At 38.3% G+C, this 115,343-nt stretch carries 77 protein-coding genes and 1 pseudogene; 43 read left to right on the top strand and 35 right to left on the bottom strand.

Annotated elements, in window-relative coordinates:
* Positions 1–287: 287 nt before the first annotated feature.
* The 3 genes from B6A32_RS15475 to pedF form a co-directional block, all read right to left on the bottom strand.
* Positions 288–2,006, bottom strand: coding sequence for a PQQ-dependent methanol/ethanol family dehydrogenase (locus B6A32_RS15475; RefSeq protein WP_408607678.1), 1,719 nt, complete (start codon positions 2,004–2,006; stop codon positions 288–290).
* 257 nt (positions 2,007–2,263) lie between these two features.
* On the bottom strand, positions 2,264–3,166 hold the full coding sequence (locus B6A32_RS15470; protein ID WP_085305688.1) for a substrate-binding periplasmic protein: 903 nt from the start codon (positions 3,164–3,166) through the stop codon (positions 2,264–2,266).
* Positions 3,153–3,593, bottom strand: a complete 441-nt coding sequence (pedF, locus tag B6A32_RS15465) for a cytochrome c-550 PedF (protein WP_085305686.1) — start codon at positions 3,591–3,593, stop codon at positions 3,153–3,155. The genes B6A32_RS15470 and pedF overlap by 14 nt, the downstream gene beginning before the upstream one ends.
* Positions 3,594–3,886: 293 nt before the next feature.
* Here pedF and B6A32_RS15460 point away from each other — a divergent pair, with 293 nt between their 5' ends.
* The 9 genes from B6A32_RS15460 (at position 3,887) to B6A32_RS15420 (ending at position 15,012) form a co-directional block, all read left to right on the top strand.
* The gene (locus B6A32_RS15460; protein WP_233131442.1) at positions 3,887–5,134 is read left to right on the top strand and encodes an ABC transporter substrate-binding protein; all 1,248 of its coding nucleotides are present in this window, start codon (positions 3,887–3,889) and stop codon (positions 5,132–5,134) included.
* Between the two features lie 15 nt (positions 5,135–5,149).
* Positions 5,150–6,130: a YVTN family beta-propeller repeat protein gene (locus tag B6A32_RS15455; RefSeq protein ID WP_085305684.1), complete on the top strand. Its 981-nt coding sequence runs from the start codon at positions 5,150–5,152 to the stop codon at positions 6,128–6,130.
* The gene (locus B6A32_RS15450) at positions 6,127–6,855 is read left to right on the top strand and encodes an ABC transporter ATP-binding protein (protein ID WP_198946934.1); all 729 of its coding nucleotides are present in this window, start codon (positions 6,127–6,129) and stop codon (positions 6,853–6,855) included. Before B6A32_RS15455 ends, B6A32_RS15450 begins: the two co-directional genes overlap by 4 nt.
* A complete protein-coding gene (locus tag B6A32_RS15445; RefSeq protein ID WP_085305680.1) occupies positions 6,855–7,637 on the top strand; it encodes an ABC transporter permease in 783 nt (260 codons plus the stop codon). Before B6A32_RS15450 ends, B6A32_RS15445 begins: the two co-directional genes overlap by 1 nt.
* A gap of 655 nt (positions 7,638–8,292) precedes the next feature.
* Entirely contained in the window at positions 8,293–8,604 is a 312-nt protein-coding gene (locus B6A32_RS15440; protein ID WP_085305678.1) for an EthD family reductase, read from the top strand.
* Positions 8,605–8,840: 236 nt separating this feature from the next.
* Complete coding sequence (locus tag B6A32_RS15435; protein WP_085305676.1) at positions 8,841–11,180, top strand: TonB-dependent receptor; 2,340 nt, start codon at positions 8,841–8,843, stop codon at positions 11,178–11,180.
* Positions 11,181–11,401: 221 nt separating this feature from the next.
* Positions 11,402–12,724, top strand: coding sequence for a DUF3422 family protein (locus tag B6A32_RS15430; protein ID WP_085305674.1), 1,323 nt, complete (start codon positions 11,402–11,404; stop codon positions 12,722–12,724).
* A 261-nt stretch (positions 12,725–12,985) separates the two neighbouring features.
* Positions 12,986–14,146 (top strand): porin, encoded by a 1,161-nt coding sequence (locus tag B6A32_RS15425; RefSeq protein ID WP_085305672.1) that lies wholly within the window; start codon positions 12,986–12,988, stop codon positions 14,144–14,146.
* Between the two features lie 206 nt (positions 14,147–14,352).
* Positions 14,353–15,012, top strand: a complete 660-nt coding sequence (locus B6A32_RS15420) for a response regulator transcription factor (RefSeq protein WP_085305670.1) — start codon at positions 14,353–14,355, stop codon at positions 15,010–15,012.
* 68 nt (positions 15,013–15,080) lie between these two features.
* On the opposite strand, the gene B6A32_RS19580 is transcribed toward B6A32_RS15420, so the two are convergent.
* From B6A32_RS19580 to B6A32_RS15350, 14 genes are all read right to left on the bottom strand, one after another.
* Positions 15,081–17,063, bottom strand: a complete 1,983-nt coding sequence (locus tag B6A32_RS19580) for a methyl-accepting chemotaxis protein (RefSeq protein ID WP_085305668.1) — start codon at positions 17,061–17,063, stop codon at positions 15,081–15,083.
* Positions 17,064–17,382: 319 nt separating this feature from the next.
* Positions 17,383–18,528, bottom strand: coding sequence for an HDOD domain-containing protein (locus B6A32_RS15410; protein WP_085305666.1), 1,146 nt, complete (start codon positions 18,526–18,528; stop codon positions 17,383–17,385).
* 231 nt (positions 18,529–18,759) lie between these two features.
* Entirely contained in the window at positions 18,760–20,853 is a 2,094-nt protein-coding gene (locus tag B6A32_RS15405; RefSeq protein ID WP_233131441.1) for a TonB-dependent receptor, read from the bottom strand.
* 661 nt (positions 20,854–21,514) lie between these two features.
* Complete coding sequence (locus B6A32_RS15400; protein ID WP_085305662.1) at positions 21,515–22,465, bottom strand: polysaccharide lyase family 7 protein; 951 nt, start codon at positions 22,463–22,465, stop codon at positions 21,515–21,517.
* A gap of 155 nt (positions 22,466–22,620) precedes the next feature.
* A complete protein-coding gene (locus B6A32_RS15395; protein ID WP_085305660.1) occupies positions 22,621–24,783 on the bottom strand; it encodes a hypothetical protein in 2,163 nt (720 codons plus the stop codon).
* A gap of 387 nt (positions 24,784–25,170) precedes the next feature.
* A complete protein-coding gene (locus B6A32_RS15390) occupies positions 25,171–26,589 on the bottom strand; it encodes a polysaccharide lyase family 7 protein (RefSeq protein ID WP_143327919.1) in 1,419 nt (472 codons plus the stop codon).
* A 424-nt stretch (positions 26,590–27,013) separates the two neighbouring features.
* Complete coding sequence (locus B6A32_RS15385) at positions 27,014–27,202, bottom strand: hypothetical protein (RefSeq protein ID WP_085305656.1); 189 nt, start codon at positions 27,200–27,202, stop codon at positions 27,014–27,016.
* 81 nt (positions 27,203–27,283) lie between these two features.
* Positions 27,284–27,895, bottom strand: coding sequence for an urease accessory protein UreG (gene ureG, locus B6A32_RS15380; protein WP_085305761.1), 612 nt, complete (start codon positions 27,893–27,895; stop codon positions 27,284–27,286).
* Positions 27,896–27,929: 34 nt separating this feature from the next.
* Positions 27,930–28,664 (bottom strand): urease accessory protein UreF, encoded by a 735-nt coding sequence (locus tag B6A32_RS15375; RefSeq protein ID WP_233131440.1) that lies wholly within the window; start codon positions 28,662–28,664, stop codon positions 27,930–27,932.
* A complete protein-coding gene (locus tag B6A32_RS15370; protein ID WP_085305652.1) occupies positions 28,654–29,199 on the bottom strand; it encodes an urease accessory protein UreE in 546 nt (181 codons plus the stop codon). Before B6A32_RS15370 ends, B6A32_RS15375 begins: the two co-directional genes overlap by 11 nt.
* Positions 29,200–29,207: 8 nt before the next feature.
* On the bottom strand, positions 29,208–30,911 hold the full coding sequence (ureC, locus tag B6A32_RS15365) for an urease subunit alpha (protein ID WP_085305651.1): 1,704 nt from the start codon (positions 30,909–30,911) through the stop codon (positions 29,208–29,210).
* A gap of 2 nt (positions 30,912–30,913) precedes the next feature.
* Positions 30,914–31,219, bottom strand: a complete 306-nt coding sequence (locus B6A32_RS15360; protein ID WP_085305650.1) for an urease subunit beta — start codon at positions 31,217–31,219, stop codon at positions 30,914–30,916.
* A 28-nt stretch (positions 31,220–31,247) separates the two neighbouring features.
* On the bottom strand, positions 31,248–31,550 hold the full coding sequence (locus B6A32_RS15355) for an urease subunit gamma (protein WP_085305649.1): 303 nt from the start codon (positions 31,548–31,550) through the stop codon (positions 31,248–31,250).
* Positions 31,551–31,622: 72 nt separating this feature from the next.
* Positions 31,623–32,534 carry an urease accessory protein UreD gene (locus tag B6A32_RS15350; protein ID WP_085305648.1) on the bottom strand — a complete coding sequence of 304 codons (912 nt, stop codon included), beginning with the start codon at positions 32,532–32,534 and terminating at the stop codon, positions 31,623–31,625.
* A 469-nt stretch (positions 32,535–33,003) separates the two neighbouring features.
* Here B6A32_RS15350 and B6A32_RS15345 point away from each other — a divergent pair, with 469 nt between their 5' ends.
* The 3 genes from B6A32_RS15345 (at position 33,004) to B6A32_RS15335 (ending at position 38,140) form a co-directional block, all read left to right on the top strand.
* Positions 33,004–34,602, top strand: a complete 1,599-nt coding sequence (locus B6A32_RS15345; protein ID WP_085305647.1) for a cation:proton antiporter domain-containing protein — start codon at positions 33,004–33,006, stop codon at positions 34,600–34,602.
* Between the two features lie 429 nt (positions 34,603–35,031).
* Entirely contained in the window at positions 35,032–36,672 is a 1,641-nt protein-coding gene (locus tag B6A32_RS15340) for an acetolactate synthase large subunit (protein ID WP_233131443.1), read from the top strand.
* Between the two features lie 58 nt (positions 36,673–36,730).
* Positions 36,731–38,140, top strand: a complete 1,410-nt coding sequence (locus B6A32_RS15335) for an aldehyde dehydrogenase family protein (RefSeq protein ID WP_085305645.1) — start codon at positions 36,731–36,733, stop codon at positions 38,138–38,140.
* A 134-nt stretch (positions 38,141–38,274) separates the two neighbouring features.
* Here B6A32_RS15335 and B6A32_RS15330 read toward each other — a convergent pair whose 3' ends face one another.
* From B6A32_RS15330 to galE, 5 genes are all read right to left on the bottom strand, one after another.
* Complete coding sequence (locus B6A32_RS15330; protein WP_332888773.1) at positions 38,275–39,639, bottom strand: alpha/beta hydrolase family protein; 1,365 nt, start codon at positions 39,637–39,639, stop codon at positions 38,275–38,277.
* A 102-nt stretch (positions 39,640–39,741) separates the two neighbouring features.
* On the bottom strand, positions 39,742–40,725 hold the full coding sequence (locus B6A32_RS15325; RefSeq protein WP_085305644.1) for a Gfo/Idh/MocA family protein: 984 nt from the start codon (positions 40,723–40,725) through the stop codon (positions 39,742–39,744).
* 173 nt (positions 40,726–40,898) lie between these two features.
* Positions 40,899–42,047 (bottom strand): galactokinase, encoded by a 1,149-nt coding sequence (gene galK, locus B6A32_RS15320; protein WP_101685973.1) that lies wholly within the window; start codon positions 42,045–42,047, stop codon positions 40,899–40,901.
* Positions 42,037–43,092 (bottom strand): UDP-glucose--hexose-1-phosphate uridylyltransferase, encoded by a 1,056-nt coding sequence (locus B6A32_RS15315; protein WP_085305642.1) that lies wholly within the window; start codon positions 43,090–43,092, stop codon positions 42,037–42,039. The genes galK and B6A32_RS15315 overlap by 11 nt, the downstream gene beginning before the upstream one ends.
* Before the next feature lie 4 nt (positions 43,093–43,096).
* Positions 43,097–44,107 (bottom strand): UDP-glucose 4-epimerase GalE, encoded by a 1,011-nt coding sequence (galE, locus tag B6A32_RS15310; protein ID WP_085305641.1) that lies wholly within the window; start codon positions 44,105–44,107, stop codon positions 43,097–43,099.
* A gap of 703 nt (positions 44,108–44,810) precedes the next feature.
* Between galE and B6A32_RS15305 the strand changes: the two genes are divergently transcribed.
* Complete coding sequence (locus B6A32_RS15305) at positions 44,811–45,791, top strand: transposase (protein WP_085305640.1); 981 nt, start codon at positions 44,811–44,813, stop codon at positions 45,789–45,791.
* 711 nt (positions 45,792–46,502) lie between these two features.
* On the opposite strand, the gene glpD is transcribed toward B6A32_RS15305, so the two are convergent.
* Both glpD and B6A32_RS15295 read right to left on the bottom strand, forming a co-directional pair.
* Complete coding sequence (gene glpD / locus B6A32_RS15300; protein ID WP_085305639.1) at positions 46,503–48,035, bottom strand: glycerol-3-phosphate dehydrogenase; 1,533 nt, start codon at positions 48,033–48,035, stop codon at positions 46,503–46,505.
* A 191-nt stretch (positions 48,036–48,226) separates the two neighbouring features.
* Positions 48,227–48,985 (bottom strand): DeoR/GlpR family transcriptional regulator, encoded by a 759-nt coding sequence (locus tag B6A32_RS15295; RefSeq protein ID WP_085305638.1) that lies wholly within the window; start codon positions 48,983–48,985, stop codon positions 48,227–48,229.
* 186 nt (positions 48,986–49,171) lie between these two features.
* On the opposite strand from B6A32_RS15295, the gene glpK reads away from it, so the two are divergent.
* From glpK to B6A32_RS15275, 4 genes are all read left to right on the top strand, one after another.
* Complete coding sequence (gene glpK, locus B6A32_RS15290) at positions 49,172–50,650, top strand: glycerol kinase GlpK (protein WP_085305637.1); 1,479 nt, start codon at positions 49,172–49,174, stop codon at positions 50,648–50,650.
* Between the two features lie 981 nt (positions 50,651–51,631).
* The gene (locus B6A32_RS15285; protein WP_085305636.1) at positions 51,632–54,376 is read left to right on the top strand and encodes a TonB-dependent receptor; all 2,745 of its coding nucleotides are present in this window, start codon (positions 51,632–51,634) and stop codon (positions 54,374–54,376) included.
* 207 nt (positions 54,377–54,583) lie between these two features.
* On the top strand, positions 54,584–56,104 hold the full coding sequence (locus B6A32_RS15280) for a tryptophan halogenase family protein (protein WP_085305635.1): 1,521 nt from the start codon (positions 54,584–54,586) through the stop codon (positions 56,102–56,104).
* A 9-nt stretch (positions 56,105–56,113) separates the two neighbouring features.
* On the top strand, positions 56,114–56,860 hold the full coding sequence (locus B6A32_RS15275) for a SapC family protein (RefSeq protein WP_085305634.1): 747 nt from the start codon (positions 56,114–56,116) through the stop codon (positions 56,858–56,860).
* 95 nt (positions 56,861–56,955) lie between these two features.
* On the opposite strand, the gene B6A32_RS15270 is transcribed toward B6A32_RS15275, so the two are convergent.
* Together B6A32_RS15270 and B6A32_RS15265 are read right to left on the bottom strand one after the other, a co-directional pair.
* Positions 56,956–58,410 carry an SLC5 family protein gene (locus tag B6A32_RS15270; RefSeq protein WP_233131439.1) on the bottom strand — a complete coding sequence of 485 codons (1,455 nt, stop codon included), beginning with the start codon at positions 58,408–58,410 and terminating at the stop codon, positions 56,956–56,958.
* Positions 58,411–58,550: 140 nt separating this feature from the next.
* Positions 58,551–60,518, bottom strand: coding sequence for a beta-galactosidase (locus tag B6A32_RS15265; protein WP_085305632.1), 1,968 nt, complete (start codon positions 60,516–60,518; stop codon positions 58,551–58,553).
* A 219-nt stretch (positions 60,519–60,737) separates the two neighbouring features.
* On the opposite strand from B6A32_RS15265, the gene B6A32_RS15260 reads away from it, so the two are divergent.
* Positions 60,738–62,879 (top strand): alpha-galactosidase, encoded by a 2,142-nt coding sequence (locus B6A32_RS15260; RefSeq protein WP_085305631.1) that lies wholly within the window; start codon positions 60,738–60,740, stop codon positions 62,877–62,879.
* Between the two features lie 162 nt (positions 62,880–63,041).
* Here B6A32_RS15260 and B6A32_RS15255 read toward each other — a convergent pair whose 3' ends face one another.
* From B6A32_RS15255 to B6A32_RS15235, 5 genes are all read right to left on the bottom strand, one after another.
* The gene (locus B6A32_RS15255; RefSeq protein ID WP_085305630.1) at positions 63,042–63,929 is read right to left on the bottom strand and encodes an aldose 1-epimerase; all 888 of its coding nucleotides are present in this window, start codon (positions 63,927–63,929) and stop codon (positions 63,042–63,044) included.
* Between the two features lie 158 nt (positions 63,930–64,087).
* On the bottom strand, positions 64,088–64,987 hold the full coding sequence (locus tag B6A32_RS15250) for an SMP-30/gluconolactonase/LRE family protein (RefSeq protein ID WP_085305628.1): 900 nt from the start codon (positions 64,985–64,987) through the stop codon (positions 64,088–64,090).
* A gap of 7 nt (positions 64,988–64,994) precedes the next feature.
* The gene (locus B6A32_RS15245; protein WP_085305626.1) at positions 64,995–65,609 is read right to left on the bottom strand and encodes a 2-dehydro-3-deoxy-6-phosphogalactonate aldolase; all 615 of its coding nucleotides are present in this window, start codon (positions 65,607–65,609) and stop codon (positions 64,995–64,997) included.
* A gap of 30 nt (positions 65,610–65,639) precedes the next feature.
* Positions 65,640–66,599: a 2-dehydro-3-deoxygalactonokinase gene (locus B6A32_RS15240; RefSeq protein WP_085305624.1), complete on the bottom strand. Its 960-nt coding sequence runs from the start codon at positions 66,597–66,599 to the stop codon at positions 65,640–65,642.
* Entirely contained in the window at positions 66,600–67,367 is a 768-nt protein-coding gene (locus B6A32_RS15235) for an SDR family NAD(P)-dependent oxidoreductase (protein WP_085305622.1), read from the bottom strand. It abuts the gene before it with no gap.
* Positions 67,368–67,529: 162 nt separating this feature from the next.
* On the opposite strand from B6A32_RS15235, the gene B6A32_RS15230 reads away from it, so the two are divergent.
* The gene (locus tag B6A32_RS15230) at positions 67,530–68,228 is read left to right on the top strand and encodes a FadR/GntR family transcriptional regulator (RefSeq protein ID WP_085305621.1); all 699 of its coding nucleotides are present in this window, start codon (positions 67,530–67,532) and stop codon (positions 68,226–68,228) included.
* A 168-nt stretch (positions 68,229–68,396) separates the two neighbouring features.
* Here the strand turns inward: B6A32_RS15230 and malQ are convergent, their stop codons facing one another.
* On the bottom strand, positions 68,397–70,598 hold the full coding sequence (gene malQ / locus B6A32_RS15225) for a 4-alpha-glucanotransferase (RefSeq protein WP_085305619.1): 2,202 nt from the start codon (positions 70,596–70,598) through the stop codon (positions 68,397–68,399).
* A gap of 402 nt (positions 70,599–71,000) precedes the next feature.
* Between malQ and B6A32_RS15220 the strand changes: the two genes are divergently transcribed.
* From B6A32_RS15220 to B6A32_RS15185, 8 genes are all read left to right on the top strand, one after another.
* Positions 71,001–71,297, top strand: a complete 297-nt coding sequence (locus tag B6A32_RS15220; RefSeq protein ID WP_085305617.1) for an isoamylase early set domain-containing protein — start codon at positions 71,001–71,003, stop codon at positions 71,295–71,297.
* Positions 71,298–71,527: 230 nt separating this feature from the next.
* Positions 71,528–73,609: a glycogen debranching protein GlgX gene (gene glgX, locus B6A32_RS15215; RefSeq protein WP_085305615.1), complete on the top strand. Its 2,082-nt coding sequence runs from the start codon at positions 71,528–71,530 to the stop codon at positions 73,607–73,609.
* A gap of 23 nt (positions 73,610–73,632) precedes the next feature.
* Positions 73,633–76,098, top strand: coding sequence for a glycogen/starch/alpha-glucan phosphorylase (locus B6A32_RS15210; RefSeq protein WP_408607677.1), 2,466 nt, complete (start codon positions 73,633–73,635; stop codon positions 76,096–76,098).
* Between the two features lie 147 nt (positions 76,099–76,245).
* Positions 76,246–77,514 carry a glucose-1-phosphate adenylyltransferase gene (gene glgC, locus B6A32_RS15205; protein WP_085305613.1) on the top strand — a complete coding sequence of 423 codons (1,269 nt, stop codon included), beginning with the start codon at positions 76,246–76,248 and terminating at the stop codon, positions 77,512–77,514.
* 181 nt (positions 77,515–77,695) lie between these two features.
* Positions 77,696–79,930, top strand: coding sequence for a 1,4-alpha-glucan branching protein GlgB (glgB, locus tag B6A32_RS15200; RefSeq protein ID WP_085305611.1), 2,235 nt, complete (start codon positions 77,696–77,698; stop codon positions 79,928–79,930).
* Between the two features lie 472 nt (positions 79,931–80,402).
* Complete coding sequence (locus B6A32_RS15195) at positions 80,403–82,055, top strand: alpha-D-glucose phosphate-specific phosphoglucomutase (RefSeq protein ID WP_085305609.1); 1,653 nt, start codon at positions 80,403–80,405, stop codon at positions 82,053–82,055.
* Between the two features lie 106 nt (positions 82,056–82,161).
* The gene (locus tag B6A32_RS15190; protein WP_085305607.1) at positions 82,162–83,736 is read left to right on the top strand and encodes a glycogen synthase; all 1,575 of its coding nucleotides are present in this window, start codon (positions 82,162–82,164) and stop codon (positions 83,734–83,736) included.
* 245 nt (positions 83,737–83,981) lie between these two features.
* Positions 83,982–86,684, top strand: a complete 2,703-nt coding sequence (locus tag B6A32_RS15185; protein ID WP_085305605.1) for a M14 family metallopeptidase — start codon at positions 83,982–83,984, stop codon at positions 86,682–86,684.
* Positions 86,685–87,004: 320 nt separating this feature from the next.
* On the opposite strand, the gene B6A32_RS15180 is transcribed toward B6A32_RS15185, so the two are convergent.
* A complete protein-coding gene (locus B6A32_RS15180; RefSeq protein WP_085305603.1) occupies positions 87,005–88,186 on the bottom strand; it encodes a multidrug effflux MFS transporter in 1,182 nt (393 codons plus the stop codon).
* A gap of 284 nt (positions 88,187–88,470) precedes the next feature.
* Between B6A32_RS15180 and miaE the strand changes: the two genes are divergently transcribed.
* From miaE to nhaA, 6 genes are all read left to right on the top strand, one after another.
* Entirely contained in the window at positions 88,471–89,043 is a 573-nt protein-coding gene (gene miaE, locus B6A32_RS15175; RefSeq protein WP_085305601.1) for a tRNA-(ms[2]io[6]A)-hydroxylase, read from the top strand.
* An 83-nt stretch (positions 89,044–89,126) separates the two neighbouring features.
* Positions 89,127–90,452, top strand: a complete 1,326-nt coding sequence (locus B6A32_RS15170; RefSeq protein WP_085305598.1) for a hypothetical protein — start codon at positions 89,127–89,129, stop codon at positions 90,450–90,452.
* Positions 90,453–90,880: 428 nt separating this feature from the next.
* Positions 90,881–91,810, top strand: a complete 930-nt coding sequence (locus B6A32_RS15165) for an AAA family ATPase (RefSeq protein ID WP_085305596.1) — start codon at positions 90,881–90,883, stop codon at positions 91,808–91,810.
* 119 nt (positions 91,811–91,929) lie between these two features.
* Positions 91,930–93,006 carry a DUF58 domain-containing protein gene (locus B6A32_RS15160; RefSeq protein ID WP_085305594.1) on the top strand — a complete coding sequence of 359 codons (1,077 nt, stop codon included), beginning with the start codon at positions 91,930–91,932 and terminating at the stop codon, positions 93,004–93,006.
* A 7-nt stretch (positions 93,007–93,013) separates the two neighbouring features.
* Positions 93,014–95,185: a transglutaminase family protein gene (locus tag B6A32_RS15155; RefSeq protein ID WP_085305592.1), complete on the top strand. Its 2,172-nt coding sequence runs from the start codon at positions 93,014–93,016 to the stop codon at positions 95,183–95,185.
* 313 nt (positions 95,186–95,498) lie between these two features.
* Positions 95,499–96,845 carry a Na+/H+ antiporter NhaA gene (nhaA, locus tag B6A32_RS15150; RefSeq protein WP_085305590.1) on the top strand — a complete coding sequence of 449 codons (1,347 nt, stop codon included), beginning with the start codon at positions 95,499–95,501 and terminating at the stop codon, positions 96,843–96,845.
* A 148-nt stretch (positions 96,846–96,993) separates the two neighbouring features.
* Here nhaA and B6A32_RS15145 read toward each other — a convergent pair whose 3' ends face one another.
* Positions 96,994–97,773, bottom strand: coding sequence for a ribonuclease H family protein (locus B6A32_RS15145; protein ID WP_085305588.1), 780 nt, complete (start codon positions 97,771–97,773; stop codon positions 96,994–96,996).
* A 32-nt stretch (positions 97,774–97,805) separates the two neighbouring features.
* Positions 97,806–98,594 carry a prolipoprotein diacylglyceryl transferase gene (gene lgt / locus B6A32_RS15140; protein ID WP_085305586.1) on the bottom strand — a complete coding sequence of 263 codons (789 nt, stop codon included), beginning with the start codon at positions 98,592–98,594 and terminating at the stop codon, positions 97,806–97,808.
* Positions 98,595–99,068: 474 nt separating this feature from the next.
* On the opposite strand from lgt, the gene B6A32_RS15135 reads away from it, so the two are divergent.
* The 10 genes and pseudogenes from B6A32_RS15135 to B6A32_RS15090 form a co-directional block, all read left to right on the top strand.
* On the top strand, positions 99,069–102,047 hold the full coding sequence (locus B6A32_RS15135; RefSeq protein ID WP_085305584.1) for a TonB-dependent receptor: 2,979 nt from the start codon (positions 99,069–99,071) through the stop codon (positions 102,045–102,047).
* 25 nt (positions 102,048–102,072) lie between these two features.
* On the top strand, positions 102,073–106,353 hold the full coding sequence (locus tag B6A32_RS15130) for an alpha-1,6-glucosidase domain-containing protein (RefSeq protein WP_085305755.1): 4,281 nt from the start codon (positions 102,073–102,075) through the stop codon (positions 106,351–106,353).
* Positions 106,354–106,963: 610 nt separating this feature from the next.
* Positions 106,964–109,789: a TonB-dependent receptor gene (locus B6A32_RS15125; RefSeq protein ID WP_085305581.1), complete on the top strand. Its 2,826-nt coding sequence runs from the start codon at positions 106,964–106,966 to the stop codon at positions 109,787–109,789.
* Between the two features lie 128 nt (positions 109,790–109,917).
* Complete coding sequence (locus tag B6A32_RS15120; protein WP_085305579.1) at positions 109,918–111,408, top strand: tryptophan halogenase family protein; 1,491 nt, start codon at positions 109,918–109,920, stop codon at positions 111,406–111,408.
* Positions 111,409–111,512: 104 nt separating this feature from the next.
* Complete coding sequence (locus B6A32_RS15115; protein ID WP_085305577.1) at positions 111,513–112,433, top strand: aldo/keto reductase; 921 nt, start codon at positions 111,513–111,515, stop codon at positions 112,431–112,433.
* A 621-nt stretch (positions 112,434–113,054) separates the two neighbouring features.
* On the top strand, positions 113,055–113,342 hold the full coding sequence (locus B6A32_RS15110) for a hypothetical protein (RefSeq protein WP_085305575.1): 288 nt from the start codon (positions 113,055–113,057) through the stop codon (positions 113,340–113,342).
* A 305-nt stretch (positions 113,343–113,647) separates the two neighbouring features.
* A complete protein-coding gene (locus tag B6A32_RS15105) occupies positions 113,648–114,055 on the top strand; it encodes a hypothetical protein (protein WP_085305573.1) in 408 nt (135 codons plus the stop codon).
* 177 nt (positions 114,056–114,232) lie between these two features.
* Positions 114,233–114,439: a hypothetical protein gene (locus B6A32_RS15100; RefSeq protein ID WP_143327918.1), complete on the top strand. Its 207-nt coding sequence runs from the start codon at positions 114,233–114,235 to the stop codon at positions 114,437–114,439.
* Positions 114,440–114,550: 111 nt separating this feature from the next.
* Positions 114,551–114,871: a hypothetical protein gene (locus B6A32_RS15095; protein WP_085305569.1), complete on the top strand. Its 321-nt coding sequence runs from the start codon at positions 114,551–114,553 to the stop codon at positions 114,869–114,871.
* Between the two features lie 57 nt (positions 114,872–114,928).
* Positions 114,929–115,343: pseudogene (locus B6A32_RS15090) on the top strand (transposase); the annotation flags it as partial.

The raw sequence follows: 115,343 nt of genomic DNA, 5'->3' as shown, positions 1-115,343 counted from the left end.
CCTATTTATGTTTGCTCTAGTTATTACTAAAACGTTTTTTTCGTGTATCTATAGTAATGCGGTGCAAGCAAATGGAACTATTACCCATAGGCTTTAAAAACATCATACTTTGGGACGAGTTGCTTGGTTTTTATGGGGCTATCACTAATTTTTAAGGTAAAAAAAAGCTTTTGAAAAATATCAAAAGCTTTTTAAATGCAGGGAGAGTAGGGCTGGTGTTACATTACTATGGGAGTCGCTTTGTATTCAGCCCTTCTATTATTGCTTGCGGTAATTGCTTGCGATAATTACTTAGGTAATTTAAAGGTCCAAACACTACCACCTTGGTTAAAGTGCTTAATACGTTCTGCAACGTCGCCGCCCCATAAAGGAACTGCGCCACCCCAACCAGAAAGTACTGACAAGTATTGTTCGCCATCCATTTCCCAGGTAATAGGTGAGCCTACAATGCCTGAGCCTGTATTAAATTTATATTTTACTTCACCTGTTTTAGCGTCAAGGCCTAATAAATAGCCTTCTGGTGTACCGGTAAATACTAAGTTACCTGCAGTTACTAAAACACCACCCCATAAAGGTGCGTAGTTATTGTAGCGCCAAATAACTTTACCCGTTTTAGGGTCGATTGCTTTTAGCACACCAATGTAGTCTTCATTAATGGCTTTTATGGTAAAACCAGCACCTAAGTATGCTGCACCTTTTTTATAGGCAGTAGGCTCATTCCAAATATCCATTTGCCATTCGTTTGCAGGCACATAAAATAATTCTGTATCTTGGCTGTAAGCCATTGGCATCCAGTTTTTGGCACCTAAGAAGGCTGGCGCTGAAACAACAGTACTACCTTTATTACCGTCTTTTGATTTACTAGGATCACCAGGTCTGTTGCTATCAACATAGATTGGACGACCCTCATCAGTTAGTCCTGAAGCCCAAGTAATTTTATCTGCAAATGGGAAACCACGTATAAAGTCACCATTTTCACGATTAAGTACGTAAAAGAATCCGTTTCTGTCGGCTGTAGCCGCAGCTTTTATGGTTTTACCTTTTTCTTTATAATCGAAAGAGATAAGTTCGTTTACGCCATCAAAATCCCAACCATCATGCGGCGTTGTTTGAAAGTGCCATACAATTTTACCGGTATCTGGGTCGATAGCTAAACGTGAAGATGAGAAAAGGTTATCGCCTGGTCGTAAATGAGAGTTCCAAGGTGCTGGGTTACCTGTGCCAAAGAAAAGCAAATCAACGTCAGCATCATAAGTACCACCTAACCAAGGCGCAGCACCACCTGATTTCCAAAGCTCTGCTGGCCAAGTTTGTCCTGGCTTACCGCCAGAAATGCCATTGTCCATTTTTTTGCCGTTTTTCCAAATGTAGCCCATGTGGCCTTCAACAGTTGGACGTTCCCAAACTAATTTACCATTTTTAGCATCGTAAGCTCTTACTTTACCTACAACACCAAATTCACCACCGGCAACACCTGTAATGACCTTACCTTTAACTATAATAGGCGCGGCGGTAATTGAATAACCGGCTTTGTAGTCTTCTACTTTCTTTTTCCAAACGACTTTACCTGTGTCTTTATGCAATGCGACAAGTTTCGCATCAAGCGTACCAAAAATAACTAGATCATCGAATAATGCCACGCCACGGTTAATAACATCACAACATGGCATAATGCCATCGGGTAGTCTTGCATCGTATTGCCAAAGTTCGTCACCCGTATTTACATCAATTGCATACACACGTGAGTATGAACCAGTGATATACATAACGCCGTCTTTCACCATAGGTTGAGATTCTTGACCACGTTGTTTTTCGCCGCCTAATGAAAAAGACCAAACCGGATGCATTTGCTTAACTGTTTCGGTATTTATTTTATCAAGTGGACTGTAACGCTGACCTTTTAGGCCAAGTCCGTAGGTTACTACGTCATTAGTTGTCATTTGATCATTGGCAATGTCTTTATCGGTTACACCTGCGTTTGCTAGGCCTGTAAACGTTAAAGACATAGCAATAGATAATGACAATATTTTATTTTTACCTGCTGTTATCATTGTTATTTCCTCTTGGGTTATAAATATACGTAACGATATTTTGTCTTTTTATCTTCCTGTAGCCTTGGTTAGATCCGGCGTGTTTTCTTGTTTGAATCCATACATTTTTACAGTCTACAGCCATGTTATATTTTGGTGTTTTTAACGGCTATCACTCAGCGGTCGAATTTTTTTCATCATTTAGTATGAATAAGGGGATGAGTAAACCGTTGCTATTGAGGTTGCTCCATAGCAACTGAGTACAATGCAGGCAGTTGATATATTGCGTAATGATCTTCGAATATTTTTTTAATTTCTCCCGATGCAATCATAGCTTCTACAATATCGGCAACCGCATAACCTAGTTGGCGATAGTCACTTTTAACCGCCATGCCAATATCCCATTGTTGTTTACCAATATTAGGAAAGGCATTTGACGCTAATTGATAATTTGGCGAGGAGAGTTGGTGCTGGTAATAACTTATTTGGCTTCTTAACCCCATTACCGCATCAATTTTTTGCTCATGCATAGCAGTAAAAGCCGATTCCACAGTGTTAAATTGTTTGGCTCTTTTACTCATTCGCCCATTAAAAACTGACATTAAGTAAAACTGAGGAATAGAATCTACTTCTACACCAATGTCGTGATATTGAAATACTGCCATGGTGCTAACATCTTCAATTTTCTGATTATTGAAGGCTATTTTCCAAGATTCAGTATGGTAGGGCGCGAACATGTGTACTTGTTCATGCACCAGCTCGCCAATATCATCACGCAGAAGAGAATATGCTTTGTCGTATGGCACGCGTAGCATTAAGTCGGCGACTGTGCGTTTTAGAAAGTGGCCTTTCCAGAGGTTATTGCGTAAATCGCCTTCGACGTTTTCATCGGCAGTTACCCACCTAAAACGAAGCTTTACCCCTAATTTTTTGGCAATATGTTTAGCTATAACAACGTCAATACCTTTAGCTTCGCCATTTTCCTGATACGAAAATGGGATATAGTCTCGATATACCGCTACTACAATTTCATTACTTTCAATAATGTCATCATAGGATCGAGCAAAAGCTGTTGAGCAAAAAATGCTACAACAACTTAGCCAAAAAATTAACGCGTTAAAGTTACTTTTTTTCACTGACAGACTCTAACCATGTACGAATAGACCAAAGTGCTTCTTGGTTTAAATGCTCTGTCATTTTCGGCATATAAACTGCGCCATTACGAACTGCACCATTTTGCACTCGATACACATACCATTCATCACCGTCATAATCGCTGGCAAGCTCCCGTAAATCGGGAGCAATACCACCTGAAATTCCTTCTAAGCCATGGCAGCGCGCACAATTTTGGTTATACGCTGAAGCGCCAACACGTAAAATCTCTTTGCGGGTATCACCTTCAGATTCGCGATACGGGTTAGTATCACTCCACTCTTCACCTAACGTTGGTAATGTTGAGGTATCAATTGATTGCGGTGTAACTGGGCCATGAGCCGCAATACCGAATGAGCAAATTGCTATCAATGCAATTAAATAGCAGCGGCCTTTATTAAGTTTTATCATTGTGAGTACCTCATTTTCTACGTAAGTTATTCGTGGAGTTTAATTTTGATAGCCTCATCATAAGGATGTGAGCTATGTTCAAGAATTATACTTTAGCGCGTTAGGCCTCCTCCTTTAGTATGAGTTTATCGTGTTTATAGCGTGTGTTTTTTGTTTATAGTTTTAATTATCAATGGTTTGCGGTGGTTGTTGGTAGGTGTTGATGATTTTAAATTTAAGCAATTATTCTATATGCTTAAGGTTGATAGCTCGATTCGAGCTCTATTCGACTTTATAGTCTTGGGACTTTGCTAATGTTTGAGTTCACCATGTTTTTAATTGTTATTTTTACCGTGTTCATATTTACCCAGTCACTGTCTGCGATAGTAAATATAAGTGCTAAGAAGCAATTTTTTGCTATTGGTTTGTCGCTAATTTGCTTAACAACTCTAGCGCAACCCCAGCCCATTACGTTACAAATTAGCTATGTTAAGTTTGATCAACAACAAGCTAGCAATGTGCTGAATATTTTCAAAATACCAGAAGATAGTGGCTATATGGGGGCTGAACTTGCGATAAATGATTCGAATACTACTGGTAAGTTTTTAAAGCAGCATTTTACATTAAGCAATTTTAGTACGGCGAAAAGCGATGATTTTTTACGTTATTTAGATGCGAAATATCTACAAGGGCAACAAATTTTTATTCTTGACGCCCCCCTAACTGAGTTAGTTAAAGTTGATAAGTGGGCGAAAAACAAATCACTGCTACTTTTTAATGTGAGCGAGTCGTCAGATGAATTACGCTCTACTCAGTGTTTAGCTAAGGTGTTTCATACCAGTGTTAGTAACGCGATGAAGTCTGACGCGCTTGCTCAGTGGCTATTACATCGTCGTATGAATAAGGTGTTATTAGTACAAGGCAATAAAGCAGAAGATATTCAATTGGCGCATTCCTTTATACGCTCAGCAAAACGATTTGGCATAAAAATTATTGACAAAAAACAATGGGATTTTAATACCGACCTTAGGCGCAGCACTCAGCAAGAAATTCCATTATTTACCCAAACAGTGCAAGATTATGATGCCGTTTATGTTGCAGATAAAAGCAAAGAATTTGCTGAGTTTATCCCTTTCAATACCTATTTACCGCGACCTGTTATTGGCTCAGCTGGCTTAGAAGCGTTAGCTTGGCATGGTGCAATTGAACAGTGGGGCGCAACGCAGTTACAAAATCGCTTTACGGATTTAGCTAGTCGTGCAATGAATGAAACCGACTTTTCGGCATATTTAGCTGTCCGTAGTATTGCCCAATCAGTACATAAACTGCACTCTAAAGATAGTGAAAAGCTTAAAGAATATATTAGCTCAGATAAGTTTGAACTCGCGGCATACAAAGGCCGTAAGTTAAGCTTTAGGTCTTGGAACCGACAATTAAGAATGCCACTTTCTTTGGTGCATCCTCATGCTTTGGTGTCGCAATCACCTCAGCCGGGTATGTTACATCCCGTCACTGAACTTGATACGCTTGGCTTTGATGCTCAAGAATCTCACTGTAAATAAGGCTCACCATTACTTATGAAAAATTTAACCCTTGCTAGCTTATTTTTCTTCGCCGCTGCTTTGCATATCAATACGAGTTATGCCACTGAATTTGCTTATGTTACGAATGAGAAAGACGATAATATTTCAGTAATTGATTTAAGCCAAAATAAAGTCATTAAAACCATACCAGTTGGCGAGCGACCGCGCGGTATTATTTTTAATAAGCAACATTCCTTGGCCTACATTTGTGCCAGCGAGTCAGACCGAATTCAAATTTTAGATCTTAATACCGAGCAAATTGTTGGTGAGTTACCTTCAGGTGAAGACCCTGAAACCATCGCATTACACCCAAATGGTAAAATAATTTATACCTCCAATGAAGACGATGCACTGCTTACCGTGATTGATATAGAAACCGCAACGGTTATTGCTCAAATTGATGTTGGTGTTGAGCCTGAGGGGTTAGCGGTGAGTCCTGATGGAAAAATTGTTGTGGTTACCTCAGAAACCACCAATATGGTGCATTGGATACACACTGAAAATAATACCAACTTTGCCAACACGTTAGTGGGTGCTAGACCTCGCTCGGCTAAATTTACTGACGACGGAAAGTTTTTATGGGTTAGCTCTGAGATTGGTGGGGCAGTGGTGGTGCTTGATGTAAACACACAAGAGATTGTTAAAGAGTTTACCTTTGCTATTCGGGGTATACACCGTGATCGAGTTCAACCGGTGGGGGTAGAGTTATCAAGCGATGGTCGCTTTGCTTTTGTGGCGCTTGGCCCGGCAAATCATGTAGCGGTTATTGACCGTAAAACCATGGAAGTTGATAAATATTTGTTAGTTGGTCGCCGTGTTTGGCAATTGGCGTTTAACGATGATCAAAGCCAATTGTTAACTACTAATGGCATCAGTGGTGATGTTTCGGTGATTGATGTTAAAGCAATGAAGGTGACTAAATCTATTAAAGTAGGGCGTTACCCGTGGGGCGTAGTAATACGAAACGTGCCATGAGCATAGTGACTAATCAGCTGAGTTTTCATTACGGTAAAAAAACGGCAATTGATAATTTAAGCTTGAATATTAACCGTGGTTTTAACGTGTTGCTTGGGCCAAATGGCGCAGGAAAAAGCACCTTGTTTTTAATGTTAACAGGCCTTTCTCAAGCAACTTCAGGTAGCGTTAATATTAATGGTTTTGACCTTAAAGAAAATCGTCCTAAAATCATGCGTTCAATGGGCGTGGTTTTTCAGCAAAGTACACTTGATTTAGATTTATCTGTAAAACAAAATTTAGTTTATTATGCCGCGCTGCATGGTATTTCAGCATCGCAAGCACTGAATAATATCAGCGATATATTAGCGCAATTGCAATTAACGCAACGGCTTAATGACAAAGTGCGTTCGCTAAATGGCGGGCATAGACGTCGAGTTGAAATTGCCCGTGCATTAATTCATCAACCCAAAGTATTACTGCTTGATGAAGCTACCGTAGGTTTAGATATTGATAGTAGAAAAATGATCACCGAATATGTGGGTAAACTCTGCAAAGATTTAAATATTTGCGTGTTATGGGCAACTCATTTAATTGACGAAATAGCAGAGAATGATCAACTTATATTAATTAACGAAGGAAAAATTACCGCACAGGGCGTAAGTAGTGAACTATGTAAGGAAAATAACGTTGACGACATATATCAACTGTATCGTCGACTAACCACTAGTTCGGAGCTTATCTAATGGGCAGCCAATATCTGTATTGTTTTAATGGCATTGTTAAACGTGAAGTTTTACGTTTTTTTCAACAACGTTCCCGTTTACTTAGCGCACTGGTTAGGCCTCTATTATGGTTAGTAGTATTTGCAGCAGGGTTTAGGGCGGCTTTAGGGGTGTCGATAATGGAACCTTATGGCACCTATATTACTTATCAGCAATATATCACTCCTGGTCTTTGCTGCATGATCATTTTATTTAACGGCATGCAAAGTTCGCTTTCAATGGTTTATGACCGCGAAATGGGCAGTATGAAAGTGCTATTAATGAGCCCATTACCTCGGCCTTATTTATTGTGCTGCAAATTAATTGCCAGTGCTTTGTTATCACTTTTACAAGTCGTTATTTTTTTGCTTTTTGCCCAGTTAGTCGATGTAGATATTCCACTTTTAGGTTATTTAAGTGCAATACCCGCTATTTTCTTAATTGCATTTTTTCTAGGCGCACTCGGGTTAATGTTATCTAATTTGATAAAACAATTAGAGAACTTTGCTGGCGTGATGAACTTTGTTATTTTCCCGATGTTTTTTCTGTCCAGTGCATTGTATCCACTGTGGAAGATGAAAGAAGCGAGCATTTGGTTATATTGGATTTGCGAGTTTAACCCATTCACTGCGTGTGTTGAGTTGTTACGATTCGCACTTTATGGGCAATTAAATTTTTCCGCATTGTTAACGGTGTTAATTGCTACAAGTATCGCATCATTTTTTGCACTGATGAGTTTTAAGCCAAAGCTTGGGCGTAAGTAAGAGTTAACTCATATTATTATTTTAAGCAGGTGCGTAGCGTTTTTCGGTTAAATAAATAGCCGCTAAAATAAAGTAGGGTCAGATACACATTAAACTTTAATTGCTTGATATTCTCTAAAACAAGTACCGTGGCCAAGCTCTATGCTCAACATTCTTTCTTTAAATTATCAAAGCCACCAAAATCAATTAATGTGTATCTGACCCTACTTTATATATTTGATGGGTAATCGAACAGTTTGTTGGGGGATAAAAATTGAGTGTTATTTAGTGATTGTTACGAATGCCAATAATTGGCAGTGCTAATAGCTAATGCAAGTGTGTGATGAAGCTGATGCAATTATTCATGATAGGGCTTTTGTATTCAAACAGGTTCAAAAGTATCTTATAAATCATACTAACGAGGCATGTTGTTCAATAGTTCATGCACATACTCTGTTAATGTCGTAAGGGTTAGAAGGTTTATACGGTAATTAAAAAACATATTCTAATCAAACGAAATAAAATACGACTTAATGGCTAAAGGACGAATTAACACGCAACTTTTTAGCCTGTTATTGTGTCGATAATATTTAAAAAGTGATTAAAAAAGTGATTGAATAACTGATTTTAAACTTAATTCATATTGAATTGAAACTAAACATTAAGGATCAAAATAATGATAAAAGTTAGTGTAATGTATCCAAATTCGGCGAGTGCAAAGTTTGATATTGATTATTACTGTAATACTCATATTCCTATGGTAGTAGAGTTGTTGGGCGATGCTTTAAAGGTTGGTGCTGTAGATTCTGGACTGGCTGGTGGTGCACCTGGTGACACACCCGCATTTATTGCTATGGGTCATATGACTTTTAATTCGGTAGAGGATTTTCAAGCAGCATTTGGTCCTAATGCTGAAGTGATCATGGCTGATCTTGCTAATTTTACCAATGTAGAGCCGACCATTCAGATAAGTGAAATTAGAATTTAGTGGTATGAAGTTGAATAGAAAGCATAAGTTGACGTATTTATTCGTGATATGAGTATAAACACAGGGAAGTAAATTAGTCATACTTTAGCAGGATAAAACCTGAATGAAATAGTTTTAAGTTACTGATTATATATGTTTTATTTGTATTTATTAGATTCTGCTTTTCTAAGCGGGGGATTGATTAATTTAGTCATCAGGTTACATTGACAGCTCTTCATTTTACTTTGAGAGTTGCTATGAAACGGACGTTAACTTTTTTATTTATTTGTACTGCACTCCCTGCTTTAGGGAACGAAATGAACGGTGTTGAAAATATTAGTATATATGGACAAACACCGCTTTCCACCAATGACTTAGCTGAAGAAAGCACCTTTGGCAGTGTACAAACAATTAACGAACAGTCGTTAGCACAATCTCAAGCTATTTCGTTAGCTGAACACATGAAAAACAAGCTAACAAGCTTGCATATTAATGACATACAAAACAATCCTTTTCAGCCTGATGTCCAATACCGTGGCTTCACTGCTTCGCCATTATTAGGCTTACCTCAGGGGATTTCTGTTTATCTTAATGGGGTGCGATTCAATGAACCCTTTGGCGACACGGTAAACTGGGATTTAATTCCGCTTGCTGCGCTTGATAAGGTGGCGTTATTCTCTGGTTCAAATCCTGCTTTTGGGCAAAATACTTTAGGTGGGGCGCTAGCACTAACGACTAAAAATGGCTTTAGTTATACCAAGCATGAGCTTGAAGCGCGCTTTGGTAGTTTTGGGCAACAACAATTTACCGTGCAATCAGGTGGCAATAATGGCAACTGGGGCTATTACATCATTGCTAACCAATACCAAGAAGATGGCTGGCGAGACTATTCTGAAAGTGAATTAAAGCAATTTTTAGCAACACTGAGTTATGTTGATGAAGACCGTTCTATTGATTTTACTTACTCTGCGAATAATAACCAATTACTGGGAAATGGCGCTGTGCCTGAAGTACTAGCCGAATTAGCAGGAAGAAGTGCCATTTACACTCAACCTGATAAAACTCATACCAGATTTCAGCAATTCAGTATTAAATCTGACAGTGTTATTAACGAGCAAATGTCGTGGCAGGGTAATGTTTATTATCGTAAAAATAAAATTAACAGTATAAATGGTGACGACAGCGATTATGAAGAGTGTGAGTCTGGTGCGCTTTATAGTTTGTGTGAAGAAGATGAAAACGATGAGTTAGAGCGCGTGCAGTTTGTTGGCTTTGATGAAGACACTTGGTTAAGTGAGCTAAGCGATATTGATGCTGATGACGTTGATGGTACTTATAATACTGGCTTTACTGATAACGAAAGTTACGGTGTGGCTTTGCAATGGGTACGAGCCAGTCATTTTGATGCAACCGATGTGCATGCAGCATTAGATAACGAATTTATTTTTGGGCTTGGCATTGATAAAGCAGATATCAGCTTTAGAAGTGATACCGAATTCGCTGTGCTGCATAACGATACTATTACTGATGATCGTTCAGTAACGGGCATTGGCTTATTCGATATGGAGTCTCGTGTTCAGTTAGAGGTGAGTAATAAACAGCATTATTTTTACTTCTTAAATACTTTAGTCATTGGAGACGATTTAATCGTTAACCTTGCTGGTCGATATAATCGTACTCACATAAGTATGCAAGACCAGATTGAAACCGGGCCAGGTTCACTGAATGGCGAACACTATTTTAACCGTTTTAACCCCGCAGTTTCAGTTAACTACCGCTTAACGCCTGAATATACCTTTAAGCTAAGTTATAGCGAATCATCACGTGCTCCTAGCCCAGCTGAGCTAAGTTGTGCAGATGAAGAAGATCCCTGTAAATTGCCGAATGCGTTTGTTGCCGATCCGCCACTTGAGCAAGTGGTGGCGAAAACAGTTGAAGCAGCTTTACAGTTTGAAAACGATAACTTTTCTGCTTTAGCAACGGTGTTTTCAACCATGAGTTATGAAGACATAATATTTCAACAAGCGGGTAATAAATCAAACCAAGGTTATTTTATCAACCTTGATAAAACGCAACGACAAGGTGTTGAATTGGCTGCCTCTACCCAAGTAAACTCGATTGATTTAGGCGCAAGTTATAACTATTTAAAAGCCACTTTTGAATCGCCTTTTGTCTCTTTTAGCCCCGTAAATCCTTTAGGCGCAAACAGACAAGTTGAAGTGGGTGACAATATTCCTGGCCAACCACAGCATCAAGTAAAGTTTCATGCTAATTGGCAACTTAATGATGCACTAAATATAGGTACTGAGATGTTGTATGCATCTTCATCATATTATCGTGGCGATGAAGCGAATGAGAATAAAAAAATTCCATCATACGCAGTGACTAATATTTATGTTAATTATCAGATAACCCAACAACTGCGCTTGTCAGCGAAAGTTGATAACCTTTTTGATCGTAAGTTTGAAACTTTTGGCACTTACGGTGAGGCAGATGAAGTGTTAGAGGAAATTTATCCTGACACGGAATTTGATGAATACTTTGTTGGTCCATCTAGACCGCGATCAGCAAGTATTAGCATTAACTATCAATTTTAACTATCAATTTTAACTATCAATTTTAACTATCAATTTTAGTTATTAATTTTAACCATTAACATTAGGCATGAATTTCAGCTTTAGTTATGAATGAGTAATCTCAACAGTACGGTGCTAATTTGACCGTACTGTTTGATGATTTATGCGAAGCTAATGGTTATGCAGCAACGATATTTTGATTTGCTGTTTGAGCGAATTTTTTACATTTCTGGAGAAACTCAGTGCACTCTAATTTATCAACAACAAACGCTAACGCGGTGAATTATGAGCGAGCTAATATTGTTGTTTCTCCATTGCGACAGCAAATATCGCAAGAGCTTCACAATAGACCATCTCCTCAGGTTTATGTGCCCACTTCAATTACACATCTAGCTGTACGCATAACTGAGCAAGAACGTGATTTAGAATATCAGCAAATATATACCTTATGTCAGCGTTACAACGTCAATCCTCCCATACGTGAGGCAAGTTGTTATTATCAAGATTTTGGTGGTTTTGAACTTCGTTGGGAGCGCCATTTGGAGTTTTCAAGTTATAGTTTTATTCGCAAAGGGCTAGGTAAATCACTTTTTGATGGTTATGCCACTGAGTTCTTACCGCAAGAATGGTTTGATAATATTGTCGGTGAGCTAGCAAGTGCAGTGAATTTAGTGATTCACGAAGAAGATCTATCTGAACAAGCCCTCTATCATGCCTTTGAAGGTCACCAAGTGCTTGGCAGTAATGTTGCAGATGATCGCGCCAATGTTTATACCTCATTTAAATTACACAGTGATGGCTTTAGCCGAATTCTCATTCAAAGTAAGTTACTTAATAGTTATCAAGCTGGGCGTTTAATACAGCGCATGTTAGAAATTGAAACCTATCAAATGATGGCGTTGCTGAGTTTACCTATTGCCCGATCGTTATCGCCTAAAGTGGCAAAAATGGAAAACGATTTAGTCGCTATTAATCAGCAAATGGCTGATAGCCAAAAAGTTAATGACGGCGAAATGCTCGACAAACTTTCAGAGTTAGCGGGTAAAACCGAACAACTTATTGCTGATATTAGTTACCGTTTTAGTGCGACCAATGCGTATTATGAATTAGTGTGTTCTCGGCTAAAGCAATTAAAAGAAAGTGATATTGCAGGAACTGAACGAATTAATGAATTTGTTACTCGCAGGCTTAGCCCAGGTATTCGAACGTGTCAGGCATTGTCTGTGCGCTTAGAAGATCTAACCCGACGTATTGCTCGTGCAAGTAGTTTATTAAGAACCCGAGTTGACCTAGCTATAGAACAACAAAATCAACAACTGCTGTCAGCGATTAATCAGCGTGGTGTAGTGCAATTACGTTTGCAGCAAATGGTCGAGGGAGTTTCTGTCGCTGCTATGGCTTATTATTTAATGGGCTTACTCGATTATGTTTTGAATGCGATAAAGTCTTCAGGTTTCTCGGTTAATAAGGTAATGGTCAAAGGATTTGCAGTGCCTATTATTTTGATTTCTACTTGGTTGTTGGTTCGGATTGCTATTCGTTACATTAATAAAGGGAAAGATTAAAAAGTTAAATAAAATAATGTCGTTTAATCAATTTCACAGGTATACCTTCAACTTTTATGTGATATCGTCAAGATTTTAAGTGAGCGGTAGAACAGTGTGCTAAAGACATTATATTCATTTTATCCTCCTTATATCATCCTAAAGCATTACACCTTTATCGTACGACTAAAGGGCAGTTTATTTGGTTAAGTTGGCTCATTTTATTTACGGCTGAATTTTTTATTATAAATACACATTTATAATAAAAACCGGAAGCATAAAATGACTAAACTATTTAAAGTAAGCGTGATCTCTGCAACATTAGCTATGGCCGCATTTAACAGTAATGCCGCTGTTGAAATTTACGAAAATGACGGTATGACTTTTAGTGCCGATGGCTTAGTAAATATATTCTATGTAAACAGCTCAATTGAAACTACCGACGCTAGCGGCAATGCCAGCGACAGAGATCAATCTCGTGTTCGTATGGGCTTTTTACCGAACAATATTGGCTTCAACTTCACTAATCAATTGTCAGATTTAAAAATAGGTATGCGATCTTCATTTTGGGTTTCTGTTAACGACACAGATCAAAGCAGAGACGCAACCCCCGATGATTTAGGTACAGGTTCGTTAATTGACGTTAGACAGTTTTACGGCACAGTCAGTGGTGATTGGGGGGAAGTTTTACTCGGTAAAGATTTTGGTCTTTTCAATAGAGCTAATATTTTAGGCGATGAATTATTATTGGGTTATGGTCAAACGTCAGACTTTTTTGGTTTGGTTGATGGCGGTAATGTTTCATTCGGTAATATTAGTACTGGTTATACTTACCCTTTTCCAAAAGCACAAATTACTTATCGTTCGCCAGAAATGAATGGTTTCAATTTAGCGGTTGGCATAATGGACCCCAATAAAACCGGCGCTGATTCATCTGAAGACTTACCACGGTTTGAAGCTGAGTTGATGTACACAACAAGTATTGATGATACAACAATAAAAGCTTGGGTGAGTGGTGTTACTCAGTCAAGTGAAGCGAATGGTGTTGAACAAGATCAGTCAGGTATTGGTTACGGCGCTAATGTTAAGTTTGGAGGTTTATCAATAACGGCATCAGGCTATAGTTCAGAAGGCTTAGGTCATGTTGCTGGTTTAGACAGTATTGTTGGTGACGATGCTATTGAATCTGACGGTTACTTAGTACAGGCATCTTACACCATGGAAGATAACCGTTTTGTAGTTACTTACGGTGAAACTGAAGTGAAAAATACCGGCAGCACTTTAGATGCAACGCATACCAATACAGGTGTTGCTTATTTTAGAACATTGCGCCCAGGTCTAACACTTGTATTTGAATATAATAACACTGAAGCAGATGTTACTGACTCGATGGTAGGTGAAGATAATAATACCTTTGCTATTGGTTCTGTGATTACATTTTAATAGTGATTCATAATACTTTAAGTACATTTCAATAAAATATATAAATACTTGGAAAACGCAATACTGGAGCTAGACAAAGAACAATTATTGCGTTTTTCAACGGTAGGCACACCAAAAGATGAGTTTTCTACAACTTTAGGAGGGTTAAATTATTAACGGTAACCTGTTATGGTTAGGCCGCTTATTCATTTTACGGTAGTGCTTTTATGTATAAAATTTTGGTTGCAGATGATCATCCGCTTTTTAGAGATGCAATCGTTAATATTATAGGCATAAAGTTTCCTGGTTCAACGACCTATGAAACGGAAGATGTTGAGTCAACATTAGCATTTGTGAAAGAAAACGATGATATAGATTTAATACTTTTAGACTTGAATATGCCTGGCATGTCGAGCCTTAATGGTTTGCTAGATATTCGTAACGAATGCCCTACAGCGCCTGTTGTAATCGTATCAGCAGAGCAAGAAAAGCAGAAAATATTACAAACTATTTCTTATGGCGCAGTGGGCTTTATTTCCAAATCTTCTTCTAAAGATATTATTGGGGAAGCAATAGACAGTGTATTTCAAGGTAATGTCTATTTGCCTTCAGATATTATGCGCTCGCAAGTTAACGACACTAGTACAAAAAAAGAATTTCAAGTTGCCCCAGAAAACATCTCATTACTTACTCGTCGTGAATTAATTGTGTTAAAACATTTAACTAAAGGCGAAGCAAACAAACAAATTGGTTTTAATTTACATATTTCTGAGACTACAGTTAAGTCACATGTTTCTTCAATTTTGAAGAAGTTAGGTGCGTCTAATCGCGTTAAAGTCGTGTTAGGGTGTAGCGATGTTGACTTTAATCAGTACTTAAAACGTTAGTTGAAAGCAGGGGGCTATTTTAGCGTCCCCCACTTATCTATTCGGTGTATTAGTGCATCATTAGTGTTTTACCCAACCCGAAAGCGGTTCGCAAGATTTTGCATTGTGGTGGCTAGGCAAGCTTGTTCTTTTGCTGTTGCTGCTATTTGGGCAGCACCCGTTGCGGTTGCTGTCGATTTTTGTTCTATATCTATAATGTTTTTTGCAACGTTTTGAGTCACTGTTGATTGTTCTTCAATTACGGTGGCAACTTGCTCTGTCATAGAGAAGATAGTACTTATGGAATTGGTTAGATCTTGTAGGCTATGCTCGACATTCTTTGAGCTATCTACCGCTATTATGGCTTTTTGTTGGCTTTGTTCAATTACTTGATGGGCCGCTATTGCATCTGTTTGTAAAGAACCGATGAAAGATTCAATTTCTAAGGTAGACTGTTGAGTTCTCTGCGCTAAGGTTCTTACTTCATCTGCTACAACCGCAAAACCACGGCCTTGCTCGCCCGCCCGGGCAGCTTCAATAGCAGCATTAAGTGCTAATAAATTTGTTTGCTCTGCAACAGATTTAATTACATCAACAACTTTGGTTATGTTACCGCTACTGGTGTGCAAGTTATTAATTTTTTCGGCTAAGCTTTCAATTTCATGAGATAAAGCTTCAATTGAGTTATACGATGCTTTTACCACGTCAAGACCATTCTTTGCTTGTATGTCGGCTTCTTGAGCTGAATTTGCTGTTGCTTGAGTACTAGAAGCAACTTCTTTTACCGTGGCTGATAGTTGCTCAACTGCGGTCGCAATAGCGCCTATTCCTACTTGCTGATCTTCTAGTGTGCTGGCGTTATACTCACAGGTTACTGAGGTCTCTTCTGCTGCGGCAGATAAGGTATGGCTAGTGTTTGAAATTTCATTAATGGTATTTGTAAATTGTTCAAGGGTAAGGTTTAAAGCAAGAGAAATTTGGCCGAATTCACTTTTACCTTGAAGTTTAGTTCGAACAGAAAGATCATTTTTATCTCTTACTTTGCTTAAAACAGAAGTCAGTTCATTGACTCTTGAGGTTAAATCTTTAATTGATATTGTGGTTACTATTGTCACTAAAACCAGCACAAACACGCTGGTAAATATATTTATAAGTAAGGTTGTATTTGCTTTGTTATAGTTGGTTTTAGCTAATAAAAGCAAGTTGTTGGCAACGTGATCTTCAACCTTTTTAAGCAGTCCAATTCTTTTTGTTGCCTGTTCAAACCAATAAAGGGCGTCAATTGAAAAATTAGCATTAACGCTTTTGGCTATATTGCGCATTCTGATAATTTCTTCTACGGCAGGGTTAGCTGTTTGCTCTTGATAATATTGTGCATTTTCGGTGCTTGTAGTCGCTAAAAAATTGTCGATATAGGTATTTTGCTCTGTTACTAAAGTTATAAATTTAACAAAAACACCAGCTTTAAATTCATCGAGGATGAAAGTACTGCTCATTACTGCTCGCTCAATTCCGGCGCGCTCTTTACCTTGTAAGAAATTATAGTAGGCAAAAGTTTGCTCAGTTAAATGGGCGTCAGTACTGAGCTCTGCAATGATAGCTGATACAGAAAGTAGTTTACTATTGAGGTTAGTATAAAAGCCGATTGCCGATGCACTATCAATATTTAAATTAGTTACTCTAGTGCGTATTGAGTCAAGCTTGTTCAGCTCTAACGTTATAGTATTATTCAACTCAACGATTGATTTATCTTCAAAACTGTTTTGTTCTAAAAACGACGTACGACCTGCATTCTTTTCGTCACTTATTTTTCGTTGTTTACTCAGTGTATTATTGAACTTTTTTCCTGCAGAGCTTAAAAAACCAGCGGTAGCTCCTCGTTCTTTCTGTAGCTCGTGTACTAATTCGCTGTAGGTAATAGAAAGCTGAGTTAACTGAGCAAGTGTTTCCATTTCATTATTAATCGAGTAATTATGTTTTATGGTTAATGCACTTAGCCAGATAAAGCCAAAAAGGGGTAGCGCTAGTATAATAAATATTTTATTTTTGAAAGAGATATCAGAAAATGTCACAACTTATCCTTTGAGTAAGAGTATTCAGACTTAACAGTTAGTCGACGTTAGTTATACAAAATATAAAGGACAAAATAGGGAGCAAATTAAGTGAATAAATTTGAGCTTGTCCCTTTGATGTTTATTTTTGTATAAAGTGTCTACATCCCTAAATCTAAGCGTATTTTCAGTATAGAAAAAATATTAAATCTAGCCATTAATTTTTAAATTATAGTTGATGTTACAGTGAGATAGCACAGCCGTAAAAAGCTTAAGGTTGCAAAAAAATAAATAGCACTGCTAGGTTTTATGGTTAAATAAAACTTAGTTTGTTGCTGTTTTACGATTCTATTTTATTTTTACTTATCACTAAATTCAAATAATCAGTTGCTTCATCAGTAAAGAGTAACGATGTTTTAATTTCGTCTATGTAGTCGTCTGCAAGCGTTTCTTTTGTCATTCTTAGCTGTAATTCACTGATCAGTTTTGCTTCGTAAACGTAGCAAGCAATAGGGAGCTTTTGATGTAATGCGGGTAATAATGCTGCACGCTTTACTTTGGTTTGTAACGCTAGAACTTCCAGGATAGAAGATGGGAAGTTCCAATGCTTAGCGATAAAATAAGTGAGTTTTTTTGAATTTTTTGCCATAACACTTTTAAATAATGTTGAGTTAGGTTGGCAGTCAGGGTGCACCACGTCAAACGCATCAATCATAAGTTGGTAAATAATAACGTCGCCTAAATTAGAAATTAGTCCAATAAAGTAGGCTTGGGCAGCATCGTTTTTAATATTCGACTTCGATACTAGTGTTTTAGCGTTAACGCCTGTAGACAAGCTATGTTGCCAAATTTTTTGCCCGTACTGACGAAAGTAAATACTTGATTGTGGTACAAGTTTATTCACAAAACCGTTGATAACACCTTCTGAAAGACCTTGTGCACCTAACACCATAAACGCTGACTTAAGATCAATAACTTCTTTGCCATTGCGATTATAGTAAGTTGAATTGGCAAGCTCTAATACTTTTGCCGCGATGGCGGGTTCTTGCTGAATTAATGAAATAAGTTCGTCAGCGTCAAAGTCGTCATTATTTAATTGCTCAATTATTTTTGTTAACGACATGGGAAGTATCGGCAGGGCGTCGAGGATCAACTTTGGATTTTGTAATAAGCTTTCAACCTTATCAGAAATAAATTCAGATAATTCGTCGTTATGTGATGATGTGAAGCTGTTAGGCATGCCAAACAAATAATCATAAAAAGCTTGGTGGTATTCTTCTTCAAACGAGAAGTACCTTAACGGTTGATTATTGGTATGGTTATCAGCGCTATTGCTTTGCTGAATGTTGTGCTGAATGTTGTGCTGAATGTCAGGCGATACCTTTTCTTTTGGGGCTTCGCTTTTTTTAAGATCTTCAAAATAATATAAATTAGTGCTGTTAGCGGCTTTCTTTTTAAATATTTTACTAATAAGTTTTTTAAACATAAATGTGTAAGATCACTGTATGCAATAAATAAGAGGTAAAATAAATTGAGCAACATTTACTAAGCTAGCAGTAAAATGGCAATTAATTTATTGGTTTGAATATTTATTATAATATTTGTTTTCTATCTTGTATTGAGTTTTTTGTTGATTAAAGATGAATTATTAAAAATAATTTGAGGTAAGGGGTACCACAATTTATTCGTTGTAGAATAAATTGTGGTTTATTTTTGCTTAGCCGCTTTTATGGTTAAACTCGTAAGTTAATGAAACGAAAACTGAACGTGGCTCGCCAACAAAATATCGATAACTGCCAAAGCCAAAGTCGGCGCGTTCTGCGTAATCTTCATTAGCTATATTTAAAACGCGTGCGCTTATCGTTAAACGATTATTAATTTTAGTGCTAGCACGTAAGTTTAATAGGTTATGCCCCTTATATTGTGCTGTGTTTTCGGGGTTAAGGTAGTAGTTTCCTAAGTGCGCCCATTCAAGTTCAACTTTGCTTTCTTGTGCACCTTGCCAGCCCAATTGTACACTACCCATGTGTTGTGGTGCGGTATCAATTTCATTGCCATTGATGTTTTCGCGACTCAGCGTTAATGAGCTTTCGTAGCTATGATTAGCTAAGGTACCGTTGGCTTTAAGATAAAAGCCTTTTGGTAATTGATAACCTAAGGCGAATTCAATACCGTTATGGCTAGTTTCACCATTGCTGATGATTTGTCGGTTGGTATCTTGAAAGATAAAGTGCTTTTTATTCATAGTAAATGCACTAACATCGTAGAAAAAACGCTGTGTTTGGCCGCGAACGCCTAGTTCTATAGAGTCAACTTGTTCAGGTTTTAGGTCTGTAACACTTTGCCCAGCTTGCAGGCGAAATAGCTCGGTTGCTTGTGGAGCACGGTAGCCGGTTGAGTATTGGGCATAAGTTGTATGTTGTTCACTCAGAAAATAGTGACCGCCAAATTGATATGACACTTCGTCAAATTTTGTATTTTGATCACTAGGGCGGGTAAATCGGCAATTACTTATACCAGCCTCGCATGCACTACCGTTACTGAGTTTATTATCGTAATCGTATTTCGTGTGCTCGTAGCGTAAACCTGCACTTAAAAATAGTTGGTCTGAAACCGTCCAATTTACTTTAGCAAATGGTGAGTAAACTTGTGCATTAACATCGTAATTATAATGCTCGCCTTGCGGTATTGTGGGTGAAAAGTCATCGGCTTGTGATTCAATTAATTCGCCTTGCGTTAGGTCAACGTCAAGCCCAATTAACCAAGTTAAGCTTTGGTATTCTTTTTCATATTGCGATTTAATGCCTAGCCCTTTTTGGCTGTTCTCTTCTAGTGATTTCCACGGTAAAAAGTGTTGAAGAAACGCCATATCGGTATAGCGCAGGTAAGGGGTAATACTGACGTTACTTGTATCGTCGATGTTATAAGAAATTTCACTGTAGGCTTTAACACTTTTATTATCTCTAAATGCTTCAGGATTCGGATTGTTGCGTTTAACACTTTTGTTTTGATAAGCGTTTTCACCATTAATAAACCCAGCGGTTTCTTGGTTTAAATTAGTCACGCTGAACACACTTTTAATATTGAATTGAGCATCTTGAAATTGATGGATAACATTTAATTTTTGTTGTTCAAAACCGCTGTCGTCTTTATAACCGCCATCATGACTTAAATTACCATAAACCATAAAAGCATGTTGTTGGCCTGTTTTTCCTGCTGAAAATTGACCACTAAGGTAGTCGTTTGGCCCTAAAGTTGCGCCGACATAAGCGTTTGATTGTTCAAATGGGTTTGGGGTAATAACATTGATAACTCCATGTACGGCATTTGAGCCATAAAGCGTGCTTGAAGGACCTCGTAATACTTCAATACGAGCCGCTTGTTCAGTGTTAGCGTCAAATAATTGGTTGGCATTACAAAACCCTGGCGCTCGTAAAGAAATGCCATCTTGTGCGATGTAAAACGCGCCACAACCGCCTGCACCGGTTAATACAGGTGAGCGAATAGCCGTTAAATGTTCTTGCCCGTTGCCTCTGCTTATCCAGCCGCCAGGTACGCGTACAATAGCTTGGTTTATATGTTGCTGATTGATAAAAGCTATATCGTCAGCTGTTACCACTGACAGGTTGCTATCAAGCGTATTCAAGCTGTTTTTACTGCGAGTTGCGGTTACGGTAATTTGTTCTATTGGCTGTAGCGCTTTATTATTTTCAACCCTTGGCGTGTTTACATCGACTGATGTTACTGGGATTTGTGCAAGTGTTGGCATACTGGTAAGTAGAAGGGAGAAAGTAATGGCATTTATTTTCAAAGTAACATCCTAACGCCTAAGGCGTAATATCTTTTTATTATTGGTCCGATAAATGAGAAGGTTCGGACCTAGTATTTGGCTTTCAGTACAATTTTTTGGAGTTATTTATTTTCAAGTAAAAAATTACGTATATATTTCAAGTGTTGTTATACAAAATCAAAATATAATGTATGGCTTCGCCTACCTTGTAAGTTCACTTTCTTTGCTGAATACAACAATTATTACATGTTGTAACAGGTTAAACTAACTGAAATTAATCTTTAGTGTGAGTTAGTTTACCCTGATGTTTTTTAGCACGCTTTTTTTATATTTTAATATTTATAATAAATTTACAGGTATAAGGTGATGAACAATAAGCAGAGCTATACATGTTTATTTTGAAAAAGCATATAGCTTAGGTGAGTAACTGTGGAGGGGGAGGGTATTCTGTAACTTTTATCAATAACATCTATGCTTTATGAAAAATAATTTTACTAATCAAAACTTATTAAAAGCTTAGGCGCATAAAATGAACAGCAGGCCAATTATTGAAATAACGCTAGCTTTAGTCAATTAACCCCGTTTATTAGTAGTAACAAACGGGTTTAACTTTATGCATTTTTTTGATTTTTACTTTGTTATCACTTAAAGCTAAAGTGCTTAAAACAGTGCTGGCTGTTAACTAGTTATGACTATTTTCTAACTGGTAAAAAGTAGCTTGAACGTAGTCGTTAGCTTCACCGGTATTATTTTGATTATAAACCCCAGCTTTAAAGTACATATATTGGTCGCTTTTATCATAACCGCTATTACTCATATCTACTTCTTGTACTATGTTGGCTTTTCCTTGGCGAATAATGGTAACGGTTAATTTGTCACCTTCAACATTAATGCGATAACTAAATACTTCGTTTAGGGCAATGCCATCTTCAGGATTTTTTGCATTGCTAGCGCGAGAACCAATAAGGTTGTACCACTGTTCTTTGCCTTTGCCCTTTAATGGTTCGTGTGCCATGTATATTACGCCTTTGTCGTTATGAGGTAACTTGCGATAATATAAGCGAACGGGTTCGTCTTTTGTGGCATGAATTTGGCCTATTATTACTCTACCCACTTGTTTGTCGTCGCCGGAAGTGGTGACATGATTCACTGCTAAAGTGGCGTCTAAGGTGCCATCAACTCCGCCTGATTTTTTTCTTACATTGCGCTTTGCTGTGCTAAATACCCAGTTATTTTCAGTAATACCTTTGGTTTTAACTCTTAAGTCACCTTTGCGTAGCATTTCTCTTAATTCGCTGCGGGTATATTTGGTGTTTTTAGAGGTTTTAGGTCCTTGAATTGGCGCGGTGAAAACCATACCACCGTCTTCGGCGGTATAAAATAAGGGTTTTATTGATAAGCCTTTAGCAAGGTAAGTTTCGGGCACGTTGTCAGCAATACCATCTTTATTGGTATCAACGGGTAAGCTGATGCTCCAGTCAGATAAGTCAAAGTTATCAGCGGGCCTTGCTGTTGAATCAAGTGTAATAACTTCGTTTCGGCTGTTTTTTATCTCTGCTGCCTGCAGGTAATTTTGTCCGCTTAACGCTAAAAATAACGTAATGCTTAATAAGCTTTTAATAGGGGATAGCATTTTGTTTACCTTTTATAATGAGTGATACTTCGCATTAAAATAACCAAAGCCGATAAGTTGTTCACTTTATTGGCTAAAACTTTTACAAAAAAATAGCGCTAACATAAGCGCCATTTTATTCGTTATTAATACTGCTATTTCAATTTGTTAATTGCTTATAATCTGTCGGCTACAATAGCTTCGTTTGTTGAGCTGTTGTAAGGCGAAGCAGGGTTGTCGGTATCAAGAGAACCACCTACTGCATAACTTGTACTTTCAAAGTCATCTGAAAATACTTCTGTTGTGCCTGCTAAATCAGAATATAGTTTAATATCGTCTATGTAGAATGCAGTGGCTACGGTGGCATCATTGTCGCCAATTCTGAATGCCAAGTACTGAACGCCGTCCATAATCGTTTCAAAATGAGTACCTAAACTACCGTCTGATTTACCGCTATCATAAGTCGGGAAAGCCTCAGCTGAAACAGGCGTACCATTTATTGATAAGGTTATTAGTGGTGCTTGGGTAGCACTTGCGTTACTGGCATCCCAAGTAATATCAATATCAACCCATTCAGTACCGGTAAATGTTGCATCGGTATCAACCGTGCCTTCTTGACCACGAATTACATAGTTACCTTCTTTAACTCTTAATTCTACCAGCTCGTAGCCGGTGCTAACTTTACTACCAAATAAGCCAATATAAGCATCTTTAAAGTCAGTATCGGTGTCGTTAGGGTTATTATTTACAGCATTTGCTTCTTTTCTAAATGATACGCTTAGTTTACCGACATCTAACGATGCAATACTCTCATCGCTAAGTTTAAACCTTAATTCACCCGTATCGGTAGAGCCATCGCCAATACCTACTCCCATGGTATCGGTAATTTTAGCGACTTGTAAGTTACCTTCAGATGGATCCGCTGGTGGATCGGCAGGTGGATCACTCGGGTCGCTGCCAATTTCACCTTCTCTGGTGACTTCAGCAACAACAGCTTCGTTGGTTGAACTGTTATAAGGTGATGCACTGTTGTCAGTATCAAGAGAGTCATCAACTGCAAAGTCTTCAAAGTTATCGGCAAACACTTCAACTGTACCGGCTACATCAGAAAACAGCTTAATGTCGTCTAGGTAAAATGCGGTAGCAACCGTGGCGTCGTTATCGCCAATTCTGAAGGTCATGTGTTGCACACCATTCATAATAGTTTCAAAGTGGGTACCTAAACTACCGTCTGTTTTGCCACTATCGTAAGTTGGAAAGGCTTCGGCTGAAACAGGTGTTCCGTTAATTGCTAAAGTAATTAATGGCGCTTGTGAGGCACTGGCATTTGTTGCATCCCAGGTGATATCTATATCAACCCATTCTTCGCCTGTAAAAGTAGCGTCTGTATCAACCGTGCCTTCTTGGCCGCGAATTACATAGTTGCCTTCTTTAACTCTTAATTCTACCAGCTCGTATCCGGTACTAACTTTACTGCCGAATATACCAATATAGGCATCTTTAAAGTCGGTATCGGTATCGTTTGGATTGTTGTTTACCGCATTCGCTTCTTTTCTAAATGCCAGACTTAATTTGCCGGTTACTAGCGGGTCAATACTTTCATCGCTCAGTTTAAATCTAAGTTCACCCGTATCGGTAGAGCCATCGCCAATGCCAACACCCATAGTGTCAGTAATTTTAGCTACTTGGCTGGTTACAACATCTGCGGGTTTTACAATAACTGGGTCAGTTGGATCAGAAAGTGTATCTTCTGGGAAGTCATCATTATCAATATAGGTAGCTGAAACCGTTATCGTTTTAGTGAGTTCAGCTTCAGTTAATATGTATGTTGCACTGGTAGCATCAGCAATTGCTACGCCATCTGCCATCCATACATAGGTAATTGGCGTGTCACCAGAGCCATTTTCGTCGGTAATAACAGCTGTTAGTTCAAAGTCTACATAAGCATCGCCTGTAATAGCAACGCTACCGGCACTCGGTACTGCTGGAACTTCAATAACGTCAGTTTCGGCTGATATCGCTTTTTCAACATTACCATCGTTGTCTGTGAAGTTAACGACGAGTGAAATCATAGAGCCTACATCGGCATCTGTAAGAAGGTATGTACTTGATGTAGAGCCAGAGAGCACTTTGTTATCAGCAACCCAAGTGTAAGTTACATTGGCAGGGTCAAAACCATTACCATCGCTTATGGTCGATGTTAATGTTTCTCCTGTTGTAGGATCTCCTGATATTTCGACATAGCTGACGGCATTTCCTTCTGAGCCTGTTACGCTGCCATCATCACAAGCCATTAACGCTAATGCGCTTGATATTGCTATTACCAATTTCGTTTTCATTTAGTCTCTCCCCGACAAATTTTATTATATTTTTAATCGCTGCTTTGAGAAATAACATTGTTTCGGTCATTTTATCTACAAGAACTGCTGATACTGATACTTGCAATAACTTACCAATCTGTCAACCAATTATTGCACTTAAAGGGATAAAACTTCCTATTGTTGGGGGTTATATTTAAGTGTTTTTAAGCGGACAATATGTTTTTTAAACATTTAAGTAATTGTATTTATGGTAATAAACTTAATGTTATTACCAATTTTTATTGTTACGATTACTGGGACTATAAATTCATGATTACAGTAATTAAAACAGCCAAATAAATAAGGCTGTTCGTTATTAAGTTATAAATACTGTCGTGCGTTTACCTAACGCAAATAACGTTCTTGTTATTGATATCCGTTATGGCTATTGGAAATTTTGTAAAAGGTTGTTTGTACATAATCTTTAGCATTTCCGGTATTATTTTGATTATAAGCGCCGGCTTTAAAGTACATGTATTGTCCACCTTGATCATAGCCACTATTGGTCATATCAACGACTTGAGTAACATCGGCTTTGCCGGCTCTTGTGATTGTTAAGGTTAACAAGTTAGCCACTACTTTTATTTGATAGCCAAAACGTTCATTGAGGGCTATGCCGTTTTCAGGGTTAGTCGCACTTTGTGAGCGGTTGCCAATTAACTCGTAATAAATATCATCTCCGCCTTCAATTTCATGGGCTAAGTAAATTGAGCCTTTATTGTTGCCAGGCAGTTTTCGGTAATACACACGAATAGGTTCGTCATTATTTGCATGTATTTGACCGATAATTACCCGGCCAACCTGCGATTTGTCGCCTGTTTCAGTAACATGGTTCACGGCCAGTTCCGCGATTAATTCACCATCGACACCACCCGCGGCATCTAGGTCGTTTTCAGGTGCACTTGAAAATACCCAATTGTTTTTATTTACCCCTTTAACGTTAATATTGGTATCGCCACGTCTTAACATTTCTCGAAGCTCTGTACGGGTATATTTGGTGTTGGTCGAGGTTTTAGCTCCTTCAATCGGGCTTCTAAAAACTAAGCCGCCTTCGTTATTGATAAAGAAAAACTCAGCGTTAAAATAGTGATTATTTAAACGAGATTCATAAATACTTTCTGCTTTGGTATTTAACCTTTCATCAACCGGAACGCTTAAATACCAGTCTGTTAATTCAATGGGAGAACTTACGTGTTCTGAGCAGCCAAATGCTTCAACTTCAATAATATTATTGGTGCTATCAATATTACTGCCTTTAGGGATTATTTTTATGTATTGTGCAGAATGCTCTGCTATTTCAATAAACTGGCTACGGGTGGTTAATGCATCGGTTAATTGATCAGCCACCACACTGGTCCATGTTTGCTTATCTTTTGATACTTCAACATCGTAGCTATAGCTTCTCTGATCGGTGTTAAGCCACGTAATTGACAAGCCTTTGACTAATGTGAAATTTTCTAAGGTTAACGTTAGCTGGGCAGAGTTTTCAAGTGATGACCAACGAGATTCAGGCAAAAACTTAGCATCAATAACTTGGTTAGCAGTATAGCTATTTAAGCTATTAGTGGCGATAGCTTCAACAATATTGACCTTTGCTAAACCTGTGCAGGTAATATCTGAATTTATCGGGGCAACTGGTGGCTCTGTAGGCGCTTCAACAGGTGGTACTGAAGGTGGTATAGCAATAACTTCTTCGGGTGCTTTATCAGCAGAACCAGAAGAAGACTTGCAACCAATAAATAGTATATAAATGCATAGGTAGAGCGGAATTTTGTAGATAGACAATTTTTTCACCTCAATAATAAAACCGAAATCCGTCGTTAATTTGACTTACCAATTTAACTTACCAAAGTTTGTTTTGATAAGTGAGGTAGCTATAAAATGTAATACCAAAGCGGGGCTCTGTAAAGTGTTGGTTTTTCGAACGGTGTAATAATTTGACTTTATAAGTGATACTGAGAGTATCTGGCTTTTATTTTTCAATTATGAAAATAACTATAATATCAGTTGTTTAATGGCTTAAGTCGCGTTTAAGCTATTTGAATAGAATGTTGAAAGGTGTTTTATGCATTAGCATTGACGTTTATTTAGAATATAAAGGCTAGTAATGCGCATATAAGAGCAGGCTAACAAGGTAAATGTTAGCCTTTTATTTGTTGGTAATTCAATACAAGCTGTTGTTAAATAATAATATTAGCTCTGTGACAACCTAGTTCTTATGATATTTTTTATGTTTAAACCAGTTGTAGGCTTTATAAACCACAATCGCGAAGATGGTCCAAAACACGCTATGGTAAAAAGTATGAAAAGAGCCTTCGCCTAATGCGTGATCTGTATGGGCAAAAGCTTGGCTAGTAAAGAGTATTAGGTAGCTAATAATTAATGTTAAAAACTTCATATTTGATCCTTTTTCTTGTTAATTTGTTTATTGTTCTTTTAAAAAAATTTTCAATTTTTTACTGAGGTAGCGGTGAAAAGATTAAATTTTCAACATGCCTTCTGTTTCGATAAATGAGATTATTTCTGCCAAGCCTTGTTGTGTTTTCATGTTAGAAAAAATGAATTTTTTATCGCCTCGCATTTTTCTGGTGTCTCTGTCCATAACATCAAGTGAGGCACCGACTAACTCAGCAACATCTATTTTATTAATGATTAATAAGTCTGATTTGGTAATACCTGGGCCACCTTTGCGTGGGATTTTATCGCCGGCTGAAACGTCAATAACGTAAATAGTGAGATCAGATAGTTCGGGGCTAAAGGTGGCGCTTAAGTTGTCTCCGCCACTTTCTACTAATACAAAATCTAAATCAGGGTGTAGGGCTTGTAGTTCGTCAATGGCGGCTAAGTTCATTGAGGCATCTTCACGGATAGCAGTATGCGGACAGCCACCTGTTTCCACGCCCATAATTCTGTCGGCAGCGAGCGCGTCATTTTTTGTTAAAAATTCGGCGTCTTCTCGAGTGTATATATCGTTAGTGACCACCGCCATATTATATTTGTCACGCAGTGCTAAACATAACTCGCGTAGTAAGGCTGTTTTTCCTGAGCCAACTGGGCCGCCGACACCTATGCGTAATACTTGTTTCTTCATTTTATCTATCTCTTGAATGTTTAAATTTGTTTTATTACGAACGAAAAAGTCGTGAATACTGCGTTTCATGCCAAGCGCTTGCCATGGCTAAATGCGGTAAACTGGTACCGATATCTTCATCGTTAATCTGGTTTGATTTCTCGATAATTAACTGTGTATTTTCAGTTAATTCAAAGAGCAAATTTTGTGCTTGTGTTTGCCCAAGCGGTACTAATTTTGTTGCCGCTGCTACTTGGTTGTCGATATAAGTCCAGCAATAACCGCTTTGGGCAGACACTAGATCTAATTGAAATAAATAAGCCGTTAATGCAAAGGCGCTAACAAAGCTGATTTCTGTTAGCGCGATAACGCTTTGATATGCGCTAACATCTATATTATTAAGTTGCTTTAATAGTCTAATTAAGGCTTTGCCCATCGCTAAATCAGCGAGTAATAACTCATGGCTTTCACGACATGCAATTAAGTGTGTATTCCAGTAGTTGAACTGGTCTAAGTCATTATTATGTAAAGCAATGAATAGCCTTTTTAGAATGGCTAAGTCGGTTTTTGCGATAGACTCTTCTAAATTAATAGTGACCCAACTTGCGGTTGTTTCTGGTGATGTTAACCAACCCATTTCAACCGCGTATTCTAAGCCCTGTGAGAATGAAAACCCACCAACAGGTAAATTAGCACTGCACAGTTGAAGTAACCGATTTAATTGAATCGGTTGGCTTTTATGGGCTGATTTATTAACCACTTGTTTAATGTTTACCGTATTAGTGGGCATGTTCATGACTATGTTTATCGTGACTATGTTTTTCGTGACTGTGTTTATCATGATTATGTTTTTCATGACTAATGCTGTCTGTATTTGCATGAGAATGCGAGTGACCACTTTTACTACCGTAGGCACCACTTTCTGGTTCAAATATCGCTGGCGTTTTATCAAGTGTTAAGCCATATTTTTCAGCTAAGGCTTCTAAAACATGGTCGGGTTTAAAGCGCAGCCAAAGTTCACCTATTTGCAATGATGTATGGCGATTACCTAAGTGATAGCAAACTTTAGAAAAAGTTAACCAGTCGGTAGCAATAGCAGTAGAAACAGGCTCTGCTGCACCTTTAATTTCTATTAATAAGCCACATTCTGTTTTTAATATTTCGCCAACCAATAACGGGTGGCCGCGTTCCATAAAAATACCAATGTCGGCGCCATTATCGGTTACCCCTTTAATACGGGCTTTTTTTCGGGTGTCTTGATCTAAAGTGATTGAGTCAACAATTTCACCGTGGGTATGATCTAAACGTTGATAAGCTTGTAACATGTAATTTCCTAAAATAAACAATAAAGTTGAGCTAACGGCAGGGTAGATGCTGGCTCACAGGTTAGTAGTTCGCCATTTGCTCGCACTTCATAGGTTTGGGCATCAACTTCAATTTTTGGCTGCCAGCTGTTATGAATCATATCGTTCTTACTGATGTTTCGGGTGTTTTTACAAACGCCTACCATACGTGTCATGCCTATGCTTTGCGGTACATTGGCATCAATTGAGGCCTGCGACATAAAGGTTATTGATGTTTGCGCTGCTGCGCTGCCAAAAGCGCCAAACATGGGGCGATAATAAACCGGTTGTGGTGTTGGAATAGAGGCATTGGCATCGCCCATTGGTGCTGCGGCAATAAAGCCAGACTTTAAAATTAAGGCGGGTTTAATACCAAAAAATGCCGGTTTCCATAGTACTAAGTCAGCAAGTTTACCCACTTCAATAGAGCCTACTTCATGGCTAATACCATGACTTATTGCAGGGTTTATGGTGTATTTTGCGATATAGCGCTTAATGCGAAAGTTGTCGTTTCGTTTGGTATCAGGTGCTAATGGACCACGTTGTTGCTTCATTTTATGCGCTGTTTGCCAAGTGCGGGTGATCATTTCACCGACTCGTCCCATGGCTTGCGAATCAGAGGCGATCATACTAATCGCGCCTAAATCGTGCATAATATCTTCAGCGGCGATACTTTCTTTGCGAATACGTGAATCAGCAAAAGCAATATCTTCTGGGATAGAAGGGTCTAAGTGATGACAAACCATCAGCATATCTAGATGTTCGTCAATCGTGTTAACCGTGTATGGTCGAGTAGGGTTCGTTGAAGAAGGTAGAACATTGGCTTCGCCACAAGCCTTAATAATATCAGGCGAATGTCCACCGCCAGCACCCTCAGTATGATAAGTGTGAATAGTTCGGCCTTTAAAAGCACCTAAAGTATCTTCAACAAAGCCCGACTCGTTTAAGGTGTCAGTATGAATAGCAATTTGTACGTCGTAACGCTCAGCAACCGATAAGCAGTTATCAATGGCTGCTGGGGTTGTTCCCCAATCTTCGTGAAGTTTTAAACCACAAACACCTGCTTCAATTTGCTCTTCTAGAGCGATAGGCAAACTAGCATTACCTTTACCTAAAAAGCCAAAATTCATCGGAAAGTCGTTAGTGGCTTGCAGCATTTTATAAATATTCCACGGACCTGGCGTACAAGTGGTTGCTTTAGTGCCTGTTGCTGGACCTGTGCCACCACCGATCATGGTGGTTACACCCGACATCAACGCTTCTTCTATTTGTTGCGGACAAATAAAATGAATGTGCGCGTCAATACCACCAGCCGTTAGAATTTGTCCTTCACCTGCAATAACTTCTGTGCCGGGTCCTACTTCAATATCAATATTGTCTTGAATATCAGGGTTACCGGCTTTACCAATAATGGCAATACGCCCGTTTTTAATACCAACATCGGCTTTAATAATGCCCCAGTGATCAACAATTAGCGCATTGGTGATCACTAAATCTACCGTTTCAAGACAAGACGCTTGGCTTTGCCCCATGCCGTCTCGAATAACTTTACCGCCACCAAATTTAACTTCTTCACCGTATTCGGTAAAATCTTGCTCAACTTCTAACCATAAATCGGTATCGGCTAAACGAACACGATCGCCCACCGTTGGGCCAAACATATGAGCGTAAGCGTTTTTGTCAATGCTAGCCATGGTTATAGATCTCCTTGAATTTCAGCACGAAAGCCAAATACGCGACGTTTACCACGAAAGGCAACTAAAGTTACTTCGCGCTCTTGTCCGGGTTCAAAACGTACGGCAGTGCCAGATGTAATATCTAAACGAAAACCTTTTGCCAAAGCTCTATCGAAGTGCAGAGCAGGGTTTACTTCATAAAAATGATAGTGCGAGCCAACTTGTATCGGGCGGTCGCCTGAATTTGCCACCGTAATTTTTACTTGCTTGCAACCTAGGTTTAGCTCACGGTTACCATGGTCAGTTTTTATTTCACCTGGGATCATATTTGCTTCTCTTATGTGCAAGTTATAATTAAATAATAGGGTTGTGAACGGTGACAAGTTTGGTGCCGTCTGGAAATGTCGCCTCAACTTGTACGTCTGGAATTAATTCTGACACACCGTCCATAACTTGCTCGCGAGTGAGAAGTGTTCGACCATAATCCATCATTTGAACAACGGTTTTTCCGTCACGCGCACCTTCAATTATTTCCATGGAAATATAGGCTACCGCTTCAGGATAATTTAATTTTAAACCACGGTTTAATCGTCGCTCGGCAAGTAATGCCGCGGTGAATATCAGTAATTTGTCTTTTTCTCTTGGTAATAAATCCATAACGTTCTCTATTTAGTATTTATACGGTTTTATAGGCTTTAATATTTATCTATATCTTGGGTAATTACCGCTTTAGGTATGCCAAACTCGGGGCATATTGGCTGGTTTATTAAGATATATAGGCCTAATTATTTGCCATAATTTGATGAAAAGTGCTTTGCATTCTTCGGCGTGTTGGCCTAAATAACGAATCACTAATAATTGTCGTATTTGGCTAATACTGACTTTTTCATCGGCTTGTGACTCACTTATACAATTGCGCAATTTAGCGATAAGTGCTTTATTCTCGGTATCGCTAAGTAGGCCTTTTTCTGTGTAAGCCATAAAAGTTGCAAAGACACTTTTATTATTTAATCCCGCGACATGCTGGTGTATTTGGTTGTCAGGTTTAATCGCAATTCTGTCGTGATAAAGTAGGGTATTGTCACAATAAACACGGTTTAATTGGCTGTAACGACCTTGTTCAAAAAGTTGCCCTGATCTTGGTAACCCTAAACAGGTGATATCCCAACCTAAATAAACACTGTTGCTTGTTAGGTGCACATCAACAGTATTAACGCCATCAGCGCCTTCATAAACAATGGTTTCTAATGGAAAGTTTTCACACTTTGCATGTTCAGCCAACAATAGCTCGCAGTGCTGAACTTGTTTAGAATCGCCAATAGAAAGATCTTCACGGGCACGATAAAAACGATTAGCACCCGGTGTGGTAACTAAACTGTGTGCCTGCTGATTTACCTTAATATTTATCCGTAGTTCATCACCCGAGACAATCCCTGCTGGCGGATGTAACAAATAAATATGCGCACAATCACGTCCTTCAGGATAAAACGCTTTTTGCACACTTAGCGGTCCATTTCGCTCTGTTCGGGTAAGCTGTGTGCCGTTTAAAGTCATACTAAATTCTAATAATAAGTTAGCTAGCCAACTATTTTTATTAGAATTTACAGCCGTTAAGCATTTTGTTTGCGGGCTAGCAGTCATTATTATTTATCATTATTTTGTAAAACGCTGAGCTATATCAAAGTTATACTGGCAAGTTGCACAAAATGCGCCAACGAATATCAGTAGAAATTTTATTCGGTAGTTTCAGGCTCAAATACGCTAAAATTTATAGTGTTATATATGGCTGAAGCTAACTTATTACGGCAGTTTCAGGCATTTTGTTTAGCAACGAGAACTCTTTGTTTATTAGTCAGATAATGGGGCAATTTATGACTAAAAAGGATATTTGTTTGCACCAAAATGGTGCGGGCGCATCAATATTAAGCGTGAGGATAATTTTTAACCGCTATGTTTTTTATAAAATAATTTTAATTTATTGAATATAAAGTAATTTTTATGTTTTTTATTTGTTTAGCTTTACTGTTTTAGTGGTCTGTAATGTGCATGTAAATAAACAAGGTTATTTTTAATTACTGATGTCAATATCAGGCTGTTTTTAAGGAATAAAATGGACTCTATACTTGTTATTATTGCACTGTCATTAGCGCTTGCTAGCGTGATTAATATTGTATTAACTAAATTTTCAATTTCACATATTATCGGTTATATCATTACCGGCACAATTGTCAGTAATTTCTTCGACTTTAATGGCAGTACTACACCTCATTCACTCGAGCTAATTGGCGAGTTTGGTATAGTTTTTCTTATGTTTACTATAGGTTTAGAAATGTCGTTTTCTAAACTAGGTAAAATGAAAGAGCTGATTTTTTTTAATGGTTTTGTGCAAGTAGCTTTTAGCTCAGTAGTTATTTTTGCCATGGCCTTTTATCTGTTTAATGTCGAGCTTATTCCTTCAGTCGTTATTGCCCTTGCTTTTAGCTTATCTTCAACCGCAATTGTTTTACCTTACTTAAAAAAATCAAAAGATATCGTTACGCCTTACGGCAAAAAGGCGGTTGCTATATTAGTTTTTCAAGACTTAGCTGTGATCCCTATTTTATTGCTAATGGGTTTTTTATCTAATAATGAATTATCGATGTCAGATATATTATTGAAAACATTTTTATATGCCGGCGTTATTATTATTTTCATGTTTACTATTGGTAAAAAGCTGATTGCTTGGCTATTACATTTTTCGGCCAATGCCCGCATGGAAGAGTTGTTTTTAAGTTCAGTATTTACCATTGTTTTAGGGGCGTCATTGCTCGCACATGAAATGGGCTTTACCTATTCTTTAGGGGCATTTATCGCGGGTATGATCATCGCAGAAACTAAGTTTCATATAAAAGTAGAGTCTGACATAGCCTCATATAAAGACTTGTTATTAGGCGCCTTTTTCTTTGCTATAGGCACCAAGATTGATGTTCTATATTTTCTGAGTAACTTACATTGGGTACTGGGTGTATTAGCCTTAGTTATGCTGATAAAAGCTGTGATTATATATTTACTGATCAGAATGAAATCTGATAAAAGTGAATCGATAAAATCAGCGGTAGCGCTATGCCAAGTCGGGGAGTTCTCTTTCGCTATTTTTGCAATGGCCATGAACCATAATTTACTAACAGAAAGCTTAGGAAGTTTTCTCATATTGATCACTGTGTTATCCATGATTTTAACGCCTTTTATGATCAGTAATATTTATAAAATAGCCGCTTTATTTGTAGTCGAGTTTTTTGAGTCAGACAAAATTACCCCACTTGAAGCTAAAAATCATACCATTGTTTGTGGTTTTGCTATTTTAGGACGAATTGTTGCTAAAGAGCTCAGTAAAGAAGGCGAGAGCTTTTTGATTATCTCTGATAATTTACAGCATGTACTGTTGGCTAGAAAACGTGGTTATGACGCGTATTTTGGGCACTTAGATAAAACCCCTGTACTAGAAGCATTAAGAGTTGAGCAAACTAAAAGTATTATAATTACGGTAAACACTTTATTAACGAAACAAATTATTTGTGAAGCGGTACTTGAACACTACCCAAATGCCAATTTAATTGTCAAAGTCAGTACATTGGAAGAAAAAGCTGCACTTGCTGATATTAAAATTAACTCGTTTGTGCATGCACAACAAGAAACTGCAATGTTACTCGTTAAACAAAGTATGACGTAAGGCACTCGCATTCAATGCATTGAACTTAAACGCCCATAAACGGGGTTATTACAATTTAAACCATAAACGTAACACTTTTATGCTGTGCTTTCGCTAATAATAAGTTGAAGCGACAATCTATAAAGTGTGCGGTGTAATGATCAAATGTTGCTGGGCTAATTAAGCTATTTTTTAGCGCAACGTTTAAGTAATAAAATGCTTATCTTATTAATTTTTCAAATTAATTGATCTAAAACATCCATTCTTTCGTTAGAAATAGTTGACGATATTAAGGCTACTATTAAACCTGTAGCCTGTTATTTTTAAGTGATTCAATGTTAGGGTAACTATAAAGATACTATTTCTAAAAAATTCTGTATTACTAATTAAGAGCTAATTAATAGCCAATTAATAGCTAGTAAAGGACAAATTATGAATGAGAATAACAAGATAAAAGCGTCTGATTTATTTGTACAAGCATTAGAAGCAGAAGGCGTAGATCACATTTTCGCCGTACCTGGTGAAGAAAACCTCGATATGGTTGAGTCTTTGAGAAATTCCTCAATAAAGTTAGTACTAACCCGCCATGAACAAGGTGCTGGCTTCATGGCAGCAACGTATGGACGACTTACGGGTAAAGCCGGTGTATGTATGGCAACCCTTGGGCCCGGAGCAACTAACTTAGCAACACCTGCTGCTTATTCGCACTTGGGCGGTATGCCTTTAATTATGATCACAGGCCAAAAACCGATTAAAAAATCAAAGCAAGGTCAGTTTCAAATTATTGATGTAGTCGGCTTATTTGATCCTATTTGTAAAATGTCTAAACAAATTGTTCACGGTAATACTATACCTTCCTTAGTGCGTGAAGCTTTTCGACTTAGCGAAGAAGAGCGTCCTGGAGCCGTGCTTTTAGAATTACCTGAAGACATTGCTGAAGAAGATTGTGATGCAGGCCTAATAATGCCTCACAAACGTCACTATGCTAGTCCGAACGAAGTCGCTATTGAAGAAGCCGTGGCCTTGATAAAAACCGCTAAAATGCCGTTAATTTTAATTGGTGCAGGCGCAAACAGAAAAAACGTTAGAACGGCATTATCTAACTTAATAGACACAACCCGTATTCCATTTTTTGTTACACAAATGGGCAAAGGCGTTGTTGATGAACGCTCAAATTTATTTTTAGGTACAGCAGCCTTGTCATCGGGCGACTACTTACATTGTGCTATTGAACGTGCCGATGTCATTATTAATATTGGACATGATGTAATTGAAAAACCGCCATTTTTTATGGAAGCAGGGGGTAAGAAGGTAATTCATGTTAATTATAAATCTGCGCAAGTTGACCAAGTTTATTTTCCGCAATCAGAAGTTGTAGGCGATTTAGCAACGTCAGTAAATGCGCTAAAAGATAAATTAGCGGGAGAGGTTAAGTTCGATAGAAGCTACTTCGATAAAATAAAACTTGCGATAGATGAGCATATTGAAGAAGGTGCTGATGACGCACGTTTTCCTATCATTCCGCAGCGTTTTGTAGCAGATATTCGCAAAGTTATGGGCGAGAAAGATATTATCGCGCTTGATAACGGCATGTATAAACTTTGGTTTGCCCGTAACTATAAAGCTTATCAACCTAATACCGTATTACTTGATAATGCGCTAGCCACCATGGGAGCAGGTTTGCCTTCGGCTATGATGGTTGCCATGCTAAACCCTGACCAACGTGTAATGGCACTATGCGGTGATGGTGGTTTTATGATGAACTCTCAAGAAATAGAAACGGCAATACGTTTAGGTTTGAACTTAGTGATAACGGTGCTAAACGATAATTCTTATGGGATGATTCGTTGGAAACAAGCCAGTACCGGGTTTGCTGATTGGGGCTTAGAGTTTAACAATCCTGATTTTGTTAAGTACGCTGAAAGTTATGGCGCAATAGGGCATAGAGTTACCTCTGCTGAAAATATTATACCTACTTATGAAAAAGCATTCGCCGCAGGTGGAGTTCACCTTGTTGAATTACCCGTTGATTACTCCGAAAATCAAAAAGTTTTAATTGATGAGCTAGCTGAGAAGGTGTGCTTAATTTAAAAGAGTAATGTCAATATTCGTTATTTGCGAACGATTTTAACTTATTAAAGAGTAAATTATGACAAATTTAGATAGTAGTAAAACAGTTGAAAAACACGATGTTTTTAATCCGTATGATCAAACTTATTTAGGCTCTGTTCCCTTGATTAAGTGGGCCGAAATCGACAGTTACTTAACCAACGCAGAGCAATTATTTAAAGATCGTCAACAATGGTTACCTGCATATGAGCGAATGAATATCCTCAAAAAACTTGCTACTTTAATTTCCCAAAGAGCAGATGAATTAGCGCTTTTAATTGCAAGTGAAGGCGGTAAGCCATTGGTTGATGCTAAAGTAGAGGTGGCAAGAGCGATTGATGGTGTTGAGTTGTGCGCTAAAGAAATAGCCAACTTAAAGGGTAGCCAAATTCCAATGGACTTAACCCAAGCGGGGGCGGGAAGAGTTGCCTATACCACTAAAGAGCCTATTGGTGTGGTGGTTGCTGTTTCAGCATTTAATCATCCATTAAATTTAATTGTACATCAAGTGGCTCCAGCTATTGCTACAGGTTGTCCGGTACTTGTTAAACCGGCCTCAGATACGCCACTATCTTGCAAGGCATTTGTTGATATGGTGCATGAAGCGGGATTACCTGAACAGTGGTGCCGTTTTGCTATGTGTGAAACGTCAACCGCACAGCAAATGATCACTGATCCTCGTGTTGCATTTTTGAGTTTTATTGGTTCAGCTAAAATAGGTTGGATGCTAAGGTCTAAGCTTGCTCCTGGAACTCGTTGCGCATTAGAGCACGGCGGAGTTGCCCCTGTTATTATTGAAGAAAGTGCAGATATTGAAGCCATGATCCCAAGTTTGCTCAAAGGTGGTTTTTATCATTCAGGCCAAGTTTGTGTATCTGTACAGCGAATTTTTGCACCTAAGAGTCAAGCCCAAGCTATCGCTCAAAAGTTAGCAGATGGTGCCGCCAAACTTGTTGTAGGCAATGCTATTAATGAATCGACAGAATGCGGACCGCTAATTCGACCAGCAGAGGTTGATCGTGTTGAAGAATGGGTTGATGAAGCTGTATCTGCAGGCGCAACACTGTTAACCGGAGGTAAGCGACTCGGCAAAACGACATATGCACCAACGGTGCTGCTTGATCCGCCACTAGGCACTAAAGTTTCTAGCATGGAAATTTTTGGCCCTGTTGTTTGTGTTTATGGTTACGAAGATATTGATCAAGCCATTGCTCAAGCTAACGCGTTAGATTTTGCTTTTCAAGGCTCGGTATTTACTAAGAATATAGATGTAGCAATGAAGGCAATTAATACGCTAGATGCTACTGCCGTTATGGTTAATGACCATACCGCCTTCCGTGTTGATTGGATGCCTTTTGCTGGACGTAAACATTCAGGTTATAACACCGGAGGTATTGCTTATACTATGCATGATATGTCGCAGGATAAAATGGCGGTGATTAAGCTTTAAGCTTTATTTAAGATAAGCTAAGTTGAGGTATTTATTATATAAACAGTCGTAAAAGTAAGAAAAGTCTCTATTAACTAGAGACTTTGTATTTTTACACTCCATCTGCTTATTAGCTAAGCTTTTGTATCTGGGAGCTATTGTTTTTTATGCCAGCCCATACCTACCGCATAACGGTGATCAAAACCTTTCCAAGGCTTAGGTGTTTTGCCATCAATGGCTATTTGGTTAGAATCAGGCGATAAGTCTAGGTAAGCGCATTGAGTTAATTTTTGCTTTAAATAACAATCCATCATTGCAAGCGTGAAGTGTTTATTGTTGTTATTTAATACCGTGCTGTTCCAAGCGGGTTCATAATAATGACCTATATCTAACTCACTTGTTTTAGCAACGCTAGGTGCCGGGTGTGGTGCAACATTATGTCGCGCATTTTGATAGGTAAGCAGGTATTTATTGTCGCTACCGGTTTGTTCATAAAGTGATTTTATAGCGTTGTAATCAGAAACATCATCTAAATCGCCTGCGATATAAAGTATTGGCGTATTAATTTTTGACAGTGCTTCTTGTTGAAATAACTGGTGTTGTGCACCCCAAGGTGCCATAGCAATAACGGCTTGCCATCTTGGGTCTACTTTCGGGGTTTCATACTGGCCTGCGGCGCAGCTATTGAGTAATGCTTTTACTTTTTCGACTTGCTCAGGATCTTTAATGCCTGTAAAAGTTGAAGCTGTTGTGTTGGTAAAGTTATAGCAACCGCCAATGGTATTTACCGCGCCATAACCCCCCATTGAATAACCTATTAAGCCAGCCTTTTGGCTATCGATAACTTTTGAGAGAAAATTGGGCGTTGTGGTTAAATAGTTAAGGGTAAATTGTTGGTCACGAGAGCGATTAAGCAATGTACTCACAAAACCAGCGAAAGGGCTATTTATCATGTCAATTTCGGCGTTGGTTGAGTCAGTATGATCAATAGCAGCAACAATGTATCCATGAGAGGCTAAATGTTCTGCTAAATAATACATCAGTGTTCTATAGCCGGTATAACCATGTGAAATCACCACCAATGGAAATTTTTCAGCCTCATTGTTTGCTAATACAGCTGAGTCTCGAAAAGCATCGGCTTGAATGGAGAAGTTTTTACCGGTGCGCGTAACGTTTTCATAACTCGTTTTTTTAGTGTGTTGGTTATCTACGGAAGTTGGATACCAAACTTCTACGGTTAATTCTCTGTCTTTTGGTGCTTGTGTTGCGGGATCAAATTGCGCAGGGTTAATAATGTTTAATGTTTTTACACCAATCTTAAATTGGCCTATTTCTGCGAGTTCAGCAACCACATCTTTGGGAAGCTGTTTTTGTAATTGCTCAGGCACCAAAGTTGTTTTACTGTTTGATAACTGCGCTGTTGAAGAAATTTCGGCGGCATTTACGGTTGCGACAATTTGTACATAACAGCACATTAAACTGCTCAGTATAATGAGGGTGTTTTTTTTAACTTTTATCATAGGTGTTTTCACTTTTATTATTATTTTTTATTCGTTATAAGTAATTGAAATCTTAGTTATAGCACAAGCAGTGAACATTGAAGTATCTCAAGCGCAACAAACTTATTCTCCTGGATATTTTAGCCCCCACTGGTTTCTAATTGAATCCATTATAGCCATCATGGCGGTGGTAGTATCAAGTGGTAAAATATCACTTTGTTGTTTACTTTCTCGAATACACTGCATGGCATGTGCAACTTCGAAAGTGAAATTTTCATCGGCATCAAACGGGAAGCTACTGACTTTAATCGCTTGATCTTTAAGTTTGATATGCAGCTCTTGAGCACCAAGAAAATCAGGGATCCTGATATAGCCTTTAGTGCCACTAATAATGCCTTCGGTAGGCGATTCTTCAATAAAAGATGCAGACAAAATAGCACGCTGATGTTGTTGGTATTCAAGCAAGTAGCAAGAGCTTTCGTCTACACCGTCTTCACCCATAACCGCTGAGCTTTGTATCCGACTAGGCTGTTCGCCAAAGACAATTGACGCTAAGGTTAAAGGATAAATACCTAAATCGAGTAAAGCGCCGCCAGCAAGGCTTTTGTTACGTAATCTATGTTCCAATGGAAAGTCTTCACAAATACTGAAGTTTGCTTTAACAGTATGTACCTCACCAATTATGTTTTCTGATAATAGCTGCTTTAAGTGTTCAATGGCGGGTAAAAATCGTGTCCAAACACACTCCATCATGAAGCAATTATTTTCTGTTGCTAATGCGATAAGTATTTTTGTTTGCTGGGCGTTTACGGTAAACGGTTTCTCGCAAATAACATGTTTACCATGCTGGAGACAAAGTTTGATATTTTCAAAATGAAAGTTATGCGTAGTTGCAATATAAATGACATCAATATCTGGATCAGTTACCAAAGATTGGTAATTATCGTATGCTCTCGGTATTTGATATTGTTCAGTAAAGTCTTTAGCTCGACCTTTAGTGTTAGAAGCACCGGCGAGTATCGTGCATTTTTCTAACTTTTTTATGGCAAGGGCAAATTGATGTGCAATACCACCACAGCCCATTACACCCCAATTGATACTTTGCATATTTATCCTTAAAGCCGATGCCCCTTGTTTTAATGAGATATCAGCATTCAATTTTTAATAAACTTTCGAAAGTGACATTTGTGATCCAATAGGAATAGTGGCGCGAAATTTTCTATTTTAAACTCACTATTGTTAAATTCTCTATTTTACATACACCACTTTATATTCTTTATTTAAAACTCAGTAACTTGTAAACCATTACCCGCTTTACCAACATAAATTGAGGCGTTGATATTAAAGCGAGCAAAGTATTGTGCGGTAACTGCGTCTTTAATTTTATCGATATCAGCCTGACGGCATAAGCAAACTATTGCACCGCCAAAACCACCACCTGTCATTCGCACAGCACCTTTAGTCCCTAAAGCCATTTGACATATCTCTACTAAACCATCGGTTTCAGGAATGGTAACCTCAAAGTCATCTCTTAATGAGATATGAGAAGCGGTCATTAACGCTCTGAGTGCTTGCATATCATTATTTTTCAGGGCTTGGGTTGCGTCAAGTACACGCGTGTTTTCGGTAATAACATGATGTGCGCGTTTATATTCATTTTCGGTCATGGCTGAGCGAGTATTATTTAACATAGCAAGATCGGCATCACGTAAAGTCGCTACAGACATTTTCTCGGCTGCTTTTTCACAATCAATTCGGCGTTGGTTGTATTCGCTATCGACTAATTTTCTAGGGTAATTTGAGTTAACAATAACGATAGAAAGATCGTCAGGAATACTCACCGCTTCAGTAGCTAAACTCTGACAATCAATAAGTAGTGCATGGGCTTTTTCACCATTGGCAGAAACAAGCTGATCCATAATACCGCATTGGCAATCCATAAAGTCGTTTTCAGCTTCTTGGCCCAACACAGCAATAGTTTCATTAGATAAGTTTAACTGGCAAGCTTGATTGAAAACGCCACCAATAGCAACTTCTAAAGCGGCAGAAGAAGATAAACCACTGCCTTGCGGGACATTACTGTCAATTAATAAATCAACACCGCTTAGCTGATGACCTTGGCGTTTTAAAACAAAAGCAACGGCACGAATGTAGTTACCCCATTGAGATTCGCCACGGGCTATTTCTTGGTCTAGAAAGAATTCGTCTGACTCGCCAGGGTAGTGCAAAGAGTGCACCACAACCTTGTTATCATTACGTTTTCTATAAAGTATGCGCGTACAAAACTCTAACGCACAAGGTAAAACAAAACCGTTATTGTAGTCGGTAAATTCGCCAATTAAATTTACACGTCCTGGTGCAGAAGACATTGCTTGAGCAGGTTGTTTATATATTTCTTCAAAAATGGCATTAAAGTTATCATTTACCACGAGCCTGCTCCTTTTTATAATGGGTTGTACTTGCTTTACGTAATATATTCGCCGCTGTTTCAGCGGTTAAATCACGTTGGCTTTCAGCTAACATTTCGTAGCCAACCATGTGTTTCTTTACCGTAGCAGAGCGTAATAGTGGCGGATAAAAATGTGCATGTAGACGCCAATGACTGTTGTTTTGATCATTTGCAGGGGCATTGTGCCAACCCATTGAATAAGGAAAGCTGCAATTAAACACGTTATCATAACGTATGGTTAGCTCTTGTATTGCTTGCGCTAAACTCTGTTTTTGTTGTGTATTTAATTGGCCAAAATGCTGAATATCGTCTTTGGCAATGAGTATTGTTTCAAACGGCCATGCTGCCCAAAAAGGTACAACAGCTAACCAATGTTCATTCTCTACCACAATGCGATCTTTTTTAGCTGATTCATGTTCAACGTAATCAGCCAATAAAGATTTACCGTGTTTATCTAGATATGCCTGTTGTTGGATATCTTCTTTTTCTATTTCAGTTGAAAGGTGTTCATGCGCCCAAATTTGCCCATGAGGATGAGGCTGAGAGCAGCCCATAACCGCGCCTTTATTTTCAAAAATATTTACGCAAGCATAAGTCTTTGCCAATTCAACATAGTTTGATTGCCAAGTATTAACCACTGCTTCAATTTCAGGAATCGTTAGTTCAGGCAATGACTTGTTGTGATCAGGAGAAAAACACACAACTCTACATTCACCATTGGCTATATTGGCTTCAAATAAAGGGTGTGGTTCATCATCAATTTGTTGCGCCTCAACCTGCTCTTCAGTTAACGCGCCGAAGTCATTCACAAAAACATGGGTGTTTTTATAATCAGGATTGCCAGCATTTTTTGCTCGTTCGTTTCCTGGACATAATGGACAGTTTTCATCGTATACAGGTAGCTCTGTTTCAGAGGCTGCTTCTGTAGCACCTAACCAAGGTCGGTTGTTTCTGTGTGGAGACACCAAAACCCAACTACCTGTGAGCGGGTTTTTTCTACGATGGGTAAATTCTAAGTTGTTCATTGTATTATTCCAAACCATTAGGGTATTTCGATTGCCAATGCCAAGTGTCGTCAGTCATTGCTTCAATATTTAGTTGTGCTGTCCAGCCAAGATTCTTTTTAGCAAGTGATGCGTCTGCAAAATTACTGGCAATATCACCGGCACGTCGCGGGGCAAACTTGTATTTTATCTCTATGTTTGCAGATTCAGAGAAAGCATTAATTATTTCTAATACAGAATAACCTTTACCCGTTCCTAAGTTATAAACGAGGGAGCCCGAATCATTTTGGTGTGTTGAAAAGGCAGCAACATGGCCGGCGGCTAAATCTGTAATATGAATATAATCTCGTACGCCAGTACCATCTTTTGTGTTGTAGTCGTTACCAAAAATACTGACAAATTCACGTTTACCTACAGCTGTTTGAGCGATAAAGGGCATCAGGTTATTCGGTATACCGTTAGGACTTTCACCTAACAAGCCGCTTGGATGGGCACCAACAGGATTAAAGTATCGCAAAGCAATAGCAAGGTGTTGATAATCAGTTTTGCACCAGTCAACTAGTATCTGCTCCACCATTACCTTGGTCCAGCCATAAGGATTGGTTGCCGTAATAGGGTGTTGCTCATCAATAGGTAAATACTGAGGATCGCCATAGACCGTTGCAGAGGAACTAAAAATTATTTTATTGATACCACAGCTTTGCATGGTTTCAAGTAAAGTAACTGTACCAGCGACATTATTGCGGTAATAAGATAAAGGTTGTTCTGTAGATTCACCAACGGCTTTTAATGATGCAAAGTGGAATACTGCTTCGATATTGTATTGCTCAAAGGTCGCTTTGAGCTTTTTGCTATCGGCTATATCGCCTTCAATAAAATCAAAGGTATGACTACTGATTTTGCTTAATTGATCCAAAACTTTGATACTAGAATTAGACAAATTATCATATATAACTGGGGTATAACCAGCGTCAAGCAGTGCCAAACATGTATGACTGCCTATATAGCCTGTACCACCTGTAACTAATACGTTCATAGATAACCCTTTACTTAAGTCTTATTTATAAGATAAATAATATTGGCGATAAATGCAACTTTTATTTATAGAGATTTAAGCGAGGGCTCAGTGGAAAAGGTGATGATATTTAGAGCTTGTAGCGTAATGAATTTAAAGATATTGAACTTAAAAATATTAAAATTAACCATATTCATTAACATGCTAATATTACTAGTTCAGCAAAGGCTTGTTATAAGCAGTTGATAGCGGTATTAAAGCTAGTTGATTAATTTGCTGAATAAGTATTATGGCTAAATAATAGTGTTGGTTAGTTGTGTTTACTTCACGTTAACTTGGTTGGGCTTAGCTTATTGGGTAATTACATTGGTTTTTGTTGAGGCTTACAACAGCAGTTAGCGAATTGCTGTCATCAGCTTTTGTGAAATCATGAATATATCGGGGGATGAATTTTAATTGTAACTCACTATATATTTCAGTGGGTTATGACGCAGCATTTCATTAGAAAGCGCACTTTGAAGACTGTATGAACACAAAAATCATCCATCATTTTTACTTTGGAGTAACTCTATAGCTTCAACGCCATGTAATTTTTCTTGGTTTAACAGTTTGTTATTAACTTATTAAGCCACCCATAAAACTTATTAAGCCATCCATAATAAGTTGTTCGTATTTTCAGCAGTCAACTATACTTAGTTCACATTTTTTAACTTAGGTTACTGTTATGCCCAAGCCTCGTTCACAACAAATCTGTTTATCCAGCACACCGTATTATCATGTTTGCAGTAGCACCGTTCGCAAAGCCTTTTTATGTGGTATTGATAAAGAAACAGGGGTGAGTTATGAGCATAGGCGTAGTTGGATTGAAAAGCGTATTTTTCAATTATCTCAGGTATTTGCTATTGATATTTGTGCTCATGCTATCATGAATAATCACTTACACCTCGTACTTCATGTTGATAGTGAACAAGTGAAAAACTGGACTACGCTAGAGGTGATTACTCGTTGGCATAAGTTGTTTAAAGGAACAATTTTGACCTGTAAATTTCAGCGAGAGCAACCGTTAACAAAGTTCGAATTGGAAATGGTTGAAGAAACTGTGCTGATTTATAAACAGCGACTCATCGATATTAGCTGGTTGATGCGGGCTTTGAACGAGCCTATTGCCAGACAAGCTAATAAAGAAGATAAGTGCACTGGGCATTTCTGGGAAGGGCGTTTTAAATCTCAAGCCCTGCTCGATGAAGCTGCATTACTCGCCTGTATGGCTTATGTGGATTTAAATCCTGTCCGAGCAGGTATTGCTCCGACACCCGAAGAATCTTGCTTTACTAGTATTCAACTGCGTATCAAGGCAGCGATTAAAGGGGCTCAACCCACAGTCTTATTACCTTTCACTGGCAATGAACATCAAGAAAAAACTACTGGCATCTCTTTCAGCTTGAAGGATTATTTAATACTGGTAGATGAAACTGGGCGCGTGATAAGAGAAGACAAGCGCGGAGCTATGAGTGCTAAAACAGCTGAGGTACTGTCAAGACTACATATTAGCGACGAAAGCTGGTTAAAACTCACCACCAACTTCGAAGGTATGTTCACTGGTGCAGTTGGCACCGCTGAGCATTTGTGTGAGTTTACTGAAAACGTGGGGTTGAAACGGACACATGGGATAGCAAATGCTCAGGCTTGTTTAAATAGCGCTTAGCAACTTAGACTGACATTAATACAAATATAATTGCCTTTTTGTAATGGAAAAAACTTGCTTTAAATTCACTTGAAGACAAGGAAACTCTCTAAATAGACAATATTTCCCATATTCCCTTACTGAATTGTTCTATTAAGGCAGTAATGAGCTTCCTTTTTATGCAGGGTTATTTTTAGAAAGTTATTATGGGTGGCTTAATAAGAAAATTGATTATGGGTGGCTTAATAAGAAAATTAAGGCAGTAATGAGCTTCCTTTTTATGTAGGCTTATTTTTAGAAAGTTATTGTGGGTGGCTAAATAAGAAAATTTAAGTACTCAGTTATCAAACTAAATTAGGAACAGGAAGATTGGGCATCTACGTCAGCTTTAGGCTCATAATTACCCTAACGTAAATGAATAATTTGCTCTTTTTTTAAAAACATAACATTTTAGGGGGGCAAACTTAAATGTGATTGGCTGGCAATGCTAGTTGCAATTGGGGGGGACTAATGGTCGTTATTTTTCAGATTATTTTTAACTTATTTTTAACTTACTCTTAACTTATATTTGGCTTAGCTGAATCATATTTTGTTTTAGATAAGCAACAGTTAAGTTTGACTTTGCTATTGAGTTTATAGCAATAGCAAAGTCAGAGTAGGTTGGATGTAACTGAGGTCTAAATAATCAATTTTTTATACTTTCATTTTCATTGAAAATATTTATAAAACTGCTTATGCAACCTTAGTTGAATGTAAAGAGCGGCGAGCCGTAAGCACAGGGTGTTCATCTAGATATTTTTGTAGATTAGCTATTTGCTCAGTTGATAAATATAGACCTCGTTTGGTTCTTCTCCATATAATATCTTCAATATTAACAGCCCACTCTTGCTCGATTAAAAAGTCAATTTCTACTTGATATAAATCAGTGCCGAAACACGTGCCCATTGCTTCAATACTCTTAATATTTTCGAGTAAATTAAACGTTCTGGTACCGTAGCTGCGGATAAACCGGGTTCTTAAGCTTGATGGTAACCATGGGTAATCTACTTTTAACCCTTCGGTTAATAGCGCTATATTAGCGAAATTGCCACCTGGTAGCGCTTTATCTGCTGTCCATTGAGCGCCCATATTTGAGAAATAAGGACTTAACTTATTAACAGCTGCTTCAGCTAATTTTCTATAAGTTGTTATTTTACCGCCAAAAATTGAGAGAATAGGTGCTTTCTTATCAATATCTTCTAATTCTAAAGTGTAATCGCGAGTAACGGCTTGAGCATTAACAGACTCGTCATCTAATAATGGTCTTACACCAGAGTAAGTGGTAACAATATCTGCACGTGATATTTTCTTCTTAAAATATTCATTGGTAATATTTAATAGGTAGTCAATTTCATCTTCCGATATTTTTACGTCAGATGGCTCACCATTATATTCAACATCAGTTGTGCCAATTAATGAAAAATTATCTTCAAAAGGAATAACAAACACGATTCTCTGATCAGCATTTTGCAACATATACGCTTCAGGCTGATCATGAATGCGCGGTACTACGATATGGCTGCCTTTAACTAATCTAATGTTTTGAGGAGATTTTAGCGGTAATGCATCTGAAAACAATTGAGCAACCCAAGGTCCTGAGGCATTAACAACACTGCGAGCTCGTATTACATTAACATCACCATTTAAGCGATCTTGTAGGGTAATAACCCAAACATTGTTTTCACGAACGGCCTTTATGCATTTAGTTTGTGTTTTTATTGTGGCGCCATTTTCTTGTGCCGAAAGTGCATTTAAAACCACTAAACGCGCGTCGTCTACCCAACCGTCTGAATACTCAAAACCTTTGGTGATGCTACTCACTAATGGACTGTCATCGCCAAACTTAATTCCTCTTGACGCTTTTAATGTTACTCGTTTTGCTAAGTTGTCATAGAGGAATAAACCAATTCTGATCAGCCAAGAAGGCCTTAAATGACGTTGATGAGGTAATCTAAAAACTAGAGGCTTAATGATATGAGGCGCATTTTTCAACAAAATTTCACGTTCAGCTAACGCCTTTTTAACAAGACTAAATTCATAATGCTCTAAGTATCGTAAACCACCATGAATAAGCTTGCTGCTGTTAGATGAAGTAGCTGAAGCTAGATCGTTTTGTTCACACAATACAACATTTAGCCCTCGGCCTGAGGCGTCCGCGGCTATACCTGCGCCATTTATGCCACCACCAATAACAGCAACGTCAAATATTTTATTTTCTTCTTTCATAAATACGCCTTATCATTTTGTATGATAAATGGGATGTTCGATAATGAATTATAATGTTCGTTTTGTTTCGTTTCAAGTTGCTTTTGTTCATTTTAGTATAGGTTATGTATATTTTGGGCGCAAAAAAAGCGCTAGTTAGTTGTTAACTAGCCATATTTTTGGAAGAAATTTATTTTATAAAAAAGTGTAAATTAGATGATATGCGTAGTAATAGCGTTGTTGCTGAGTATTTCTTGAATTGCTTCAGGTGGTGCTTGGTCAGTAAATAGATGATTAATTTGTGCAATGTTACCTTGTTTAATCATAGCGTTGCGGCCAAATTTAGAGTGGTCTGCAGCAAGTAATACATTGGTTGAATTATTAATAATGGCTTGTGCTACTTTTACTTCTCTAAGATCAAAGTCAAGTAAAGAGCCGTCGTTACTGATACCGCTAATGCCAATAATACCAAAGTCCATTTGAAACTGACTCATAAAGTCACAAGTGGCTTCACCTATAATACCGCCATCTCTGTGGCGTACTTCACCCGCGGCAATTATAACGGTAAAGTCTTCTTTAGCCGATAAAATGGTGGCTACGTGTATGTTGTTGGTGACTATATTTAGCGCACTATGATTAAGCAAAGCACGAGCAATTGTTTCTGTTGTCGTGCCGATATTGATAAACAAAGAAGAGCCGTTTGGTATCATTTTTACAAGCTCTTTTGCGATACTTTCTTTTGCTTCTAAGTTTAAAATTTTCCGTGATTGGTATGAGGTGTTCTCAGTTGTCGAGATACTTTCAGCGCCGCCATGATGGCGAATTATTACCCCTAACTGAGCAAGTGAATTGAGATCTCTTCGTATCGTTTGCGGGGTAACTTTAAAAATTTGTACTAATTCATCGATAGTAATAAAACCTTTCTCGTGAACGAGATCGATAAGTTCAGTTTGACGTTGGTTTAGCGCCATAAAGGCTTCCTCTATTCGACAGCTTACAAGAAATGAAAATTATCCCACAGATTATATATTTTCCAAAACTAATTGTTTAGCATTATTTAAGGCAAATGTTCGAATATGAAAATAATTGTTGCCAATTTCGAAAGGGATTGGCATTATCGAATATAATTTAATTATTAAGTAAGATAAATAGGAGCTATGTTGAAATACTTATTAGCCATTGATCAAGGCACTACAAGCTCAAGAGCCATTCTTTTTACGCCATTAGGCAAAGTATACGCTTCGGCCCAAGAAGAATTTGAACAGCATTTCCCACAAGATGGCTGGGTTGAACATCATCCTAGTGACATTTGGCAAACTGTTCTACGCACTTGTCGTAAAGTTCTTGCAGACAATAATGTTAAAGCAACTGACATAACGGCCATCGGTATTACAAACCAAAGAGAAACGACTTTAGTTTGGGACAGAAACACCGGCGAACCTATTTATAATGCGATTGTTTGGCAAGACAGACGTACATCAGATTATTGTGAGTCAATATCTAGCCCTCATATTGAAACGATAATAAATAATAAAACAGGGTTATTATTAGATCCTTATTTCTCCGCAACTAAAATTAGATGGATTCTCGAAAATGTTGACGGTGCACAAGAGAAGGCCGAAAACGGTGAACTTGCTTTTGGAACTGTTGATAGCTTTTTATTATGGCATCTAACGGGTGGAAAAGTTCATAAAACAGATGCCACCAATGCTTCTCGTACGATGATTTTCAATATTCACCAACAAGAATGGGATGAAGAGTTGCTTGAACTATTCAAAATTCCAAAGCTAATGCTACCTGAAGTTATGGATTCATCAGATGACTTTGGACATGTTGATAGCGAATTACTTGGTAGTGAGATTCCAATTTTAGGTGTGGCAGGTGATCAACAAGCGGCTTTATTCGGCCAAGCCTGTTTCGATGAAGGTATGGCAAAAAGTACTTATGGCACCGGTTGCTTTTTAATGTTGAATACCGGCAATAGGGCGCTTAAATCAAAAAATAAATTATTAACAACGGTTGCTTATCGATTAAATGGTAAACCAACTTACGCTATTGAAGGCAGTATTTTCATGGCCGGGGCTACTATTCAATGGATCAGGGACGGTTTGAAGTTAATTGGCTCTGCTTGTGAAACCGAGTCAATTGCTGAAAAAATGCCGTTAGATCATGGTGTTTTTCTTGTGCCGGCATTTACTGGCTTAGGTGCACCTTATTGGGACCCTAATGCGCGAGGCGCTATTTTAGGGTTAACACGTGACTCTGGTATAAATGAAATTGTAACTGCAGGCCTGCAATCGGTTTGCTATCAAACAAAAGATTTACAAAAAGCAATGGAAAATGATGGTCTTAGGCCTACTTTAATTCGTGTAGATGGCGGTATGGTGGCTAATAATTGGTTGCTAAGCTTTTTGTCTAATATTTTAGGGGCAACAGTTGATAGACCCGAAATTATTGAAACAACAGCCCTAGGTGTTGCTTATTTAGCAGGTCTTAAAGCCGGTGTTTTTAATTCAACAGATGAATTAGCTAAAATGTGGCATTGTGGAAAGCGTTTTACGCCAAGTATTGATGATACTCAACGTAATGATTTATATAACAAGTGGTTGGCTGCGGTTAAACGCGTGAAAAGCTAATGTTTGAATAAGCCGTTATTAAGTCGTTTAACATGCCAGTTGTACTGGCATTTTTTATTTCTGCCGTACTATTTTTACAGCGTAATACGCGATTGATTAATCAGTTGTATTGTTAATAGTTAACCTGAACTCTGGATAAGCAGCACTTGCTCAATGTTCCCTTTTAATCCATTTTCTGCGTTAAAACGTCGATAAATAGCGCGCTATTCATAAACGCTTTGCCTTGGAAATGGCATAAAATGAAGCATTGATGATATCTATTCGTGATGTTCACCTGGCTATAGCATTTACTTTATTACCTAAGCTTTTGGTTTACTTGAGTTTCAAGCACTCATTATCCAGAGTTCAGGTTAGTTAATGTGAAAAACGTCAAAATCCACTTAATAGCGATTAATTATCCAACTTTAGTAATGAAAACATACAACTGTCCATTGATTTAATTTATTCAATTGGGATAACTAGTTTGGCAAATAATTCTGAAACTCTATTACAAAATATAAAATAATTACCCAGATAATGAACAGATAAAGCAAAATGCTACGGCTTCTGAACTCGGTAATTTGAATGATTTGTATGTTAAAAGTTAACGTGAAACATTATTTTTACGCATGATAATTTTTGTCGTTTTCTAACGAGAATATAATTCACATTAAGGGTAACTTTAACAGTACTAACTTTATTGGTTGGTATTTCATGGGGAACCATATAATTAAATTTAAAAACAGTGACTTACTGATGTTTTTGATTGTTTATTATCGCTTGTCGGAGTAAAAAAATTAAGCCAGTAACATTGATTTTCTTTATAAATAGGCTATTGCTTAACATATTCCTGGTTGTTTTGTGATCGAAATGCAGTGAAAAATATAACCTTAAAAAGTGGAAAAAGGTTGAATTTTTTTTGTATTCGAGTTATTTATAAGATAAATAGGTTAAATAATAAAGTTAACGTTAAAATGTAAACGCAAAAACAGGGGAAGAAAAATGTCTACAAAAGTTATATCTACACTCGGTAAAAGAACTGCAATTGCTTTAGCTGTTGCTAGTACTTTTACTAATGCAAGTGCTTTTGCACAAGATGCACCAAAACCAACTGAAGTCATTACAGTTACTGGCATGCTAAGCAGCTTAAAATCTTCAATGCTTGATAAAAAAGAATCAAATGTTGTGTCAGATGGTATATCTGCAGAAGATTTAGGTAAATTTCCAGATTTAAACGTTGCTGAGTCATTACAACGTATTACCGGTGTATCAATAGATCGCAGCGGTGGTGAAGGCCAAGCTGTAACTGTACGTGGTTTCGGGCCTCAATTTAATACGGTATTAGTTAATGGTCGCCAATTAGCTACCGACAGCGCGGGTCGTGAATTTAACTTTGACGTTTTAGCTGCAGACCAAATTACCGGAGCTGATGTTTTTAAAACAACTTCAGCAAACTTACAAGAAGGCGGCATTGGCGGTACCATTAATGTTAGTACTGCACGCCCATTCGACTATGAAGGTTTCCAAGTGGTTGGCTCTTTAAAAGGTATGTATGAAAGCCTTTCTGAAGAAACGTCGCCAGCAGCATCTTTACTTGTCAGTAATACTTTTCACGAAGACCGTTTAGGTGTTTTACTTGCAGTAAGTCACTCTGAGCGTGATGTACAAATTAACCGTATTGAAACGGCGGGTTGGCGCCCAGGCCAAACTATTTCTAACGATGCTGATGGCGATGGTGAAGCTAATGTGCTATTTACCAATGCATACATTCCACGTAACTGGGATCAAATTGTTGATCAACAAGAACGTACGCGTACCAACGCAAGTTTAGTACTTCAATACGCTCCAACTGACGAAATAGAAATTACTGTTGATGGCTACATGTCAAAATTTGAAGTTAAATCTGAAGTTACAGATTTGGCGTCTTGGTTCGAACCTGATCGTGTAGACTCTGCAACGATAGACGCAGCAACAGGTACCTTAACTTCGTTCAACCAAGGTATTGGTTTAAGTGGTCCTAACGGTAGTGGTAACCCTGCAACTGACTTTGTTTCTCATACGCGTAATTCTCGTGATGTAACAAATGAAGGCTTTGGTATTAATGTTCAGTGGGACATTACTGACCAACTAGTATCGACATTCGATCTTTCAACATCAACAGCAGAAAACGATCGTGCTGGTCGTGACCGTTTTAATGTTGTAGGCATCATAAATAATTATGCATTTGATGGTACAGGTAGCTTACCAACCGTTATTCATGATGGTTTTGGCGGTGGTAACTTACCTGATGCCAACTTATCTCGTTTACATTACAACGAAAAAGGTAACCAATTTACTGATAAAGACGACATAACTGAATTCAAAGCTGATTTTGTATACAGCGCTGATGGTGATGTTTTTGAACAAGCGCGTTTCGGTTTATACCGTCAAGAGCGTGAAAAAGAAAGTTTTCAAATTTTTGGTAATCAATGTCAATTTTGTGGCTACGGTGAAGCTGCGCCAAATGATATCTTAGATTTCAAACCATTTACGGCTAATAACTACTTCTCTGGTTTAATTGATACTTTTTATGCATATGACGGCGACGCTTACGTTGACTTCTTAGCATCTCAAGGCTTTCCAATTGAGCCAACACTACAAAACAACCGTTATAAAGTAAGTGAAGATATTACTTCACTATATGCTGATTTTACTTTCGGTTACGACGTAGGTGACATGCCATTAACGGTTAACATTGGTGCTCGTTATTCAACAACTGATGTTAATGCCGCGGCAGTGCAAAGTGATATTGCTAACGTAGTACCAACAACCGATCAAACATTATTTAGTAATGTTTTTGGCCCAGCGAATGATATTAACGAATCAGGCTCTTACTCTAACCTTTTACCAAGTGTAAATGTTAAGTTAGGACTTCAAGATGACATGGTATTACGCTTTGCTGTATACGATTCATTAACACGTCCTACTTTGTCACAGCTTTCACCAGCGACAACATATAATGAACCACGTCGTCAAAACTTAACGGCGCAAGGTGGTAACCCTAACCTGAAACCATTTACTTCAGAAAACTGGGATATCTCTTACGAGTGGTATTACTCAGATGCAAGTTTATTTAGCTTTGCATTCTTCCACAAAGAAGTAGATGACTTTATTGTAACTTCTACTAGCGCTGAAACATTTACCCTAGCCGACAGAACAGGGCCAGACTTTGCTTGTGAAGGTGCAAACTGTAGTGATGCAGATGAACTAAATGGTGAGCAAGAAGTATATACCGTTACTCGTCCACAAAACACTGAAAGTATTACCGTAACGGGTTATGAAATTGCCCTTACGCATATTTTTGAAAATGGTTTCGGTTTTACAGCCAATGCGACTATTGTTGATAGTGACCAAGAGCTTGGTGATGACCCTACAAAAGCATTCGCACTTGAAGGTTTAGGTGATTCTCAAAACCTTATCATGTTTTACGAAGCTGACACATGGCAAGCGCGTGTAGCTTACAACAACCGTGAAGGTTTCCTTCGCTTAGTTGATAACGGCTTTAACGGTGAACCTGTAAATACCGAAACATTCGGTCAATGGGATGTGAGTGCAAGCTACGATGTTAATGAAAATATCTCAGTATTTTTTGAAGGTATTAACGTAACAGAAGAAGAGCTAGTACAAACGGGTCGTTTTGCTAACCAAGCCTATAACATTGAAGATAACGGTTCTCGTTACGCAATCGGTGTTCGTGGTAAATTCTAAAACAACGTTTTTAGTTTACGCTTAAGTCTCCTTAACTTAAGTAGTGCTAACTTGGCCTGACTTGTTAACAAGCAGGCCATTTTTTTAGTAAAAATAGTTGGTATATTTTTACTAAAAAAATGTAGAGTATTGTAAAGCGTTATATTACAGCATCAGATCCTTGTATTACCCTCATCGTGTACGATGTTAAGTTAGGAAAATTTGAATATGTCCAACACTGTAAAAAATATCATTATTATTGGCGGTGGCACGGCGGGCTGGTTATCAGCCGCTATTATTGCTGCCCATCATAAAGATGCTAAAAACACTGAACTTAATATTAAGTTGGTTGAATCTTCTGACATTCCAACTATTGGCGTTGGCGAAGGTACATGGCCGACCATGAAAAACACCTTACACAAAATCGGCCTAAAAGAGAGCGATGTTTTTCGAAAATGTTTTGCCACCTTTAAACAAGGTGGAAAATTTGTTGAATGGGTGCATGGCAATGGTGACTTTTATTATCATCCATTTACCTTACCTTTAGGGTATGGTCATATCGATTTAGCGCCTTATGTGTCAAATGTTGAAAACTTCGCCCAAGAATCAAACTTTCAATACGATATTTGTGAAGCCGGCTTAGCACCACGAACGTTAGCTGATTCAGAATACCAAGGGCAATGCAATTATGGTTATCACCTTGATGCAGGCGCACTAGCGGAATTATTGAAAAGACATTGTATTGATACTTTAAATGTAGAGCATGTTGTTGATACGGTTGATGAATGCATTAGTGAAACGGGTGAGCGTATTGACGCGGTAGTATTAAATAAACTCGGTAAACTAACCGCAGACTTATTTATTGATTGCTCTGGTGCTCGTTCATTATTACTAGGGAAAACCTTAAATGTTCCTTTTAAAAAGGTTGATGACGTATTGTTTAACGATAGGGCATTGGCGATGCAAGTTCCTTACGAAACTGAAGACGCTCCCGTTGCATGTCATACCATTGCAAGTGCGCAAAATGCCGGCTGGATATGGGATATTGGCTTAACCAGTCGCCGCGGTGTTGGGCATGTTTATTCTAGTAAGTTTCTTTCTGATGAAGAGGCTGAGCAAAACCTGCGAAATTACTTAGGCGATGCAGCGAATGGTCTTGAAGCTCGAAAAATTAGTTTTGAACCAGGTCACAGAGAACAGTGGTGGAAAGGTAATTGTGTTGCTGTTGGCATGGCGGCAGGATTTGTAGAGCCGCTTGAAGCTACCGCAATTATGTTAGTTGAGCTTTCAGCGCGCTATATAGCCGAAAATTTGCCCGCTGATGAAAGTTTAATGCCTGTGGTAGCCAAGCGCTTTAATACTCAAATGTCGTATCGTTGGCAACGTATTGTTGATTTTCTTAAATTTCACTACATGTTAACTAAGCGACCTGAGCCCTATTGGCAGGCGCATTGTGATCCAAAAACATTTCCTGAAAGTTTGAAAGAAGATATAGCCTTGTGGCAGTATCGTGGCCCAACAACTAATGACTTCACCAGTGCCATGGAACTTTTTCCTGCGGCAAGTTATCAATACGTGCTTTATGGTATGGAGTTTAAGCCTGACTTTACTCGCCAAGGATATTTACATAACCAACAGCAAAAAGCTCAACAAGTGATCAACCGTAACGAACAACTAACACAACAAATGTTACAAAGCTTGCCACCTCATCGCGACTACATTGAAAAGTGGCTTGCGACTTCAACTTAGAGAATAATAATGACCGAATTAGTAGAATTAAGTAATAGCGAACACAGCACTTTAAAAGTGCTTGATAACGCCGCGCTTGGCTTTGTTAAACAACAACATATCTTAAACATACGGGTAAAAGAAATAACACAAGCTATTAGTAATTTTCCGGTTTTTTTAGTTAAAAACCCTCATACAGGCATGTGGAATATTTCGGCGCTTACAAGTTTCGAAATAGGGCAAAACTTGTTTGTTGCTGATAACAAGTGGAATGCTATTTTTACTCCTACTAGCATGCAAACGTTTCCATTTTTTTTAATGAAACTCACGGGAGAAAATAAAGGATATACCATAGGCATTGCGCCCAAAGATCAGGCTTTTTCAAGCACGCAAGGGCAACGTATATTTGAATCTTCAGGTAAGCCAAGTATATTGTTAAGCCGAGTGAAAACCCTGTTAGAAGCTGATATAAAAAATGATATACAAAGTTATCAATTTGCTCAAAAGCTAGAGAGTATGCAATTGATAAAACGCATTAACCTGGTAGTGCAATATGGTGATTCAACAGTACAAACCTTGCAAGGCATGCATACCATTGATGAGACTAAGTTACAGCAGTTATCAAACGACGATTTGGGTGCGTTAAATAAGCAAGGCTACCTTATGCCTATCCATGCCATGCTAATGTCTATTACTCAACTTAATAGCCTTATTCAAAAGCATAATAATATTGAAAGTAACAAAGCTATATCGCAAGTTAAGCTAGCGCTGGAGTAATAGGGGTAAAAAAGCAGTTAACAAAAAGCCATTCTAATGAATGGCTTTTTAATATCTGTATTTTGTTAGATTTTCAGTAAGGCTTCACGGGCTGTTTAAGCCACTTCTGCAGAATCAGTTTTCTTCTTAAATACTAATGACGCACGATTTTTAAATACAAATCGGTTAATGAATAACGCCATGAAAATACAGATAAACAAGGTAATAGTCATCATGTGAATATAATGAAATGGTGCCCATACAAATACGAAGAACGCATAAGTTAAGGTACCGGTAATAACTGCAGCAATGGCGGCTTTTGAGGCAACATTGTTAAATAATAACCCAACAATAAATACCGATAAAATAGGCATACTTAACATACCGTAAAGCTCTTGTACTATATTAATAATACTTTCGGCTGAAGAGTAAAAAGGCACTAATAATAGCGCAAGTACACAAAAAATAATTGAAGCGACATTACTGACTACATGCACTTTAATTTGTTTCTCTTTTTGGAAATAAAGCTCATGAATATCACAAACATATAAAGCTGCAGATGAGTTTAAAATACTGTTAAACGTTGTTAAAACCGCCGCTGCCATCATGGCTGCAAACGCGCCTGATAGCCAAGTAGGTAAAACTTCAGCAACAATTTTACCGTACGCTAAATCACCGACATCACCAAATAACTTGTAAGCAACAACACCAGGAATAACGATCATCGGTGGAATAACTAAAATACGAATTAATGCAGCAGCAAAAACACCTTTTTGTGCTTCTTTAATATTGGGGGCTGCCATCGCACGTTGTGTGATCGTTTGGTTAGTGCTCCAATAGAAGGTTTGAATAAAAATCATACCTGTTAGTAACGTGTGCCAAGGTAATGGTGAGTCATTACCACCAATTAGCGTTAATCGCTCTGTTGGAATGTCACTAAAGTCAAAATTAATTGCTGCCATTGAAAGGACTACAACCAACATGCCTAAAGATAATAAACCAATGCCGCTGTAGGTATCTGATACTGCTACTGCTCGTAAGCCACCAAAAATTGCATAACTAGCGCCTGCCAGGGTAAATATAATCGATAGGGTCATTATTGAAAGTTCAACATTAAACATTGCTTTCATAAACAATGATCCGCCATATAAAATAGCAGGAAGGAAAATAAATAAATTACCTAACAAGAATAAAGCGGCTATTACAGCACGAATATGTGGGTCATTGTAGCGGCGCTCAAGCAACTCTGTTGTGGTTGTACATTTATTTTTGTAGTAAATGGGTAAGAACACTTTCGCTAAAATCATTAAACCGAAAAATGCGGCTATTTCCCACCACGCCAGAAGGATCATTTGATTACCATTCATACCAATAAGTTGGTCGGTACTTAAGTTGGTTAAAGTAATCGAACCTGCAATAAAAACCCAAGATAGGCCTCCACCGGCAAGAAAATATTCTTTATTTGAATCTGAACCTGATCTTGCTGACCCTCTACATTTTAAGTAAGTTAAAAATGCAATGAGCGCAGTGATTAAACAAAACACCATTATTTGGATTGATTGGTTTTCCACAAATACTTCCCCGATATCACTAATTTTACATAAAGCTACGCAATTACACGTAGCTCAACGATTTTTCTTTTTACTTAAACTTAATTTAACTTTGCTTATTTTTACTGGGTTTCGTTTTACGGTACTCAGTTATACTTGAATTAAGTATTATTTATTTTAATAACAGCAACGTCAAAAGCGTTTAATTGCGCTTGCCCTAATATAAAACTACCCATGTTTTGATCAGGAAACTCTTGTGGATAGCTTGCATAATTAAATACATAAGCAATATCGCCACGTTGTACAATACGCATATCTTTTGGAAGACGAATATTGGGAATAGCGCATTCGTTTGCTAAGTTCTCAAATAAGCTGATCAAAAAAGCATCACAAGTTAATGATGCAACATAAGTGGTTTTACCATGTCGCACGACAGCGGGTGTATCATCATGATAGCTTGCCACTATGGTTGCGCCATTTGGCACATGCAACTCCTCGCGCCAACATCTACTCTCAAATGTGTTTCCTTGATAAAACAATTTTTCATTGCAATCAGGTCGAATAGTTTCGGTGGATAAGACTTTAATTGGCAATAGTGTTTGCAGTTTGCCTGGAGGTAAATTTGGTGCTAGCGATAGTTCATCAGTTTTACTACCCGAGCGAGGACCAAAGACAAAATGAGCACTAGTTTGTTGACATTTTTTTATAAAAGTATCATCAACAATCGGTAAGCATGGTGCAATAATTAAGTCGTATGGTTCAAAATCACTGTCCGTAGAAATAAAGTCTACCGCTAATCCTAGTTGACGTAATGCCGAGTAATAAGAAAACTCAGTTTTTTGATGATTATAACTATCACCTTGACGTTCAATTTCGCTTACCCATTGATTCACCGTGCCTGAAATTATCGCTACACGTGCTTGTACTGGTGCCTCAATAGAGAAATTTACAGTGGTTAATTCATCACGCATTTGCTCAATTTCAGCCCATGCGGCGGCTTTTGAATTGTCGTTACGTTTAACGCCAGCGTGCATTTGCTCTTGTGCAAACGGTGCTTGGCGCCATCGGAAATAACACACACAATCTGCACCATGTGCAAAGGCCTGCCAAGACCATAAACGCACCATGCCTTTTTCTGGACGAGGATTATGATGAGCCCAGTTAACAGGGCCAGGTTGTTGCTCCATAATCCAAAAATTCTTTTTACTAATACCGCGGCTTTGGTCAAAGTCGTAACTTGCAAAGTCAGGGTGACCCGTTCGCATATAAGGTTTAAATTCTTCAGCAGGTCTATCTGCGAAGAATAAATCTGAGCGGCCTAGCGGGTAATTGTCGTAGCTAACAAAATCTAAATTTTCAGCAAGCGCGTAATTATCGGTTTGCGTATCCACCATGGGAATAAAATTGTGCGTAACAAATCTATTAGGAGCATATTGGCGAATGATTTCTATCATGCGGTTATGAAAACTAATAACTTGATCAGAGCTAAATCGACGATAGGCAAGTTGATGGGCAGGGTGAGTTTCAGTTACAGCTAAAATGGGCAATTCTATTTGCTCAAAATTTTGATATTCCATTGACCAAAATACTGTACCCCATTCACGGTTAAGTTTGTCAATTGCTTGGTAACGTTTTTTACACCACGCTTGAAATGCTGATTTAGCAGCAACCGAGCCACTATGAGTAGTATCATGACAAGCTATTTCGTTATCTGTTTGCCAGCCACAAATTGCCGGATGTTCTCCGTACCTTTTCGCTAAAACTTCTGATATACGCATGGCTTCGCGAAAGTAATTTTTACTAGAAAAGTCGTAATGTCGGCGAGAGCCAAAGCCACGTGTGGTACCGGTATTAATATCGACAGGTAATATGTCAGGGTATTTATCAATTAACCATTTAGGAGGCGTAGCCGTGGGAGTACACATGATAACTTCTAGGCCAGCATTGGCTAAAGTTTCAATGGCGCGGTCTAGCCATTCGAATGTGTAAGCCCCTGCATTTGCTTCAATTCTTGACCATGAAAATTCGCCAATGCGAACATAGCGTAATCCTAATTCACGCATTTCTTTAGCATCTTGGGCCCACATAGATTCTGGCCAATGCTCTGGATAATAACAAACACCTAACATTTTTTATTCCGCTATTTTATTTATTAATCTTTTATACATACTAACCTTATTTATATGATATATTCCAGAGGTATTTACATTGAACTAATTATTTTAGCTAATTTAGAATAAAATAATGCTTTGTAATTTTATCGTGCCGTTTTAAATTTTTAAATTTAACCCTGCTAATTGTAACTATCAAAATATCAGTAAAATATTTCAAGATGAAGGACGTTTACCATGAAACCATCCCAGCACTATGTTCAACTTAATAGTACTAATTCTAGCTTAATTGTTGACTGTCAGAATAAAACACCAGCAATTCTTTATTGGGGAAAGGTGTTATCTAAACAAACCTCTGCACAAATGTTAACCCAGTTGTCGACACGACAAGAAGCAAAGTGCTCATTGGTTATCGAAGCGCCTATTTCTTTATCTCCTTTAGTAGGCGAAGGTTTCACTGGTGCGCCGGGTCTTGAATTAAATAATCATGACTATGCTTGGTCGTTTGGCGGAGAGTTAGCTAATATTGTTCAATCTGACGATCAAAATGTAATTTTTGAAACCGTCGATACAATTCGAAATATTAAATTAATTCATACTTTATCATTACATAAAGAGACTGATGTTTTATCAGCTTCAACTAAAGTGGTTAATTTAGGTGAACAACCATTATCAGTTAACTGGTGTGCTGCACCAACAATAACTTTACCTGATCAAATGAATAAAATTATGTCGTTTGAAGGACGCTGGTCAAATGAGTTTCAGTGTAATTCTCTTGATTTATTTTTAGGAAGTTTTGTGCGTGAAAACCGTAAAGGTAAAACCTCGCACGATAACTTTCCAGGTATGGTTATGCATAATAACTTTACACATGAACAAGCTGGCGAGTGTTATGGCTTTCATCTTGGCTGGAGTGGTAATCACAAAATGCGCGCAGAGCTTTTAGCTGAAGGGCGAAGCTACGTACAGTTAGGTGAGCTTCTTATGCCGGGTGAATTAGAGCTTGCGACTAATGAGTCTTATGAAAGTCCGACATTATATGCGGCGTATTCAGATAAAGGCTTTAGCGCTTTATCTCGTTGTTTTCATCAGTTTGTTCGCGCTAAGCTGCTTTCACCTAAGCTAAGTCAAAAACCTCGCCCAGTTCATTACAATACATGGGAAGGAATATATTTTGATCATGATGTTGATACCTTAAAAAGCTTGGCTGATAAAGTTGCAGGATTAGGCGCTGAGCGTTTTGTTTTAGACGATGGTTGGTTTAAAGGCCGTCGCGGTGACTTTGCAGGTTTGGGCGACTGGGTAGTTGATAAAGAGATCTATCCAGAGGGTTTATCGCCGGTAATTGACCATGTTAATGAAAAGGGGATGGAGTTTGGTTTATGGTTTGAACCTGAAATGGTTAACCCTGATAGTGACTTATACCGTGCCCACCCTGACTGGGTTTTATCTACAGACGGTAATGCACAGTTAAATTTTCGAAATCAATTAGTGTTAGATTTAACACGAGATGAAGTGGTTGAGTATCTATTTAATGCTATTGATGACATTTTGGTTGAATACCCAAAAATAGTTTACATAAAGTGGGATATGAACCGAGATATCAACCACGCCGGAAATGCCTTAGGTAAACCAGCAATTCATCTGCAAACAAAAGCAGTGTACCAACTTATTGACCGAATTAAAGATAAGCATCAACATGTTGAAATTGAAAGCTGTTCATCGGGTGGCGCGAGAGTTGACTACGGTGTGTTAGCGCATACTGATCGTGTTTGGACTTCTGATTCAAATGATGCCTTAGACAGACTATCTATTCAACGTGGTTGTTCATTCTTCTTCCCAAGTGAAATAATGGGCGCACATGTTGGTCCAAGAGAATGTCATATTACTGGTCGTATAGTGAGCATGGAAATGCGAGCAGCCGTGGCATTCTTTGGTCATATGGGACTTGAAATGGACCCAAGAGAACTCACCGAACTTGAATGTGAGCAGTTAAAAACCATTATTGCTTTACATAAAAAACACCGTAAATTAATCCACACTGGCGAGTTAGTGCGCTTTAATCGTGATGGAGACTCGATTAATTTTGGTCTTATTAATACAGATAAATCGAAAGCACTTTTTGCTTATAATAGTGTTAATGAAACTAAGAGAACCACACCACCGAAATACCGTTTTGTTGGCTTAGATACCGAAAAAACCTATCAGTTATCGCTTGTTTGGCCTACTAAGCTTAAAGAGTACTCTCCTTCAGTACTGAGTGTTATTGAAAAACAGGTGTATACAGGTGCATCACTTATGCAAATGGGTATGCAACTACCTGTATTATTCCCACAATCTTCGTTAATTTTTGAGTTGAATGAAGTAAAGAACTCGTGATAAAACGATTGTATAACTGATTTATAATCGTTGTTTTTATAAATGCGAGTTAGCTAAATTGTAAAGTTTAGTTAACTCGCATTTTTTCAGGGTAGGGCTCTTGCTTTTGAAGTAAAGCATTCAAGTGCTTTACTTCACTTAAAATTTCTCCCGTGGTAAGTGTTATATAACGAATACTTCTGGAGAAATTTTCATTGATATAGACATTGCGTCGTTAGGTTTTAAAGCCGTGACACCGGTATTTTCAATGCCTTTTTCAGCCATATTGATTGCATCTGTACTATGAGTTACCGGTTCGAAACAAAAAAAGTCTTCATTTTGGGGGCTATAGATAACTAAAAATTTACAGTTTGAACTTGTGCTAATGTTAGCTTTTGCACTGAGTTCGGGCCATGTTACTGTTGCATGACCATTAAAACCGGTAAAAACATTATCTAAACTACTGCCATGAACGGGAAATCCGGCCGATCTATTCATTGCCGCAGGTTTCACTACTAACTGTGTTGGCATACATTCATCATCTACCGCCCACATTTTGTCTACTTCACACTGAATTAATGTTTCCTTGGTTAAATTAAAATAAGGGTGTAGCCCTAAACCTGCGGGTATTAAGCAATTATCAGTGTTTTTCATCGTCAAAGTAATGCTCAACGCTTTTTCTTCAAGTATAAAAACTTGTTTAGCGCTATAAGAATATGGCCATTCAGCAACACGATAATGATATTCTAAGGTTAAGCTCTGTTCAGATTGTTCTGTAATGGTCCAAGGTAACTGCCAGCCATGGCCATGAATACTATGCTTTTCGGGTAAGTGATTAAGTGGCAGTGATATATTTGTTTCTTGCCATGTAAATTTTCCTTCTCTTATGCGGTTAGAGTAGGGTATTAAGGGAAAACAGTTACTTGCTAAAACAGACTTTACGTTATCTGTTTTTCTTAAAATGGGGACAAATTTATCATTCAATTTTGCCTCATAAACTAAAATAGCACCACCTAAGCTTGGTGAAATTTCTACTTTAGCGACATTATTAGTTAGAAATATAGCAGTCATAAAGTTAATTAAATATTATTTATAATATAAAATAATTAAAGCATTTAACTGTGTTTTTGTCTAGTAATGAGTAAATTGAAAGATATTTCTCTACAGTTTATCTAGCATATTTTCATATTAGTTTATGATAATGTGTAGCTAATTGCCGTTAAATTATCCTAAATAGTACAAATTGGTTCAGCTACTCCAGTTGCACCTTGTAACTTATAAATAAATACATTGCCAGACAGTGGGGCTTTAGCCAGTTCGCTTGCAGTTAAGTCTTTTTTTGCACTCGTGATGATTAACCAATCGAGATCTGGCCCGCCAATAGAAACACATGAAGGCTGCGATACGGGTAAGGTAATTTCAAAGTCGATGTCACCCTCTTTATTATACCTAACGACTTTACTATTGCCCCATTGAGCATTCCATAAATTGTCTTGTGCATCTATGGTTGAGCCATCAGGAAATGCCGATGTAATGGTGCGGGCAAATAAGCGCTTATTGGTAATTTCGGTAGTATCTTTACAAAAGTCATATTGAAATATTTTATGGGTTAATGAGTCAGTGTGGTAAAGAGTATCGCCAGCGTTGTTCCAACATAAGCCATTAGATATTTGTAAATTTGTTATTTTCTGATGACAATCTAATTGATGATCTAAACAATACAGAGCCCCGTTTTGTGCAGATAAATTTGAATTTTCTACCATTGTGCCAGCCCAAAACCGCCCTTGGCGATCGGTTTTACCATCGTTAAAGCGATTGCCTGCAACGTGAAGTTCAGGCTGATTTATCCACTCTAATTGCCCTGTATTAAGGTTATATCGGGCAATGCCTTGTTCAAAGGCGGCAATGATTTGATCGGCGTTATTGGTAAATGCAAAACTTCCGATACGTTGTGGTAACGAGAACTTTTCTAAAACTTGGTTAATGGGAAAAAATCGGTATAAATCAGCGTTTTCAATGTCTACCCAATATATAGCCTGTTGCTTTGCATGCCACAGTACACTTTCACCTAATTGGCATTGGCAGGGGATAATGTCAATAAGTTCGGCTGCTAAGGTTTTCTTAATCATAAAATATTTAAATTGTAGTTAAATTTTCGTTTAGTAATGTAACGCTCTTTTTTACTTGTGCTAGTTTGTCACCAGATTTATATAGGCCATTGCCGATACCTACTGCACTTGCATCAGCTGCAAGCCATTGTAACATATTGCTTTTTGAAACATCGCCAACAGGGATTATATGAACATCGTTTGGTAAAACTGATTTCAGTGCTTTTATGTGTGAAAACCCATAAGTTTGTGCAGGAAAAAGCTTTAGCCATCTTGCGCCAGCATGATAAGCAGAAAATGCTTCTGTAGCGGTTGCTATGCCAGGAATTACATGGAGATTTTTTAAAATACAATATTCAATAATACCAGTATCACAATGAGGAGAAATTATCAGTTTAGCGCCAGTGTTTTCAACTTGTATTGCTTGCGCTAAAGTTAACACCGTACCCGCACCAACTAAACAATCTTTTGGCATACTTGAGACTAAGTTGGCAATAGAATCTAATGCGTTAGGTGAATTTAGCGGAACTTCAATAACACGAATGCCATGTTGGTAAAGACAAAGCGCAATATCGACAACTTCATTGGGGTTTACGCCTCGCAAAATAGCTATAACGGGGTGGTTTTTAATAAAGGTTTCCACGTTATTTCCTTATCAAATATAAATACAGTTTTATTGATTTTTTGAAGAAAGCGCAATTATTTGCTGATATACAGCATTAAAGCCCAATAAAGTCATATCTGTTACTTTACATATATTGGTTTTTATACCATGCATATTAAGTACTTGCGAAAATTGCTGACTTAAATGTGGTGCACCTATAATGGTAACTTCACCTAATGCAGCTAATTGCCATTCTTCGGCGTTCATTGCGGCTCTAACATCACTTCCTATCAGTAACCCTGAGAGGTACGAATAGGCTTGAGAATCGGTTAACTCTCCGAAAAGTTGCTTACTTCTGACGCTAAATAAGCCATGCGTAAAGCTGCCTAATTCGCTTTTTAAAGTAAAATCGGCACCTTTTTGAAAAGACGCTTCATCGAAGGTCGCATGATTTTTTTTAATGAGAATGCTGTGGTTAGTTAAAAGATCAAATAACTCGCCGGTCATAGCAGTTTTGAATAATTCAATACTACCATTGTTAATTAAAACCCATTTCGTGTGTGTTCCGGGCAGACAGACTAAATGAGTATTAGAAAAATTTTCAGGGTTTAATTGTAGCCAACCAAGAACTTGTAACTCTTCGCCACGCATAACGTCGTAATTATCATTTTTTAAGCGGCAACTTAAACCAGGAACGATACTAATTTGATGACCAGAACAAACGAAGTTAGTACATTTTGATGGTATATTGCCGAGTTTTGTTGGACATGGAAGGTATTCGGTTTCTTGCCAACCTATACTTGAGCCAATTTGACCCATCATGTAAATAGGAACTTTTCCATGCTGTGTAACCCATGGTTCAATGCAGTCGAATAATGTTTTTTCAAAACTATCAACGACTTTATTAACACCTAAGCCATAAGCTTCTTTTGTTAAGCTTAAGGTTTTGTCAGCGTTTATTTGGCAAAGAAATGCCCGTAAATGGCTGGTGCCCCAATCAACTGCAATAATATAGCTATAAGCTGTCAATTAAGTTCTCCCACCATCAATTATAATACCTTGTCCGGTGATAAGAGCACTGTCGTTAGACGCTAAAAAAAGTGCCAAGTTAGCAACATCTTCAGGCAAAATTCTCTTTTTTAAAGCCATGGATTCCATCCATTTTTGCTCTTCTTCATCTGTTAACCAGCTTGATAATTGCCGTTCTGTAGCTACCCAACCCGGAACGATAGCGTTGACTCGAATATTATGCTCACCAAACTCTTTTGATAATGCTTTAGTCATTCCCATTAAGCCCGCTTTAGCCGTAACATAGCCGGTCATGTGTTGTAGACCAATCAAAGCATTGATTGAACTAAAGTTAATAATACTGCCATAATTTTGATTTTTCATGGTTTTATAAGCAGCTTGTGCGGCAAAGAAAGCAGGATCTAAATTAACCTGCATACATTTATGCCAATCGTAAGCTGAAATATTTTCAATATCTTGGCGATGATCATTACCAACGTTATTAACCAACACATCTATGCCGCCAAAATGTTCTACTGCTTCATGAACAGAGGCCTGAAGGGCTTCAGAATCGGTAACATCAACCGTTTTATACCAAAGCTCGTTGTCTGGTGATTGTGGCAATGAATCAATTAATGCTTCAGCCATTGTTTTGTTTGAGTCGATAAAAGCTACTTTTGCTTGTTGTGCTCTAAATGCTTTAACCATTGATGCACCAATGCCACCAGCACCACCGGTAATAAAAACAACTTTATCCTTTAAACTTTTATATTGAGTAGATAAACTCATTATCCTGCTCCAAACACTTTATATATCTATAATTATGTGCCTAAAATACCGGCATATTAACGCTAAATTTTTTACTTTTTTTTAACAAGATAAAGTTATATCATAATTATATGTAATTAAATATGATATAACTTATTAATAATACCTTGTTGGAAGAAAAAAATGAAACCCTCACCTAGACAAAATTTAACGCATCAACTTACCTATGATTTAGGCATTGCGGTTGTTAAAGGAACATATCCTGTTGGGGGAGGTCTACCTTCTGAAGCTGACCTTTGTGTGCAATATAATGTTAGCCGCAGCTCTACCCGTGAAGCGGTAAAAATGTTATCAGCCAAAGGGCTTATTTCTTCTCGACCTAAACAAGGTATTAGAGTGCTACCTGAAAGTAGCTGGAATATGTTTGATACCGATGTACTAACTTGGATATTAAGTAGTAAACCTTCTTTAGCCTTACTTAAGGAGTTTACTCAAGTACGGCTCGCCATTGAACCACAAGCCGCTGCACTTGCTGCAATTAATGCGACTTATGAACAATTAGAAGATATTGATAAAGCTTTATCGAGAATGGTTGATGCTGATCAAGGCTTAGATGATCCTTTAGATGCTGATATTGCTTTTCATACCAGTATTTTAGTTGCCAGTGGAAATCGTTTTTTTGTCCAATTAACCGAGTTTATTGGTACCGCATTACGCGTTAGTATTCGCTATACCAATAAAATTAAAGGCGTACCAGGGGCTGATGTTAAACAACATGCTGATATTTTAAATACAATTAAATCACGTAACCCAGACAAAGCGCGTGACGCTGTTACGGCAATTTTAGAAGAAGCATTGGAATTAATTGATTCGCAGCTTTAGTTTATAGACCTAACTTAGACCGAGCTCAAGTTAAGCCTAGCTCAGTAATAACCTTTACAGTTATTATTCTACAAGCCTATATGTAAAGTCGCTTTAACTAGCTCACCTATTAAGTGTATATATTATAAGTGGGCTATCCACTTTATGTTCAACCAACCATTATTAATATTATAATTTGGGCCGAGCGACATTCATCGCAAGTACTATCTCTTCTATCGACTCTGTTTGATCAAAATGCTCTACCGACACGGGTAATTTTTGTAACCAATTAGGGTGCTGATCAATCGTACCCGGTATATTAACTTGTTCTAAACACTCCATAGCATCTTCCAAAGGAATTAACTGAATATGGCTAGGAGAAGCAGCAAGGTATTTTTGTACGGCAATAGTCAATTCTGTATTCATTTGGGCAGGTTCAAGTTCTGGCGCTTTATCCAAATTAATCACTTGAAGATCATTTAACGCGGCAATAAGGTTTTTACGTTCGCTGTCACGTCCGTTTCTGTCTGTATGCCCAGCTTCTTCACTAGGATAAAGGTTAAGTTGTTGGCGCCACTCCAAATCTCGTCCTTGCCACCAACCTGATAAAGTAGATGTGTCATGGGTTGCTACGGTAACTACTGATTGTGCTGGGAAGTTATCGGGGCGTTTAAATAAACCTGATTCCCAACGTTCAAAAAATAAGACTTTAAATGATAACAGTCCTGCATTTTGAATGGTTTCACTAAAACCTTCAGGCACATTACCTAAATCTTCTCCTATGACTACACAATTATTTCGGCGAGATTCTAAGGCAATAATACGTAAAATATCATCCCACGGAAAACTGATATAAACCCCTTCATCGGCTTCCATACCGGGTGCTACCCAGTACTGACGCATTAAGCCTAAAATATGATCAATGCGTAATGCTCCTGCATATTGCATGCTACTACGTAACGCTTTAACTAAAGGTTGATAGCCCTGTTGTTGCAAAGCTACAGGGTTTATTGGTGTTAAGCCCCAGTTTTGTCCTAACGGATTCATACCATCGGGTGGGGCACCAATTGAGGCACCTGCAACATAAACTTCTTTGTCCGACCAAACATCAAAACCTGAACCGTCACAACCTACAGCTAAATCAAGATATAAACCAATCGCCATATTCTGATCAATGGTTTGTTGAGATACGGTACTTAATTGTTGGTGGGCCAACCACTGAAGGAAACAAAAGTACTCAATGCGTATAGCATGAGAAAGCTTAAATTTGTGTACGGCTTCGCTATCTGGGTCTTGAAAGCTTAACGGCCAATCAGGCCAACCATACGAGTTTTCATCAGCGAGATGAAAATGTTCATACAAAGCGTCAAAAGTAGCGAAACGCTGTAAATCATTACCATTGGCTTGTTTAAACTGTTCAAACTCATCAGCCATTTTTATATAGCATTCGTTGCGACAACTAGCTTTGAGGTTTACGCAAAAATCATCAAACAATAATTCGGCTATTTCAAATTTTAGTTGTGCTACTTCAGGGTAATCAATCAAACTACTGGCTTTAGTATTAGCAATGCGCTGCTGAAATAACTCGCTGCTTACCTTTGCTTGAGCAAGTGGGCAAAGTTCAAAATTTGGAATCTTACTTATATCAATATACAGCGGATTTAAAAAACATCGACTAGAAGGAGAATAAGGGCTTCGATGTGCGGGGTTGTGTTGATAAAGTGGGTGCAATGGATTTAATCCAATAGCCGCCGCTTGTTGTTTAGCTGATTTTTCGACAAGTTGAGCCAAGTCGGTGAAATCGCCCATTCCCCAGTTGTTTTTACTCACTAGAGAATATAATTGCGCTGTATAACCCCATGTTTTATTAGCTGACGCTTCTTGCGCACTGAAACAAGTTTTAGGTGCAAAGATAAGTGGGCAGCTAGTTTGGGCCTCACCAAAGCTAAGGGTAAATTGATAGTAACCTTGAGCTAGTGATGGCAAGGTTAATAAATATTGGCAATAATGTGTGTCATCTATGGTTATTTCTGCAATGGCTTGCATCTCTTCGACATTAAAAGCTCCAACAACCTCATTGCCAACAGTGCTTCCAATTTCAGGGGTGACTTTCCAATTTAATAATAAATTGCCAATTTTAGGCAGGCTTACTTTAATGCTGTGCTGTTGCTCTTCCAATATAGCTATATGTACAGGAGGTAAAATATTCAGCCACTGACTCTGACTTAAAGAATTAATCGCTAGTTTAAGAGCGCTTTCATCTAAATCGAAGCCCATTGCTTTTAATAGTGCACCTTTGGCCTGGTCTTTGGCATAAACCTTATTACCAAATGTACCGGTATAACTTGCATGAAAACCTACTAAATCTGCTAGTTGTTCAATGAGATTCATATCGACACTCTTTTTTGTTGTGTAATAAAATTACGTGATTTTGTAACTCTAACAATTTATAGGTTATAATTACAGCAAATAAAGCTTTGATTGTTACTTATTTTCATTGTATATTTAACTTATGTAATTTATTTACAGAATTTTACTACGTTAAGTAAGTTAACTCAGTTACATCATCGTTGACATTACAGCTACATTATTAAGGTTAGGTTATTAATACACCTAAGACATATTAAATTTATATTCGGCTCGATTTATGCTTTTTCATATTGTCGACATATAAATCGGCTATTTTTAATTGGAAAACGCACATTATTGGGGCTTCGTCGTAATATTTAGCACTTAAATAAAGCAAAATCAGTAATGTTAAATCAATTAGTACATTATTAATGGAGAATGACAATGCTAACTAAGAAATTTTTTAAAACTAAAGATGAAACTGAAGTGACTTTTGAATTCAATAGAAGTGATGTCACTTCAGCCTCATTAGTCGGTGACTTTAATGGCTGGCAAGCGATTGAAATGAAGTTTAATAAAAAATCAAAAAGCTTTAAAACGAAAGTAAGATTACCCAAAGATGGAAGTTTCCACTTTCGGTACTTGTTAAACAACACCGAGTGGGAAAACGATTATCAGGCTGATCAATACTTAGCTAATGAGTTTGGTAGCGAAAATAGTGTTGTGCTAACTTCGCCTTAAAACCACTCAAGGTATACCAGTAATATGCAAAGCCTAAAATCAAGGTTTTGCATATACTTATTAAAAGATAATGTTTTAAATGAACTAAAGTTAATGTTTTGTGTTTAATTAATAATAAATTTAGATTTTAAAAGCTAGTTTTACTTAATTGTACTGCTATATTTTTCAAGCAATATGAACTGTTGTAATCAATTTTACAGTAGTCATTAATTTTTCTTCACTGGAGAAGCATGGAACAATTAAAAATGGAGCCCGGAAGAGTTTATCCAATAGGCACAACTGTTGATGAGACCGGGGTTAATTTTGCTATTTTTTCGGCACACGCTGAAAAAATTGAATTGTGTATTTTTGATGAACAAGGCAATAAAGAATTAAAGCGTTTTGTTTTACCTGCTTGTGAACATAATATTTGGCATGGTTTTCTAAAAGGTGCTAAAGCTGGTTTGGTTTATGGTTATCGGGTATATGGACCTTACAGACCCGAGTTTGGCCATCGCTTTAATCATCATAAATTATTATTAGACCCTTATGCGAAAGCGCTAAAAGGTAAATTTTCCTGGTCTGAGCGACACTTTGCCTACAACATACATGATCCAAAGTCTGATCTGTCTTTCGACGATAGAGACAACGCTGATGTTATGCTCAAAGCTGTTGTTATGGATGCTTCTGTGCCGCTTGTGCCAAGAAAGCCAATTGCTTGGAAAAACACCGTTATTTATGAAGGTCATGTAAAAGGCCTAACCGCACTTAACCCAAAAGTACCTGAAGCTTTACGTGGCTCTTTCTTAGGGATAAGTCATCCGGCGATGATCGCCCATTATCGCGCTATAGGTATAACCACCATTGAGTTATTACCGGTACAGCAATTTATTTCTGAGCAATTTCTCACTGATAAAGAACTATCTAATTACTGGGGCTATAACTCGTTAGCATTTTTTGTGCCGCATAAAGACTATTTAAATCAACATCAAATTCGTGATTTCCAGCGCATGGTTGATGAACTTCATCAAGCCGGTTTTGAGGTGCTTATTGATGTGGTTTACAACCATACTTGTGAAGGTAATCGATTAGGCCCAACACTTAGTTTCAGAGGCATAGATAACCATTCTTATTATCGCTTAAATTCAGCAGAGCCGCGTTATTATATTAATGATACCGGCTGTGGAAATACCATAAACATTAGTCATCCACGTGTATTACAAATGGTTATGGACAGCCTACGCTATTGGGTTCAAGTGATGGGTGTTGACGGGTTTAGGTTCGATTTAGCTACGATTTTAGGCCGTGAATTATCTGGTTTTGATAAAAGTAACGGCTTTTTAGATGCGGTTTTACAAGACCCTATTTTAAGTAGTGTAAAAGTTATTGCAGAGCCCTGGGATATTGGACCAGGCGGATACCAATTAGGTGGCTTTCCGTCACCATGGTCTGAATGGAACGATCGCTATCGTGACACCATGAGGCGTTATTGGCGAGGCGATAAAGGCTTATTGCCTGAATTTGCTCGCAGAATTCATGGTTCTAGTGATATTTTTGAGCACAGTGGTCGTCAACCATTTGCGAGCATTAACTTTCTTTGCAGCCATGACGGTAATACTTTACGAGATTTAGTGAGTTTTCAAGATCGTCATAATGAAGCCAATGGCGAGAACAATCGCGATGGACATTCAGATAACTTTGCGCGTAATTACGGTATTGAAGGTGAAACTACTGATACGGAAATATTGTCAGTCCGATTACGTCAAATTAAAAACATGATGGCAACGCTGATGCTATCTCAAGGCGTGCCAATGATATTGGCTGGTGACGAGATAGGTCGTACACAAAAAGGCAATAATAATGCCTATTGCCAAGACAATGAAATAAATTGGCTAGATTGGGATGACAACGCTTTATATGCGCAAGAGCTAAAAAGCTTCACAGCTAAATTAAGTGCACTTAGAAAACGTTTTTCTATGTTGACCCATAATCACTTTATTCATAAAGATGATAAAAAATCGACGGTTGATATTATTTGGTATCACCCATCAGGCTCTGAAATGCTTAAAGATCACTGGCACTCACATCACGCAGCGACACTGGGATATTTAATTCATGAAAAAGCCCCCAATAGTCCATCGCTGTTATGTCTTTTCCATGCAGGTGCTGAGCCAGTAGCATTTCAATTACCAGTAATAGAAAACATTCAGCATTGGCAAGTGGCTATAGATACAACTACAAATGCGCAACAAGAAGACGTTTTAAACATACCAGCAGATCGAATAATTACCATGGCTCCATTTTCAACAATTGTTTTATTAAACGGTTGTTAATAAATAACTAATAGGAAGCACTCATTGTGAATAACGAAAAAAATATATGTGAAATTACTTCATCAGATGGCAGTGTTTTAATGAATGAACACACTTTTGCTGAAGATTTAGCGCGCCATTTCCATTTTTCATTAGGTCGTGACAAGGTACAAGATTCTCACTTATACCTTTATAACGCCCTGGCTATTACCATTCGTGACCGTTTAGTTGCACAATGGCGAGAAACTCGTGAATCAAGAGGGCACCAGCGCCGTGTTGGTTATATATCATTAGAGTTTTTAATGGGTAGAACACTCAATAATGCCATATTAAATTTAGACTTAGACGACACAGTGCGTGATGCATTAAAAGGCTATTGTTGTGAGCTAGAAGATGTTGAGCAAGCAGAGCATGATGCAGGATTAGGTAACGGCGGTTTAGGTAGATTAGCGGCTTGTTTTCTAGACAGTTGTGCTAGTTTAGCCTTGCCTGTTATTGGCTATGGTATTCGTTATGAGTATGGCATGTTTAATCAACAAATTAAAAATGGTGCGCAAATAGAGCATCCTGATAATTGGTTACGCAACGGTAACCCTTGGGAAATTGCAGCGCCAGAAAAAGCCATTAGAGTTAAATTTTTTGGTCATGTTGATGTCATTACAAAGCGCAGCGGTCAACAGTATCGACAGTGGAATGATACTCATGATGTGTTAGCTGTTCCTTATGATATGCCAATTCCTGGGTATCAAAATGGGGTAGTTAATACCTTACGGTTATGGAAATCTGAAGCAACCGACGAATTTGATTTAGATGAATTTAACGCAGGTAGCTACACCGAATCTGTGGCTAAAAAGAATTTAGCCGAACAAATTACTATGGTGCTGTATCCAAATGACACCAGTGAAAATGGTAAAGAGCTGCGTTTACGCCAACAATACTTTTTATCTTCAGCGTCTTTGCAAGACACCATTAATAGCTATGTTGAAAACTGTGGTAATAATTTTGATGAGTTTATTGAGCTTAATAGCTTTCAATTAAACGATACTCATCCAAGTATTGCCGTACCTGAGTTAATGCGTATTTTGATGGACGACTATGCAATCTCATGGGATGACGCATGGAATATCACCACTAAAACCATGGCGTACACAAACCACACATTATTACCTGAAGCGTTAGAAAAATGGCCTGTAAGCTTATTCGCAAACTTATTGCCTCGCATTTTAGAGATTATTTACGAAATTAATGCCCGCTTTTTACAAAAAGTTGCGGTTGCGTGGCCTGGCGACTCAGCTAAACAGCAAGCCTTATCATTAATTGAAGAAGGTCACGACCCCCAAGTTCGCATGGCGCACTTAGCTATTGTTGGGAGTTACTCAGTAAATGGTGTTGCTGCGCTGCATACCAAGCTTTTAAAAGCCGGGTTATTTAATGACTTTTATCAACTGTGGCCTGAAAAGTTTAATAACAAAACTAATGGCGTTACACCGCGCCGTTGGTTATCGCACTGTAACACCAGTTTAGCTGAGCTTATTTCAAGTAAAATTGACAAAAATTGGGTTGCTGATTTTACCCATGTTGAGCAATTAGCAAAATTTGCAGAAGATCATGCATTTCAACAACAATGGCAAGAAAGTAAAAAAGCTAACAAGGTTGTTTTAGCTGACTTCGTAGAGAAAGCTACCGGTGTTAAGTTTGATGTAAATATGATGTTTGACGTACAAGTTAAACGGATTCATGAATACAAACGTCAACTACTCAACATTTTACACGTTATAGGCTTATATGATCGAATTCGCAAAGGCGACACCGCTGATATAACACCACGTTGTGTGCTTATTGGTGGTAAAGCCGCGCCAGGTTATGTAATGGCAAAAGAGATTATTAAGTTAATCAATAATGTTGCTGACACTATTAACTTAGATCCCAAAGCAGCTAAGTATTTAAAAGTTGCTTTTGTACCGAATTACAATGTTTCTGCCATGGAAATTATTTGTCCAGCTACTGACTTATCTGAGCAAATATCTACTGCAGGTAAAGAAGCTTCTGGTACCGGTAACATGAAATTTATGATGAACGGCGCCTTAACTATTGGCACCTTAGATGGTGCAAATATTGAAATTAGAGATGCCGTTGGCGAAGAAAACTTTTTCCTATTCGGCGCTGAGGCTCATGAAATTTCAGATATTCGAGAAAATTATCAACCTAATGAAATCATAGCTAATTCTGAAACATTATCATCAGTTATGCATTTGTTAGAAAGCGGTCACTTTAATTTATTTGAGCCAAATATTTTTGACTCTATTATAAAAACAATACGTGACCCGCATGATATGTGGTTAACAGCGTACGATTTTGACAGTTATTTTCAAGCACAGCGAAGTGTAGATAAAGCCTATCAAGATCAAACGTTGTGGACCAAAATGAGTATTTTAAACACTGCAGCAAGTGGTGTGTTTTCGAGCGATCATACGATCAGGCAGTATCGAGATGAAATATGGAAGCTTTAGTAATTTACTGATGTACTCGTTGGTTAATATATTGACCATTTTTATGTTAAATAAGAGTGGTTAGGTTATTAATCAACGCAGTATTAAAAAAAGTAAAACGCTATTTATTGAACGTTAATTAATGTTTGTAAAGGTAAAGGATACGTTATGCCCAATTATGTAGAAAGAAGAATAAGTAGTTTAACAAAAGAAACTTATGCGTTGGTTTTGGCTGGGGGCCGAGGTTCGAGACTCTATGAGCTAACAGACAAACGAGCTAAACCTGCTACCTTTTTTGGTGGTAAGTTTAGAATCATCGACTTTCCTTTATCAAACTGTATTAACTCAGGTATTAGGCGTGTTGGTATTGCTACTCAATACAAATCACACTCGCTTATTCGTCACGTTAACCGTGGTTGGGGACACTTCAAAAAAGAGTTGGGTGAATCTATTGAAATTTTGCCAGCTTCTCAACAAAAGGGTGACGGCTGGTATCTCGGTACCGCAGATGCGGTATTTCAAAATATTGATATTATCAGACATGAGTTACCTAAATATGTAATGATTTTATCTGGTGATCACGTTTATCGTATGGACTACGGTCCATTGCTCGCACAACATGTCGCTAACGAAGCTGATATGACCGTTTGTTGTATTGAAACATCGGTAGAAGACGCGGCAGGTCAGTTTGGTGTAATGACCGTTGACGAAGACAGCCGTGTTTGTCGTTTTGATGAAAAACCAGCTAACCCTTCTGAAGTTCCTGGCAAACCAGGCGTAACTTTAGCGTCAATGGGTAACTATGTATTCAACACTGAGTTTTTATTTGAGCAACTAGAAAAAGATGCCGCTGAAGAAGGTTCAAGTGGTGATTTTGGTAACGACATTATTCCTAGAATAATTGAGTCTCATCGCGTTTTTGCTTTTCCGTTTAAAGACCCTGATAGTGAGAAACAGCCTTACTGGCGTGATGTAGGTACATTAGACTCTTTTTGGGAAGCTAACATGGAATTAGTTGCACCAGAGCCACAGCTTAATATGTATGATGAAAACTGGCCAATTTGGACTTACCAAGAACAAACAGCACCCGCTAAATTTGTATTTGACCAAGATGAACGCCGTGGTATTGCTATAGACTCTACGGTTTCTGGTGGTGTGGTTGTTTCAGGCTCAACGGTAAAAAGATCCTTGTTATTCTCAAAAGTCAGAGTTAATTCTTACTGCGATATTGACGAGTCGGTTATTTTGCCGGGTGCTGTTATTAATCGACACTGTAAAATTAAAAAAGCCATTATCGACCGAGGTTGTGAGATCCCAACAGGTATGGAAATTGGTATTAATCATGATAATGATCGTGCTAATGGCTTTAGAGTTACCGATAAAGGTGTTGTTTTAGTCACCATGACTATGCTTGCAAAATTGAAAAGCGAAAGTTAATCACTTTTGATGCTCATGTCTTTAAGTACAGGGTAATTTCAAATTTAATGAAGTTACCCACATTATTTTTAATTTTTAAGTTTATATTAAATATTAAAATTAATTATAAAGTACAATCACATACAAAATAACCTCAGTAATGTAATCGTATAAAAAGTTAACGGTATACTAGGGAAAAACAATGAAAAACCTAGCAAAAAGCTTGTTAGATAACGAAGAAGTTTCAGCAATAGTTAATGTTAAACACAGAGATATTTTCTCGGTATTAGGTATACATAAGCATCCGATGACCAGTGGTTTAATTGTTCGCGCTTTTTTACCTGAAGCACTCAGTGTTGAAGTTATTGATACTAAAACGCATGCTTTGGTGGCTGAGCTTAACCAAGTAGATCAAGCGGGATTATTCGAAGGAAAATTAGGCCGAAAACGTAATGTTTTTGACTATCGTTTACGTGTTTCATACAAAAATGAAACCGTTATTGTCGACGACCCATACCGTTATCCTTCGCTATTAAAAAGTGAAGATCTGTACCTTTTTTGTGAAGGTACACATGAACAAGCTTATCAATGGATGGGCGCTCACGAAATTACCCTTGATAATGTTAAGGGCACGCACTTTGTTGTTTGGGCACCTGATGCTTCTCGTGTGTCTGTGGTTGGAGACTTTAACTTCTGGGATGGCCGTCATCATGTTATGCGCAAGCATCCTGGTTCAGGCGTGTGGGAAATATTTCTGCCAAATGTTTGTGCTGATGTAAGTTATAAATATGAAATATCTGATAAACATGAACAAATTCAGCCACTAAAAGCTGACCCTTATACATTTTCGATGCAACTTGCCCCAGAAACAGCTTCTAAAGTTAGTCAAACGAGTAAGTATCAATGGCAAGATTCACAATGGATGAGTGAGCGTGATAGTTCAGCTAATCATTATCATGGTGCGGTTTCAATTTATGAAGTGCATCTTGGCTCTTGGAAACGAAATTTAACCAATAACAGCGATAATTCACACTCACCAAGTTATTTAACTTACCGTGAATTAGCTGAGCAATTAGTACCTTATGTTGTTGATATGGGTTTTACTCATTTGCAACTTATGCCGGTAAGCGAATACCCATTTGACGGTTCTTGGGGCTACCAGCCAATAGGGTTGTTTGCGCCTACTGCACGTTTTGGCAGTGCAGAAGACTTTAAATACTTTGTTGATTGTTGTCATAAAGCTGGCATTGGCTTATTACTTGATTGGGTGCCAGGGCATTTTCCTACCGATGAACATGGTACCGGTAAATTTGACGGTTCATGCCTTTATGAACATGAAGATTTACGTAAAGGGTTCCATCCAGATTGGAAAACCCTGATATATAACTATGGCCGCTCAGAAGTGCAAAGCTACTTACTCAGCAACGCTATTTACTGGTTAGATCAATACCACATAGATGGTTTACGTGTTGATGCCGTTGCTTCTATGTTGTACCTAGATTACAGCCGTGAAGAGGGGCAATGGCTACCTAACGAACATGGTGGCAGAGAAAACTTAGAGGCGATTGAGGTATTACAAAAAGTAAATACCCGATCTTATGCAAAACACCCTGGTGTTATGATGATTGCTGAAGAGTCAACTGCATGGCCTGGTGTGTCAAAACCGGTTGATGGCGGCGGTTTAGGTTTTGGTTTTAAATGGAATATGGGCTGGATGAATGACACGTTGAAATATATGGAGCGTGATCCTATTTATCGTCAACATCATCATAATGAAATGACCTTCGGCCTAGTTTACAGCTTTAGTGAGAATTTTGTTTTACCTATTAGCCACGATGAAGTGGTTCACGGTAAGGGCTCTTTATTAAATAAAATGCCCGGTGATGATTGGCAAAAATTTGCTAACTTACGTGCCTATTACGGCTTTATGTGGACTCATCCGGGTAAAAAACTCTTGTTTATGGGCTGTGAATTTGCGCAACGTAACGAGTGGAATCATGATCAAAGCTTAGATTGGCATTTACTTGAACACGATAGTCATAAAGGCATACAAACGCTAATTAAAGATTTAAATCACGCCTATAGAAACATTCCTGCCTTGCATGAACTCGATTGTGACGGCAATGGTTTTGAATGGTTAGATTCGCAAAACAGTGCGCAATCAATTTTGGTTTATTTACGTAAAGGCCAAGAGGGCACTGCTCCTGCTTTAGTTGTTGTTAACCTAACACCAACAAATTACGAAGACTTTGCTGTAGGTGTTCCACAAGCTGGTTTTTACCGAGAATGTTTAAATACTGATAGCAGTATTTATGGCGGTAGTAATGTTGGTAATGGCGGCGGTGTTAACTCGGTAAATGAGGCTTATGCAGGGCAGGCGCATCAAGTTTTATTGTCTGTACCGCCACTTGCTACCATGATTTTTGAATTACAGTAAAAAGCTAAAACTAAAGCATGCTAAGTCGTTTTTTGTAGGTCGGACTTTAGTCCGTCAATCACTTAGCATGCGGTTAATCTGAAGGGTTAAATAACCTGAACTCTGGATAATGAGTGCTTGAAACTCAAGTGAACCAAAAGCTTAGGTAATAAAGTAGATGCTATAGCCAGGTGAACATCACGAATAGCTATCATCAATGCTTCATTTTATGCCATTTCCAAGGCAAAACGTTTATGAATAGCGCGCTATTTATCGACGTTTTAACGCAGAAATGGCTTAAAAGGGAGCATTGAGCAAGTGCTGCTTATCCAGAGTTCAGGTTAAATAAGTTTATGGTGAGGTTGATGTATTAGAACGGCATTGATCAAGGCAACCATTAATTAAGTATTCAATCTAATGGAATAAAGCTCAGCCTAAGCAAAGTCTTCATGTAATTAAAACGTATAACAATAATATTTTTTAAGGGTAAATTATGACAATTGAACATGTGAACCAAGCGAAGCAAATAAAAACTCAAGCGTTTACCGACCAAAAACCAGGCACGTCAGGCCTTAGAAAAAAAGTTAAGCAATTCCAACAACCGGGTTATTTAGAAAACTTCGTTCAAGCCGTGTTCAATACCATAGCGCCTTGTGCAGGTAAAAAATTAGTTATTGGTGGCGATGGACGGTTTTATAATCGTGAAGCGATACAAGTTATTATTAAAATGGCTGTCGCGAATGGTTTTTCTCATATTTTAGTTGGACAGGGCGGTATTTTATCAACACCTGCTGCTTCATGTGTTATTCGTAAAAATGAAGCCTGTGGTGGTATTATTTTATCAGCTAGCCATAACCCTGGTGGTCCTGATGAAGATTTTGGTATTAAATTTAATGCTGAAAATGGTGGTCCCGCACCTGAAAAACTTACCGATGCGATATTTCAACAAACCTTATCTATGGCGCAATATTCAACTGTTGATGCCGACGATATTGACCTTGATAACTTAGCCACACTACAACTTGCACAATGCCAAATTGATATTATTGACCCCGTAAGCGATTATGCAGATTTAATGGAATCAATGTTTGATTTTTCAGCCATGAAAGCCTTAATTTCAACCGGTGATTTTCGTTTATGTTTTGATGCTATGCATGCGGTAAATGGCCCTTATGCCAAAGAAATTATTGAAAACCGCTTAGGTGCGCCCGTTGGCTCGGTTATTAACGGCGTGCCATTAACCGATTTCGGTGGTGGTCATCCTGATCCTAACTTAGTTCACGCTCATGAATTAGTTGATTTAGTTTATGGTGAAAAGGGCTTAGATTTTGGCGCTGCCTCAGACGGTGACGGCGATCGAAACATGGTACTTGGTAAAGCGTTTTATATTAATCCGTGCGACAGTTTAGCCATATTAACCGCTAACGCTAGCCTAATTCCTGCTTATGCGAAAGGCATTGCTGGTGTGGCGCGTTCAATGCCAACAAGTAGAGCGGTTGATCGTGTCGCCGAAGCAATGAATATTCCGTGTTTTGAGACGCCAACAGGTTGGAAGTTTTTTGGCAACTTATTAGATGCAGGCAAAATAACCTTATGCGGTGAAGAAAGCTTTGGCACCGGCTCTGATCATATAAGAGAAAAAGATGGTTTATGGGCAGTATTGTTTTGGCTTAATTTAATCGCTGTTAAAAAACAACCGGTGAGTGAAATTGTTGAAAACCATTGGTTACAATATGGTCGAGACTATTTTACTCGTCATGATTATGAAGCAGTAGACAGTGCCAATGCGCATGAGATGATCAGTCAATTAAAAGCTAAAATTAGCGCTTTACCAGGCCAAGAAATTTTAGGCGTTAAAGTGACATCAGCTGACGACTTTGAATATATTGACCCGGTAGATAACAGTAGAACTACCGCGCAAGGTGTTCGTATTTATTTAGGAAATGGTGGAAGAATCGTCTTTAGACTTTCAGGTACCGGAACACAAGGTGCCACCTTAAGAGTTTACTTAGACTGTTTTCAGCAAGACTCGGCTTTGTTAGCACAAGAAACACAACAAGCCTTGAGTGAGTTAATTCAAATCGCTGAATCTGTGGCGGGTATTAAACAATTTACTGGCAGAACTCAGCCTGATGTTATTACATAATAATGACTTTTGAGTCGCTAGACTGCGCTTAATTAGCACCTAAGTTAGCACCTAAGTTAGCAAGCCCGTAAATAAGTAATAAATAGTTAAGAGAAAAAGGGAAAGCATGAAAATATTAATGGCAGCCGCTGAAAACGATGCATTACCTCGCGGAAAAGTAGGTGGCATAGGTGATGTTGTTCGAGATATTCCTATTGCCCTAGGTAAAATTGACCAGCAAGTCGATGTGGTTACACCTAGCTACGGCGCCTTTTCTAAGTTAGAAGGGGCAAAGTATGTAACATCCATTGATGTATCGTTTGGCTCGCATCAAGAGCAAGTTGATATTTTTAAAGTATCGTTTAAAAAGTCGGCAAAAAACTCATCGAAAAATGTTACACAATGGGTTATTGAACATCCTTTATTTGCCATAGGTGGTGAAGGAAAGATTTATTGTGATGATCCAAGTAACAGACCTTTTGCTTCAGATGCTAGTAAATTCGCTTTGTTCAGTGCAGCAGTAGCTAAAGCCATTATTAGTGATGTTTTTGGTAAAATTGACGTATTACATCTACACGATTGGCATACGGCTATGGTGTCAGTGTTACGTGCTTTTGACCCTGAATATCAGCAACTAAAAGCCATTAATACTGTTTTTACTATTCATAACATTGCCTTGCAAGGTATTAGGCCGTTTGATGGCGATCAGTCTTCATTAAAAGCTTGGTTTCCAAACTTGGCTTTTGATTACAGTAAAATTAACGACCCTCGTTATCACGATTGTTACAACCCAATGCGCGCTGGTATTACCTTGTCTGATAGGGTACATGCGGTTTCGCCAACCTATGCGAAAGAGATATTACTGCCAAGCAATGTTGAACAAGGCCATTTTGGTGGCGAAGGCTTAGAGCTAGATTTACGCCATGCCGCCGATACAGGCCGTTTACATGGTATTTTAAATGGTTGTGAATACCCTGATAGCACAAAAGCGCCGCTTAAGCTCAAAGCTTTATTAACATTATCAGCCAAAGAAGTGGTTAAATGGTTAGGCGATAAGCCATTAGTTGAACAAGCACATTTAGTTGCCGCTGCTCGTTTAGCGCAAGTGGCGAATAAAAGTTATAAAAACCCGCCATTGGTATTAACATCTGTTGGTCGAATTACCGATCAAAAAGTTCGCCTTTTTCAAGAAATAATGCCTAATGGCAAAACCGCGTTAGAACATTTATTAGCGATATTAGCCGACGATGGTGTTTTTATTTTATTAGGCAGTGGTGATAAAAAGCTTGAAGAGTTTTTAACAAATATTGCCGTTAATCATAGTAATTTTATATTCCTCAAAGGCTACTCTGAAGCTTTATCATTGAATATATATAATTCTGGCGATTTATTCTTAATGCCAAGTTCATTTGAGCCTTGTGGTATTAGTCAAATGTTGTCAATGCGTGCAGGCCAGCCTTGTTTAGCGCATAGTGTAGGCGGCCTAAGCGATACCATTAGTCATAATATTAATGGCTTTAGTTTTAATGGCGCTGACCCCCTTCAACAAGCGCAAAATATGCTCAGTTGTTTTCAATCAGTTTTAGCAATGAAAAAACATAGTCCAACAGAATGGGCCGCGATATCTGATAATGCGTTAAAATCACGATTTTTATGGAGCGATGTTGCTCATGATTATATTAAATATTTATATAATCATTAATAAAGCTGTGCGTGCTTAATAAGCTAAGTTACTTACTTAAAATTGCTACAGGCGTAGGATATGGTTAATTCCATCTATTGTGTTGTAGACAGTTTAGTGTTGGGCATTCAGCTTATATTTTATAAATTTCATCGATAAAGTGGGTACTTAGCTTAAGTTTTGACGTAGTATTTTAGTGATGTAGTCGTTATACCTATATTCATTAAATCCTGATTTAACCTCAGGACTGCTGACAGAGAAACTCTATGCTAAAAAATTGTGCCCAAATATTTTCATCTCTACTTATTGGCCTTATTTGTTCCTTATCGGTTCATGCTGAATCAACAGAGCAAATGTGGCCAGGAAGCGAATATAACCCATTAATACCCACTTTCAAAAGCGTGCTAGGTTACGACGTAGGCGAGAGAATATCTAATCATGGCGATATGTTACGCTATTTTGAAGCATTAGAGCGTGCAGCGCCTTCGCACATTAAACTCTTTGAGTACGGCAGAACATGGGAAGGTCGTAAACTCATTTATGCTGCAATTGGTAACGCAAAGGTTATTGCAAACCTTGATGATTTTTCCGAGAAAATGCAAAAACTGTCTGATCCACGCCTGACTGACAAAAGTGCGGCTAAAAGCTTAATTGAGCAACTTCCGTCGTCTGTTTGGTTAGGGTACAGTGTGCATGGCAATGAAATCAGTGGTACAGATGCTGCTATGGTGACAGCTTACCACTTACTCGCCGCGCCCAATGAAACGACAAATAGTAAAATTTTAAAGAATACTTTGGTCTTTATTGATCCGCTGCAAAATCCTGACGGACGTAGCCGGTTTACTAGCCGCTATTATGCAACTGTGGGTATGCAACATAGCGATGATAGATTAAGTGCTGAGCACAATGAACCTTGGCCTAGTGGCCGTTCAAATCATTATTTATTTGATATGAATAGAGATTGGTTAGCGATAACTCAGCCTGAAACAGCTGGGCGTATTAAGGCTATGAATCACTATCGCCCGTTAGTGGTGATTGATTTACATGAAATGGGCGGTGACAGCAGTTACTACTTTTCACCTGCTGCAAAACCTTTTAATCCGCATATGACCAAAACGCAAATTGATAATATGTCTGCCATTGGTGAAAACCACGGTAAACATTTTGATCGTTTAGGTTTTGACTATTTTACCCGAGAAATATTTGATGCTTTTTACCCCGGTTATGGCGATAGTTGGCCAGTATTTTATGGCGCTTCAGCTTCAACCTACGAAGTTTCTTCATCGCGTGGTGAGTTGTTCAAAAAGCAAACTGGCGAAACGCTAACCTATAAAAATACCGTTCAACGTCATTTTGTGGCATCAATTTCTACCGCTGAAGGCGTTGCAGATAATCATCAAAAGCTTTTAAACGATTATTATCATTATCAAACCAGTGCAATTAAAGCCGGTAAAAATAATAAAGAACGGGTTTATATCTTGCCGAACAAGCGCAATGTTGCAGGTAATCACAGGCTTGCAACACTGATGGCGCAGCATGGCGTCGAAGTTAAACAAGCTCAAAAAGATTTTAAACAATGTGGTAAAAGCTATCAGGCAAGTGCTTACTTTATTGATACCGCACAACCTAAAGGCCGTTTTGTAACAACAACCTTTACCCAGCAAGTTGATATGTCACCGGCCTTTGTTAAAGAGCAAGAGCGCAGACGAGCAAGAAAGTTAGATGATGAAATCTATGATGTTACGGGTTGGTCTTTACCATTAATGTTTGATGTAGATGTTGACGCTTGTTCAAAAACGGTAAAAGTTGCTAATAACCTAATTGAAAGTGACAACAAACTTAATGGTCAGGTTATTAACCCTGATGCGACAGTGGCCTTTATAGTACCCTGGGGTGATATGGCGGCAGGTCGTTTTTTAACGGCGGCTTTACAGCAAGGCATCACCATTAAAAGTGCTGACCAAGCGTTTACTTTAGCTAATAATCAGCAGTTTACTGCAGGGACTTTAATTATTGAAAAGCGTCGAAACGATGACGATATAGCAGCCAAAGTTACCGAAATAGCTAAAAGTACGGGTGCTCAAGTTCAAGGTGTTGATTCGAGTTGGGTTACCAAAGGGCCAAGTTTTGGAAGTGGTAACACCGTGACTATGTCAGCGCCTAAAATAGCGATGGCATGGGACAATCCGGTAAGTTCGCTAAGTGCAGGTAATACTCGATTTGTGATTGAACGACAGTTTAATTACCCGGTTACGGCTATACGCACAACGACCCTCAAAAATGCCGACTTATCAAACTACCAAGTACTTATATTACCGACAGGTGATTATAAAAAAGTGCTTGGTGTTAATGGGGCAGACAATATCAAACAATGGATCGAGCGTGGTGGTGTGTTGATCACCATAGGAAGTGCAACACAATTTGCCGCTGAGCACGACATTGCATTACTCGATGTTAAAAGAGAACGTGCGTTTAAAGATACAACTGGCGATAAGACAGCATCAGCAAAAGCAGTTGAAGGTGAGTCTATGGTTGATGGGCAATTGCTATCAAGTAAGTCTGCGTTAATATCGGCTAGTGAAAATACGCAGGAAAGCCCTGACTTTGTTGCCGGTGTTTTGGCAAATATTGAGGTTGACCAAGAACACTGGTTAACGGCTGGTGTAAATAAAAACTTAGCAGCGATAGCCTACGGAAACGATATATATACTCCAATTAAACTTGCGTCGGGTAAAAATGTAGCCTGGTTTAGTGATGCTAAAAATGTTCTAGCTAGTGGCTACTTATGGGCTGAAAATAAAAAGCAATTGGCCTATAAACCTTATCTTATTCATCAACCTATGGGGCGTGGCATGGTGATAGCCTTCACCCAAGAGCCAACCACTAGAGCCTACTTAGATGGTTTGAATGTTATGCTGATGAACACAATTTTTAGAGCTGCGGCGCATGCCTCACCACTAAATAAATAGTTTAGGTATTGCCTAGATAATCATTAATAGCAGCGTTAAAGATTAAATGACAAGGCTGTAATGAATTTGAAAAAAGCGACGTAAGTCGCTTTTTTCATGTTTCTTTTTTGGTGTGGTTTTACTCTCACAGCTCAAAGACTTTCTTGTTTAACCTAATGAATAACGCTTTGATTTACTTTAGTCAGAGATAGTATTTTATCTCTCATTTATCATCACTATTTACGCACCACTATTACTCATTAATCACCACTATTACTCATTAATCACCACTATTACTCATTAATCAGCACATCATTACTGCTGATATAACCTTACAAGCCTTAGTGATTCTCCAGCAAAATATGTTTTTTGACTCGCGGTAATTTCCATATGATATAAACAGGAATAATACTTAACATTAAAAGCGTTAATTGTTCTGCTTCATTTATAGGTAATAACTGTAATAAATAAACAATAACTGCAGACCCGCTCATTTGCATAAAACCGAGTAATGCAGAGGCTGAACCTGCTCTTTCACCAAAAGGTGCCAGTGCTTGGCCTGCACAAGCGCCCATGAGAAAAGAAAAACCAAGCGAGCTGGTCATTATGGGTATCATAAAAGCCATTGCGGTTTGCCAAGGCAATAAAGCTAACATTAGTAAACCGGCTAAAATCAGTAAAAACATACCTAAACCTATGGTAACTCTGGCACCATATTTTCTTAAAAATTTAGGCGCTAAGAAACAGGCAACAATGTTAATTGCGGCATTAACGCTAAACCAAAAAACAAAACTTTGTTGATCTAAGCCTAAACGCACCATTAACCAAGCTGGCGAGCTACTAACATAAGCAATAATAATCGCCATTGATAACATAACCAGTAAAGCATTAAAGAGAAATACGGGGTGTTTTATTACCGATGAAAAGTGGGACAAAGAAATAAGTTTTTTTTGTTTTTCAGTGTTAGTCGGCCGAGTTTCTTTAAGCGTGAAAAATAAAATTAAACCGGCAAAAACAGCATACCCGGTCATAAACTCAAAATTACTACGCCAACCAAAGTTTTCTGTTAAAACATTGCCCAACAACGGAGCAAGGGCAGGAATACAACAAATGGCGCTATTTAAATAAGAATACATTACGCCACTTTCAATAGCATTGTATTTATCACGAACGCTGGCAAAAGCAGAAACTACAATCGCACAGGCACCAAAACCTTGGAGTAAACGACTCGCAAGGAAAAAGCCTAAACTCTCAGAATAAGCCGCCATAATAGAAGCCAAGCCATAAATTATAATACCGCCTATAGCAATCGGGCGACGTCCATAACGGTCAGCAAGTGGTCCACTGATTAATTGACCAAACCCCATACTCAAAATAAATATTGTAACGCTCCACTGAATTTGGTTCATAGGAACGACGAAATCTGCTGCCATGATAGGCAAAGCGGGTAAAAAAATGTCGATAGCTAATGGGCTAAAAATAACCATTAAAATCAATAGGGGGAATAGTTTTTTATTTGTCATTTTAGTCTCAATTATGATGACTGCGCAGTATAAGATATTGCGGTAGCGAGCAGAAGGTAATTATTGTTATTTTACGTAACATTTTACTATGTAATCCCTTATGTTATCGACATTATCTCGGTTTACCTCTGCAAAAAGCACTTTTGAAAGGAGCAAATATTTTAGCCTAGAAAAAAGAGCATAGCTGATAATATTAAACTGATTTAAGTATTTTCTTGTCGCGCATTTTTAGGCGTGTAAAATAGCGCCATTATTTACTATCTTCACTATGATTAAATTTATTTATGTTCGAACTAAAATATCAAACACCTAAAGCTTGGGCCGAAGTTGTGCTGAGCGACTTTGACGCCTTTTTAACTGATCATGCTGCTGCAGAAAAAAAAGCTTCTGGTATGGCGATGTCCATGATCTCACATTACCCTGATCGTAAATCTGTTGTAAAAGCGATGGCCGATTTAGCGATTGAAGAGCTTATTCACTTTAAACAGGTATTAAAGCTAATTTATGCTCGTGGTGGACAATTAGGCGCAGATGAAAAAGACCCGTACATTAACCAAATTCGAAAAGTATTTCGCAATGGTAGCGATGTGTTTTTTATGGACCGATTAATTGTAGCTGGTGTTATTGAAGCACGTGGTCATGAACGATTCTCACTCATTGCTCAAGCATTACCTGAAGGCAAAGATAAAGACTTTTATCAAACTATTGCCAAGTCAGAAGAGAAACATAAAAACTTATTTATTGAGTTAGCCTATGAGTATTTTGATAAGGCAGAGGTAGATCAACGCTTAGAAGAAGTGTTAGATATTGAAGCAGATATCTGTGCCGCATTGCCACATAGAGCTGCGTTGCATTAAGCAATAACAACAATAAGCTGAGCTATAAACCTTAGCTTACATGTTAGCTTTTAAGCGATATAGGCACTAAATAGAAAAAGTAAATGAGTAAAAATATGGCTGATCTACAGCAACACAAAACATCGGCTAAATACCTTACTCATTACGCTGAACCAGAAGTGTTATCGTTAGCAACATTTCCAAAAGAAAGCGTTTATCAACACGTCATTGTTATACCCGCATTTCAAGAATCAACACAATTTATTGAACGCTTTATTACCTCAGGGCTAGTTGAGCAGCAGTGCTTAGTTATTGTGGTTATTAATCAACCCGATAATGACTTTGGTCGACAACATCAGCAAGATCAAATTGATTTAGCGCAATATATTGCTAACCAAGGGCAAGAAACTTGGCAGCAGGATAATTTACGCCTTATTGAACTCAGCACGGCTAAGGAAAGCAATGCTAAGGAAAATAGTGCAGAGCAAAGAAACGCTGAGCAAAACAGTGCGAAGCAAACTAAAAATGTTAATTCCTCAATACTAATTGTTGACCGTTACAGCAAATCTATTCCAACGGAGCAAGGTGTTGGATTAGCAAGAAAAATTGGTGCTGACTTAGCGATTAAACTCGCTGCAACAGGCAACATAGTATCGTCTTGGGTACATTCAACTGACGCCGACGCACATCTTCCGGACAACTATTTATCTGCGCATAACAGCGATAATTCAGCACTAAAAAATGCAGCAGCAACGTGTTGCAATTTTTTTCACTACAGTGATACAGCATCGATTCATCAAGCAAACCAGCGCTATGAAAATGCCTTACGTTACTACGTGGCAGGTTTAACTTATGCAAAATCACCTTATGCCTATTTTACCATTGGCAGTATTTTGTCTTTTGATATGTTGGCCTATTGCCAAGCGCGAGGTTTTCCTAAGCGCAGCGCGGGGGAAGATTTTTATTTACTCAATAAACTCGCAAAACTTGGTCGAGTTACTTACCTAGATAATGTAGTGATAAAGCTCGATGCTAGGCCATCACAACGTGTTCCTTTTGGCACAGGTCCAGCCGTACAACATATAATGCAACTTGAGTCGCAAGGCATAGATTTTGCTTATTATCACCCTGAAATTTTTACCGAATTAAAAACGGTACTAAAAGCATTTGAAATTTTATGGAAAAACAAACAACACCCACAAGCTTGGCTCGCTGAATTATCTCAAATAAGCCAACAAGCTTTAACTCATGTCGGGTTACTTTCATTTATCACTAAACAAAGCACGGCAAAACAAGAGCAATTCGAAAAGCAATTGATCGTGTGGTTCGACAGTTTCAAAACCTTAAAGTTTATTCATGCATTACGTGATCTTGGTTTAGAAAATATGCCATTAGAAAAGGCGATAGAGCGTGCCGCTTTTAATTTATAAGTTTGCTTTAGTATTTAATCTGAACTCTGAATAAGCAGCACTAGCTCTATGCTCCGTTTTAACCCATTCTCTGCGTTAAAACGTCAAATAAATATCTCGCTATTCATAATCGTTTTGCCTTGGAAGTGACATAAAATGCAGCAATGATGGCGTATATTCGTGATGTTTACCTAGCGATAGCATTTACTTTACTACCTAAGCTTTTGATTCATTTGAGAATCAAGCACTCATTATCAAGCGTTCAGCTTACTTAATTTATTAAGAGCAATTGCATAATAAAGTTTTAAGCAGTTGCTCAAAATCACTGCCTATTTTACTAATAAGTTATTGTAATAATATTAATATTGGATGATTTTTCTTGGTATTCACTGAATTCTTATTTATGCTGAAAGCTCAACATTCAACGATAACCGTTAGGAACGACAAATATGCAAACCCTAGTTGCCAATGTATTGGCTCAAATAGAATCTGTCGTTATTGGCAAACCTCACCAAGTCAAGTTAGCCTTGGCGTGTTTGCTCGCTAAAGGTCATATTTTAATTGAAGATCTGCCGGGCATGGGGAAAACCACCTTAGCAAACACCTTAGCGCTTACCCTTGGATTGTCGTATCAGCGTATTCAGTTTACTTCTGATTTAATGCCTTCTGATGTTATTGGCGTTGCTATTTTTGATGAAACCAGTAAGTCATTTCAATTGCATCCAGGCGCTATTTTCAACCAAGTGGTATTGGCGGACGAAGTTAACCGTGCTAGCCCGAAAACCCAAAGCGCCTTGTTAGAAGCTATGGAAGAAGGGCGAGTAAGTGTTGATGGTGTTACGCATGAGTTACCGGCACCATTTTTTGTTATCGCTACGCAAAACCCGATGTCGCATGCCGGCACTTATCCTCTGCCTGAATCTCAGTTAGACCGTTTTATGATGCGCATTTCTTTAGGTTTTCCAACAGTAGATGCTGAACGACAAATTCTACAATCAACGGCTTCTCATCGCGATGTAGAAGACATTAAAGCGTTTCTAAAAGTTGAGCAATTAAGAGAAATTCAGCAGCTTATCTCAAATGTTCGAGTTGCCCCTGAGATTGTAGATTATGTTATTGCCTTATGTCGTGTTAGCCGTCTTAATGAGTCAAAAGCGAAAGCGTTATCACCCCGTGCCGGTAAATCATTATTAGCCGCTGCTAAATCGTGGGCTTTTATAGAAAATCGTGATTATGTTATTCCTGAAGACATACAAGCGGTTTTCGCGCCTGTTTGTGAGCATAGACTAGCACCACAGCAACATCATATTTTTGAACAAGCGGATGAAATATCGCAACAAATTTTATCGCAAGTTGACCCAACTAATCCGCTAGGTTAAAAGTACAAAGTCAAATGCTTAAGCACTCTTGAGTAAGTTTGAATAAGTCTTATGCCAATATAACAAAGCGAAAATGCAGCAATGCAGTTGAGTTGAGAGCGAAAAAAGAGGGGGACTAATTGCTATATACACGAAAGCACTCAGTATTTTCATCACTTAAAGCAAGTCTTAAAAGCGCCCTTAATTTGCGCTTTAATTCTTGGTTAGCACGGCGCATTCCAAAACATAGCCAGCAAGTTATTAACCATCGTAATATTTTCATTATACCCACACGTTTTGGCGCTGGTTTAATGGTGTTTATGTTATTACTTTTTCTCCTAGGGACTAACTATCAAAATAACGTTATTATTTTAATCAGTTATTTGCTGGTTAGTTTTTTTGTGGTGGTTTTACTGCACAGTTTCTTTAATCTTTCAGGTCTGAAATTTCAAGCAAATAGTGCTTTGCAGGGTTTTGTGGGTGATAAGGTTTACTTTCCGTTAAATGTTTCTAGTAAGAAAGAGCGCTTTAATATTAGCTTTAGTTTTGATCAAGTTTTAAACGATGTTAATAGTAGTGAAGTCGATAACATACTTAGCGCAAACGAAAGCTATAATAACCAACCTAATGAAGTAACTCTCACTGAAGTCGCTAAAGGCGATAATAATATTAGAGTTCCTTATCGTATTTGTAAGCGAGGGGAATATTCACTAGGTCGGCTGTTAATTATTAGCGAATTTGGTTTTGGCTTATTTAAAACTTGGACACGATTAGATTTTGCTCAGCACGTTACTGCTTTCCCAAAACCAGTTGCCAATGTGTGGCTTGATAAAGAGCAAAGTGTTGCTGGTGAAGATGTAGAAAACAATACCCAAAGCTACCAAGACAGCTTTCAACCCGGCCAAGATGAATTTCATCAATTACAACATTATAAATTAGGTGAGCCGCTGAGCCGTGTTGCATGGAAGCATGTTGCTCGCGGACAAGGTTGGTTCACAAAGCAATATCAGCAGGCATTATCAGGCAAGTTACAATTAGACTTTTCACAACTACCTGCCGGCACAGTCGAGCAACGTTTAAGTTGGTTGAGCTATGCGATTAAAGATTGTAGCGAAAAGCAAATTCCCTTTTCGTTAAAGTTGGCTGAACACACCGTTGAATACGACCACAGCGCGCAACATACGCTAAAATGCTTAACCGCGTTAGCACGTTATTGAGTGCAAAATGACTAAAACTACCGAACAAAATTTGAAACAAAAATATAAAAATAGCACAGCGAAAAAAGTAGCTGGTAAAAGCGATCTAAAGCTTAATAGTAAAATGTATTTCGGTTTGTTAATTTTTCAGCTTCTAAACCTTTTAACCTTAGTGCTGCAGTTTAATTTCATTTATTTGATCTTCGCCATCTTTGCCTTAGCGTTGCAGTTTATGGTGCATTTTAAAGCTTTTCGTCAAGCTGCCTCTAACACTAATTCAGCGGTAACTTTATACGCATCACCGAAGATTTTACCTTCTTGGATCATTTTAGTTTTAGCACTTTCAGGCAGCGTAGGTATTGCACTTGCAGGACAAACCTTAGGGCTTCTGCTGAGCATGATCCATTTGTTATGTTTTGCTTACAGTTTGAAATTATTCGAAATAACGTCTCGAAAAGATTTATATCAGTTGGTTGTTTTGGGCATTTTTGTTGCCACATCGTCGTTAATTTTCATTCAATCTATTTATTTCTCCATTGCCGTTATTGTTTTAGTGTTAGCAAATTTTTGGATTTTAATTCATTACTTTGCCCCAACAATGGCGCTGCCAGTACAAACTAAATTATTGGCAAAACTGAGTTTATATTCGGTGCCAGTAGCGATAGTTTTATTTATCGTTTTTCCAAAGTTAAGTCCTTTTTGGCAAGTACCTAATGTTGAATCAGCAAAGGTTGGTCTTTCAGACAGTGTTAAAATTGGTGATATTGCCCAGCTAGCTTTGTCAGATGAATTAGCGTTCAGGGTGAGTTTTCAAAATAATAATCCAGAGCATGCGCAGCTTTATTGGCGAGCAATGGTTTTAGATGATTTTGATGGTGTAACTTGGCGACAAGATCAACAAGAAGAAGGTCAACACAATAAGCAACGTTATGGCTCCGCTTCATTAAGTCATACAAAAGATTCAGTAGATGTTGCAATAAAAGGTACAGGGTTAGCTTATCAAGTTATTGCTGAACCGAGTTTTCAGTCTTGGTTGTTTGCACTAGATTTTGCCACCAGCGAGCAGGGCAATATTGGTCAACGAGATGACTACGCTTTATTTTATCGTGGCATTATTAGTCAAACCTTAAGTTATCAAGTAACTAGCTATCCCAAGGCTATACTCGCTCCGAATTTAAGCGCAGAATCACGCGCGTTGAATTTAGCACTAAGCACAGACAACAACCCTAAATTATTGGCTAAAGCTCAACAGCTACGTAAACAATATAGCGAAGATAAAAGTTTAATTAATCATGTGTTAGCAGAGTTTAATCAACAAGACTATTTTTACACTCTGCAACCACCGAAATTAAATAATAATAGTTTAGATCAATTTTATTTTGATACCAAAGCTGGATTTTGTGAGCATTATGCTAGTACGTTTACTTATGTAATGCGCGCCGCTGGCATTCCTGCGCGTATGGTTGTGGGCTATTTAGGCGGCGAGTTGAACCCGAACGGTAATTACTTAAGCGTTTACCAGCGCAACGCCCATGCTTGGTCAGAAGTATGGCTACCTGAAAGTGGTTGGCAGCGTGTTGACCCAACAGCAGCGGTTGCTCCAGAGCGAGTAGAACGTGGATTTTCTAACAATTTAAGACAAGAATATAATCATTTATCATCCGGGCTTTTTTCGATGCAATCGTTACGCGCTATGCAGTGGTATCAGCAACTTAAAATGCAAATTGACGCTATTGATTATCAATGGACACGTTGGGTTATTGGTTATACTGGCCAAAAACAATCGCGGGTAATGGCGCAGCTAATAGCAAGTTTAAAACAAGGTAAAGCTATAGGTTACTTTATGCTGTTCTTAATCGCGGTAGCCTTGTTGTTTTATTTTGTTAAATCGGTGCAAGTAAAAGATAAACCGAAAGATAGAATTAAGGCGTTATATTTAAAAGCCTTGGCATTGCTCGCACAGCACAATGTTGTAAAAATAAAGTCAATGACCGCACAACAGTTTGCCCATTTTGTAGATACAACACACCCCGACTTGGCGGCCAACTTTAGCCCCATATCAAAGAGTTTTACAGAATTAGCGTATCAAAACTTTGAAGAATTAAGTCAGCAGGAACGTAATAAGCGTTTAGCTGAAATACAAGCTAGTTACCGGAAATTACGTTGGCAGTTATGGCTTAATAAATTAAGTGTTAAATAAATAGAAAGTTGAATAAAGGGTTAAATAAAGTGTGGAGTAAGGTTGATTTTACGCTAAGCGAAGCCAAGCTTTGCAAATAAGCTAATTATAATAAACACTTGTTATAATAACGAACATTGGCCGAGCCTGAAAAACTTACATAGCTATGATAAAGTAATGCCGTGACTTGGTAATACCGACAAGTGATTTCACACTGATTTGTACATGATGTTTAGCATGTATTCTCTAATGCATAAGAGGTAGGAAGTGCTTGTAGTTAAAGCTTACCAAGGTCCAGTTTTCTCAGAATAATTTAGATCAATTAGGAGACTCAATGTCTAACAATGATAAAAACTTATTAGAGCGTGGTTTAGAAAACATTCAGCCACAATTTTCCAGCTTTATCCGCGCCCAAACAACTGCCAGCTTATTTCTTCTCTTATCGACAATCGTCGCGTTGTGGTGGGCTAACTCAATTTATTCAGCCAGTTATGTCAATTTAGTGCATACACCTATAGGTTTGCTTTTTGGCGACTTTGAATTTAAAGCTTCACTTAAACATATAATTAATGATGGCTTAATGGTGATCTTCTTTTTCTTACTTGGTCTTGAGATCAAACGTGAAGTATTAGTAGGAGATTTAGCTCAACCTGAAAACCGAAGAATGCTAATCTTATGTGCCTTAGGCGGCATGATGTGCCCAGCATTAATTTACACCGCATTTAACTACTCGCTTGACTCTCAAATCGGTTGGGGCATACCAATGGCCACCGACACTGCTTTTGCGCTAGGTGTGCTCACCATCGTAAGAAAACACATACCTGCTAGCCTATTAGCCTTTATTGTTGGGCTTGCCATTGTTGACGATGTTGGCGCAATACTGGTTATTGCTATTTTTTATACTGATCAGATATCCGTTTTATATTTATCGGTAGCCTTTTCACTGATTGCTGTATTAGCTGTTGCTAATTATGCTGGTGTCAGACAACCCATGTTTTATATTGTGATAAGTATTATTACTTGGTTACTCATGCTTAAAACAGGGGTTCATCCAACAGTTGCAGGTGTAGCCATCGCATTAACAGTGCCGGCTAGGCCTGAAGTGGCATCAGGTAAGTTGCTTAAAGAAGCAAAGTCTATTATTCAAACAATCGAAGAAAAGCCACAATCGGTTGATGTGTTAGGAAATAAAGACGATCACGAGAAAGTGCTACAAGTACGTGATGTGGCTGAGGAAGCAAGTACACCTCTGCGCCGCTGGGAAGAAGCATTGCACTTACCGGTTTCGCTATTTATTTTACCTTTATTCGCTTTAACCAATGCTGGCGTTGTTATTAGCATTAGCTCTTTTGGTGAGAGCATACAAAACCCTATTGGCTTAGGCATTATTTTTGGCTTAGTACTGGGTAAGTTTATTGGTATATCTGCAATATGCTGGATAGCGCTTCGATATAAGTTGGGTAGTTTGCCCAATGGCGTTAATTTTCAACATGTTGTCGGCGCTTCGCTCATCACGGGGATTGGTTTTACAATGTCGACCTTTATTGCAATGTTAGGCTTTGACGGCCAACCTGAGCAACTACAATTTGCTAAAACAGCGATACTCATAGGCTCTGTGCTTGCAGCTGCACTTGGTGCTATATATTTAAGAGTTATCGCTACAAAAACAGATAATGCCTAGCTTAGTTAGTTTAGTTAGCTTAGTGTTCTGGAAATTCGACTCACAATCTTGTTAAGTTAATAATCAAGATTGTGAGAGCGATATCTAGTGTTGGGATTTTTTTTAATATTATTTAATGACTATTTTATTAGACATTAAACATAAGACATTAGCCTGAAGCCATCGCTAATATGGTTCTAATGTCTAAGGTTTCTTGGTATTGCACAAAGCCTTTAGTGCATTTCATTCTGGCTAATACAGCCATTCTATCTGAAAGTTCATTACCTTCATTGTTCGAATGACCTTTAACATGGCTAATAATTAAGTTGCTTTTAAGTGCTTGGTAGAGCGTAAAACATTGCTTTATTACTTCAAGGTTTTTAATTTCTTCGCCTTTGCCACGTGTCCAGCCTTTCGCTTGCCAGCCTTTTGCCCATTTAGTAATACAGTCTATTGAATACTTAGAATCAGACAATACCTGCACTGTTTTACCTTGTGCAATATGGCCTTGAGCATATTTTAAAGCGGCCAGCATGCCGTTAAGCTCTGCAGTATTGTTCGTGCCCATAGGTTCGTATAAACCGTACCAAAGTTCTACTAAACTTTGTTTGTGATAAACCGCCATGCCGGTACCAGACTTACCGGGATTTGGAGAACATGCACCATCGCAATAGATATTAATATCGGCTAATTTTGCTGTTGTAGGCTGAGAATCAGCTTTAACATAAGCAGCGGAAGCAGCAGGTTTAGTAGTACCCCCTTTGCTCATAGAACGCTTAGTTAACGCTTTAGTATAAGTAGATTGAAAAGCTGCATCAGCTTCAGCCTTTGATGGAAACCCCATATACTGTGCATCTGCGCGTCCTTGGGTATAGGTTTTAACATCATTCCATTGCTCAAAAACACCTGTTTTTGCACCTTTCCATACTACGTAATATTTTTTACTCATAAAATGTAAACCGTCACCTTAATATATTAATTTTAATTAGTTTTTTTATTGTTTTTTATTGACCAAATCACTAACACGATACCGGCGATAAAAAATGGAATACTTAGCATTTGTCCTGCCGTTAACGCAATATCAGCGGTATAAGCGGCTTGTTTTTCTTTCAACATTTCAATCGTAAAACGTGCTGTAAAAATTAAAATTAAGAAAATACCTAAAATAGAGCCTTTGGGTGTTTGTGCTTTTTTAACTTTATAAATAAACATCAACACAAAAAATACACTTAAATAAGCAAAGGCTTCGTAGAGCTGAGAAGGGTGGCGGGCAACGTTATCGATACGTGCGAAGATTACGGCCCAAGGCACATTGCTTGGTGTGCCTAAAATCTCTGAATTAACAAAGTTTGCACTACGCACAAAAAAGCCAAATAGCGCAGTACAAATGGCAAGGCGGTCTAACAACCACATAAAGTTCATTTGATATTTTTTACTGTAAAGCCCTGCCGCGATAATAGCGCCTAGGCCGCCACCATGACTGGCTAAACCACCTTCCCATATCGCAAATATTTTCAGTGGGTTAGCAAAGTAATAGCCTGGCTCGTAGAAAAAACAATGGCCTAAACGAGCACCAACAATTACCCCAACAACGATGTAAACCAGTAAGTTATCAAGAGCGGCTAGGTCTTGTTTTTCGGTTTGAAAAATCCATTTCATTACCTGCAAGCCAGACAAAATTGCAATAGCAAATAACAACCCGTACCAATGAATGGTTAATGGACCTACAGAAAAAAATACCGGATCTAAATCCCAAACTAAATGTTGCAAAAGCGTCACCTCTAATATGGCTTATTTGTAATGAAGTTATAGTGCTTAGACGTTTGAATTAGCACTTAATTGCCGACATTCTATCAAGCTAACTGGTGCTGTGGTGAATTAATTTGTTCCAATGCGTTAATGAGTTTATTTGCCCATCACCTCATCTGTAAATAAAGCATTGCATACGTATTCAAGTATTTTTTTAAAAGTCAGTTTCCTTTATTTAAAAGCCTATGAGTTAGCATGTAATTAATGCCAAAACCTTACTGTACCGAGATAAAAGCCGTATTTCACTCCATAGTCGTCGGTATTTTAATCAACCAAACTAAAAAATATGCTGATTTTGAATACGTATGCACAGGCTGTGCATAGTTTAACGAGCCCTCTATATTAAATTAGCTAAATTAACTAAATAAGTCATAGCTGCAAATAAAAATAAATAAATAAAATAAAAATTCAAGACCAAATAGAGGGGAGCCTATTATGTTTAAATCTAGACCTAACAAGCTTGCATTGGCGATTTCTTGTGGGTTGTTAACTTTAACTGGGGCTGTGCATGCTCAACAAGTTAATGATAAAGAAATTGTAGAAGCACTAAGTGCTGCAGATAAAAGCGTTGTAGAAAAAAGTACGGCAGAAACTACCAATCAAGTATCCAGAAGTAATGATGTTGAAGTAATCGAGGTCACCGGTTTTCGACGTTCACTCATCGAATCGATTAACCAAAAGCGCTTTGCAGACACTGTGTCTGAGCAACTAACCGCTGACGATTTAGGAAGTTTACCTGATGTGTCAATGGCAGATGCATTAACCCGTTTGCCCGGTATTTCAGCAGTCAGAACAGGGGGACAAGCCGCAGAAATTAACATTAGAGGCATGTCAGGTGGTTTTATTTCCACAACCCTTAATGGCCGCGAACAAGTGTCTACCAGTGGTCAACGCAGTGTTGAGTTTGACCAATACCCCTCAGAGCTAATTTCTAATGCCGCGGTTTATAAATCACCAAAAGTATCGCTTATTGAAGGCGGCGTTGCCGGCACTGTAGAGTTAAAAACCGCGAGCCCTTTAAGCAATGAAAAAGAACATACGTTTACGGTAAATGCTCGCGGTATGTACAATGACTTAGCTGGCGATATACCCGATGCAGCCTCTAGCGGTCATCGTTTTAGTGTTTCTTATCAAGGTAAATATTTCGATGAAACGGTGGGTGTTGCGCTAGGGTATGCACGTTTATTTCAACCCAGTGCTACCACACAGTTTGTGGGTTTAGCTTATAGCAAGTCGAAAGAGCTTGATGGTGTTGTTGATGATACCGGCGGCCCTGAAAGTTGTATCGAGTGTGAATTTATTAGTGAAGGTTTTGAACTTCAACACAAAGGCGGTGAAGAAACCCGTGATGGTTTCGTTGCTACTTTAGAGTGGCAACCAACTGATAATTTTAACTTAAAATTTGACGGCTTCTATTCAAAGTTTGACTCTGAAGAGTTTGCTCGCGGTTATCGGGTTAAATTAGAAGGAGATCAAGCCGCAATAAGTAACCCTGTTATTGAAAATAATGCCGTAATTGGAGGTTCATTTAACCGTACTTCAAACAGCTCAACTCGCATAGAAATCGTTAATGATGATAATACTGATTACGACGAAGTCACAAGCTTAGGTATCAATGCCGATTGGGATATTACCGAAAAATTGAACATGAGCTTTGATGTTTCATATTCTTCTGCAGAAAGTGAGTTCAAAAATGGTCTTATTTGGGCTTTAGTAGCAGAAGACGCTAATGCAGAGACGCCTGATTTTGACAACAACGTGTCAATTAACTATTTACTTAATGGCTTAAATTTACCTGACGTTGGTTTAAATCAAGCGGATGCTTTTACTGACTTAAATCGAGTAATGGTTTCTAAATACGGCATATACCCTTATGTAAATAAAGATGAAGTCAGTGCTGTTCGCCTCGATTTTACCTACCAATTAGACAATAACTATTTTTCATCGATTGAAATAGGCACACGCTACTCTGAGCGTGAATACAGTAATGACCGTGCAGTATTTGAATATGGCAGTGACAGTGGTTTTAACTTACTAGAGCCACCTTTAAATATTACACCTGATATGGCAACCGTGGTTAATTGGCAGGGCGATTTTTCTTATTTTCCGAGCTATTTAGCACTTGATCAAAATGCCGTGCTTAATGCTTGGTTTCCAAGCGGTATTCCACAACCTGTGCAAACTTGGGGACCAACAGCTGGTGGTGTGGTTAATGGTGAAGGTCGTGGCCAAGGCAATACTGACTGGACATTGAAAGAAAGCGGCAAAGTATTTGAAGATATTTTTGCCTTTTACATTATGGCCAATATCGATACTGAAATTGGTGGCTTACCCATTACAGGTAACATCGGCGTACGTGTTGTTGATACCAAGCAATCAGCTACCTCTTTACAAGATGTAGGTGGTGATATTGAACTGGGCGCTCAAAATATTACTGATGAAGTCGGTTTAGTCAATAATCGTTACTTACCCACCGTAATTAGTAATAGCTACACTGATTATTTACCTCAGATGAACTTAAACTTTAAGTTAACTGATAACGATCAAATACGTTTTGCGGCCGCTAAAGTCATGAGTCGACCTAACATAGATCGTTTAGCGTCAAATAGTAGTGTCAATATCAATAAAGTCAGTACTGAAAGTGGCTCGTTCGCTGAGGTTAGTGGTAACGCTAAAAATAGCCCTCACTTGAAGCCTTTCTACGCTAATCAGTATGACTTATCTTTTGAGAAATACTTTGTTGATACCGACGGTTCATTCATTGCGGCTATCTTTTATAAAGACATTGAATCTGCAGGCATTGTTACGCAAACCATTAGTGAATATGACTTTGCTGGTAATGGTTTAGTGGTGCCAGATGAATTTATTGACCCCTTAAGTGGTGTGCCGTTAACCATACGTAATGGTAATTTTGAAACCGCATTTAACGATAACAAAGGTGGCTATATTAAGGGTGTAGAAGTTGCTTACACGCAAATATTTTCATTCCTGCCTGATTTATGGTCGGGCTTAGGTTTTACTGCGAGTTACTCTCATACCAAAAGTGAAATACAGCAAATATCACAATTAGGTGCGCAAAACTTACCTATTTCATTGCCAGGATTATCAGAAAACGTAATTCAAACTACGGTGTTTTGGGAATATGAAGGATTTGAAACTCGGGCTAATTTACGTTACCGCGATGCCTTTGTTTCTGAACAAGTGGCTGTTGAAGCGCAAACCGTAAATTACGATGACGAAATGATCATCGACTATCAAGCATCTTACCAAATCAATGAAAACTTTGGTGCCGTATTCCAAATCAATAATGTAACCGACGAACCTACAAAAAGTTATTTTGGCTTTGAAGCACAAACAGGCACGTTACAGTATTTTGGTCGTCAATTCTTTCTGGGGCTAACTTATGCGTTATAAGCACCGAGTTAATGGAGTAAATTTCATGTCTAATAAAAATTCAATGTTGAAGCTGTTGGCGATAACATTATTCTCATTCGTTTTATCTGCCTGTGGTGGTGCTGAAAGTACTAAGTCAGGTCAAAACTTATTAACCTGTGATGTACCAATGGTACCGAATGCCAGTGGTGATGCCTGTATTGCACCTGAGCCAATTCAATGCCCAGTGCCTACGGTTCCTGATGCTAAAAATGAGTCTTGTGTAGTAGGAGTTGACCCCAATGCACCCGCCCCGGTGTTTTTCCCAAGTGAAAGCCAAGCGGTACTTTATTTCAATCGAGCAGATGGTGCTTATGACGAATATAAACTGCACAATTGGAATACGCCAGAATGTGACGCCTATGCCGCCGACTCTATAGCAGCAAGTTGGGACAATGGCTTGGTTCATACCGGCGTAGATCCTAATTATGGCGCTTATTGGGTGCTAAATTTGATTGATGACTTTACTGAATGCGGTAATTTTATTATTCATAAAGGCACTGATGACGCTGGCAAAGAGTTAGGTGGTGGTGATTCTAGAATGCCACTAAAACAAGATGACGCCACTTATCAACGAATGAATTTTACTTTCTCTGGTGTTGCCTCTATTTTTGAATACCCATTGGTTTCACTCGGCAAACAGCCTCTTAACATCACGGGTTTTGCTGCACATTGGATTGATAGCAATACCTTCGTGTGGAATACACCTGAAGAAGTGACTAGCGTTAAGCTTCACCACTCAGTTAATGCCGATATCACTGCTAATGATGAAGATGTAGTTAGTGGTACTGTTGTGTCATTAACAGCTACAACATTGTCAGATGAACAAAAAGCAAAAGCTCCTCAAGTTGCACAGTGGCCAGCTTTTTCAGCTGACGTTGATAACCAAACAGCCAAAGCATTATTGAAAAATCAATTAGTGCTTGTTGGCTACAACACTGAAGATAAAGCGATTGCGGCTACTTATGTACAAACAGCTAAAGCATTAGACAGCTTATATACACAAGGTGATGCTGATGCCAATGAAGCACATTTAGGGCTGAGTTATAATAGCGATGGTGTTAGCGTTTCAGTTTGGGCGCCAACAGCACAAAGTGTCACGATTAATATCTATGATGCCGAAAAAACTAAGCTAAATAGTGCGCTAATGACCGAAGATACCCATACAGGTATTTGGTCTTATCAAGGGGCAGCAGACCTTGATCGTATGTTCTATCAGTTTGAATTATCGGTTTATCATTATCAAAACCAAGCAATTGAAACCTTAACCACAACCGACCCATACTCTGTAGGTTTGTCTACCAATGGTGACTTCTCACAATTTGTAGACCTAGCCGATACTGAGCTTATGCCAGAAGGTTGGGGGGCTGAGCAAAATGCTAATGCTATGACCTTTGAAGATGCTGTGATATACGAAGCACATATTCGTGACTTCAGTGCGTTAGATGAAAGCACCGATGTTGCTAATCGAGGTAAGTATTTAGCTTTTACCGAAACAAACGCTTTGCCGGTGCAGCATTTACAAAAATTGGTTGATAATGGCTTAACGCATTTTCATATTTTGCCTGCTAACGATATTGCTTCTATCAATGAAGACCCAACTCAGATTATTGATCTAACCAATACCGTTGCCGAACTTTGTGCCATTAAAGCTAACGCGCCAGTTTGTGGTGTAGAAAGCGCAGATAAAACACTACAATCTGTGCTTGAAGGTTATAACACTTATACTAATGAAGCGGCTGAACTTATTGATGTGTTGCGTGATGTAGACAGCTTTAATTGGGGCTACGATCCTAAACATTTTAACGTACCTGATGGCATTTATGCTTCAAACCCTGATGGCGTTGCCCGTATTGTAGAAATGCGATCTATGATCCAAGCACTGCAAAACTTAGGTTTACGTGTGGTTTTAGACGTAGTTTATAACCATACCAGCGCTGCAGGTATATCAAGTAATTCTGTATTGGACCAAGTTGTACCGGGCTATTACTACAGTCGCGATATTGAATCAGGCGCAGTTATTCAATCAACGTGTTGTAACGACACTGCACTTGAACATCAAATGATGGATAAGTTGATGGTTGATTCACTGAAAGTTTGGACACAACATTATAATTTTGACGGCTTCAGGTTCGATATTATGAGCCACGGTAGCAAATCACAAATGCTCGCTGCTCGTGCCGCTATTCAAGCGATTGATGCCGATACACATTTTTATGGTGAAGGCTGGACACGTGATGATCGCGGTTTTGAACAGGCCAATCAATTTAACATGGCAGGTACCGAAATAGGCACCTTTAATGACCGACTGCGTGATGGTATTAGAGGCGGAAAGTTCTTCAGTAACAATAGTGATGATAGCGATGTATTTAAGCAGCAAGATATTATCAAGCTAGGTCTTGCGGGCTCACTTGCCGACTATGTTTTAAAAAGCGCCAGTGGTGCCAGTGTTTTAGGTAGTGCATTTTCACCAAACATGTACGCTAAAGACCCTGCTGATGTGGTTAACTATATTTCAAAGCATGATAACGAAAGTTTATGGGACCAACTACAGTTTACCCTAGCGCCTGCTATGGATATGCAAAACAGAGTGAGAGCACAAAACGTTTCTCAAGCCATTGTTTTGCTGTCACAAGGTATTCCATTTTTACAAATGGGCGGCGACTTCCTACGTTCTAAATCACTCGATCGTAATACTTATGATGCTGGCGATTGGTACAATTTTGTTGATTTTACTTACAACACTAACAATTGGAATAAAGGCTTACCACTTGATAAAGGCGGGCGCAGTGATGAAGAACTATTGCGAATAGGCCTTAATGCTCAAAGCAATGTTGGCATGAATGAAATCTCATTCGCCTCGAGTGTATTTAACGAGTTTTTGAATATACGTACTTCAAGCCCGTTATTTAAATTAACCACCAGTGCAGATATTGTTAACCGTGTTGGTTTTCATAATATCGGTAAAAATCAAACTCAAGGCTTAATCGTGATGAGTATTGACGATGGTACAGGTCTTGATGATTTAGACTCTGCTCATGACGCGATTGTAGTAGTGGTTAATGGCTCAAACACCACATTGTCGCATACAGTGCCTACTGCTCAAGGTTTTAGCTTACACAGCACCCAGTTAACATCGGTTGATAATATTGTTACCGGTGCCAGCTTTAGTCAAGGCGAAGCTGAAGGTACTTTCACTGTGCCAGCATTAACAACCGCTGTATTTGTTAAACTACAAGGTGAGCAACAAGGCGCAGGTTTATCGGCAATTGCTACAGCAGGTGCGCCAGATGTTGTGCCTTTTGGTGATACAAGCGTTTATGTTCGTGGTGGTATGAATGGCTGGGGTGAAGTTGACTCATTTATCTATTTAGGCGAGGGCGTTTATCAAGCATCAATTAAATTAACCGCTAACGATTATGAGTTCAAAGTGGCTTCAGGCGATTGGTCAACGGTTAACTACGGTGCATCTAGTACAGGAAACCTAGTTGAAGAAGGTGTTGGTTTCACCTTAGCTTCAGGTGGCGATAATTTAGCCTTAACTATTAGTGCAGACTCAACGTATATTTTTACATTAGACGCTTCTAATATCGAGGCGCCAGTATTAACGGTGAGCAACGAAGAGCCATTTGTTGGAACAACCGTGTTTATTCGTGGCGACATGAATGGTTGGAATGAAGCGAATCCGCTAACTTATATTGGTGGTGGTAAATACTCTGCAACATTTAGTGTTGACGCTGATACGTACAGTTTCAAAGTTGCCTCTGCAGATTGGTCAACCGTTAACATGGGCGCACCAGCAAATGACACCGAAGTGTTAATCGCAGAGCAGCAAGCATTATTATCAGGCAGTAACGATAATTTAACGATCACAATTCCTACTTCGCAAGAATACACTTTTACTTTTGATGCTTCTGATTTAGATGCAGCAACCTTGTCGGTGCATAAATCACAAATGTTTGAAGATAGCACCGTTTATATTCGTGGCGATATGAATGGTTGGGGCGAAGTTGATATATTAACTTATCAAGGTAATGCCAGTTATTCAGTAGAAATTGCATTAACTGCAGCCAGTTATGGCTTTAAAGTGGCTTCAGCGGATTGGTCAACCTTTAATATAGGTGCAGGCGACAGCGGTGGGGTTGTTAATCTTGATCAACGATTAACACTACTGCGCGATTCAAATGATAACTTATCGTTTGTTGCTGACGAAGATGCTACTTATGTATTCACCGTAACAGGGCCAAACCCAGGTGCACCAACCGTAACGGTATCGAAAAAGTTGTAGTGTGATCAGAACGGCTTAAATCTTGTATTTAAATGTTTTAAAAATGAAATATTAAAAGTACCTCAGATTAAAAGATTAAAAGATTAAAAGATTAAAAACGCTCTAGCTTGCTAGGGCGTTTTTGGTTTTTCAATGCTTAGCGTTAACTTAAGCGCTATATCAACGAGCAATTTGTATTTTGCATACGTATTCAACATTATTAGCTCAAGCTTTGAATACATACTCATTTTACTTTTAATCTACAACTTAACTTATTAAATAGAATAAAAGTAAAAATATGAACTTATGATATATTTAACTTTAGTTACTGTATATAAAGGATATTTTAAATATTTCTTTAGCGAAAATTATTACCAAAGTACAACTGTTGATATGAATTACCAAATGCAATAACTCATTCATTAGGTTTTTACTTCGCGTGAACTTTATATTTTTTTGCGATAGCCGTTACAAGCACATGATGAATACGTATGTAAAGTGTATTCATCATCAAGCGTCCGCTTTATATTAGAATCATCTGCAAAAATATGCAGAGTAAAACCAAATTAACGAAATCAGCGACGGATCGCTGAATAATAATTAAAGCATGGATGTATAGGGGAGTTCACCAATGTTAAATTTCAAACCTAGCCGAGTAACTTTGGCTTTACTATCAAGCGGATTTATGGCGTTAAGTATGCCAGCTCTTGCTGAAGAAGTTGCCGCTAAAACAGCGAAAGAAAAAGAAGTAGAAATCATCACAGTTACTGGCATTCGTGGAAGCTTACAGCGAGCCCAAGCCATTAAAATGAGTTCAAACTCTATCGTTGAAGTACTATCTGCCGAAGACATTGGTAAATTACCCGATACAAGTATTGCAGAATCATTAGCACGACTTCCTGGTGTAACCGGTGAAAGACGAAATGGGCGAACCAGTGGTTTATCTGTTCGTGGTTTTAATGAAAACTATGTAGGCACCTCACTAAATGGTCGTGAATTACTCGGCATGGGTGATAACCGCGGCGTAGAATACGATTTATATCCAACTGAAATTGTTTCAAACGTTGTGGTTTATAAAACGCCTGAAGCGGGTTTAGTTTCTCAAGGTATTGGTGGAACGGTTGATTTACAAACGGTAAGCCCATTAACGTCTGATCCTGTGATGGTTTTTAATGCCAATTTCGAACAAAACAAACGCGACTCTGCTAACCCTGATTATGACAATGACGGTCACCGCTTTTCATTTAACTTCGTCGATAAATTTATGGACGATACCTTAGGTGTTGCCCTTGTTGTATCTTCAATTGAAACGCCACGCCAAGAAGAAAACTTCCGCGGCTGGGGCTACCCAGAAGTAGGTTTCGAGTCATGTGATGAAAACGGCGAAAATTGCATTAAGCGTAAAGATTCGGCTGGAAATGATATTGAACCATCAACAAAAGTTTTAGGTGGCCACGACTCGTTTTCTCGTTCAGCGTTGTTAGAGCGAGACTCTATTGCCGCTATTATCGAATATGCACCGAGTGACGATTTAAAAATTCAGTTTGACGCGCTATACATCGATTTCAGCGAAAATGATGTTCGCCGAGGTCTTGAAGAAGGCGGTCCAATATGGGGCGGCGCTAACTTCACCGCAAATCCGGTTGAAAATGGTTTAATAACGTCTGGTAATTGGGATGGCTTTCATTCAGTAGTGCGTAACGACGCACGTACCCAAGATTCAGAATTAACCACTTTTGGTTTAAATATTGAATATGACATAAACGAAAACTGGTCAGCAGAGTTAGATATTTCAACAGGCTCAGTTGAAAAATCTATTATCGATGTTGAAAGTTACTCGGGTGTTGGTCGTGCTGGTATTGACGGTCGCCCAAGCGCCGCTCGTGCTTGGCAAATGACATCAACAGGTGTTATGTACAACGATCACCCAACGTTACCGGGTGTTGATTACACCGATGAAAGTTTAATGCGTTTAGCTGGGCCTCAAGCTTGGGGTGCGCCTATCATTGGTAGTGACGCTCAAGATGGCTTTATTAATCGCCCTGAATTTGAAGAAGACTTAGACAGTGTTCGCCTACAAGTTAATGGTTTATTAGAGTACGGTATTATTTCAGGTGTTGAAGCCGGTGTTCGTTACTCTGACCGTAAAAAAGAAAAAGTTAATGAAGGCGACTATTTAACTGCTCCTGAGTACCCAGGAGACGGGCCAATTCCTAACGTTTTAGGTGTTACTAATTTAGACTTTATTGGTATCAATGGCGTACTTGCATACGATAGTTTAAGTTTATATAAAAACGGCTACTACACTGCAACAGCAGCATCATTGGTTCAAACCGACAGACTTGGCGATACTTATACCGTAGAAGAAGAGCAATTATCTGCTTATGTAAAACTAAATTTAGAAGCTGAATTTGGCGATATATTCATGACAGGTAACATTGGCTTGCAAGTTGTTGATGTAGATCAAAAATCATCGGGATTTTCAGTGCTTGATAATGCCAATGGTCGTGTCGATGCAAGGGTTGTAACCGGTGGAGACTCTTATACCGACATTTTACCTACTTTGAACTTAAGCTTTGAAATTGCAGAAAATCAGTTTATTCGTACGGCTATGGGTAAAGTATTAAGTCGTCCACGTATGGATGATATGAAACCGAATAATCGTGTTACATTCGGCTTTAACGATTCGCAAATTACGAGTTCAGACATTGAGAATAGTCCATGGTCTGGCGCTTCTGGTAATGCATCTCTTAAGCCATTAGAAGCAAATCAGTTTGACTTATCATACGAAAATTACTTCACCGACGATGGTTATTTTGCAGCAACTTTCTTCTTTAAAGATTTAAAAAACTGGCATAGAAGTGGAAAAACGGTAACAGATTTCTCAGAGTTTTATATCCCGGGTTATCATCAAGGCTCAGAAGGGCAAACTCCTGCAAGTTTTGTCGGCTTCGTTGACTCAACTGAAGACGGTTTAACAGGGTTTGTAAGAGGCTATGAATTACAAGCTAGCGTACCATTTCGTTTATTTCATGAAAGCTTAGACGGTTTTGGTATGGCAATTAGCGGCACATTCCTCGACGGTGAGTTAGATGACGGCGGCAGAATTCCGGGTTTATCTGAAGAAAGCTACTCGTTAACGGCGTACTATGAATACAAAGGTTTTGAAATTCGTATTGCCGGTACTAAGCGCGATGAGTTTGTTACTGAAACACGCGGCCAAAGTTTAGCCTTAGTTGCTACTGAAGATTTAGGCTCAGAAATTTGGGATGCGCAAATCAGTTATGACTTTAAAGATTCAGGTATAGACTCACTTGAAGGATTACGTATAACCTTGCAAGCACAAAACTTAACTGATGAAGATACGATACAAGCTGAAGCAAGTGATTCACGCCAAATTACGTCTTATCAATCGTTTGGTGCAAACTACTCGTTAGGTCTTAATTACAAGTTTTAATTAGCCAGTGTAATTAGTTAAACGTATGTAAAATTAAAACCTGCTAGGCTTCTAGCAGGTTTTATTATTTGTACTCCAATATAGTTTTATACTGAATCAATGCAGTGGTAATAAGTAGAGAATTACACATGACAAATAAAATTAAAAAAGTGGTTGTTCTAGGTGGTGGTACTGCGGGTTGGATGTCAGCCTCGTTAATTAAAAAGCTCATGGGCAAGACAATTGACGTTGAATTGGTTGAGTCAGAAGACATAGCCAGCGTTGGCGTAGGAGAAGCGACTATTCCTCCAATTCGTTTATTCAACAGTGTACTTGGGATTAATGAAGCAGAGTTTTTACGTGAAACTAAGGCGACTATAAAGCTTGGTATTAAATTTGAAAACTGGAAAAACACCGAAGAAAGTTATTTTCATACCTTTGGTGCCGCCGGAAAAAGCCTACCCTTTTGCCATTTTCATCATTATTTAAAACGAGCACAAAATGCTGGCTTAAAAGATAATTTATGGGATTACGACCTTAATTACTTATGTGCAACCCAAGGTAAGTTTGCGCAAATAAAATCAAAAGACCCAATTATTGATATTCCTTACGCCTTTCATTTTGACGCTGGCTTATACGCACAGTTTTTAAGAAAATTTAGCGAAAAAATAGGCGTTAAACGCACCGAAGGCATGGTCGAAAATGTTGCACAGTGCAACAAAACGGGCAACGTAACATCATTACAATTAAAAAGCGGTGATGTAATAAAGGGCGATTTATTTATTGACTGCTCAGGCTTTCGTGGCTTGTTAATTCAACAAACGCTAAATACCGGATATGAAAACTGGGGCCATTGGTTACCTTGTGACCGAGCCGTAGCTGTAGCCTCTAAAAGATTTGAAAAAACCGTTCCTTATACGCGCTCTATTGCTCATGCTGGCGGCTGGCAGTGGCGTATACCTTTGCAGCATCGCAATGGAAATGGGTTAGTTTATAGCAGCAAACACTATAGCGATGAGCAAGCCAAAGCACTGTTATTAGCTAATATTGAATCAGAGCCTTTAGCTGAACCTCGGGTTATAAAATTTACCACAGGTCGTCGACGTAAACAGTGGCATAAAAACGTGCTTGCGGTTGGGCTATCGAGTGGATTTTTAGAGCCGCTTGAGTCAACGAGTATTCATTTAATTCAATCAGCCATTGTTCGCCTTATTCATATGTTCCCGCAAAACGGCATTAGTGAAGCGCAAGTTAATGAATACAATCGCCAATCGAAAGTAGAATATGAACAAATTCGCGACTTTATTATCTTGCATTATCACGTTAACCAAAGAGATGACAGTCAGCTATGGCGTGATTTACGTGCTATGGATGTGCCTGAATCGTTAACAGCAAAGATTAAACTTTTTCAAGAAACCGGGAAAATATTTCGCGAGCAAAACGACTTGTTTAATGAAGGTTCATGGTTACAAGTCATGTTAGGGCAGGGGATTGAGCAAGAAGATTATCACCCATTAGCGAATGATATGTCGCTTGAACAGCTCACCTTAATGTTAAAGAAAATTAAAGCGATTAAGCAAGAGCCGCTTTCAAAGCTACCTAGCCATGACGACTATCTCATCAATTATTGTCGGTTGTAACTGTTTTAACTATAAAGTTTAACTGATCTTTAATGGTAATTAGGTAAGTGTTAGTTGCTTTAATATGTAATGTATAAATTCAAATTTTAGTAAAGAGTATCAAGATGGAAAAAACAACAATTGGCAGTTCGAATATTGAATCATCACGCCTGATCTACGGTTGTATGCGCATAGCAGGCGACAATACAATTGCAGATAGAAACAAAGGCAAAAAAGCCATAATGGCAGCGTTAGATGCAGGCTATACACACTTTGACCATGCTGATATTTATGGCTCGGGTAATAGTGAAAGCTTATTCGGAGAGCTATTAGCCGAGCAACCCAGCTTGCGTGATAACGTTATACTGACATCAAAAGCCGGTATTCGACCAAAGTTAAATGAGCCCAATGCCTACGCACCTACACGTTATGACTTTAGACAAAAGTACTTACTCGACAGTGTTGAAGACTCTTTAAAGCGTTTAAATACCGATTATCTAGACTTGTTTTTACTACATCGCCCCGATTATTTATTTGACGCAAATGAAGTTGCAGAAACTTTCGCATTGTTAAAAGCCAGTGGTAAAGTAAAGAACTTTGGTGTTAGTAACTTTAAACCTTCTCAAGTTGAGTTATTAAAGTCGGCAATGTCGATGCCTTTATTGGTCAATCAAGTAGAAATTAATATTCACAACATTGATACGTTACTCGATGGCACGCTTGATCAATGTCAACAACACAACATTACGCCTATTGCTTGGTGTCCTTTAGGCGGTGTCGCTTATTCGGCCTGGGGTAATACCTTTTCAGTGGCAGACGAGCAACGTATTGCTAGCGAATTAGCCCAACAAAGCGAAAAATATAGCTGCGCACCTTGGCAGGTTATTCTCGCTTGGTTATTAAAGCACCCAAGCAACATTTGTCCGATTATTGGTTCAACAACCCCAGAGCGTATAGTTGCTGCTAAACAATCACTGACAATAGAATATACCCGTGAAGACTGGTACAGATTATTAGAAGCGAGAAATGGCCAGCCTGTGCCATAGTCGATAGATAAAGCCGTTTTATAGAGTCATTTTATAAAGCCACCTGATAAAGTTGCTTGGTGTTAACAATATAATATGAAGTGGCTCTACCTTTATCTGACACTTTTAAATAACAGGGCATAGCTAAATATTATATTGAGAATGCAGGTTCCTGTTCATGTCATAACTGGCTACGCAATTGTTTATAAATACTTTATAGAAGGGTTAAATAAGCATATAAGTCATTTAATCTTATTGTAACCCGCTATTTTATTGCTTCTTAATGAGGTATTTAAGGTGAGTGTTACCTTTAAATACCTTTATTTATTTTGTTACGTCATAAATTTAACTGTGTATTTATACAGTTTGGTGCGATTTCCTGCTTTCATCCAATAAAAAGGAAATATTCTCGTTTATGTCTTTAGCATAACGAGGTGTTTTATTAGTAACTTATTGTAGATAGTGAATAAATCAGGTATGTTTTGATTATCATAAAATATGAAAGAAGGATTTATTGCTTGTTTAAACAAGGAATTTTTCTTCATAATAAGCTGTTAGCTAGCAATTTTAAGGTTCGTACATATTCCAAATTCTATTCCAAAATCAGAGCGAGTCTTTAATATAATATGGGGACTTGGATTATTGTGTTATGCCTTTTACGGTTATCAACACGGTGAATTGTACCTTCCTAGTAAAGGCTCATCCGATGGAACGACATTTACAGGCGTAACATTAAATTTAATAATTACGTCTATGGTTCTAGGCTCATTAAGCTTATTTGTTGTTGTGCTTGATCATTACGATAAACGTAACAACGAGCATAAATATAAGTTTGTTAATCGCATATTTATGGGAGGTGGAATTTTATTAATTGTTATAGCTTTTATTATTGAGTTTAATAATAGTATTACTTATCAGGTTGTTGGTTAAGTTGCTAGCTAACAACACGCCCTGAGGTGGACCGCAAGCATTAAAACTTGTTTTCCACCGCATATTTTAATAGAGGTATTTAAGGTGAGTGTTACCTTTAAATACCTTTATTTATTTTGTTACGTCATAAATTTAACTGTGTATTTATACAGTTTGGTGCGATTTCCTGCTTTCATCCAATAAAAAGGAAATATTCTCGTTTATGTCTTTAGCATAACGAGGTGTTTTATTAGTAACTTATTGTAGATAGTGAATAAATCAGGTATGTTTTGATTATCATAAAATATGAAAGAAGGATTTATTCCTTGTTTAAACAAGGAATTTTTCCTCATAATAAGCTGTTATATGCAATGCCAAATCAAAACTACCGAGTTCGAATCAAACCTCATATTAAGCTGAAATTAGCATTGTATTTTTTTGCTCTAGTAGTCGTACTTTCTGTAGTTTTATGGTTTTTTATCAACTCAAATTTCTATAACTCCGTTGATAACTTTGAGTTTAAGCAAACCTTTACAGCCAAACCTATTTCTATTCGTAAATCAGGTAAGTATCATTTTCATGATCTTGCGATGTTTAAAATGCCGTCTGGGGAATACAAAGAAGTTAAAGTGAATACTAATACTGCAGTTAACGAAAATTATTGTTTTAGTCACGTATATAAAAATGGTAAGTTTATTAAGTATCAACTGGTTACTTATAAAAATTGCATATAACAAGTCACTCAAAAGGACAAATAACAGTTGGTTTTTGCTCCTGCGTCGCCTATTTTAACCAACTATTATTTGCCTCTTAGTGAGGCGTTATGTGTATCTGGAATTATGAGTTAAATGCTAATCTTTTTATTTATAATATTGTTGATATCTTTTATTAGCCTTTTTGTTGGTGTTTTAATGGCACCTTTTTCTGTAAATATGCAAACGCTCAAAGATTCAGGCTATTCCAGCAGAATTACAATTATGAATATACCAGAGCTATTTCTTAAAAATTGGTATGAACCTAGTAAGCTTTATGTAAGAAAAATGATTATCTTTGGTTTGCTAGGTTGTTTGGTAGGGTTTAGCTTACTGTATGTTTTAGGTAAATTAGGTGTTGTGTAAATACACATAACAAGCCATTCAAAAGGACAAAAAACAGCTTGCTGTCCTTCGTTCCTCAGGCATTATAGCAAGCTGTTTTTTGCCTCTTAATGGGGCGTTAGTACTCTATTTATGATTGATGATATATCTGTAAGTATAAATTTTTCTGGTGATAAGTTTTCCCCAACAAAAGCGGAGAATGTCACAGGTCTTATCTTTTCCGATAAAATTGAATATGGTGATATTGGGATTAGAGGAAAGTATAAAGGCATAGCTGTACCATATGGCTCAGGTACTCTTAAAGTATCAAAAGACATAGATATGAATGACCGTATTTTATGGCTAACTGAGGCATTAAGTGGAAAAATTGAGACTCTTCGAACTCTTGGTTCGGATGAACCACATATTTATATTGGTTACAAAGAAATTAACAGGACACCCACCTTAAATTGAAATTACAGAACACTGAACTAAACTAAGAAAACCCCACAACATTATCTCAGGTGAGTTATGGCTACGCCAAGGAAGCAGCAAATTAGTTTAGTTAACACCCCGTATTATCATTGTGTGGCGCGTTGTGTTCGACGCGCTTTTTTATGCGGTGAAGATACCTTATCAGGACAAAGCTTTGAGCACCGCCGAGAATGGATAGAAGAGAAGTTACACTTTCTCAGCCAAGTGTTTGCCATTGATGTTTGTGCTTATGCGGTAATGAGTAATCATTATCATGTGGTGTTATTTATTGATGAAGAAAAAGCCCAGCAATGGAGTATGAAAGAGGTGCTTGAGCGTTGGCATCGCTTATACAAAGGCACATTACTCACACAACAATACTGTCGGGGTGATGTACTGCCAAAACACTTAATGACTATCGTTGAAGCCACCGCTGAAGTGTATCGCAAACGCCTGATGAAAATCAGCTGGT

It is taken from the genome of Colwellia polaris (genome assembly GCF_002104515.1).
Taxonomy (GTDB): Bacteria; Pseudomonadota; Gammaproteobacteria; order Enterobacterales; family Alteromonadaceae; genus Cognaticolwellia; species Cognaticolwellia polaris.
This window is presented reverse-complemented; position numbering and strand designations above follow the sequence as displayed.

Excerpts from the sequence above, each read along its gene's own strand:
- B6A32_RS15475 (WP_408607678.1), bottom strand. The coding sequence starts at position 2,006 with ATGTCTTTAACGTTTACAGGCCTAGCAAACGCAGGTGTAACCGATAAA.
- pedF (WP_085305686.1), bottom strand. The coding sequence starts at position 3,593 with ATGATAAAACTTAATAAAGGCCGCTGCTATTTAATTGCATTGATAGCA.
- B6A32_RS15460 (WP_233131442.1), top strand. The coding sequence starts at position 3,887 with ATGTTTGAGTTCACCATGTTTTTAATTGTTATTTTTACCGTGTTCATA.
- B6A32_RS15455 (WP_085305684.1), top strand. The coding sequence starts at position 5,150 with ATGAAAAATTTAACCCTTGCTAGCTTATTTTTCTTCGCCGCTGCTTTG.
- B6A32_RS15450 (WP_198946934.1), top strand. The coding sequence starts at position 6,127 with ATGAGCATAGTGACTAATCAGCTGAGTTTTCATTACGGTAAAAAAACG.
- B6A32_RS15445 (WP_085305680.1), top strand. The coding sequence starts at position 6,855 with ATGGGCAGCCAATATCTGTATTGTTTTAATGGCATTGTTAAACGTGAA.
- B6A32_RS15440 (WP_085305678.1), top strand. The coding sequence starts at position 8,293 with ATGATAAAAGTTAGTGTAATGTATCCAAATTCGGCGAGTGCAAAGTTT.
- B6A32_RS15435 (WP_085305676.1), top strand. The coding sequence starts at position 8,841 with ATGAAACGGACGTTAACTTTTTTATTTATTTGTACTGCACTCCCTGCT.
- B6A32_RS15425 (WP_085305672.1), top strand. The coding sequence starts at position 12,986 with ATGACTAAACTATTTAAAGTAAGCGTGATCTCTGCAACATTAGCTATG.
- B6A32_RS15420 (WP_085305670.1), top strand. The coding sequence starts at position 14,353 with ATGTATAAAATTTTGGTTGCAGATGATCATCCGCTTTTTAGAGATGCA.
- B6A32_RS15410 (WP_085305666.1), bottom strand. The coding sequence starts at position 18,528 with ATGTTTAAAAAACTTATTAGTAAAATATTTAAAAAGAAAGCCGCTAAC.
- B6A32_RS15400 (WP_085305662.1), bottom strand. The coding sequence starts at position 22,465 with ATGCTATCCCCTATTAAAAGCTTATTAAGCATTACGTTATTTTTAGCG.
- B6A32_RS15395 (WP_085305660.1), bottom strand. The coding sequence starts at position 24,783 with ATGAAAACGAAATTGGTAATAGCAATATCAAGCGCATTAGCGTTAATG.
- B6A32_RS15385 (WP_085305656.1), bottom strand. The coding sequence starts at position 27,202 with ATGAAGTTTTTAACATTAATTATTAGCTACCTAATACTCTTTACTAGC.
- ureG (WP_085305761.1), bottom strand. The coding sequence starts at position 27,895 with ATGAAGAAACAAGTATTACGCATAGGTGTCGGCGGCCCAGTTGGCTCA.
- B6A32_RS15375 (WP_233131440.1), bottom strand. The coding sequence starts at position 28,664 with ATGCCCACTAATACGGTAAACATTAAACAAGTGGTTAATAAATCAGCC.
- B6A32_RS15370 (WP_085305652.1), bottom strand. The coding sequence starts at position 29,199 with ATGTTACAAGCTTATCAACGTTTAGATCATACCCACGGTGAAATTGTT.
- ureC (WP_085305651.1), bottom strand. The coding sequence starts at position 30,911 with ATGGCTAGCATTGACAAAAACGCTTACGCTCATATGTTTGGCCCAACG.
- B6A32_RS15360 (WP_085305650.1), bottom strand. The coding sequence starts at position 31,219 with ATGATCCCAGGTGAAATAAAAACTGACCATGGTAACCGTGAGCTAAAC.
- B6A32_RS15355 (WP_085305649.1), bottom strand. The coding sequence starts at position 31,550 with ATGGATTTATTACCAAGAGAAAAAGACAAATTACTGATATTCACCGCG.
- B6A32_RS15350 (WP_085305648.1), bottom strand. The coding sequence starts at position 32,534 with ATGACTGCTAGCCCGCAAACAAAATGCTTAACGGCTGTAAATTCTAAT.
- B6A32_RS15345 (WP_085305647.1), top strand. The coding sequence starts at position 33,004 with ATGGACTCTATACTTGTTATTATTGCACTGTCATTAGCGCTTGCTAGC.
- B6A32_RS15335 (WP_085305645.1), top strand. The coding sequence starts at position 36,731 with ATGACAAATTTAGATAGTAGTAAAACAGTTGAAAAACACGATGTTTTT.
- B6A32_RS15330 (WP_332888773.1), bottom strand. The coding sequence starts at position 39,639 with ATGATAAAAGTTAAAAAAAACACCCTCATTATACTGAGCAGTTTAATG.
- B6A32_RS15325 (WP_085305644.1), bottom strand. The coding sequence starts at position 40,725 with ATGCAAAGTATCAATTGGGGTGTAATGGGCTGTGGTGGTATTGCACAT.
- B6A32_RS15315 (WP_085305642.1), bottom strand. The coding sequence starts at position 43,092 with ATGAACAACTTAGAATTTACCCATCGTAGAAAAAACCCGCTCACAGGT.
- galE (WP_085305641.1), bottom strand. The coding sequence starts at position 44,107 with ATGAACGTATTAGTTACAGGTGGTACAGGCTATATAGGCAGTCATACA.
- B6A32_RS15305 (WP_085305640.1), top strand. The coding sequence starts at position 44,811 with ATGCCCAAGCCTCGTTCACAACAAATCTGTTTATCCAGCACACCGTAT.
- glpD (WP_085305639.1), bottom strand. The coding sequence starts at position 48,035 with ATGAAAGAAGAAAATAAAATATTTGACGTTGCTGTTATTGGTGGTGGC.
- B6A32_RS15295 (WP_085305638.1), bottom strand. The coding sequence starts at position 48,985 with ATGGCGCTAAACCAACGTCAAACTGAACTTATCGATCTCGTTCACGAG.
- glpK (WP_085305637.1), top strand. The coding sequence starts at position 49,172 with ATGTTGAAATACTTATTAGCCATTGATCAAGGCACTACAAGCTCAAGA.
- B6A32_RS15285 (WP_085305636.1), top strand. The coding sequence starts at position 51,632 with ATGTCTACAAAAGTTATATCTACACTCGGTAAAAGAACTGCAATTGCT.
- B6A32_RS15280 (WP_085305635.1), top strand. The coding sequence starts at position 54,584 with ATGTCCAACACTGTAAAAAATATCATTATTATTGGCGGTGGCACGGCG.
- B6A32_RS15275 (WP_085305634.1), top strand. The coding sequence starts at position 56,114 with ATGACCGAATTAGTAGAATTAAGTAATAGCGAACACAGCACTTTAAAA.
- B6A32_RS15265 (WP_085305632.1), bottom strand. The coding sequence starts at position 60,518 with ATGTTAGGTGTTTGTTATTATCCAGAGCATTGGCCAGAATCTATGTGG.
- B6A32_RS15260 (WP_085305631.1), top strand. The coding sequence starts at position 60,738 with ATGAAACCATCCCAGCACTATGTTCAACTTAATAGTACTAATTCTAGC.
- B6A32_RS15255 (WP_085305630.1), bottom strand. The coding sequence starts at position 63,929 with ATGACTGCTATATTTCTAACTAATAATGTCGCTAAAGTAGAAATTTCA.
- B6A32_RS15250 (WP_085305628.1), bottom strand. The coding sequence starts at position 64,987 with ATGATTAAGAAAACCTTAGCAGCCGAACTTATTGACATTATCCCCTGC.
- B6A32_RS15235 (WP_085305622.1), bottom strand. The coding sequence starts at position 67,367 with ATGAGTTTATCTACTCAATATAAAAGTTTAAAGGATAAAGTTGTTTTT.
- B6A32_RS15230 (WP_085305621.1), top strand. The coding sequence starts at position 67,530 with ATGAAACCCTCACCTAGACAAAATTTAACGCATCAACTTACCTATGAT.
- malQ (WP_085305619.1), bottom strand. The coding sequence starts at position 70,598 with ATGAATCTCATTGAACAACTAGCAGATTTAGTAGGTTTTCATGCAAGT.
- B6A32_RS15220 (WP_085305617.1), top strand. The coding sequence starts at position 71,001 with ATGCTAACTAAGAAATTTTTTAAAACTAAAGATGAAACTGAAGTGACT.
- glgX (WP_085305615.1), top strand. The coding sequence starts at position 71,528 with ATGGAACAATTAAAAATGGAGCCCGGAAGAGTTTATCCAATAGGCACA.
- glgC (WP_085305613.1), top strand. The coding sequence starts at position 76,246 with ATGCCCAATTATGTAGAAAGAAGAATAAGTAGTTTAACAAAAGAAACT.
- glgB (WP_085305611.1), top strand. The coding sequence starts at position 77,696 with ATGAAAAACCTAGCAAAAAGCTTGTTAGATAACGAAGAAGTTTCAGCA.
- B6A32_RS15195 (WP_085305609.1), top strand. The coding sequence starts at position 80,403 with ATGACAATTGAACATGTGAACCAAGCGAAGCAAATAAAAACTCAAGCG.
- B6A32_RS15190 (WP_085305607.1), top strand. The coding sequence starts at position 82,162 with ATGAAAATATTAATGGCAGCCGCTGAAAACGATGCATTACCTCGCGGA.
- B6A32_RS15185 (WP_085305605.1), top strand. The coding sequence starts at position 83,982 with ATGCTAAAAAATTGTGCCCAAATATTTTCATCTCTACTTATTGGCCTT.
- B6A32_RS15180 (WP_085305603.1), bottom strand. The coding sequence starts at position 88,186 with ATGACAAATAAAAAACTATTCCCCCTATTGATTTTAATGGTTATTTTT.
- miaE (WP_085305601.1), top strand. The coding sequence starts at position 88,471 with ATGTTCGAACTAAAATATCAAACACCTAAAGCTTGGGCCGAAGTTGTG.
- B6A32_RS15170 (WP_085305598.1), top strand. The coding sequence starts at position 89,127 with ATGAGTAAAAATATGGCTGATCTACAGCAACACAAAACATCGGCTAAA.
- B6A32_RS15165 (WP_085305596.1), top strand. The coding sequence starts at position 90,881 with ATGCAAACCCTAGTTGCCAATGTATTGGCTCAAATAGAATCTGTCGTT.
- B6A32_RS15155 (WP_085305592.1), top strand. The coding sequence starts at position 93,014 with ATGACTAAAACTACCGAACAAAATTTGAAACAAAAATATAAAAATAGC.
- nhaA (WP_085305590.1), top strand. The coding sequence starts at position 95,499 with ATGTCTAACAATGATAAAAACTTATTAGAGCGTGGTTTAGAAAACATT.
- B6A32_RS15145 (WP_085305588.1), bottom strand. The coding sequence starts at position 97,773 with ATGAGTAAAAAATATTACGTAGTATGGAAAGGTGCAAAAACAGGTGTT.
- B6A32_RS15135 (WP_085305584.1), top strand. The coding sequence starts at position 99,069 with ATGTTTAAATCTAGACCTAACAAGCTTGCATTGGCGATTTCTTGTGGG.
- B6A32_RS15130 (WP_085305755.1), top strand. The coding sequence starts at position 102,073 with ATGTCTAATAAAAATTCAATGTTGAAGCTGTTGGCGATAACATTATTC.
- B6A32_RS15125 (WP_085305581.1), top strand. The coding sequence starts at position 106,964 with ATGTTAAATTTCAAACCTAGCCGAGTAACTTTGGCTTTACTATCAAGC.
- B6A32_RS15120 (WP_085305579.1), top strand. The coding sequence starts at position 109,918 with ATGACAAATAAAATTAAAAAAGTGGTTGTTCTAGGTGGTGGTACTGCG.
- B6A32_RS15115 (WP_085305577.1), top strand. The coding sequence starts at position 111,513 with ATGGAAAAAACAACAATTGGCAGTTCGAATATTGAATCATCACGCCTG.
- B6A32_RS15100 (WP_143327918.1), top strand. The coding sequence starts at position 114,233 with ATGGCACCTTTTTCTGTAAATATGCAAACGCTCAAAGATTCAGGCTAT.
- B6A32_RS15095 (WP_085305569.1), top strand. The coding sequence starts at position 114,551 with ATGATTGATGATATATCTGTAAGTATAAATTTTTCTGGTGATAAGTTT.